At 63.8% G+C, this 103,575-nt stretch carries 101 protein-coding genes, 2 tRNA genes and 1 riboswitch; of the genes, 45 read left to right on the forward strand and 58 right to left on the reverse strand.

What is annotated here, in order from left to right; genetic code table 11:
- Nucleotides 1–29: 29 nt before the first annotated feature.
- Complete coding sequence (locus AC1Q7F_RS27415; RefSeq protein WP_492511738.1) at nucleotides 30–587, reverse strand: hypothetical protein; 558 nt, start codon at nucleotides 585–587, stop codon at nucleotides 30–32.
- A 502-nt stretch (nucleotides 588–1,089) separates the two neighbouring features.
- A tRNA-Ile gene (locus tag AC1Q7F_RS27420) sits at nucleotides 1,090–1,165 on the reverse strand.
- Nucleotides 1,166–1,336: 171 nt separating this feature from the next.
- Here AC1Q7F_RS27420 and AC1Q7F_RS27425 point away from each other — a divergent pair.
- On the forward strand, nucleotides 1,337–1,966 hold the full coding sequence (locus AC1Q7F_RS27425) for a 2-hydroxychromene-2-carboxylate isomerase (RefSeq protein WP_492511739.1): 630 nt from the start codon (nucleotides 1,337–1,339) through the stop codon (nucleotides 1,964–1,966).
- Here AC1Q7F_RS27425 and AC1Q7F_RS27430 read toward each other — a convergent pair whose 3' ends face one another.
- Together AC1Q7F_RS27430 and AC1Q7F_RS27435 are read right to left on the reverse strand one after the other, a co-directional pair.
- Nucleotides 1,967–2,500: a hypothetical protein gene (locus AC1Q7F_RS27430; protein WP_492511740.1), complete on the reverse strand. Its 534-nt coding sequence runs from the start codon at nucleotides 2,498–2,500 to the stop codon at nucleotides 1,967–1,969.
- Nucleotides 2,501–2,507: 7 nt separating this feature from the next.
- The gene (locus AC1Q7F_RS27435) at nucleotides 2,508–3,038 is read right to left on the reverse strand and encodes a hypothetical protein (RefSeq protein ID WP_492511741.1); all 531 of its coding nucleotides are present in this window, start codon (nucleotides 3,036–3,038) and stop codon (nucleotides 2,508–2,510) included.
- A gap of 435 nt (nucleotides 3,039–3,473) precedes the next feature.
- Between AC1Q7F_RS27435 and thrC the strand changes: the two genes are divergently transcribed.
- From thrC to AC1Q7F_RS27450, 3 genes are all read left to right on the forward strand, one after another.
- Nucleotides 3,474–4,883 (forward strand): threonine synthase, encoded by a 1,410-nt coding sequence (thrC, locus tag AC1Q7F_RS27440; RefSeq protein ID WP_492511742.1) that lies wholly within the window; start codon nucleotides 3,474–3,476, stop codon nucleotides 4,881–4,883.
- Between the two features lie 31 nt (nucleotides 4,884–4,914).
- Nucleotides 4,915–6,201 carry a M16 family metallopeptidase gene (locus AC1Q7F_RS27445; protein WP_492511743.1) on the forward strand — a complete coding sequence of 429 codons (1,287 nt, stop codon included), beginning with the start codon at nucleotides 4,915–4,917 and terminating at the stop codon, nucleotides 6,199–6,201.
- A 63-nt stretch (nucleotides 6,202–6,264) separates the two neighbouring features.
- Complete coding sequence (locus AC1Q7F_RS27450; protein ID WP_492511744.1) at nucleotides 6,265–6,870, forward strand: GNAT family N-acetyltransferase; 606 nt, start codon at nucleotides 6,265–6,267, stop codon at nucleotides 6,868–6,870.
- 136 nt (nucleotides 6,871–7,006) lie between these two features.
- Here the strand turns inward: AC1Q7F_RS27450 and trxA are convergent, their stop codons facing one another.
- Nucleotides 7,007–7,330: a thioredoxin TrxA gene (gene trxA / locus AC1Q7F_RS27455; RefSeq protein WP_492511745.1), complete on the reverse strand. Its 324-nt coding sequence runs from the start codon at nucleotides 7,328–7,330 to the stop codon at nucleotides 7,007–7,009.
- Between the two features lie 379 nt (nucleotides 7,331–7,709).
- Here trxA and AC1Q7F_RS27460 point away from each other — a divergent pair, with 379 nt between their 5' ends.
- The 3 genes from AC1Q7F_RS27460 (at nucleotide 7,710) to fumC (ending at nucleotide 11,820) form a co-directional block, all read left to right on the forward strand.
- On the forward strand, nucleotides 7,710–8,846 hold the full coding sequence (locus AC1Q7F_RS27460; protein WP_492511746.1) for a hypothetical protein: 1,137 nt from the start codon (nucleotides 7,710–7,712) through the stop codon (nucleotides 8,844–8,846).
- Nucleotides 8,847–8,859: 13 nt separating this feature from the next.
- Nucleotides 8,860–10,245: a hypothetical protein gene (locus AC1Q7F_RS27465; RefSeq protein ID WP_492511747.1), complete on the forward strand. Its 1,386-nt coding sequence runs from the start codon at nucleotides 8,860–8,862 to the stop codon at nucleotides 10,243–10,245.
- 180 nt (nucleotides 10,246–10,425) lie between these two features.
- The gene (gene fumC, locus AC1Q7F_RS27470) at nucleotides 10,426–11,820 is read left to right on the forward strand and encodes a class II fumarate hydratase (RefSeq protein WP_492511748.1); all 1,395 of its coding nucleotides are present in this window, start codon (nucleotides 10,426–10,428) and stop codon (nucleotides 11,818–11,820) included.
- A 160-nt stretch (nucleotides 11,821–11,980) separates the two neighbouring features.
- Here fumC and AC1Q7F_RS27475 read toward each other — a convergent pair whose 3' ends face one another.
- Nucleotides 11,981–15,589, reverse strand: coding sequence for a hydantoinase B/oxoprolinase family protein (locus tag AC1Q7F_RS27475; protein WP_492511749.1), 3,609 nt, complete (start codon nucleotides 15,587–15,589; stop codon nucleotides 11,981–11,983).
- A 171-nt stretch (nucleotides 15,590–15,760) separates the two neighbouring features.
- On the opposite strand from AC1Q7F_RS27475, the gene AC1Q7F_RS27480 reads away from it, so the two are divergent.
- Nucleotides 15,761–16,555 carry a LytTR family DNA-binding domain-containing protein gene (locus AC1Q7F_RS27480; RefSeq protein ID WP_492511750.1) on the forward strand — a complete coding sequence of 265 codons (795 nt, stop codon included), beginning with the start codon at nucleotides 15,761–15,763 and terminating at the stop codon, nucleotides 16,553–16,555.
- A 114-nt stretch (nucleotides 16,556–16,669) separates the two neighbouring features.
- Here the strand turns inward: AC1Q7F_RS27480 and AC1Q7F_RS27485 are convergent, their stop codons facing one another.
- From AC1Q7F_RS27485 to pdxH, 3 genes are all read right to left on the reverse strand, one after another.
- Nucleotides 16,670–17,527: an MBL fold metallo-hydrolase gene (locus tag AC1Q7F_RS27485; protein ID WP_492511751.1), complete on the reverse strand. Its 858-nt coding sequence runs from the start codon at nucleotides 17,525–17,527 to the stop codon at nucleotides 16,670–16,672.
- Between the two features lie 264 nt (nucleotides 17,528–17,791).
- Entirely contained in the window at nucleotides 17,792–18,706 is a 915-nt protein-coding gene (locus AC1Q7F_RS27490; protein ID WP_492511752.1) for a cation diffusion facilitator family transporter, read from the reverse strand.
- Nucleotides 18,707–18,719: 13 nt separating this feature from the next.
- Complete coding sequence (pdxH, locus tag AC1Q7F_RS27495) at nucleotides 18,720–19,310, reverse strand: pyridoxamine 5'-phosphate oxidase (RefSeq protein ID WP_492511753.1); 591 nt, start codon at nucleotides 19,308–19,310, stop codon at nucleotides 18,720–18,722.
- Between the two features lie 159 nt (nucleotides 19,311–19,469).
- On the opposite strand from pdxH, the gene AC1Q7F_RS27500 reads away from it, so the two are divergent.
- On the forward strand, nucleotides 19,470–19,940 hold the full coding sequence (locus AC1Q7F_RS27500) for an RT0821/Lpp0805 family surface protein (RefSeq protein ID WP_492511754.1): 471 nt from the start codon (nucleotides 19,470–19,472) through the stop codon (nucleotides 19,938–19,940).
- Nucleotides 19,941–20,090: 150 nt separating this feature from the next.
- Nucleotides 20,091–21,047 carry a DnaJ C-terminal domain-containing protein gene (locus tag AC1Q7F_RS27505; RefSeq protein ID WP_492511755.1) on the forward strand — a complete coding sequence of 319 codons (957 nt, stop codon included), beginning with the start codon at nucleotides 20,091–20,093 and terminating at the stop codon, nucleotides 21,045–21,047.
- 230 nt (nucleotides 21,048–21,277) lie between these two features.
- Here the strand turns inward: AC1Q7F_RS27505 and AC1Q7F_RS27510 are convergent, their stop codons facing one another.
- Nucleotides 21,278–21,514 carry a hypothetical protein gene (locus AC1Q7F_RS27510; RefSeq protein WP_492511756.1) on the reverse strand — a complete coding sequence of 79 codons (237 nt, stop codon included), beginning with the start codon at nucleotides 21,512–21,514 and terminating at the stop codon, nucleotides 21,278–21,280.
- 283 nt (nucleotides 21,515–21,797) lie between these two features.
- Here AC1Q7F_RS27510 and AC1Q7F_RS27515 point away from each other — a divergent pair, with 283 nt between their 5' ends.
- From AC1Q7F_RS27515 to AC1Q7F_RS27530, 4 genes are all read left to right on the forward strand, one after another.
- Entirely contained in the window at nucleotides 21,798–22,244 is a 447-nt protein-coding gene (locus tag AC1Q7F_RS27515) for a nuclear transport factor 2 family protein (RefSeq protein WP_492511757.1), read from the forward strand.
- A gap of 69 nt (nucleotides 22,245–22,313) precedes the next feature.
- Nucleotides 22,314–23,153 carry a pantoate--beta-alanine ligase gene (panC, locus tag AC1Q7F_RS27520; protein ID WP_492511758.1) on the forward strand — a complete coding sequence of 280 codons (840 nt, stop codon included), beginning with the start codon at nucleotides 22,314–22,316 and terminating at the stop codon, nucleotides 23,151–23,153.
- Nucleotides 23,154–23,193: 40 nt separating this feature from the next.
- Nucleotides 23,194–23,568 (forward strand): type II toxin-antitoxin system RelE/ParE family toxin, encoded by a 375-nt coding sequence (locus tag AC1Q7F_RS27525; protein WP_492511759.1) that lies wholly within the window; start codon nucleotides 23,194–23,196, stop codon nucleotides 23,566–23,568.
- Between the two features lie 2 nt (nucleotides 23,569–23,570).
- Entirely contained in the window at nucleotides 23,571–23,885 is a 315-nt protein-coding gene (locus AC1Q7F_RS27530; protein ID WP_492511760.1) for a helix-turn-helix domain-containing protein, read from the forward strand.
- 32 nt (nucleotides 23,886–23,917) lie between these two features.
- Here the strand turns inward: AC1Q7F_RS27530 and AC1Q7F_RS27535 are convergent, their stop codons facing one another.
- Nucleotides 23,918–24,337: a VOC family protein gene (locus tag AC1Q7F_RS27535; protein WP_492511761.1), complete on the reverse strand. Its 420-nt coding sequence runs from the start codon at nucleotides 24,335–24,337 to the stop codon at nucleotides 23,918–23,920.
- 240 nt (nucleotides 24,338–24,577) lie between these two features.
- Between AC1Q7F_RS27535 and amt the strand changes: the two genes are divergently transcribed.
- A complete protein-coding gene (gene amt, locus AC1Q7F_RS27540; RefSeq protein WP_492511762.1) occupies nucleotides 24,578–26,707 on the forward strand; it encodes an ammonium transporter in 2,130 nt (709 codons plus the stop codon).
- A 9-nt stretch (nucleotides 26,708–26,716) separates the two neighbouring features.
- On the opposite strand, the gene AC1Q7F_RS27545 is transcribed toward amt, so the two are convergent.
- The 3 genes from AC1Q7F_RS27545 to ctrA all read right to left on the reverse strand — a co-directional run bounded on the left by AC1Q7F_RS27545 (nucleotide 26,717) and on the right by ctrA (nucleotide 29,047).
- On the reverse strand, nucleotides 26,717–27,184 hold the full coding sequence (locus AC1Q7F_RS27545) for a DUF1203 domain-containing protein (protein WP_492511763.1): 468 nt from the start codon (nucleotides 27,182–27,184) through the stop codon (nucleotides 26,717–26,719).
- A gap of 79 nt (nucleotides 27,185–27,263) precedes the next feature.
- Complete coding sequence (locus AC1Q7F_RS27550; RefSeq protein WP_492511764.1) at nucleotides 27,264–28,340, reverse strand: NAD(P)/FAD-dependent oxidoreductase; 1,077 nt, start codon at nucleotides 28,338–28,340, stop codon at nucleotides 27,264–27,266.
- Nucleotides 28,337–29,047, reverse strand: coding sequence for a response regulator transcription factor CtrA (gene ctrA / locus AC1Q7F_RS27555; RefSeq protein WP_492511765.1), 711 nt, complete (start codon nucleotides 29,045–29,047; stop codon nucleotides 28,337–28,339). Before ctrA ends, AC1Q7F_RS27550 begins: the two co-directional genes overlap by 4 nt.
- A gap of 167 nt (nucleotides 29,048–29,214) precedes the next feature.
- Here ctrA and fliI point away from each other — a divergent pair, with 167 nt between their 5' ends.
- Both fliI and AC1Q7F_RS27565 read left to right on the forward strand, forming a co-directional pair.
- On the forward strand, nucleotides 29,215–30,540 hold the full coding sequence (fliI, locus tag AC1Q7F_RS27560) for a flagellar protein export ATPase FliI (RefSeq protein ID WP_492511766.1): 1,326 nt from the start codon (nucleotides 29,215–29,217) through the stop codon (nucleotides 30,538–30,540).
- Nucleotides 30,540–30,983, forward strand: a complete 444-nt coding sequence (locus AC1Q7F_RS27565; RefSeq protein ID WP_492511767.1) for a flagellar FliJ family protein — start codon at nucleotides 30,540–30,542, stop codon at nucleotides 30,981–30,983. The genes fliI and AC1Q7F_RS27565 overlap by 1 nt, the downstream gene beginning before the upstream one ends.
- 200 nt (nucleotides 30,984–31,183) lie before the next feature.
- On the opposite strand, the gene AC1Q7F_RS27570 is transcribed toward AC1Q7F_RS27565, so the two are convergent.
- Together AC1Q7F_RS27570 and AC1Q7F_RS27575 are read right to left on the reverse strand one after the other, a co-directional pair.
- Complete coding sequence (locus tag AC1Q7F_RS27570; RefSeq protein ID WP_492511768.1) at nucleotides 31,184–32,101, reverse strand: SRPBCC domain-containing protein; 918 nt, start codon at nucleotides 32,099–32,101, stop codon at nucleotides 31,184–31,186.
- A complete protein-coding gene (locus AC1Q7F_RS27575; protein WP_492511769.1) occupies nucleotides 32,098–32,454 on the reverse strand; it encodes an ArsR/SmtB family transcription factor in 357 nt (118 codons plus the stop codon). The genes AC1Q7F_RS27570 and AC1Q7F_RS27575 overlap by 4 nt, the downstream gene beginning before the upstream one ends.
- A 326-nt stretch (nucleotides 32,455–32,780) precedes the next feature.
- Here AC1Q7F_RS27575 and AC1Q7F_RS27580 point away from each other — a divergent pair, with 326 nt between their 5' ends.
- Nucleotides 32,781–33,929 (forward strand): hypothetical protein, encoded by a 1,149-nt coding sequence (locus AC1Q7F_RS27580; RefSeq protein WP_492511770.1) that lies wholly within the window; start codon nucleotides 32,781–32,783, stop codon nucleotides 33,927–33,929.
- Nucleotides 33,930–34,284: 355 nt separating this feature from the next.
- Entirely contained in the window at nucleotides 34,285–35,514 is a 1,230-nt protein-coding gene (locus tag AC1Q7F_RS27585; RefSeq protein ID WP_492511771.1) for an SLC13 family permease, read from the forward strand.
- Nucleotides 35,515–35,663: 149 nt separating this feature from the next.
- On the opposite strand, the gene AC1Q7F_RS27590 is transcribed toward AC1Q7F_RS27585, so the two are convergent.
- The 3 genes from AC1Q7F_RS27590 to AC1Q7F_RS27600 all read right to left on the reverse strand — a co-directional run bounded on the left by AC1Q7F_RS27590 (nucleotide 35,664) and on the right by AC1Q7F_RS27600 (nucleotide 38,159).
- Nucleotides 35,664–36,890, reverse strand: a complete 1,227-nt coding sequence (locus AC1Q7F_RS27590; RefSeq protein ID WP_492511772.1) for a CobW family GTP-binding protein — start codon at nucleotides 36,888–36,890, stop codon at nucleotides 35,664–35,666.
- Between the two features lie 84 nt (nucleotides 36,891–36,974).
- Nucleotides 36,975–37,466: a Fur family transcriptional regulator gene (locus AC1Q7F_RS27595; protein WP_492511773.1), complete on the reverse strand. Its 492-nt coding sequence runs from the start codon at nucleotides 37,464–37,466 to the stop codon at nucleotides 36,975–36,977.
- 63 nt (nucleotides 37,467–37,529) lie between these two features.
- Entirely contained in the window at nucleotides 37,530–38,159 is a 630-nt protein-coding gene (locus AC1Q7F_RS27600) for a UbiX family flavin prenyltransferase (protein ID WP_492511774.1), read from the reverse strand.
- A 215-nt stretch (nucleotides 38,160–38,374) separates the two neighbouring features.
- Between AC1Q7F_RS27600 and AC1Q7F_RS27605 the strand changes: the two genes are divergently transcribed.
- Nucleotides 38,375–38,542, forward strand: coding sequence for a YdcH family protein (locus AC1Q7F_RS27605; protein ID WP_492511775.1), 168 nt, complete (start codon nucleotides 38,375–38,377; stop codon nucleotides 38,540–38,542).
- A gap of 69 nt (nucleotides 38,543–38,611) precedes the next feature.
- Here AC1Q7F_RS27605 and thiC read toward each other — a convergent pair whose 3' ends face one another.
- Nucleotides 38,612–40,453: a phosphomethylpyrimidine synthase ThiC gene (gene thiC / locus AC1Q7F_RS27610; protein ID WP_492511776.1), complete on the reverse strand. Its 1,842-nt coding sequence runs from the start codon at nucleotides 40,451–40,453 to the stop codon at nucleotides 38,612–38,614.
- A 67-nt stretch (nucleotides 40,454–40,520) separates the two neighbouring features.
- Nucleotides 40,521–40,649, reverse strand: a riboswitch (TPP riboswitch).
- A 124-nt stretch (nucleotides 40,650–40,773) separates the two neighbouring features.
- Here thiC and AC1Q7F_RS27615 point away from each other — a divergent pair.
- Entirely contained in the window at nucleotides 40,774–42,255 is a 1,482-nt protein-coding gene (locus tag AC1Q7F_RS27615) for an ankyrin repeat domain-containing protein (protein ID WP_492511777.1), read from the forward strand.
- Between the two features lie 2 nt (nucleotides 42,256–42,257).
- Here AC1Q7F_RS27615 and ubiB read toward each other — a convergent pair whose 3' ends face one another.
- From ubiB to lspA, 4 genes are all read right to left on the reverse strand, one after another.
- A complete protein-coding gene (gene ubiB / locus AC1Q7F_RS27620; protein ID WP_492511778.1) occupies nucleotides 42,258–43,802 on the reverse strand; it encodes a 2-polyprenylphenol 6-hydroxylase in 1,545 nt (514 codons plus the stop codon).
- Nucleotides 43,803–43,804: 2 nt separating this feature from the next.
- Nucleotides 43,805–44,620, reverse strand: coding sequence for a class I SAM-dependent methyltransferase (locus AC1Q7F_RS27625; RefSeq protein ID WP_492511779.1), 816 nt, complete (start codon nucleotides 44,618–44,620; stop codon nucleotides 43,805–43,807).
- A gap of 181 nt (nucleotides 44,621–44,801) precedes the next feature.
- Nucleotides 44,802–45,305, reverse strand: coding sequence for a DUF3035 domain-containing protein (locus tag AC1Q7F_RS27630; protein ID WP_492511780.1), 504 nt, complete (start codon nucleotides 45,303–45,305; stop codon nucleotides 44,802–44,804).
- Nucleotides 45,306–45,340: 35 nt separating this feature from the next.
- Entirely contained in the window at nucleotides 45,341–45,892 is a 552-nt protein-coding gene (gene lspA, locus AC1Q7F_RS27635) for a signal peptidase II (RefSeq protein WP_492511781.1), read from the reverse strand.
- 217 nt (nucleotides 45,893–46,109) lie between these two features.
- On the opposite strand from lspA, the gene efp reads away from it, so the two are divergent.
- Together efp and AC1Q7F_RS27645 are read left to right on the forward strand one after the other, a co-directional pair.
- The gene (gene efp, locus AC1Q7F_RS27640; protein ID WP_492511782.1) at nucleotides 46,110–46,676 is read left to right on the forward strand and encodes an elongation factor P; all 567 of its coding nucleotides are present in this window, start codon (nucleotides 46,110–46,112) and stop codon (nucleotides 46,674–46,676) included.
- A 205-nt stretch (nucleotides 46,677–46,881) separates the two neighbouring features.
- Entirely contained in the window at nucleotides 46,882–47,712 is an 831-nt protein-coding gene (locus AC1Q7F_RS27645) for an inositol monophosphatase family protein (RefSeq protein WP_492511783.1), read from the forward strand.
- A gap of 56 nt (nucleotides 47,713–47,768) precedes the next feature.
- Here AC1Q7F_RS27645 and glcF read toward each other — a convergent pair whose 3' ends face one another.
- From glcF to AC1Q7F_RS27660, 3 genes are read right to left on the reverse strand one after another with little or no spacing between them, the layout of a single operon-like run.
- Nucleotides 47,769–49,052, reverse strand: a complete 1,284-nt coding sequence (gene glcF / locus AC1Q7F_RS27650) for a glycolate oxidase subunit GlcF (RefSeq protein ID WP_492511784.1) — start codon at nucleotides 49,050–49,052, stop codon at nucleotides 47,769–47,771.
- Complete coding sequence (locus AC1Q7F_RS27655) at nucleotides 49,052–50,230, reverse strand: FAD-binding protein (protein WP_492511785.1); 1,179 nt, start codon at nucleotides 50,228–50,230, stop codon at nucleotides 49,052–49,054. Before AC1Q7F_RS27655 ends, glcF begins: the two co-directional genes overlap by 1 nt.
- A gap of 20 nt (nucleotides 50,231–50,250) precedes the next feature.
- Nucleotides 50,251–50,913: an alpha/beta hydrolase gene (locus tag AC1Q7F_RS27660; RefSeq protein WP_492511786.1), complete on the reverse strand. Its 663-nt coding sequence runs from the start codon at nucleotides 50,911–50,913 to the stop codon at nucleotides 50,251–50,253.
- A gap of 312 nt (nucleotides 50,914–51,225) precedes the next feature.
- Between AC1Q7F_RS27660 and AC1Q7F_RS27665 the strand changes: the two genes are divergently transcribed.
- Together AC1Q7F_RS27665 and AC1Q7F_RS27670 are read left to right on the forward strand one after the other, a co-directional pair.
- Nucleotides 51,226–52,335: a cysteine desulfurase family protein gene (locus AC1Q7F_RS27665; protein WP_492511787.1), complete on the forward strand. Its 1,110-nt coding sequence runs from the start codon at nucleotides 51,226–51,228 to the stop codon at nucleotides 52,333–52,335.
- A gap of 5 nt (nucleotides 52,336–52,340) precedes the next feature.
- Complete coding sequence (locus tag AC1Q7F_RS27670; protein WP_492511788.1) at nucleotides 52,341–52,892, forward strand: hypothetical protein; 552 nt, start codon at nucleotides 52,341–52,343, stop codon at nucleotides 52,890–52,892.
- Here AC1Q7F_RS27670 and ggt read toward each other — a convergent pair.
- Together ggt and AC1Q7F_RS27680 are read right to left on the reverse strand one after the other, a co-directional pair.
- Nucleotides 52,889–54,655 (reverse strand): gamma-glutamyltransferase, encoded by a 1,767-nt coding sequence (ggt, locus tag AC1Q7F_RS27675; RefSeq protein ID WP_492511789.1) that lies wholly within the window; start codon nucleotides 54,653–54,655, stop codon nucleotides 52,889–52,891. The two genes, AC1Q7F_RS27670 and ggt, sit on opposite strands and share 4 nt — an antisense overlap.
- A 357-nt stretch (nucleotides 54,656–55,012) precedes the next feature.
- Nucleotides 55,013–55,636: a cold-shock protein gene (locus tag AC1Q7F_RS27680; RefSeq protein ID WP_492511790.1), complete on the reverse strand. Its 624-nt coding sequence runs from the start codon at nucleotides 55,634–55,636 to the stop codon at nucleotides 55,013–55,015.
- Between the two features lie 472 nt (nucleotides 55,637–56,108).
- On the opposite strand from AC1Q7F_RS27680, the gene AC1Q7F_RS27685 reads away from it, so the two are divergent.
- The 10 genes from AC1Q7F_RS27685 (at nucleotide 56,109) to AC1Q7F_RS27730 (ending at nucleotide 66,072) form a co-directional block, all read left to right on the forward strand.
- On the forward strand, nucleotides 56,109–57,047 hold the full coding sequence (locus AC1Q7F_RS27685; protein WP_492511791.1) for an SAM-dependent methyltransferase: 939 nt from the start codon (nucleotides 56,109–56,111) through the stop codon (nucleotides 57,045–57,047).
- Nucleotides 57,048–57,185: 138 nt separating this feature from the next.
- Entirely contained in the window at nucleotides 57,186–57,311 is a 126-nt protein-coding gene (gene ykgO, locus AC1Q7F_RS27690) for a type B 50S ribosomal protein L36 (protein ID WP_029014073.1), read from the forward strand.
- Between the two features lie 154 nt (nucleotides 57,312–57,465).
- Entirely contained in the window at nucleotides 57,466–58,944 is a 1,479-nt protein-coding gene (locus AC1Q7F_RS27695; protein WP_492511836.1) for an FAD-linked oxidase C-terminal domain-containing protein, read from the forward strand.
- A gap of 122 nt (nucleotides 58,945–59,066) precedes the next feature.
- Nucleotides 59,067–60,674, forward strand: a complete 1,608-nt coding sequence (locus AC1Q7F_RS27700; protein WP_492511792.1) for an ABC transporter substrate-binding protein — start codon at nucleotides 59,067–59,069, stop codon at nucleotides 60,672–60,674.
- 10 nt (nucleotides 60,675–60,684) lie between these two features.
- A complete protein-coding gene (locus tag AC1Q7F_RS27705) occupies nucleotides 60,685–61,695 on the forward strand; it encodes an ABC transporter permease subunit (protein ID WP_492511793.1) in 1,011 nt (336 codons plus the stop codon).
- A complete protein-coding gene (locus tag AC1Q7F_RS27710; protein WP_492511794.1) occupies nucleotides 61,692–62,576 on the forward strand; it encodes an ABC transporter permease subunit in 885 nt (294 codons plus the stop codon). The genes AC1Q7F_RS27705 and AC1Q7F_RS27710 overlap by 4 nt, the downstream gene beginning before the upstream one ends.
- A gap of 11 nt (nucleotides 62,577–62,587) precedes the next feature.
- The gene (locus AC1Q7F_RS27715) at nucleotides 62,588–63,553 is read left to right on the forward strand and encodes an ABC transporter ATP-binding protein (RefSeq protein WP_492511795.1); all 966 of its coding nucleotides are present in this window, start codon (nucleotides 62,588–62,590) and stop codon (nucleotides 63,551–63,553) included.
- Nucleotides 63,550–64,506: a peptide ABC transporter ATP-binding protein gene (locus tag AC1Q7F_RS27720; protein ID WP_492511796.1), complete on the forward strand. Its 957-nt coding sequence runs from the start codon at nucleotides 63,550–63,552 to the stop codon at nucleotides 64,504–64,506. The genes AC1Q7F_RS27715 and AC1Q7F_RS27720 overlap by 4 nt, the downstream gene beginning before the upstream one ends.
- 393 nt (nucleotides 64,507–64,899) lie before the next feature.
- Nucleotides 64,900–65,784 (forward strand): SPFH domain-containing protein, encoded by an 885-nt coding sequence (locus tag AC1Q7F_RS27725; RefSeq protein ID WP_492511797.1) that lies wholly within the window; start codon nucleotides 64,900–64,902, stop codon nucleotides 65,782–65,784.
- 102 nt (nucleotides 65,785–65,886) lie between these two features.
- Complete coding sequence (locus tag AC1Q7F_RS27730; RefSeq protein ID WP_492511798.1) at nucleotides 65,887–66,072, forward strand: type II toxin-antitoxin system antitoxin; 186 nt, start codon at nucleotides 65,887–65,889, stop codon at nucleotides 66,070–66,072.
- Nucleotides 66,073–66,120: 48 nt separating this feature from the next.
- Here the strand turns inward: AC1Q7F_RS27730 and AC1Q7F_RS27735 are convergent, their stop codons facing one another.
- From AC1Q7F_RS27735 to rplU, 12 genes are all read right to left on the reverse strand, one after another.
- Nucleotides 66,121–67,809, reverse strand: coding sequence for a methyl-accepting chemotaxis protein (locus AC1Q7F_RS27735; RefSeq protein WP_492511799.1), 1,689 nt, complete (start codon nucleotides 67,807–67,809; stop codon nucleotides 66,121–66,123).
- 155 nt (nucleotides 67,810–67,964) lie between these two features.
- The gene (trmB, locus tag AC1Q7F_RS27740; RefSeq protein ID WP_492511800.1) at nucleotides 67,965–68,675 is read right to left on the reverse strand and encodes a tRNA (guanine(46)-N(7))-methyltransferase TrmB; all 711 of its coding nucleotides are present in this window, start codon (nucleotides 68,673–68,675) and stop codon (nucleotides 67,965–67,967) included.
- Between the two features lie 105 nt (nucleotides 68,676–68,780).
- The gene (metK, locus tag AC1Q7F_RS27745) at nucleotides 68,781–69,950 is read right to left on the reverse strand and encodes a methionine adenosyltransferase (protein ID WP_492511801.1); all 1,170 of its coding nucleotides are present in this window, start codon (nucleotides 69,948–69,950) and stop codon (nucleotides 68,781–68,783) included.
- A gap of 154 nt (nucleotides 69,951–70,104) precedes the next feature.
- Nucleotides 70,105–70,554: a helix-turn-helix domain-containing protein gene (locus AC1Q7F_RS27750; RefSeq protein WP_492511802.1), complete on the reverse strand. Its 450-nt coding sequence runs from the start codon at nucleotides 70,552–70,554 to the stop codon at nucleotides 70,105–70,107.
- A gap of 162 nt (nucleotides 70,555–70,716) precedes the next feature.
- Nucleotides 70,717–72,312 carry an apolipoprotein N-acyltransferase gene (lnt, locus tag AC1Q7F_RS27755; protein WP_492511803.1) on the reverse strand — a complete coding sequence of 532 codons (1,596 nt, stop codon included), beginning with the start codon at nucleotides 72,310–72,312 and terminating at the stop codon, nucleotides 70,717–70,719.
- A 75-nt stretch (nucleotides 72,313–72,387) separates the two neighbouring features.
- On the reverse strand, nucleotides 72,388–73,320 hold the full coding sequence (locus AC1Q7F_RS27760) for a hemolysin family protein (RefSeq protein ID WP_492511804.1): 933 nt from the start codon (nucleotides 73,318–73,320) through the stop codon (nucleotides 72,388–72,390).
- Nucleotides 73,320–74,027, reverse strand: coding sequence for an rRNA maturation RNase YbeY (ybeY, locus tag AC1Q7F_RS27765; RefSeq protein WP_492511805.1), 708 nt, complete (start codon nucleotides 74,025–74,027; stop codon nucleotides 73,320–73,322). Before ybeY ends, AC1Q7F_RS27760 begins: the two co-directional genes overlap by 1 nt.
- A 2-nt stretch (nucleotides 74,028–74,029) precedes the next feature.
- Nucleotides 74,030–75,016 (reverse strand): PhoH family protein, encoded by a 987-nt coding sequence (locus tag AC1Q7F_RS27770; RefSeq protein ID WP_492511806.1) that lies wholly within the window; start codon nucleotides 75,014–75,016, stop codon nucleotides 74,030–74,032.
- Nucleotides 75,013–76,404, reverse strand: coding sequence for a tRNA (N6-isopentenyl adenosine(37)-C2)-methylthiotransferase MiaB (miaB, locus tag AC1Q7F_RS27775; RefSeq protein ID WP_492511807.1), 1,392 nt, complete (start codon nucleotides 76,402–76,404; stop codon nucleotides 75,013–75,015). Before miaB ends, AC1Q7F_RS27770 begins: the two co-directional genes overlap by 4 nt.
- A gap of 167 nt (nucleotides 76,405–76,571) precedes the next feature.
- On the reverse strand, nucleotides 76,572–77,627 hold the full coding sequence (gene obgE, locus AC1Q7F_RS27780) for a GTPase ObgE (RefSeq protein ID WP_492511808.1): 1,056 nt from the start codon (nucleotides 77,625–77,627) through the stop codon (nucleotides 76,572–76,574).
- A gap of 216 nt (nucleotides 77,628–77,843) precedes the next feature.
- A complete protein-coding gene (gene rpmA / locus AC1Q7F_RS27785) occupies nucleotides 77,844–78,128 on the reverse strand; it encodes a 50S ribosomal protein L27 (RefSeq protein ID WP_492511809.1) in 285 nt (94 codons plus the stop codon).
- A gap of 36 nt (nucleotides 78,129–78,164) precedes the next feature.
- The gene (gene rplU / locus AC1Q7F_RS27790; RefSeq protein WP_416573164.1) at nucleotides 78,165–78,476 is read right to left on the reverse strand and encodes a 50S ribosomal protein L21; all 312 of its coding nucleotides are present in this window, start codon (nucleotides 78,474–78,476) and stop codon (nucleotides 78,165–78,167) included.
- A gap of 347 nt (nucleotides 78,477–78,823) precedes the next feature.
- Between rplU and AC1Q7F_RS27795 the strand changes: the two genes are divergently transcribed.
- A tRNA-Ser gene (locus tag AC1Q7F_RS27795) sits at nucleotides 78,824–78,913 on the forward strand.
- Between the two features lie 213 nt (nucleotides 78,914–79,126).
- Nucleotides 79,127–80,335 (forward strand): tyrosine-type recombinase/integrase, encoded by a 1,209-nt coding sequence (locus AC1Q7F_RS27800; RefSeq protein ID WP_492511810.1) that lies wholly within the window; start codon nucleotides 79,127–79,129, stop codon nucleotides 80,333–80,335.
- Here the strand turns inward: AC1Q7F_RS27800 and AC1Q7F_RS27805 are convergent.
- On the reverse strand, nucleotides 80,316–80,765 hold the full coding sequence (locus AC1Q7F_RS27805; protein WP_492511811.1) for a helix-turn-helix domain-containing protein: 450 nt from the start codon (nucleotides 80,763–80,765) through the stop codon (nucleotides 80,316–80,318). The genes AC1Q7F_RS27800 and AC1Q7F_RS27805 overlap by 20 nt on opposite strands.
- Before the next feature lie 65 nt (nucleotides 80,766–80,830).
- Between AC1Q7F_RS27805 and AC1Q7F_RS27810 the strand changes: the two genes are divergently transcribed.
- From AC1Q7F_RS27810 to AC1Q7F_RS27820, 3 genes are all read left to right on the forward strand, one after another.
- Entirely contained in the window at nucleotides 80,831–81,214 is a 384-nt protein-coding gene (locus AC1Q7F_RS27810; protein ID WP_492511812.1) for a hypothetical protein, read from the forward strand.
- A gap of 22 nt (nucleotides 81,215–81,236) precedes the next feature.
- Nucleotides 81,237–81,854, forward strand: coding sequence for a Fic/DOC family protein (locus AC1Q7F_RS27815; RefSeq protein WP_492511813.1), 618 nt, complete (start codon nucleotides 81,237–81,239; stop codon nucleotides 81,852–81,854).
- A gap of 418 nt (nucleotides 81,855–82,272) precedes the next feature.
- Nucleotides 82,273–82,437: a hypothetical protein gene (locus tag AC1Q7F_RS27820; protein ID WP_492511814.1), complete on the forward strand. Its 165-nt coding sequence runs from the start codon at nucleotides 82,273–82,275 to the stop codon at nucleotides 82,435–82,437.
- On the opposite strand, the gene AC1Q7F_RS27825 is transcribed toward AC1Q7F_RS27820, so the two are convergent.
- Both AC1Q7F_RS27825 and AC1Q7F_RS27830 read right to left on the reverse strand, forming a co-directional pair.
- On the reverse strand, nucleotides 82,415–82,699 hold the full coding sequence (locus tag AC1Q7F_RS27825) for a DUF3768 domain-containing protein (protein WP_492511815.1): 285 nt from the start codon (nucleotides 82,697–82,699) through the stop codon (nucleotides 82,415–82,417). The two genes, AC1Q7F_RS27820 and AC1Q7F_RS27825, sit on opposite strands and share 23 nt — an antisense overlap.
- Nucleotides 82,700–82,822: 123 nt before the next feature.
- Nucleotides 82,823–83,335 carry a hypothetical protein gene (locus AC1Q7F_RS27830; protein ID WP_492511816.1) on the reverse strand — a complete coding sequence of 171 codons (513 nt, stop codon included), beginning with the start codon at nucleotides 83,333–83,335 and terminating at the stop codon, nucleotides 82,823–82,825.
- Nucleotides 83,336–83,689: 354 nt separating this feature from the next.
- Here AC1Q7F_RS27830 and AC1Q7F_RS27835 point away from each other — a divergent pair, with 354 nt between their 5' ends.
- The 4 genes from AC1Q7F_RS27835 (at nucleotide 83,690) to AC1Q7F_RS27850 (ending at nucleotide 86,299) form a co-directional block, all read left to right on the forward strand.
- Nucleotides 83,690–84,319, forward strand: a complete 630-nt coding sequence (locus AC1Q7F_RS27835) for a hypothetical protein (protein ID WP_492511817.1) — start codon at nucleotides 83,690–83,692, stop codon at nucleotides 84,317–84,319.
- Between the two features lie 94 nt (nucleotides 84,320–84,413).
- Nucleotides 84,414–84,677 (forward strand): UPF0175 family protein, encoded by a 264-nt coding sequence (locus AC1Q7F_RS27840; RefSeq protein ID WP_492511818.1) that lies wholly within the window; start codon nucleotides 84,414–84,416, stop codon nucleotides 84,675–84,677.
- A complete protein-coding gene (locus AC1Q7F_RS27845) occupies nucleotides 84,674–85,168 on the forward strand; it encodes a PIN domain-containing protein (RefSeq protein WP_492511819.1) in 495 nt (164 codons plus the stop codon). Before AC1Q7F_RS27840 ends, AC1Q7F_RS27845 begins: the two co-directional genes overlap by 4 nt.
- A gap of 183 nt (nucleotides 85,169–85,351) precedes the next feature.
- Complete coding sequence (locus AC1Q7F_RS27850) at nucleotides 85,352–86,299, forward strand: tyrosine-type recombinase/integrase (protein ID WP_492511820.1); 948 nt, start codon at nucleotides 85,352–85,354, stop codon at nucleotides 86,297–86,299.
- A gap of 257 nt (nucleotides 86,300–86,556) precedes the next feature.
- On the opposite strand, the gene AC1Q7F_RS27855 is transcribed toward AC1Q7F_RS27850, so the two are convergent.
- The 11 genes from AC1Q7F_RS27855 to AC1Q7F_RS27905 all read right to left on the reverse strand — a co-directional run bounded on the left by AC1Q7F_RS27855 (nucleotide 86,557) and on the right by AC1Q7F_RS27905 (nucleotide 99,454).
- Nucleotides 86,557–87,564 carry a ThiF family adenylyltransferase gene (locus AC1Q7F_RS27855; protein ID WP_492511821.1) on the reverse strand — a complete coding sequence of 336 codons (1,008 nt, stop codon included), beginning with the start codon at nucleotides 87,562–87,564 and terminating at the stop codon, nucleotides 86,557–86,559.
- 11 nt (nucleotides 87,565–87,575) lie between these two features.
- A complete protein-coding gene (locus tag AC1Q7F_RS27860; RefSeq protein WP_492511822.1) occupies nucleotides 87,576–88,316 on the reverse strand; it encodes a Mov34/MPN/PAD-1 family protein in 741 nt (246 codons plus the stop codon).
- Between the two features lie 337 nt (nucleotides 88,317–88,653).
- Entirely contained in the window at nucleotides 88,654–88,971 is a 318-nt protein-coding gene (locus AC1Q7F_RS27865; RefSeq protein ID WP_492511823.1) for a hypothetical protein, read from the reverse strand.
- A gap of 333 nt (nucleotides 88,972–89,304) precedes the next feature.
- The gene (locus tag AC1Q7F_RS27870) at nucleotides 89,305–90,915 is read right to left on the reverse strand and encodes a hypothetical protein (RefSeq protein ID WP_492511824.1); all 1,611 of its coding nucleotides are present in this window, start codon (nucleotides 90,913–90,915) and stop codon (nucleotides 89,305–89,307) included.
- A gap of 100 nt (nucleotides 90,916–91,015) precedes the next feature.
- On the reverse strand, nucleotides 91,016–92,752 hold the full coding sequence (locus AC1Q7F_RS27875; protein WP_492511825.1) for a type IV secretory system conjugative DNA transfer family protein: 1,737 nt from the start codon (nucleotides 92,750–92,752) through the stop codon (nucleotides 91,016–91,018).
- A gap of 15 nt (nucleotides 92,753–92,767) precedes the next feature.
- Entirely contained in the window at nucleotides 92,768–93,583 is an 816-nt protein-coding gene (locus AC1Q7F_RS27880) for a relaxase/mobilization nuclease domain-containing protein (RefSeq protein WP_492511826.1), read from the reverse strand.
- Between the two features lie 104 nt (nucleotides 93,584–93,687).
- Nucleotides 93,688–94,152 (reverse strand): hypothetical protein, encoded by a 465-nt coding sequence (locus AC1Q7F_RS27885; RefSeq protein WP_492511827.1) that lies wholly within the window; start codon nucleotides 94,150–94,152, stop codon nucleotides 93,688–93,690.
- A gap of 337 nt (nucleotides 94,153–94,489) precedes the next feature.
- Nucleotides 94,490–95,599 (reverse strand): BREX system ATP-binding domain-containing protein, encoded by a 1,110-nt coding sequence (locus tag AC1Q7F_RS27890; RefSeq protein ID WP_492511828.1) that lies wholly within the window; start codon nucleotides 95,597–95,599, stop codon nucleotides 94,490–94,492.
- The gene (locus tag AC1Q7F_RS27895; protein ID WP_492511829.1) at nucleotides 95,596–97,698 is read right to left on the reverse strand and encodes a hypothetical protein; all 2,103 of its coding nucleotides are present in this window, start codon (nucleotides 97,696–97,698) and stop codon (nucleotides 95,596–95,598) included. The genes AC1Q7F_RS27890 and AC1Q7F_RS27895 overlap by 4 nt, the downstream gene beginning before the upstream one ends.
- Nucleotides 97,695–98,156 carry a hypothetical protein gene (locus AC1Q7F_RS27900; RefSeq protein ID WP_492511830.1) on the reverse strand — a complete coding sequence of 154 codons (462 nt, stop codon included), beginning with the start codon at nucleotides 98,154–98,156 and terminating at the stop codon, nucleotides 97,695–97,697. Before AC1Q7F_RS27900 ends, AC1Q7F_RS27895 begins: the two co-directional genes overlap by 4 nt.
- 395 nt (nucleotides 98,157–98,551) lie before the next feature.
- Nucleotides 98,552–99,454 (reverse strand): Fic family protein, encoded by a 903-nt coding sequence (locus AC1Q7F_RS27905; protein ID WP_492511831.1) that lies wholly within the window; start codon nucleotides 99,452–99,454, stop codon nucleotides 98,552–98,554.
- Between the two features lie 28 nt (nucleotides 99,455–99,482).
- Between AC1Q7F_RS27905 and AC1Q7F_RS27910 the strand changes: the two genes are divergently transcribed.
- On the forward strand, nucleotides 99,483–100,628 hold the full coding sequence (locus tag AC1Q7F_RS27910; RefSeq protein WP_492511832.1) for a toprim domain-containing protein: 1,146 nt from the start codon (nucleotides 99,483–99,485) through the stop codon (nucleotides 100,626–100,628).
- Between the two features lie 372 nt (nucleotides 100,629–101,000).
- Here the strand turns inward: AC1Q7F_RS27910 and AC1Q7F_RS27915 are convergent, their stop codons facing one another.
- Genes AC1Q7F_RS27915 through AC1Q7F_RS27925 form a run of 3 tightly spaced genes read right to left on the reverse strand, consistent with a single transcriptional unit; the run spans nucleotide 101,001 to nucleotide 103,102 of the window.
- Nucleotides 101,001–102,128, reverse strand: coding sequence for a hypothetical protein (locus AC1Q7F_RS27915; protein WP_492511833.1), 1,128 nt, complete (start codon nucleotides 102,126–102,128; stop codon nucleotides 101,001–101,003).
- Between the two features lie 9 nt (nucleotides 102,129–102,137).
- On the reverse strand, nucleotides 102,138–102,443 hold the full coding sequence (locus tag AC1Q7F_RS27920) for a hypothetical protein (protein WP_492511834.1): 306 nt from the start codon (nucleotides 102,441–102,443) through the stop codon (nucleotides 102,138–102,140).
- Nucleotides 102,440–103,102: a hypothetical protein gene (locus AC1Q7F_RS27925; protein WP_492511835.1), complete on the reverse strand. Its 663-nt coding sequence runs from the start codon at nucleotides 103,100–103,102 to the stop codon at nucleotides 102,440–102,442. Before AC1Q7F_RS27925 ends, AC1Q7F_RS27920 begins: the two co-directional genes overlap by 4 nt.
- Nucleotides 103,103–103,575 lie beyond the last annotated feature (473 nt).

The raw sequence follows: 103,575 nt of genomic DNA on the forward strand, positions 1-103,575 counted from the left end.
GGTCACTACGATGAGCCAGAAATCCTCCCTTACGCAATCAGCCACTTCTGTCCCAAAGGGGCTGACGGCGGACAGTCTGCCAGATCCACAAGCGCGTTCCAGAGATCGCCAGCTCTTGGTACATCGACTGGTGCAAGCACCTGCCCCAAACGCTCGATGGCGTGTAGCCTGTCCCGGGAACCGCCTTCACGGTCGAAATCAAACGGCATCAGCACAAGATGGCGTAGAAACTGCCAAAGACGGAGATCGCCCACGTCCCCGCTGTTTGCTGTGTCCAGTGCCGAGCGGACGTCCTTGACGAACCCCTGCATCGGCTTGCTGGCGATCTTTGCGATATCTGACAGGAAATCCTCTGCACTGGCCCGATGCCTTGCCCACCGCAACGTTTCCTCAGCGTGCCCCAATGTCCTGGACTCAGTGCCGGTGATAATGCCGAAGCGATCATGCTCCAATCTGAATGCCGACCGATTGAAGGTCGTCCAACATTGAGCCATAACCTCTTTGAAAAGCTCGCCGCCCCCGATCTGGACAGTCCGCTTTACTTGAAAATCGAGCGACAAAAGTCCGCCTGACGTCTCGGCGATCATCACAATGTCGTCAAGCGGGCGACCATCGCCGGCGCGCTGGAGCCGAAGAGAAAACCCTGCTGGAAGGCCCCGAACCGAGCCGCCGGACAAGATGGACGCCATAAAATAGGCGACAACACGGCTCTCCAGGCTAACCCCACCGCCGCCGGTGGAGATCGGACTTGCTGTTGACACATCAACACCTTCGGGTGGAAATCCCTCTGATTTTACCAGCTATCTGTTTGTAGCGCTACATACGCCTTGGACGGTGAATGCTTCGTGACCGGCGCACACAAAGAACATTCAGGGTGCTGTCTCCACTGGGCCCGTCCATGCTGCCCCGTTTCTCGGTGGTAGCAGCGATTCAGTCGCGAGGCCCGCTGCACATTATGGACGGAAGAGCGTCCATAGTCGCTGGTGATACACCAGAGTTCGCCAGCGTCCGCCGACGCCCTTTGCACTTACAGCTCACTTACGAGATGTTAGCGTCGCCAACGTGGCGACGCTAACCCCTTGAAAAAATTGGTGGGCCCGGAGGGACTTGAACCCCCAACCAGACCGTTATGAGCGGCCGGCTCTAACCATTGAGCTACAGGCCCCCACCATGCGCGGGGGCGCACAATGCCCCAAAGGGCGGCGTCCTGGCAATACGGGATTTACAACCCGGCATTTCGCCTTTTCCGGGCCCCCGCGCTTGGCCCTTGCAACGGGCGGCCAAGGCTGGCAAGCCTTGGCCGCGCGCCTGAAACCCCAGCGGAGTACCGACCGCCATGCCCGGTCCCGTCACCGTCGATTTCTATTTCTCGCCCGCCAGCCCCTATGCCTATCTGGCCGGCACGCAGATGATGAAGCTGCAGGTCGAGACCGGCTGCCGGGTGGATTGGTACCCCGTGTCGGCCCGCGCCATCATCAAGGCCGCCGGCTATGACATGGAACAGGCCGTGCCGCATTCCGGGCAGTTCCGCCCCGATTACCGCCGCACCGATCTGGCGCGCTTCGCCCGGCTCTATGGCGTGCCGCTGCGCGACTACAAGGATGTGGTCATGCCCAACCCGCCGCGCCTGGCGCTGGCCTGCGTGGCGGCCCGGCGGTTCGATGCCGGCCAGGTCTTCGCCCGCGCCCTGATGAAGGCCCTTTTCGTCGAAGGCGTCAGCCCGGCCGATGATGCGCTGTGCATCAAGATCGCCAATGACACCGCCGGGATCGCGCCACATCTGTTCCAGCCCATGCTGGACGACCCGGAAACCGCCCGCCTCCAGGACAGCTATGTCCGGGCCGCCGTCGCCGCCGGCTGCTTCGGTGTGCCCAGCTTCGTGGTCAATGGTCGCGAGATGGTGTTCGGCAATGACCGCCTGCCCCTGCTGCGCCAGGCCGTGCTGGAAGCCAAGGCCGCCGGCTGATCACGCTACCGCCCCCTCGCCATTGCGGTTGGCCACGGGCGGCGGGGCGGGGAAGACAGAGACGATGGCATAGCCTTGTTCGGCGCCAAAGCGCCGTTCCACCTTGGCGCGGGCAGCGTGCTCGTCGGGCGCCCAGACACGGAAGCGGCGCTGGCCTTCCCAGGGTGGTCCGTGGCGGCCGACATTGACCATGGGTGCTTCCACCGTCACATGCCAGCCGGCATCGGAGATACCGCGCTTTTCGTCCAGCACGAAGGTGCGGTTGGCAGGGTGGGCCAGACGCTGCAATTCGCCATCGACCTGGCTGATCTCCTCAATCAGCATGTCGGCCGTGCGCTGCTGATTGCGCACTTCGCGGCCCAGCGTCAGGCTTTCGCGCCCCGCCACGCGCAGCCGTTCCACCTGCTGCTGACGCTTGGTGAGCAACTGGGTCACACGGCGGCGCGTGTCGCGCACCCGGCGCATGGATTGCTCCAGCGCAATCGCGAACGCCACCGCGATGATCATCACCACCAGCAGGATGGGACCGGTCATCGGCCCCTCAACCCGCCACGGCTTCGGCAGCCGGCGTGGCGCTTTCCACCGTGATGTTCAGCAAGGAGAAACCCAGCGGCATGGGGAAAATGCGGCCAACGTCGCGCTTGGCGTCGCCCAGGCTGTCGGCCCAGATCTCGATCACCTGGGGATTGGCCCATTCCATGTCCAGCGTGGGATGGCGCTTGCGGTCGGTCAGGGCCTGCTGCACCTGCCGGTTCACCATCCAGGCGCGGAACTTGATCAGCGTCTGCCCCTCCGGCCCGACGATGCGCACGGGCGAATTCGCCTCCCGCCGCGCATCGACCAGGGCTTTTTCCTGGAGGAAGCGGCGGCGGCGCAGCTCGCCCAGTTCGGACTGAAGCTCCGTCAGGCGCATCTTGCGGTCACTGCGGCGCAGGTCGAACTTGGCTTCCATCAGGGAGCGGCGGGGCAGAACTTCCTCGATCCGCTTCAAGTCGAGGCCGGATTGCAGGGAGCTTTCGGCATAACGGCCCATGAGATAGGTGAAGAGATAGGCGCCGAGGCCCATCACCATTCCCATCATCAAGGCCTGCGTCCACCCCATCTTGCCGTCGCCCCCGCCAGCGGCTGCACAACCAATATGCAACCTATAGGATCAAACTCTATCTGGCATTTAAGATAAACGTTCGCGACGCGCAAGGAAACCTCTGATCCGATACCACTGAAGCCCAGGACTGCGACACGTTGGACAGGGTATCCCTACCGCTTTTGGTGGTGCTCAATCGGATCGGCCCGGCCTTGGCATGCGCTGCAATGGCCGGCGACGGACGGTCCGGCGCTCATGCGCCGTCAAGCCAGGGGCGCGGATGCGCCCGCCCGGCGATTGAAGGAACATGTATCCCCCTCCTATCAGGCATGAGCCGATGAGCACCCGGTGCCCTTGCGGGGGCGTGCCGCGCTGGCTAGGGTACGCGCCGCAAATCATGCCGCATCGGGTCGAGGTACGAAGGTGTCCTATATCAGCACGCGCGGCCAGGCGCCCGCCCTGGCGTTCGACGATGTCCTGCTGGCGGGCCTGGCCCGCGATGGCGGGCTTTACGTCCCGGCTGCGTGGCCGACACTGACCCCGGATGATCTGCGGCGCTTCCGCGGCCTGACCTATGCCGAACTGGCGGTGGAGGTGATGCTGCCCTTCCTGGGCGACACGATCGGGCGCGAAGATTTCACCCGCCTGGTGAATGCCGCCTATGGCACGTTCCAGCACAAGGCCGTGGTGCCGCTGGTGCAGCTGGGTGCCAATGAATGGATGATGGAGCTCTTCCACGGCCCTACCCTGGCCTTCAAGGATGTGGCGTTGCAGCTGCTGGGCCAGCTGTTCGACCATGTGCTGGCCAAGAAGGACAGCCGCGTCACCATCGTCGGCGCCACCAGCGGCGATACCGGCTCGGCCGCCATCGAGGCCTGTCGCGACCGTGAACGCGTCGACATCGTCATCCTGCATCCGCGCGGCCGCACGTCGGCGGTGCAGCGCCGGCAGATGACCACCGTCCTGTCGTCCAACGTCCATAATGTCGCCCTGGAGGGCACGTTCGACGATTGCCAGGACGCCGTGAAGGCCATGTTCAACGACCAGGCCTATCGCGACGCGTTGAACCTGTCGGCCGTCAATTCCATCAACTGGGCTCGCATCATGGCCCAGATCGTCTATTACGTGGCAGCCGCCGTGGCCCTGGGTGCGCCCGACCGGGAGGTGGCGTTCGCCGTGCCCACCGGCAATTTCGGCAATGTCTATGCCGCCTACGCCGCCCGCCAGATGGGCGTGCCGGTGGCCAAACTGATCATCGGCACCAATGAGAATGACATTCTGGCCCGCTTCTTCGCCAGCGGCGAGATGAAGGCCGATGGTGTGGTCCCCACCCTGTCACCGTCGATGGATATCCAGGTTTCGTCCAATTTCGAACGGCTGCTGTTCGACCTGATGGATCGCGACGGGGCAGCCACGGCCCAGTGCATGGCCGGTTTCCGCCAGACCGGCCGGTTCGAGGTCAGCCAGGGACAGCTGGCCCGCGTGCGCGAACTGTTCGCGGGGTACCGCTGCGACACCGAACAGACCCTGGCCACCATGCGCGAGGCGTATGAGGGCTCAGGCTATCTGGTCGATCCGCACAGCGCGGTGGGCGTGGCCGTGGCGCGGGCCGCCGGGCTGGACCCCGCCATCCCGGTCATCGTCATGGGCACCGCCCATCCGGCCAAATTCCCCGACGCGGTGGAACGGGCGACCGGCGTGCGTCCGCCGCTGCCCCGCCATCTGGCCGATCTGTACGAACGCGAAGAAAGGATGGATATCCTTCCGAACGATATCCAGATATTGAAGGATCATGTGCGCGCCCGGTCCCGCGTGGCGCGCGGCCAAGTCTGAACCGACAAGTCTGAACCGAACAGAGAATAATTTGAGCATCCTCCCCCTCCCCGCCGCCCCCGGCACCCGCGTCACCACCCTTCCCAACGGCCTGCGTGTGGCCACCGACGCCATGCCCCATGTCGAGACCGTGACGGTCGGCGTGTGGTTCGGCGTCGGCAGCCGGCATGAACCGCTGGCCGCCAACGGGGTGGCGCATCTGGTCGAACATATGCTGTTCAAAGGCACGCCGACGCGCGACGCCTTCGCCATTTCGGCCCAGATCGAGAATGTCGGCGGCCATCTGAACGCTTATACCAGCCGGGAACAGACCTGCTATTACGCCAAGGTCCTGAAGGAGGATCTGGGTCTGGCGCTGGGCATCCTGGCCGACATGGTCCAGCACCCCTTGTTCGATGAAGGCGAGCTGGAAAAGGAACGCCAGGTCATCTTGCAGGAGATCGGCCAGGCGGAGGATACGCCCGACGACATCGTCTATGACCATTTCCTGGCCACGGCCTTCCCCAATCAACGGCTGGGACGCCCCGTGTTGGGCACGGCCGAGGTGGTGGAAAACCTGCCGCGCGCCGCCATGGTCGATTATGTGACCGGCCGCTATGTCCCCGCCAACATGGTGGTGGCGGCGTCCGGCAATCTCACCCATGAACAGGTGGTGGAACTGGCCGCCCGCCTGTTCAACGATCTGCCCCAGGGCGAGGCGACCCTGGCCGAACCCGCGCTTTATACCGGCGGGGAGTTCCGGGAGGATCGCGACCTGGAACAGGTGCATGTGCTGCTGGGCTTCGACGGCGTGTCAACCAACAGCCCGGACCTGCACACCACCATGCTGCTCTCCACCCTGCTGGGCGGCGGCATGTCGTCCCGCCTGTTCCAGGAGGTGCGGGAAAAACGCGGGCTGGTCTATTCCGTACACAGTTTCAACTGGTCGATGGCCGACAGCGGCGTGTTCGGCATCTATGCCGGCACCGGGCCGGACCGCACGGCCGAACTGGTGCCCGTCATCTGCGAGGAAGTGCGCAAGCTGGCCGGCAGCCTGACGGAAGAGGAGCTGGCCCGCGCCAAGGCGCAGCTGAAGGCCAGCCAGCTGATGGGGCTGGAAAGCACCAGCAACCGCGCCGAACAGCTGGGCTCCCAGCTGCTGACCTATGGCCGCGTCATCCCGCCGGCCGAAACGGTGGCGCGCCTGGACGCGGTGGATCTGGCGGCCGTGGCGGCCTGTGCGGAGCGGATCTTCGCCACCGCTCCCACCCTGACGGCGCTGGGTCCGCTGGACGGGCTGGAAAGCCTGGACAGCGTCACCAGCCGGCTGGCGGCGTGAGGCAAACCTGCATAGACTGAATCTAATCAAGAAACAGCCGACCAGCGGGGGGACAGGAACAGGATGATCCGTTTGATCCCTGATGGTCTGTTGAGCCCCCCGCCGTTGCGCATCGACGGCGCCCAAGTCTTCATCCGCCCCGCCCAGCCGCGCGACTGGAAGCAATGGGCGGAGCTGCGGGAGGCCAGCCGCGAATTCCTGGTCCCGTGGGAGCCGACCTGGCCGCCCGACGCCCTGACCCAGACCTCGTTCAACCGTCGCCTGCGTCGTCAGGCCGCCGAATGGCGCGATGACGAGACCTACAGTTTTCTGACTTTCGAACAGCGGACGGAGCAGGTGGTGGGCGGCATCGGCCTGACCAATGTCCGCCGTGGTGTGGCCCAGATGGGGTCCATGGGCTATTGGGCCGGCCGCCCCTTCGCCCGGCGCGGCTATACGTCGGAGGCGGCAAGGCTGCTGCTATCCTTTGCCTTCGGGCAGCTGGGCCTGCACCGGGTGGAAGCGGCGTGCCTGCCCTCGAACCAGCCCAGCAGCGGCGTGCTGGAAAAGGTGGGCTTCACCCGGGAAGGCTATGCCCGGGCCTATCTGCGCATCAACGACAAATGGGCCGACCACGTCCTTTACGCCATCCTGCGCGACGATTGGGCGGCGCAGCAGGGGCGGGGGTGATGTCCCACTCCTCCTGCGATCTTCCCTCCCTCGTCATCCCGGCTTGTCGCCGGGATGACGGAAAAAGTTGAGAAGACACTCGCCCAACAAAAAAGCCCGCCCTTCACAGGGCGGGCTTTTCAGGAACCGACGCCGCTTACAGACTCTGCTCGATCCAGGTCTTCAGCTGCGCCTTCGGCAGGGCGCCGACCTTGGTGGCGGCAACCTGACCGTCCTTGAAGATCATCAGCGTCGGGATGCCGCGCACGCCATAGCGGCTGGGGATCGTCGGATTCTCGTCGATATTCAGCTTGGCGATGGAGACCTTGCCGTCCAGTTCACCGGACAGCTGTTCCAGGCTCGGGGCCAGCATCTTGCAGGGGCCGCACCACTCGGCCCAGAAATCCAGCAGAACCGGACCTTCGGCCTTCAGCACGTCGGCGTCGAAGCTGGTGTCGGTGACATTGATGATATCAGCCATTTTTTCCCTCAGGGGGTTCGGTCGTGTCAGGGTGCGCCCGCCTGTCGCGGATCGCCTCTCAAGGGGAAATGTAGGCACCCGCCCGACCCCTGGTCAAGCCGGTGCCATCCGCACGCCAGCACTGCGCCGCACTTGTCTTGAAATCACCGGTTGGGCTCACGGAAAATTGTCCAACTCGCTAAAATACGAGATATAACAAAAGGCATGCTGCGATTGCGCACGGACCGGCCGCTCTTCGGTGGCCGGGTCTGCGGCGACCGCCGCCGCGCTGCTCATGCGGCGCAAGCCCAAGCCCCGCAGGGGGCGTTGGCGACTGAGGCCCGTTGATCGGTGACGACCGGCGGGAGCGAGACAGGTAGGCGGGACGGATTGGCCGGCGATGACGGATCAGGCGGATGGCGGGCGTACCCGCAAGATGATGGAAAGTTTCGCGCCCGCCACTTTCGAGGAGCGCGGTGTCACAGTCCCCTTCACCACCCCGCTATTGAGCCAGGCCCGCCTGCGCCGCGACCAGGATGACCGGTTTGAATTTCTGCTGCCCAACTTCACGGCCGGCAAGGGCACCTATGTCCTGCCGTGGAAGGGGCTGCCCAATGTCATGACCCTGACGCTGCACGACCGGTTGCTGTTCGAAGCGATCGAGCAGCTGGAAACCCATTCGCCCGAGCAAATCCGCGCTTGCGCCCTGTCGGTGCAGGCCACCGGCGTGTGCGGCCCCGATGCCGCCACCCGCGCCGCCGAGCTGCGGGATCAGGATGCGCAGTACCTGGTGCTGACCCAGTTCATCCTGGTCACCGAACTGCTGAAGCTGGTCAATATCAGTGCGGCCGACCTGCTGCGCCCCGGCATGACGGCCGATGACAGCAAGCGCGTGGCCCGTCAGGCCCTGGCCAGGGTGGCCGGCATGGTCGATATCCAGCCCGACGACATGACCATGCGTGTGGACCAGCTGGGCGAGGCGGTGACGCCCGTGGGCCTGCCCCAGGCGCCCAAGCCCGGCCGCCTGCGCGCGCTGGCCAACCGGCTGCACGCCTTTGCCGAAAGTACGCAAGCCTTTGCCGATACCGACCCGTCGGAGGCGGCGATGCTGGGCACCTATGTATCGACGGTGGCCAACCACACGCTGACGCTGGCCCGTCAGCGCATCGGCAAACTGGACGCCGCCTGCCGCGACGCCATGCAGATCGTCAACGACGCGCCGACCCTGCACAAAACCATCCAGGAATTCGTGGCCCGCATCTCCTGGCTGCTGGATGGCTGGGAATTCCTGATCGCCATGTGGGAGAGCGTGAAGGACCAGCCGTCCGCCACCAGACAGACCAGCATCACCGACATTTCCCGATTGCTGCCCATGATCCCGAAGGAGGAGATCAGCCACGCCACCGACAGCCTGGACCTGGACGCCATCCAGCGTCTGCAGAAACGCTGGGTGCGGGTGAATCAGGACTGGCGCACCGGCGTGCTGGACATGGACGCCGTCATGCGCCTTGAAGCGCTGAAGACGGCCATGGGCTGAGGGGCGGCATAGAATGAACGACAAGAAGCAACCCGCCCCCGCCGGCCCGACCAAGCCCCCCAGTGACTGGGCCGTGCTGGGTGCCGATGTTTCCCGCCTGCCCGACCGCAAGCTGCTGCAGATTTACCGCCTGCTGGAACAGGTGGGCGACAAACCGGAAATTTCCAACGCGTTCGAGGCCATGCGGCCGCGCCTGACCACCCTGCGCCCGCCACGCCGGCCGGCTTTGTCGCGGCTTTTCTTCCTGCCGGCGGAGGATCTGCTGGATGATCCGGATCATTACACCCGCAAGCTGAGCCGTATCAGCCGCGCCACCCTGGCCCCCTGCTGGCAGGCGGTGAGGGAGTTCATCCCCCTGCCGGTGCAGCAGGAGACGCAGCGCGAGGCCGCGACCGTCGATTATCGCGACGGGTCCGCCATCGCCGTGCTGTGCGAACCGCTGTGGCAGGCGGGGATGGAGGCATTGGGCAAGGTCATCGCCGAATGCCAGAACAACCTGAAATACAAGATTTCCTTGTTCGGCCGCGATGATGATGTGCAGCGCCAGCTGGAGACATTGCGCCAGGTGCTGTCCGTCGCCTTCCGGATCGAGAAGCTGAAGGCGGCCCTGCCGCCCAAGCCCATCCTGGATCTGGCCGAGTCGCATGTGGAGGCCATCCGCAACGCCCTGATCGATCTGGGCAAGGAGGATGCGGCCCTGACCCAGCCGCTGCTGCTGGTCCTGGCCTCGCGCATGCAGCGTCCGGGGGAGTTGCTGCGCATGCTGGGCGAGGTGCGCCTGGGCGGTACGGTGGCCCAGAAGGAAACCCTGACGCGGGAAATGTCGGGCTATGTCGTGGGCAACCTGCTGCGCCAGACATCGGACTTCGACCGCGAGAACCCGCTGGTGCAGGGCGACCCGGCCAGCCTGGCCGCCGCCGCCGAACGGCTGGCCGACGGCCTGAATTCCGTGAACGACACGGTGCAGAGCCTGAAGGATAAGGACATCACCAACAAGGTGAAGAATGCCCGGGCGGAGATCGGGCAGTTCGTCCTGAAGAATATCTGCGCCGATGTCGACAAGGGCCTGACCGAGGCCCTGTTCGGCCATGGACCGGGTCCCGCCAGCGACGAGGCGGTGAAGAAGGCCGAACAGCTCGCCCTGGCCCTGCGCCGCTCCTCCAAGCTGGCAGGTCCCTTGGGCATCCAGCGCGAGGTGGCGGCCAAGATCACCGAGGCACGCCAGCAGGTGGTGACCAACACCGTCGCCTCCCTGCGCAACGCACCGCGCAACCGCGACGGCTCCATGGGGCCGGAGGCCCAGCGCCAGATGTTCAACGGCCTGCGCATGGTGGAAATCCTGGCCGGCTCGGACGAGGCGGAGCGTTTGTTCCGGGAATGGAGTTCGCAGTACCGCTGACACAGCGGCATAAATGCCGCTGTAGGCCGGCGACTGCCGGCCCGGCGCTCATGCGCCGTAAGCCAAGCCCGCGGATGCGGGCGCCCGGCGCCTGAGGGAACAACAAATACCATCCCATGCGAAACAGTCGTAGGCATGCTACCCTCCTGTTCCGTTTTGGCAACAGAGGGGGGCCGGCCCATGGCCGCCAATGTCCGCATCGAAACCGACAGTTTCGGTCCGATCGAAGTGCCCGCCGACCGTTACTGGGGGGCCCAGACCCAGCGGTCGCTGCATAATTTCAAGATCGGCGGCGAGCGCATGCCGCCGGCCCTGATCCGCGGCCTGGGCATCGTCAAGAAGGCCGCCGCCAAGGCCAATGTCGCCCTGGGCCAGCTGGATGCCGGCCTGGGTGACGCCATCATGCGCGCCGCGGACGAGGTGATCGACGGCACCCTGATCGACCATTTCCCGCTGGTGGTCTGGCAGACCGGGTCCGGCACCCAGACCAACATGAACGCCAACGAAGTCATCTCCAACCGCGCCATCGAGATGCTGGGCGGGGACATGGGCTCCAAGAAGCCCGTTCATCCCAACGACCATGTCAACCGGGGCCAAAGCTCCAATGACAGTTTCCCCACCGCCATGCATATCGCGGCGGCGGAGCGCATCCACCATGACCTGATCCCGGCCCTGGAACAGCTGCACGCCGCCCTGGCCGCCAAGGCGGAAGAGTTCGCCGACATCGTCAAGATCGGCCGCACCCACCTGCAGGACGCCACGCCCATGACCCTGGGGCAGGAGTTCGGCGGCTATGCCCAGCAGGTCGCCTATGGCATCGGCCGGGTCAAGGCGGTGCAGCCTGCCCTGCTGCGCCTGGCCCAGGGCGGTACGGCCGTCGGCACCGGCCTGAACACTGCCAAGGGCTTCGACGTGGCGTTCGCGGCGGAGGTGGCCGCCATCACCGACCTGCCCTTCGTCACCGCCCCCAACAAGTTCGAGGCGCTGGCCGCCCATGACAGCATCGTGGAAGCATCGGGTGCCCTGAACACCGTCGCCGTCTCCCTGATGAAGATCGCCAACGATATCCGCCTGCTGGGCTCCGGCCCGCGCAGCGGCATCGGGGAGATCAGCCTGCCGGAGAACGAACCCGGCAGTTCCATCATGCCCGGCAAGGTCAACCCCACCCAGTCGGAAGCCATGACCATGGTCGCCGCCCAGGTCATGGGCAACCACGTCACCATCACCCATGCCGGCGCCACGGGCCATTTCGAACTGAACGTGTTCAAGCCCGTGCTGATCTACAACCTGCTGCAATCGATCAAGCTGATCGCCGATGCCAGCCGCTCCTTCGCGGAAAACTGCGTCGTCGGCATCAGCGCCAACACCGACCGCATCGCCAAGCTGATGAGCGAAAGCCTGATGCTGGTCACCGCCTTGAACCCCCATATCGGCTATGACAACGCCGCCAGGATCGCCAAGAAGGCCCATCATGAGGGCACGACCCTGCTTGAGGCCGGCCAGGCGCTGGGGCTTTTGACCGAGGCGCAGTTCAAGGACTGGGTACGGCCGGGCGATATGGTGCATCCGGGGTGAGGGAGTGTAATTAACCTCCTCTTTTATCGCCTTCCCGGCGAAGGCCGGGACCCAGGATCACAAGCCCGACATCGCAGCAGCTTCCGATCAATGCGGCGTATCGCGTTGCTCCTTTGGCCCCTGGGTCCCGGCCTTCGCCGGGAAGGCGATGAGGGGAGTCTTATTGAACTGCCCCCCACCCCCCACCCCCCGGCGTCTCGATCACGAACACATCCCCCGCCGCCATGGCCACCTTGGCCGTGGCCGATAGCAGTTCCACCGTCCCGTCCGCCCGCTCCACCCGCGCCGCCCCCGGCAGCGCATCACCGCCACTGTCCAGCCCATAGGGCCGGATGCGGCGGTTGTTGGACAGGATGGCGGCGGTCATCGGTTCCAGGAAACGGACGCGGCGTTCCACCCCCTCCCCACCCTTCCACCGGCCCGACCCACCCGATCCCGCGCGCAGCCGGAACTGATCCAGCAGCACCGGGAACCGCCATTCCAGCACCTCCGGATCGGTCAGGCGGCTGTTGGTCATGTGGGTATGCACCCCGTCGGTGCCGGCAAAGCCCGGTCCGGCGCCGGACCCGCCGCAGATCGTCTCGTAATACTGATAGCGGTCGTTGCCGAAGGTGAAATTGTTCATCGTCCCCTGCGATGCCGCCAGCACGCCCAGGGCCCCATACAGCGCATTGGTCACCGCCTGGCTGACCTCGACATTGCCGGCCACCACGGCAGCCGGATAGGCCGGGTTCAGCATGCTGCCTTCGGGAATGATGATCTCCAGCGGCGCCAGACAGCCATCATTCAGCGGGATGTCGTCATCCACCAGGGTGCGGAACACATACAGCACTGCCGCCCGCACGATGGCCGACGGCGCATTGAAATTACCCGGCTGCTGCGCCGACGTGCCGGTGAAGTCGATCCGCGCCGACCGTGTATCCCGGTCGATGGACACCGCCACCTTCACCTGCGCACCGCTATCCATTTCGAGATCGAAACGACCATCTTTCAGCACGCCGATCACCCGGCGCACCTGCTCCTCCGCATTGCGTTGAACGTACCCCATATAAGAAACCACCGTTTCGATCCCGAAAAGATCGACCATCTTCATCAACTCGTCCCGCCCCCGCGCATTGGCGGCGATCTGGGCGCGCAAATCGCCCAGATTCTGGGCCACATTGCGCGCCGGATACGGGCCAGCGGTCAGCAGCGCCACCACCTCCCGCTCCAGCAGCACCCCGTCCCGGACCAGCAGGAAATCATCGATCAGGATGCCTTCCTGATCGATATGGGTGCTGTCGGGCGGCATCGATCCCGGCGTGATGCCGCCGATATCGGCCTGATGCCCGCGGCTGGCCACCCAGAACAGGATGTCGGCACCGGCCTGATCGAACACCGGTGTCACCACCGTCACGTCGGGCAGATGCGTGCCGCCGCGATAGGGGTTGTTCAGCATCACCGCATCGCCGGGCCGCAAGCTGTCGCGCCGCGCGTTGATCACCGTGCGCACGCTGTCGCCCATCGACCCCAGATGCACGGGGATATGCGGGGCATTGGCGATCAGGTTGCCGCCGGCATCGAACAGCGCGCAGGAAAAATCCAGCCGCTCCTTGATATTCACCGAATGCGCCGTGTTCTCCAGCGCCAGGCCCATCTGTTCGGCGATCGACATGAACAGGTTGTTGAACACTTCCAGCATCACCGGATCGGCATCCGTGCCCACCGCCACCCGCGCCGGCAGCGCCACCACCCGGCGCAGCACCAGCCCACCGCGCGCCGTCACCCGCGCCTGCCAGCCCGGCTCCACCAGCGTCGTGCCCGTGGCTTCGGTCAGGATCGCCGGCCCCTCGATAGTCACACCCGGCGCCAACGCGTCGCGGTCATGCACGGCCACCGACAGCGCCTCCCCCCCGATCCATACCGGCACATTGGCGCGCGGCGGCGGGGCGGCCAGCGCTTTCGGCTCTGCCAGCACCCCATCATCCAGCCGCTCGCCACTGGCGGCCACCGCCTCCGCCGACAGGCTTTCCACCACCAGCGGCCGGTCAGGCACGTCAAAGCCGAAGCGCTGGCGATGCTCGGCGGCAAAGGCGGCGCGCATCGCCCCCTCCGCCCCGAACGGTACCTCCAGCGTCGCGTCGGTGCCCGCCACCTTCAGGCGCGCCGTGTGGATCAGGCGGATGGCCCCTTCATCCACCCCCTGCGCCATCAGCTCCGCCGCCGCATCCGCCCCCAGCGCCGTCAGCACCGATGACAGCTCCCCCAGCGCATCCGGCCCCAGGACCAGTTCCACCGAACGGTCGCGCAATGCCCCCAGATCGGCCAGCCCCATACCATAGGCCGACAACACGCCCGCGAACGGGTGCAGGTAAACAATCTTCATGCCCAGCGCGTCGGCCACCAGGCAGGCATGCTGCCCCCCCGCCCCGCCGAAACAGTTCAGGGCATAGCGGGTGACGTCGTACCCGCGCTGGACGGAGATATGCTTGATGGCATTGGCCATATTCTCCACGGCGATCTTCAGGAAGCCTTCGGCCAGCGCCTCCGCTCCCATCGCCCGCCCCGTCACCGCCGACACCTCCGCCGCCAGCGCCGTGAATTTCTCCCGCACCACATCGGCATCCAGCTTCTGGTCGCCATTGGGCCCGAACACGGCCGGGAAGAAATCCGGATGCAGCTTGCCGACCATGACATTGCAATCGGTCACGGTCAGCGGCCCGCCGCGGCGATAGGCGGCGGGACCGGGGTTGGACCCCGCCGATTCCGGCCCCACCCGCAGCCGCGCCCCATCGAACCGACAGATCGACCCGCCGCCCGCTGCCACCGTATGGATGTGCAGCATCGGTACGCGCAGCCGCACGCCCGCCACCACCGTCTCCAGGCTGCGCTCATACGTCCCGGCATAGTGCGACACATCGGTGGACGTGCCGCCCATGTCGAACCCGATGATGCGGTCGAACCCTTCGGCGGCCGCCGTGCGCACCGCCCCGACGATGCCGCCGGCAGGTCCCGACAGGATGGCATCGCGCCCCTGGAACCGTCCGGCCTCCGTCAACCCGCCATTGGACTGCATGAAATAGAGCGGAATGCCGGGCAGCGCATCGGCCACCTGCGCCACATACCGGCGCAGGATCGGCGACAGATAGGCATCGGCCACCGTGGTATCGCCGCGCCCCACCAGCTTCATCAGCGGGCTGACCTGATGGCTGGCCGACACCTGGGTAAAGCCGATCTCCCGCGCGCACGCCGCCACAGCGGCCTCATACGCCGGATAGCGATAGCCGTGCATGAACACGATGGCACAGGCCCGGTATCCAGCATCGAACGCCGCCTGCAGCCCCACCCGTGCGGCATCCAAATCCAGCGGTTGGCGCACGGTTCCGTCGGCCATCACCCGTTCCGGCACCTCCAGCACGCTGGAATAAAGCTGTTCCGGCAGCTCGATCCGCCGCGCAAAGATCTTGGGCCGCGCCTGGTACCCGATGCGCAACTGGTCACCCAGCCCCTGCGTGATGACCAGCAGCGTCCGCGTGCCCTTGCGTTCCAGCAGGGCATTGGTGGCCACGGTCGTGCCCATGCGCACCTGATCCACATCGCCCGCCGGCACCGCCTCCCCCGGCGGCACGCCCAGCAGCTCGCGGATGCCGGCGACGGCGGCGTCGGGATAGCGTTCCGGATTCTCCGACAACAGCTTGTGGGTCAGCAGCGTGCCGTCCGGCCGGCGGGCCACGATGTCGGTGAAGGTGCCGCCACGGTCGATCCAGAACTGCCAACGCCCGTCCGCCATCCCGCACCTTTTCCAACCAAACCTGAAGAGGCGTGGAGTTTATCCGGGAACCGGGGGTGGGCGTAAACCCCCGTGACGGATTGGCACCATCTTGGGTGCCAGGGGAGTGGCAGCGGATGGGTCCATCCATTATCTTACGCCTACCCTTGTCACTCCCCCGGCCGGCGCCCCATGCAGTCCCCACCGCCCCTGTCCCATCTTCTGGTGATCTGGATCGCCGCATCGGTCGCGGTGGCCATCGCAGGACCCTTCGGCACCATCGGCTATCCCTTCGAATTGCGCCTGCCTTATTGGCTGGGCCTGATCGGCATCAACATGCTGAAATGGACCCTGTGGTTCCGTTTCGGGGTGCGGCGCTTCGGCGCGCAGCCGCGCACCATGATGATGCTGGCACTGGTCGGGGTCGGGGTCATCAACCTGCCTTTGCCGGTGGAGGTGATGCTGGCCAACATGGCGGTAGGTGCCAAGGGCGGCATGCATTACGCCGCCGTCTATGCCAGCGCCGCCGCCTTGGGCCTCACCCTGGCGCTGGCTATCGCCGCCCTGAACATGACGCGGCACAAGGCTGGAGCCGATATTCCCGTGCCTGTATCCACGCTGGAACCGGACAGGATCACCGGGGTCGGCGAAACGCCCGGCGATGGCCTGCTGACCCGCGCCGGGGTGATCGATGCCGCACAACTGATGGCGGTGGAGGCGGAGGATCATTACCTGCGCCTGCATCTGGCCGACGGGCGCAAGCCGCTGGTGCTCTACCGGCTGCGCGACGCGCTGGCCGAACTCTCGCATCTGGAAGGCGAGCAGGTGCATCGCGGCCATTGGGTGGCCGCCCGCGCCGTGCAGGGGCTGGAACGCCGCGACGGCCGCAAATGGGCCATCCGGCTGGAATGCGGCCTGCGGGTCCCGGTCAGCGCCACCTTCATGCCCGCCGTCCGCCGGCGCGGCTGGCGGGAACTGGCGGTGTGATCAGCTTTCATTGAAATGACCGCTGCAGGCCGGCGACCGCCGGCCCGGCGCTCGTGCGCCGTGAGCCAAGCCGCCGGAGGCGGCGCCCGGCGCCTGAGGGAACTGAAAAGCCACTCACTCCGCCGCCACCGCCGCCTCGGCCGACAGGTTGAACATGTCCAGCACGGCCCCTTCGCGCGCCGCGAACGCACCGGGCAACGCGCGCCTGGCCTCGCGCTCGATGGCGGCCATGGCAGTATCGTCATGGTCGGGATCATGGTGGAACAGGCACAGCCGCTTGGCCCCGGCCTCGCGCACCAGCTTCACACCCTCGTTCCAGGTGGAATGGCCCCAGCCGACGCGGGTGGCATATTCCTCCTCGGTGTAGGTCGTGTCGTACAGCACGACATCGGCCCCCTCGATTAGGCGCAGGATCTTCTCATCCAGCTTGCCTGCCACATGTTCGGTATCGGTGACATAGCAGAAGACCTTGCCGCCATATTCGATGCGGTAACCCAGGGCCCCGCCCGGATGGTTCAGGTCACCGGTCTTCACCACCAGCCCGGGGCCCAGATCCAGCTGGTCGCCGGCCGCCAGGTTCTGGAAGGCCATCTTGGCGCGCATGGTGGTCAGCGGCACGGGAAACAGCGGCTTTTCCATGCAGCTGGTCAGCACCTCGCCGATGCAATCGCAGCCCGACAGGTCGCGGGCGAAGATGTCCAGGTTGAATTCCGGCCAATAGCCGGGCTCGAAGAAGGGGAAGCCATTGATATGGTCCCAATGCGCATGGCTCAGCAGCAGGGTGGCGTTGCGCACCTTGTCGCGCAGGAAGCGCTTGCCCAGCGCGCGCAAGCCCGTGCCGGCATCCAGGATCAGCGTGCGATCGCCAGCATTGACCTCGATGCAGCTGGTATTGCCGCCATAGGTCAGATGCGAGGCATAGGCGCAGGGGAAGGTGCCGCGCACGCCCCAGAACTTAACCTTGAACTCCATGACATTGCCCCTGGGGCCGGGCAAGCCCGGCCGTTGCTGCCTCCGGTTCCGGCGGACACATTCCGCCAGACGCCCCGAAGGTTCCAGAAAAATAAAGGCAGGCGTGCCGGCGCTCCTGTGACGCGGCACACAGGTCCGGTCACGAATCCGTCATGGCGGGGGTGCATTGGGATATCTTTTCGGCCGGGCGATGCATGACTACCACACCCCTCTCTTCGTGATCGCGGCGACAAGCCGGGATGGCGCGAAAAAGATGATGCAAAATCACCGCCGTATCCGGTGATCCAGCCGCTCGTCATCCAGCCCCGCCGGCTCCTGATGGATGGCGAACTCCGCATTGGGAAACACCGTGCGCAGCTCGCGCTCGATCTCGTCGGTGATGTCATGGGCCTGAGCCAGTGTCAGGTCGGGGTCCAGTTCGAGATGGAACTCGATATGCTGGCCGATGCCGGTGGAACGGGTGCGCAGATCGTGCAGGCCGCGCGTTTGGGCATGGCCGCGCACCACCTCCTTGATCCGGGTCCGCTCCTGGTCGGGCAATTCCCGGTCCATCAGCACGCCCAGCGCCGCGCGCAGGATGCGGGTCGATCCCCAGACCAGGAAGGTGGCGATGGCCAGCGCGAATAACGGGTCCCAATAGGGCCAGCCGGTCCAGGCGGTCAGGCCCAGGGACGCGATGACCGCGGAATTCATCAGCAGGTCGCCGCTGTAATGCATGCTGTCGGCCGCGATCGCCATCGATCCGGTCCGCCGGATCACAAAGCGCTGCATGCCCAGCAGCAGGCCGGTCATGATGATGGCGAACACCATGGTGACGATGCCCAGTTCCGGGCTTTCCACCGGCCGCGGCTCCGCCAGGCGCCCCACCCCTTCATAGGCCAGGAACACGCCCGACCCGGCGACGAAGGCCGCCTGGGCCAGGGCTGCCAGCGGCTCCGCCTTGCCATGGCCGAAACGGTGGGTGCTGTCGGGCGGCTGCAGCGCCTGGGCCACGCCCAGCAGGGTGACGACAGAGGCCAGCAGATCGACCGAACTGTCCATCAGCGAGGACAGGATGGAAACAGCACCCGTCGCCATGTAGGAGGCAAGCTTGGCCGCGATCAGGATCAGGGCCACGGCGACGCTGGCATAGGTGGCCAGTCGCCGGTACCGCTCCGTCGCATCCACCTTGTCCGCCACTGGTCACCATTCCTTATGGGTAAAGCCGGCCCCGGGCCCATTCCCCCTCACCCGCGCGGGTGAACAGGATACGGTCATGCAGCCGGTACTCGCGATCCTGCCAGAATTCCACCCGGTCGGGAATGACGCGAAAGCCGGTCCAGTGCGGCGGGCGCGGCACGATGTCGCCGAACCTGGCCTCCGTGTCACGCACGGCCTGTTCCAGGGTGGCGCGGCTGTCCAGGGGCCGGGACTGCTGGCTGGCCCAGGCGCCGATGCGGCTGCCATGCGGGCGGCTGGCGAAATAGGCATCGGCCTCCCCGTCGCTCACCCGCTCCACCGGCCCCTCGATCCGCACCTGCCGGCGCAGCGACTTCCAGTGAAAGGTCAATGCTGCGAAAGGGCAGGCGTCCAACTGGTCGCCCTTGCGGCTCTGGGTGTTGGTGAAAAAGGTGAAGCCGCGATCATCCAGGCCCTTCAGCAGCAGGATGCGCACCGACGGGCGGCCATCGGCGCCCACGGTGGCCACCGACATGGCGTTGGGATCGTTGATCTCCGCCGTCTCGGCCTCGGCGAACCAGGCCCGGAACTGCGCGAAGGGATCGGTGGCATTTTCCAAGGTCATGGCATTTCTTCGTCATAGTTGCGCCTGAATTGATCTGGAGGATAAGCAGCATGGGTTGTTTGTCCATGCCGTCCCCCGCATGGCACCCGTCCGCAGGCGGAAACGCCCGACGGCGAATGGTTGAAGGGGGAAAGCATGATCCAAGAAAGGTCCTGAAGAATGCTGAGGAAGATCGTTGTCGCCACCGCCCTGGTGGCCCTGCTGGCCGGCTGTCAGAGCACCGGCGGCAACAAGCAGACGGGTGGCGCCGTGATCGGCGGCCTGATGGGTGGCCTGGCCGGCAGCCAGATCGGTGGCGGTTCGGGCAAGCTGTGGGCCACGGGCGCCGGTGCGGTGCTGGGTGCGCTGATCGGGTCGGAAGTGGGCGCCTCGCTGGACAAGGCCGACCGCGCCGCCCTGGAGCGCAACACCTATGCCTCGTTCAATGCGCCGCTGAACCAGCCTATCGTCTGGGACAATCCCAACAATTCCAACCGCGTCATCGTGACGCCGACGCAGGAAGGCCGCCAGGCCGGCACCGGCGCCTATTGCCGCGAATATCAGCAGACGATCATCGTCGGCGGCCGCAGCGAGGAAGCCTTCGGCCGCGCCTGCCAGCAGCCCGACGGCAGCTGGAAGATCGTCAGCTGAACCATTCACAAACACTTCCCCCCGCGCCGGGCATCCCCCGGCGCGGGTTTTTATACGGATGAGTTGTCCGGCGCCTGTCGGGCGGCTTGACCGGGGGCCACCGGGGCGTAGGATGCGGCAGAAGTTTCCTTTTCTTCGCATCTGGTGACCATGCGCGATCCCTACCTTGTCCTCGGCGTGACACGAAGTGCCTCGGCCGACGACATCAAGCAGGCCTTCCGCCGCCTGGCCAAGCAGTACCATCCCGACCTGAACCCCGGCCGCCCCGACATTGAACAGAAGTTCAAGGAGGTCAACGGGGCCTACAGCCTGCTGTCCGACCCGGACAAGCGGGCCCGGTTCGACAAAGGGGAGATCGACGCCGCCGGCAGCGAGCGGCCCGACCGCGGCTTCCGCCGCGCCTGGCAGAATGCCGGCCGCAATGGTGCGGGGGCTGGTGCACGCGGTCCCGGCGGGCGGGCTGGTGCTGGTGAGTCGGGAGACGACCCGTTCGCCGATGATATCTTCAACGATATATTCGGGGCCACCAAGCGCCGCTATTCGGCCGGCAGCGGGGCCGGGGTCAAGGCCAAGGGCAGCGACGTCAACTATTCTGTCTCGGTCAGCTTCGCCGATGCCTGTCTGGGCGCCAAGCGCCGCCTGACCTTGTCCACCGGCAAGACCATCGAGGTCAATATCCCCCCCGGCACCCGCGACCAGACCAAGCTGCGCCTGAAGGGCCAGGGTCTGGCCGGGCTGGGCGGGGCCGGGGCCGGCGACGCCATCGTGGAGGTGCTGGTCGACAACCACCCGCTCTTCACCCGCAAGGATGATGATATCCACCTTGACGTACCGGTAACCTTGCAGGAGGCAGTGCTGGGAGCGGCCATCAAGGTGCCGACCCTGGACGGCCAGGTCGCGGTGAAGGTGCCGGCCGGTGCCAATAGCGGCACCGTCCTGCGCCTCAAGGGCAAGGGCATCCCCAACCCGGAGCGCAAGGTCACGGGCGACCTCTATGTAAAGCTGATGGTGATGCTGCCGGAAAAGCCCGACGCCGAGCTGTCGAGCTTCATCGAGCGCTGGGCCAAGGGCAAGGATTACGACGTGCGGCGCAAGTTGGGGGTGTGAGCTTTACGCGCACTTGGGCATCATATTGAAATTGCTTATATATACACTCCCCTATCTCGCCTCCCCGGCGAAGGCCGGGGCCCAGGGGCCACAAGGAAAACCTCCTCCCAGCGGCGTTGATCAACGCCGCTGAAAGGTCGGGCCTGTGATCCTGGGCCCCGGCCTTCGCCGGGGAGGCGGGAAGGGGCATCTCTGTCGATCAATTCCGACAGCCCCTTCCCAACCCCCAATCACTTCTTGTCTTCCGCCTTCTCCATGGCGGCGTCCGCCTTGTCGCGCAGATCTTCCACGGCCTCGCCGGCCTTGTCGCGCGCATCCTCCAGCTTCTCGCCGGCCTTCTCGGTGGCATCGTCGATCTTCTCGCCGGCGCGCTCCGCCGGGCCCTTGTTGTCACACGCCGTCAGCGCCAGCGGGGTGGCCAGCAGCAGGGCGGCCAGGGCGGTATTGCGCAGAATATCCTTATGCATGATGTCTCTCCGTCTCATTGTGCCACGCGGGGGTCACTCCTGATGGGTGACCTTCGACGGCAAAACAGGATAGGGGCACGAAGGTTCCATGCGCGCACCGGGTTGCTGGCAAACGGAACCGAAAAGCCACGCCCGGTGGCTAAGTTCCCGCACCACCGCGCCCGCCCGCTTCTGCTGTTGCGCTGATTTCCGGATGCGCTGTATTCCATGATCATCCGTCGAACCGTGCCGAGAGAGAGAGCCGGGAGCGGGTGGATGGAAAACGGACTGGATCAAGGCGCGCATGTCGGTGAATGGACAGGTCCCGGTCGATCAGGCGCTGGCAGCCTATATCCGCTTCTTCCAGGAACTGCGCCCGGAAACCCTGGCGCGGCTGGACCGGTTGGTCGTGCCGGATGTGTATTTCAAGAATCCGTTCAATGAGTTCCGGTCCCGCGATCGCATGAAGTCGGTATTCACCGGCTTGTTCGAAATGCTGGAACAGCCGCGCTTCATCGTGCGCGACCATGCCGTTTCCGAACAGACGGCGTATCTGCGCTGGGGCTTCGTCTTCCGCCGCAGGGGCCAGCCGCGACCCAGCACGATCGAGGGCATGTCGGAGGTACGTTTCGACTTGGCGGGCCACGTCACCAGCCATGTCGATCATTGGGATGCCGGCCGCGAATTCTATGAAGAGCTGCCGATCCTGGGCTGGGTCCTGCGCAAGATCAGGTCCCACATGGCGGAATAACGCTTGCGGCAGGGCGGCTGAATGCCTACCTCCGTAACCGCTTGCGCCCATTTGCCCGGGAACCGATCCATGTCCCTGCCCATCGTCCGCACCGTCGCCGACCTGCGCGCCCAGGTCTCCGCTTGGCGGGCCCAGGGTCTGCGCGTGGCCCTGGTTCCCACCATGGGCGCCCTGCATGACGGGCACCTGACCCTGGTGCGCCGGGGTCGCGCGCTGGCCGACCGGGTGATCGCCACCATCTTCGTGAACCCCACCCAGTTCGGCCCCAACGAGGATTTCGCCCGCTATCCGCGCGACGAGGCCGGCGACGCCGCCAAGCTGGCGGGGGCCGGCTGCGACCTGCTGTTCACGCCCAATGTGGCGGTGATGTATCCGGAAGGCTTCGCCACCAGCATCGATGTCGGCCCCGTCACCAGCCGCTGGGAGGGCGCCTTCCGCCCCGGCCATTTCCAGGGCGTGGCGACGGTGGTGACCAAGCTGCTGCTCCAGGCCGGCGCGGATGTCGCCTGCTTCGGGGAAAAGGATTATCAGCAGCTCTGCACTATCCGCCAGCTGGTCCGCGACCTGGATATCCCCGTCACCATCGACGGTGTGGCGACCGTGCGCGAGGCCGATGGCCTGGCGCTGTCCTCGCGCAACGCCTATCTGTCGCCAGACCAGCGGCAGGTGGCCGCACAGCTGAACCGGGTGATGCGTACCGCCATCGACCGGCTGCGGGCCGGCGGGGCGGTGGAAACCGTGCTGGCCGACGGCACCGCCGCCCTGCTGGCGGCGGGCTTCACGGCGGTGGATTACCTGGCCCTGGTCGATGCCGCGACCCTGGAACCCCTGGCCGCGCCCGGCCCCGGTCGCCTGATCTGCACCGCCCGCCTGGGGGCTGTGCGGCTGCTGGACAACATGGCGGTGTGATGACTTCACAATATGCCAAAACTGGCATATTATGGGGGCCATGGACACAGCCGACGGCTTGAAGCCGCTGCATTGGATCGGATCGTCGCTGCGGGACCTGCGGAATTTCCCCGATGCCGTGAAGCGCGACATGGGTTCGGCCCTGCTGCTGGCCCAGAAGGGCGGCAAGGCGGAAAGCGTGAAGCCGCTCAAGGGTTTCGGCGGGGCCGGCGTGCTGGAGATCGTGGAAGACCATGATGGCGACACCTATCGCGCCGTCTACACTGTCCGTTTCGCGAAGGCCGTCTATGTGCTTCACGCCTTCCAGAAGAAATCGAAACGGGGGGCGCAGACACCCCGGCACGATATGGAACTGGTCCATTCCCGTCTGGCACTGGCCGAAGAACGCCATCGGCACAGCATGAAAGCGCGTTGAACATGGACGAGATCACCCAAGGCGGACCGAACATCTTCGCGGATCTGGGCCTACCCGATCCTGAACAGGATCTGGTAAAGGCCAATCTTTGCCATGCCGTGGCCGGCATCATCCAGGCCCGCGGCCTGACGCAGAAGGAAGCCGCGACGCTGCTGGGCACCGATCAGGCCAAGATATCCGCCCTGTTGCGCGGGCGGATCAGCGGCTTCTCCACCGACCGCCTGCTGCGGTTCCTGTCCCTGCTGGGCCACAATGTGACCATCGCGGTGGATCGCCGCACGGTGGATCAGGCTGCCGTCACTGTGGCGATGGTGTGAAAAGGGGCGGACCTGACGGCCCGCCCCCCCGATCACCACACGCCAATGTTCGCCATGCTGGTCCAGGGCTCGGCCGGGGGCAAGGCCCCGCCCTTCTGCAACAGCTCGATCGAGATATTGTCCGGTGAGCGGACGAAAGCCATGCGGCCGTCGCGCGGCGGGCGGTTGATGGTGACGCCCTTGTCCAGCAGCGACTGGCAGGTGGCGTAGATATCATCCACCTCGAACGCCAGATGGCCGAAATTGCGCCCGCCCGTATAGACCTCCGGGTCCCAGTTATAGGTCAGCTCGATCTCGGCCTCCGGGTTCTCCGCAGCCGCCAGATAGACCAGGGTGAAGCGGCCGGCCGCATGCTCGCTGCGGCGGGTCTCATTCAGACCCAGCTTGTCGCGGTAGAAATCCAGCGACTGTTCCAGGTCGGTCACGCGGACCATGGTATGCAGGTACTTCATCGTTTGGTGTCCATGGGTTGGCGGAAATCGGATCGCCCTAACATGGGGCCAGGCGGCGCCATATCCCAGCCCCGGCATGCATTTACACACATACGCACCCGCATAATTGGTATGAAAGTTCGATTGCAATGCAGCATGATCCGTGTTGGCATGGATGTTAGCGGTTCGAAACAATAATCATTTCCAATATTTCCGACGCCACCCCTTGACGGGCAGGGGATGGATGCGGGTGGAGTGTGGATGACGAATGATCCGGTCATTCATGTATGGGTCCTGACAGCGACGGCCCTGGTCTTCGCTATGCAGTTGGGATTCTGCCTGCTGGAGGTCGGGTTCGTCCGGGCCAAGAACTCCATCAATGTCGCCATCAAGAACGTGATGGATTTCTGCATCGCCGGCTTCCTGTTCTGGCTGTTCGGCTATGCCCTGATGTTCGGGCCCAGCTGGCTGGGCCTGATCGGCGTCGGCGGCTTCATGCCGGACCATCTGGATGCCGCCACGCCGCTGGTCTTCATCCTGTTCCAGATGATGTTCTGCGGCACGGCCACCACCATCGTCTCGGGGGCCGTGGCCGAACGCATGGGCTATGGCAGCTACATCATCGTCTCTGCGGTACTCTCGGCGCTGATCTATCCCATCTTCGGCCATTGGGCCTGGGGCAGCATGGCGGGACCGGCCAGCCAGGGCTGGCTGTCCGCGATGGGCTTCATCGATTTCGCCGGTTCCACCGTTGTGCATTCGGTGGGCGGCTGGCTGTCGCTGGCGGCGGTGCTGGTCATCGGGCCGCGCACGGGCCGGTTTGATCCCGGCGTGCGGGCCTTGGGCAGCAACAACCTGACCATGGCGGCATCGGGCGTACTGGTCCTCTGGTTCGGCTGGCTGGGCTTCAATGGCGGGTCAGTGCTGGGCGACCTGGACAAGGCGCCAGGCGTGCTGCTGAATACCGTGGTGGCGGGTTGTGCCGGCGGGCTGGCCGGGCACTTCCTGTCCGTGCTGATGGAGCCCAAGCCGCGGGTCGAACATTTCCTCAACGGCATCCTGGGCGGGCTGGTTGGTATCACCGCCGGCGCCCTGGTGGTGGGCACGGGCTCGGCGGCGCTGATCGGCGCCATCGCCGGCATCATCGTCATCGCCGGCGGCGCCCTGATGGACCGGCTGAAGATCGACGATGCCGTGGGGGCTGTGCCCGTGCATCTGTTCGCCGGCATCTGGGGCACCCTGTCGGTGGCGCTGTTCGGCGACGTCACCCTGTTCGGCACCGGGCTCGGCCGCTGGGAACAGCTGGGGGTGCAGGCGCTGGGCGTCGTGGCCTGCGGCGCCTTCACCTTCGGCAGCGGCTATGTCGGACTGCGCGTCATCAACCGGGTCTTCCCGCTGCGCATTGATGTGGAGGCGGAGCGCCTGGGCCTGAACGTGGCGGAGCATGGCGCCACCTCCCCCATGCTGGATCTGGCGGCGGAGATGGAGCGCCACCGGCAGGAGGGCAATTTCGACCGGCCCGTGCATGTGGAGCCGCAGTCGGATGTCGAACTGATCGCCGCCCAGTATAACCGCGTCATCGACCGGGTGACCTCGGAGATCCAGCGCCATTCCCTGCTGCTGGAGGAACTGGGCAAGGCCAAGGTGGAGGCCGACAATTCCAACCTGGCCAAGTCGCAGTTTCTGGCCACCATGAGCCATGAGCTGCGCACGCCGCTGAACGCCGTCATCGGCTTTTCCCAGCTGATCGCCGACCAGGCCTATGGCCCCATCGACGATCATTATGTGGAACATGCCCGCGACATTCATGATGGCGGCAAGCATCTGCTGGCCCTGGTCAACGATGTGCTGGATTTCTCCAGGCTGGAGGCCGGCAAGTTCCAGTTGAGCGAACAGCCGCTGGACCTGCCCCGTGTGATGCGCGGCGTGCACCGGCTGATGCTGGCGCTGGCCGAAAGCAACAGTTTGGGCCTGACGCTGGAGGTGGATGCCGGTCTGCCGGCCCTGATGGCCGACGAACGCGCCATCCGCCAAATTCTGATCAATCTGGTTGGCAACGCCGTGAAGTTCACGCCGGCCGGCGGCAAGGTCCGCATGGTGGCGACCCTGGAACCCGACCGTCGCCTGTGCCTGACCGTGGCCGATACCGGCATCGGCATGGACCCGGCCCTGGTGTCCCGGGCGCTGGAACCCTTCACGCAGCTGGAAGGCGGCCTGGCCAAGGGCCATGGCGGCTCCGGCCTGGGCCTGTCGCTGGTCAACGCCCTGGTGCGGCTGCATGAGGGGACGCTGGTCATCCAGACAGCACCCGACAAGGGCACCGCCGTCTGCATCCGCTTCCCCATCGCCCGCACCATGGAGGCGGCGACGGTGGAGCGCAAGGTCGGCTGAGCGTCGACCTCATCCCCGCTCCACCCGCCCGGCATAGCAACCGCGCCTTGCCAGATGCACATGCAGATAGGCCACGTCCGGCAGGTCCAGGTACCGCCGAAACAGCGCGTCGGCCGCCCTGCCCTCCACGACATCGGCATCGACGATCATATCGTCCCCGTCATAGGCGCGGACCGACAGGATGCGCTTCTCCATCATCAAGGGCACGGTATCCGTCGCCACCACGGTCTCCGCCGCCCCCTCCGTCACGAAGATCGGCCCTTCGGCGCGATAGGGGCCGGTGGATGGCTGGTGCTGATAGGACAGCAGCAGGACCGGGGTTCCCGCCGGCACATCGGCCAGGGTGACACGGCAGGGATAAAGCCCATCATCGGGCGCCACCATGCGGCGAACACCCTGGGCGGCCAGCGCCGCTTCATCCAGGCCGAACAACGGGGCGAAGGGGGCGGATTGCAGGCCGGTGACGCGATAGGCCATGGGGAAACTCCATCGGGGATGTGTCTGACGGCCCAACCCTGCCATCCTCCCACCCCGCCCCGCGACCCGGTTCTTGCGGTTACAGCAACCACCGCCCCTCCGCCCAGCGCAAGGCCCACAGCGCCGGCCGCCCCAGGGTCCAGCGCCCGGCCCAGGTCGCCAGCGCCTCGCCATTGCCCAGATCCACGAACAGGGGCGGGCCATGGCGCGGTGCCTTGCGCGGCACCAGGTCGGTGGCCAGGGCCTGCAGGTTATAGCCCAGCACACCCCAGCCGGCATGACGGCCGCCGGCCGGACGCACCCCCTCCCCCACCGCCAACCCGTGGTCCAGCCCGGCCACGCGCAGCTTCTCATCCGTGCGCAGGCACCCGTCGCCATCGACATCCAGGCCGCTGGTCCGCAGCCAGGCGGGGCCGGCAGCACCCGTGGCATTCAGAAACAGGTCGAAGGCCACCCGGTCGCCACCGGTCAGCACCGCCTCATTCCCTTCCACCGCCGCCACCGGGGCCATTTCCTGCAGGATGGCGCCATGGGCCGCCAGACATTCCAGCAGCCGCACCCCGGCCCGCGCCGGCAGGCCGGTCAGCAGCCGGCCGCGCGCCAGGATGGTGATGGAAACATGCCCGCCCCGCCGGGCCGCCAGTGCGATGATGGAAAGGGCCAGGCTCACCGCTTCCACCCCGCCGCCGGCGATGGTCAGCGCCACCACCCGGCCCGGATGCTGGTCGAACCGCGCCTCCAGTGCAGCGCGCAGGTCCAGCAGCCGCGACAGCGGCCGCGTGGCGAAGCAGCGGGCATGGCCGGCCGTACCGGCCAGCGGCCGCGTGCCGGCATCGGGCGCGATGGACAGAATGTCGAAACCGACCGGCTCCCCCTCATGCCGATGCACCAGCCCGGCCTTCAGCTCCAGGCCCAGCACGTTATCATCAATGAAGGAAACCCCGGCGTCGCGGGCCATGGTGCCCGCATCCAGGCGGGCAATGGCGGGATCGATGCGGCCGGACAGGACGGGCGGCAGGGCTTCCGCCCAGATCTGCGGTGCCGGCGCCAGCAGGGTCACCCCATGCCCGCGCACCGCCAGGGCGGACAGGCGTTTCAGCAGGGGTGGCCGCGCATGGCCACCGCCCAGAAGCAGGATGCGCCGTCCAGCCCTCACCCGGCGGCCTTCGCCACCGCGGCACCCTCCGTCGGATCGCGCAGCACATAGCCGCGGCCCCAGACGGTCTCGATATAATTCTCGCCCTCGGTGGCATTGGTCAGCTTCTTGCGCAGCTTGCAGACGAACACGTCGATGATCTTCAGCTCCGGTTCATCCATGCCGCCATAGAGATGGTTCAAGAACATCTCCTTGGTCAGCGTCGTGCCCTTGCGCAGCGACAGCAGCTCCAGGATGCCATATTCCTTGCCGGTCAGGTGCAAAGGCGCGCCTTCCACCGTGGCACTCTTGGCATCCAGGTTGACGGTCAGCTTGCCGGTGCGGATGACGCTTTCCGAATGGCCCTTGGACCGGCGGATGATGGCCTGGACGCGGGCGATCAGCTCGCGCTTGTCGAACGGCTTGGTCAGGTAATCGTCGGCGCCGAAGCCCAGGCCCTTGATCTTGTTGTCCAGGTCCGACAGGCCCGACAGGATCAGGATGGGCGTGTTAACGCGCGAGGCGCGCAGGCGGCGCAGCACCTCGTACCCGTCCATGTCGGGCAGCATCAGGTCCAGGATGATGATATCGTAATCATAGAGCTTGCCGATCTCCAGCCCATCCTCACCCAGGCTGGTGGCATCCACGATGTAGCCGCCTTCGGCGGACAGCATCAGCTGGATGCTTTTCTGCATGGCGGCATCGTCTTCGACAAGCAGGACGCGCATGACAAGTTCCTCGGGCTTCAATGGGCAGTACCCATCTAAGGCAGATAGGTTAACAGAGCCTCTACGGATATGCTATCCGACCATCGGCAATGCTAGGGGTATAGGCATGTCCATTGGTATGTGTCGGGTAGTTCGGGCACAATCATGCCGAGGATTTGGAGCCGGCCATGCTTGACCATGATCAGTTGCTGCAAGAGATCAGCGGGTTGCCGTCCTATGCCGTATTCGGGCGCGTCACCTCCGTGCTGGGCATGATGGTGGAGGTGGGCGGGGTGGAGCGCCGGCTGTCCATCGGCGGGCGCTGCCGGGTCATCACGCGCGGCGGCAAGTCCGTGCCGTGCGAGGTTGTGGGCTTCCGCAGCGGCCGGGCGCTGTTGATGCCCTTCGGCACGCTGGACGATATCGGCCTGGGCTGCCGGGCGGAGGTGGCGGAGGGCCAGGCCTCGATCTATCCGACCCAGGCCTGGCTGGGCCGGGTCATCAACGCGCTGGGCCAGCCCATCGACGGCAAGGGCCCCCTGCCCCAGGGTGAGACGCCGATCCTGATCAAGGCCAGCCCGCCCCCGGCCCATACCCGCAAGCGGGTGGGGGGCAAGATGGATCTGGGGGTGAAATCCATCAACACCTTCCTGTCCTGCTGCCGCGGCCAGCGCATGGGCATCTTCGCCGGGTCCGGCGTGGGCAAGTCGGTGCTGATGTCGATGCTGGCCAAATATACCGAGGCCAATATCAGCGTCATCGGCCTGATCGGCGAACGCGGGCGCGAGGTGCAGGAATTCCTGGAGCACGACCTGGGGCCCGAGGGTATCGCCCGCTCCGTGGTCATCGTGGCGACATCGGACGAGCCGCCCTTGATGCGCCGTCAGGCCGCCTACATGACCTTCGCCGTGTCGGAATTCTTCCGCGACCAGGACCAGGACGTTTTGTGCCTGATGGACAGCGTCACCCGATTCGCCATGGCCCAGCGCGAGATCGGCCTGTCGGCCGGGGAGCCGCCCACCACCAAGGGCTATCCCCCCACCGTCTTCGCCGAACTGCCGCGCCTGCTGGAACGCGCCGGCCCCGGCACGGGCAAGGGCACGATCAGCGGTCTGTTCACCGTGCTGGTGGAAGGCGGCGATATGGAGGAACCCATCGCCGACGCCGTCCGCGGTATCCTGGACGGCCATATCGTCATGGAACGCCGCATCGGCGAGCGCGGGCGCTATCCCGCCATCAACATCCTGCGCTCGGTCAGCCGCACCATGCCCGGCTGCAACACACCGGAGCAGAACGCCCTGGTCGGCAAGGCGCGGCGCCTGATGTCGGCCTATTCGGATATGGAGGAGATGATCCGCCTGGGCGCCTATCGCAAGGGCAACGACCCGCAGGTGGACGAAGCCATCCATTACAACCCGGCCATCGAGGCCTTCCTGCGCCAGAACAAGGGGGAGCGCAGCACGCTTGAGCAAGGTTACGCCGAACTGGCGGCCATCCTGGGTGGGGCCGGCTGATGCAGGACCTGAAGCCGCTGATCCGCCTGAACCAGCGCGAGGTCGATCAGCGCCGCCGCGTGCTGGTGCAGTTGCAGGAGGCGCTGGCCAAACTGCTGGAGGAGCGCGCGGCCTTCGAACGCCAGGTGCTGAATGAGCGCGACCTGGCCGCCACCGACCTGATGCTGGCCCGCTCCTATCCCGCCTTCGCCAAGCGCGCCGAGATGATGCGCGAGCAGTACGAACGCCGCGCCGCGACCCTGCGCCTGGAGGCCGAGCGGGCGGAGGAGGCGGTGGCCGAGGCGTTCCGCGAGCTGAAGAAATTCGAACAGGTCCAGGAGCAGCGCGACCAGGCCGCCAAGGCCGCCCGCAAATACCGCGAAACCCAGATGTTCGACGAAGTCGCCTCCATCCGCTTCTCCCGCCAGCAGGGCGCGGCGGAAGAAACGGATGGGGAGACGTAGGGGGACCCCGGCAGTTGCCTTTTCTCGCCTCCCCGGCGCAGGCCGGGGCCCAGGGGCCACAGGGGCCAAACCTCTATGCAGCGTCACTCAACGCGGTTGAAACGTTGGGCCCGTGATCCTGGGCCCCGGCTTGTCGCCGGGGAGGCGAAATAAGCGATTTCAAGAGGTTGAGATAGCCCTCCCAACGCTTAATCCCCCCCTCACGCCCACCCTTTCGCCGCCTCCTCCAGCTGGTCGATCGCCGTCGACCAGCCATCATAGAAGCCCATCTCGGCATGGCTGGTCGCCCCGGCCGCGTCCAGGTGCATGGCACGCGCCGTATAGCGGGTACCGCCCAGATGGTCCTCGAAGGTGATGTCGGCGGTGAAGGCCAGGAAGCCCGGCGTCACGGGCCGGAACCCTGGCGCCATGGTGTTGGTGAAGACCAGCCGCTTGCCTTCCTCGATCAGCAGGAAGATGCCGGGATTGTCGGACACGCCGCCATCGGGCCCTTCCATGCGGGTATAGAATTCCCCGCCGGCCCGCAGGTCCATGCGGACCTCCACCGTCTGCCAGGGGCGCGGGCACCACCATTGCTTCAAATGCTCCGGGCTGGTCCAGGCCTTCCACACCAGGGCGCGCGGCACGTCCAGGATGCGGGTGATGCCAAGGTCGCGGTCGGCGACCAGCACCCGTTGTTCCAGCCGCGCCAGGGTCTGGTTCCCGCCGGCCTCCGCACCCATCTTGCGCTTCTCGGCCAGATCCTCCGCACTTTGCAGGATCATGGTTAGCGTCACCTGGGTCTTGCCCGCCGCCACTTCCTCCAGCCGGATGGATGAATTGAACAGGCAATGGTCGGGATCGTCGCCGCCATGCTCGTACTCCAGCAGCGCCGGCGCCTGCACGGTGCGATAACGGATCCAGTTCTCGAAATCCTGACCCCATCCATGCATCGTGTAGCGCCAGGTACCCCCCACCCGCACATCCATCTCATGGACCGTCGTGGAGAACCCGTCCGGCCCCCAGAAGAAGGGCACATGGCGGGGATCGGTCAGCACCTTCCACACCAGCGCGCGGGGCGCGTTCAGGGTGCGGGTGATCACCATGCTGCGATCGGCAGGCGGCGGTGTATGGATCATGGCTGCTGTTCCTCCTGTTGTTTCAATATCTGCAAATAGGCATCCAGCCGGTCGAACCTTGCTTCCCACACCGCCCGCTGCCGGGCGATCCATTCGCTGGCCGCATCCATGGCATGGGGTTCCAACCGGCAGGTCCGCACCCGTCCCACCTTCTCCGTCCGGATCAGGCCGCAGCTTTCCAGCATCGCCAAGTGCTGCATCAGGCTGGGCAGCGCCATGGGCATGGGCTTGGCCAGTTCCCCGACACTGGCCGGCCCCTCGGCCAGCCGCTCCAGCACCGCCCGGCGCGACGGATCGGCCAGGGCCAGGAACATGCGATCGAGATTGGGGGGGGCGGATTGAATGTTAGGCATGAGCCTAAGTATCAGGACGTGAGAACTGTGGCAAGCAGATAGTTCGGTAAAGACCTAAGTATTTGACCGACGCGTCGGCCCTCCCGACCCTATCGCCTTCCCGGCGACAAGCCGGGACCCAGGGGCCACAGGGCAAACCTCAACGCAGCCTCGACCAACGCTGTGGCACGGTCGGGCGCTTGGCCCCTGGGTCCCGGCTTGTCGCCGGGAAGGCGGGAAGATGGGAAGTAAGGAAGCGGGAGCAAGGGCGTCCCACCCACAACCATGGAATATTTTCCTATTCCATGCTACGCTCCAGGTCTGCCCTCCCAGACCCGGAGCCCCCCATGACCATCGCCACCCACCCCGCCTCCCTCGCCGGCCTCAGCCTGAAACAGCGCCAGGCGGCCATCCGCCGCGCCATGGAAGCGGCCGAGGACCCGTCCACGATCAAGCCCTATTCCGGGGCCGCCCCCTACAAGGGTCGCCTGCTCGACGGATATAATGCCCGCAAGCTGGATGAGGTCACCTGGGCCAAGATCGCCTTCCATCTCGCCGCCGGCGTGCCCATCATCAAGATCGCCGAACATTACAAGCTGTCGCGCACCACCATCTGGCGGGCCTTGTCGCAATCACCCAACCTGCGCCGCCGCGTGGCGGAGGAGCGTGCCCTGCTGCGGCGCGAGGCCGATAGCCGCTTCGTGGCCATGCGCGAGATCGTGGTGGATACGCTCTACCAGGCCGTCGCCGACGGCAATATGCGCGCCACCCTGTGGATGGCCGACCGGCTGGGCCTGGGCCAGGAACTGCTGCAACAGGCCGAAAAACCGCCCAAGCCCGGCTATGCCCGCATCCCCCAGACCTGGTTCCCCACCCCGGAAAAGGCAGCCTCCATCATCGCCGACCTCGACGCCCGGCCCGACCAGCCCCGCCCCCTGCCGGTGATGGAGGAATCGCCCGCATTCGAGCCCCGGCCCCGGCCCAGCCTATCCAATGCATCGCCTTCCCGGCGAAAGCCGGGACCCAGGGGCCACACGCCCGACCTCTCCCCCGCCGACAGCGGGGCCGACAACGACCCCCTGGCGCCCAACCTCGACGGGCCGGCACCGGAGACCGTGGAGATCGCCCTCCATCCCGAACCCTCGCCCTTTGCAAACCTCCTGCCCGACCCGGTCCCGCATCTGCACCCGATCGATGCCGATCCGATGGGCGACAGTTCCGACCCGCATCCGGACGCCCCACCCGCCCTGCGCCAGCACCCCCGCGCCAAGGTCAAGGCATCGGCACCCCCCATCCCCCGCGACCCGACCGCCCGCCCCGCCGACCAGGGCATCCGCCGCGGCCCGTCCTGGGCGGCACCGCGCATGCTGGCCTGGATTCTGCACAACACCCAGCCCGTCGCCGACGGTATCGACAATGCCCCCGGCCTCTCCGCCGCCCGCTGGGTCGCCCGATCCCGCTGGCTCACCTGGGGCGACAAGCCCATGGATCTGTGAGCGACGGACTCCCGGACGCAAACCGGATTTGTTGGGAAACAACCTGAATGTTCACCCCCCCTGAACTGGCTTCTATCGCCTCCCCGGCGAAAGCCGGGGCCCAGGGGCCACAAGATCAACCGTCAACGCTGCCTGGATGAAAGCTGCCAAAAGGTTCGGCCTGTGATCCTGGGTCCCGGCCTTCGCCGGGAAGGCGATGAAGGAAATTCACCGATGAGCCACAACACCCCCATGCGACACACCCCAAAGAACGTTGCACAATGTTTCACAGGGTTAACGCCCACAATTCCCATGGCTCCACCGCCCGCCGCGATGTACCCCACATGACGGTCCCTCCCACCCATGGTCCCGCCCCATGACCTTCCTGATCCTCACCATCTTCGTGCTGGTCTATCTGGGCATGGCTGTGGGCCGGTTCCCCGGCTTGCAGATCGACCGCACCGGCATTGCCCTGCTGGGCGCCGTCGTGCTGGCCCTGGCCGGGGCCATGCCGGCCGACGCGCTGGGGGCGGCTATCGATTACCCGACTTTGTTCATCCTGCTGGGCCTGATGATCCTGTCGGCACAGTTCGAACTGGCGGGATTCTATGGCTGGAGTGCCGTCCGGCTGGCGCAGGCGGCTTACAGCCCCACCGCATTGCTGGCCCTGGTGGTGGCGGTGGGCGGGGCCTTGTCGGCCGTGCTGGCCAATGATGTCGTGGTCTTCGCCATGACGCCGCTGCTCTGTGCCGGCCTGACGGCACGGGGTCTGGATGCGCGGCCCTATCTGATCGCGCTGGCCGGGGCCGCCAATGCCGGGTCGGCCGCCACCATCATCGGCAATCCGCAGAACATCCTGATCGGACAGTTGGGCGGGCTCGACTTCTGGCCGTTCCTGGCCGCCTGCCTGATGCCGGCCTTGCTGGGCATGGGGTGCGTCTTCGCCACCGTCACCCTGGTCTGGCGCGGGCGCCTTGAAATCCCCGATGCCCCGCCCCTGCCGCTCGCCCCGCCCGACCTGGACCTCTGGCACCTGAAAAAGGCCCTGTTGGCCACCTTGATGCTGCTGATCTTCTTCGCCACGCCGCTGCCGCAGGAGGAAGGGGTGCTGGCCGTGGCCGCCGCCATGCTGGTCAGCCGCCGCTTCGCCAGCCGGCGCATGCTGGGGTTGGTGGACTGGCACCTGCTGGTGCTGTTCGCGGCTTTGTTCGTGGTGACGGCAGCCTTGGCCCGTACCGGCATTCCGGGGGAGATGGTGGCGGCCCTGGCCGCCGGCGGCTGGCCCATCGACCGTCTGTCGGTGCTGGCGCCCTTGTCGCTGGCCGCCAGCAATAGTATCGGCAATGTGCCCGCCGTGCTGCTGCTGATGCAGGTCTGGCCCAGCCCGCCCGATGGTGCGCTCTACGCCCTGGCCATACTGTCCACCCTGTCGGGCAACCTGCTGCTGCTGGGCAGCCTCGCCAACCTGATCGTGGTGGAACGCGCCGCGGCCAGCGGCGTGACCCTGGGCTTCTGGGAACATGCCAAATGCGGCGTGCCGATGACCCTGGCGTCGCTGGCGCTGGCCATGGGCTGGCTGTGGGCAATGGGGTATGCGGGGTGGTAGCACCTCTGCCCGTCAACCCGGCGAAAGCCGGGACCCAGGGGTCACATGACCAAACCTCGAAGCTGCCTTGCTTAAAGCTGCCGCAAGGTCGCGCACTGGGCCCCTGGGTCCCGGCTTCCGCCGGGATGACGAAAAGGGAAATGACGAAACTACGCCGCCTTGGCACCCACCACGCTGTCGAACAGGTCCTGCACCGTCTCGCGCTTCAGGTCCTTGACGATGAAGACGATGCGGCTGCTCTGGTCGGCGGTGGGCCAAGCGTCCAACTGCACCGGCGGGTGGAACAGGTGCTGGACGCCATGGATGACGATGGGGCGCTCCGCCTCCTCGACATTCAACAGCCCCTTCACGCGCAGGATATTGTCGCCCTGCGCCTTGGCCACCGTCTCGAAGAAGGTGACCAGCCCGTCCCAGGGCAGCGGCTTGTCCGACCGGATCACGAAGGACGTGATCTTGTCATTGTGGCGGTTCACATCATGGTGATGGTGGCCATGGGCGTGGTCATGCCCATGGTCGTGATCGCAGTGCCCATGATCATGGTCGCAATGGGCGTGGTCGTGATCATCGCCATGCGCGTGATGGTCGTGCCCGTGCTCATGCTCATGCTCATGGTGGCAATGGCCATGGTCGTGGTCGCAATGGGCATGGTCATGATCATGGTGATGATCATCCCCGCCCTCATAGGCTTCCGCCTTCAGCCAGCGCTGCACGTCCAGCGACTTGGTATTGGGATTGTACAGGCCGGCATCGAACAGCAGCACCGGCAGACCCTGGTCCTTCTGCGCATCGACATGGACCGCACCGGGGTTAAGGTCATGCAGGCGGCGGCGCAGCGCCTCCACTTGGGCGGGTTCGGCCAGATCGGTCTTGGTCAGGACCACACGGTCGGCCACGGCGGCCTGCTTCAGGCTTTCCTCATGCTCGTCCAGCTGGCCCATGCCATGGACGCTGTCGATGGTGGTGACCACCCCATCCAGGCGGAAGCGCGACGCGATCAGCGGATCGGTCATCAGCGTGTGCAAGATGGGGGCGGGGTCGGCCAGGCCCGTGGTCTCGATCACCACCCGGTCGAATTCCGGAATGTCGCCGCGCATGCGCTTCATGTACAGGTCGCGCAGCGTATCCGCCAGGTCGGACCGGATGGTGCAGCACAAGCAGCCGCTATCCATCAGCACCATGTTCTCGTCCGACTGCTCGACCAGCAGATGGTCCAGCCCGACCTCGCCAAATTCATTGATGACGACGGCGGTGCGCACCATGGAAGGATCGCGGATCAGGCGCGACAGCAAGGTGGTCTTGCCACTGCCCAGAAACCCGGTCAGGACGGAGATGGGCAGACGGGGCGGCGGGCTGGGCGGGGTCGGTTGCGTGGACAAGGAAGCATCCTCAGGCATGAAAATGGTAGGGCCGGGTCTCCCGGCATGCATGGGGCAACATGTGGGGGGCCGGGGCCCCGTCCGTCAATGGTCGCGGCAGTCGGGGCAGATGCCCGTTACCTCCACGGTCTGCCGCTGCACCGTGAAGCCCTGGGCCGCCGCACTTTCGGCGATGGCGGCCGCGATGCGCCGGTCGGTCAGCTCGGTGGCGTTGCCGCAGCAGGAGCAGACCAGGAACTGCCCCGTATGGGCGGTACCGGGGTCGGGGCAGCCGACAAAGGCGTTCTGGCTTTCGATCCGGTGGATCAAACCCTGTTCCAGCAGGAAATCCAGCGCACGATAGACGGTCAGCGGGGCCACTCGCTTCCCGTCCGCCGACAGATCCTCCAGGATGGCATAGGCGCCGCGCGGCTTGTGGCTGGACCAGACCAGTTCCAGAACCCGCGCCCGCTGCGCCGTCAGCCGTACACCACGTTCGGTACAGATCGCATCAGCACGGGCCAGCGCATCCTGGACGCAGGACCCATGGTCATGGCGCACGGCATGGTCGTGATGATGGTGGGTATGGCTGGACATCGGATGAGCCTTCAGCAAGGACGGTGCCAATGTAGGCAGGCGGGCAGCAGAAGGAAAGGAGGGTCAGCCCTCCTCCCCCCAGCGCCGCACCCGGCCCGTATCGATATCGAACAGATCCAGCACGCGCCCGATCGTGTGGTCAACCATCTCCTCCAGGCTTTGCGGATTGGCATAGAAGGCGGGGACGGGCGGATAGATGATGGCCCCCATCTCCGTCACCGCCGCCATGGTGCGGATATGGCCCAGATGCAGCGGCGTCTCGCGCAGCATCAGCACCAGCCGCCGCCGCTCCTTCAGCACCACGTCCGCCGCGCGGGTCAGCAGCGAGCTGGTAACCCCCGACGCGATCTCCGACATCGACCGCACCGAACAAGGCGCGACGATCATGCCCATCGTTCGGAAGCTGCCCGACGAAACGGCGGCCCCGATATCGGTGGCGGCATAGGTGACATCGGCCAGCGCCCGGATCTCGGCCACCTTCAGCCCCGACTCGTGCGCAGAGGTCACCTCGGCAGACCTGCTCATTACGAGGTGGGATTCGATGCCCAGCCGGCGTAACGTTTCAAGCAGGCATATGCCGTAAACAATGCCCGACGCCCCGCTGATCCCGACAATCATCCGTCGGGGCGGTGCTGCCGCCGGGTACTGGTCAGGACCGGAAGAACCGGCCGGCTTTGGGAGGATATCTGCCATGGAGGTGATGTAACGCCCCCGATGGTTTTCGTCCAGGGTGGCTAATCCGCCCCTCGAAAAACCCCACTACCCTATCCATATGCATAGAGCCGCGGATAACGATTCCATGTCAGGATCGTGATCCATGTTTTGTCCATCAGGAAAGGCCAAGCCGCGTTTCAGGTACCAACAACCAGACAGGTCCGTTGTTCCATCGTTACAGAAGGAGAGGCCGTATGTTGTTCCCCGAGCGTGTTGAATCGCTGCGCACCAAGCATGAAAGCCTGGATCGGGAGGTGCGGATGGAATCCCGCCGTCCCTTGCCCGACACGACGACCCTGACCCGCCTGAAAATGGAAAAATTGCGCGTGAAGGAGGAAATGGACCGCCTGGCCCGCGCCTGACGGCATTTCCGGCCCCGAACGGCCAGAGAAAAGGCCCCCGTCCGAATGCCGGACGGGGGCTTTTTTACTTTAATGATGATCTTCCGGGATCGGCCTGTCCGACAGATACACCTGTCCCCCCTTCTCCTTGAAGGTCGCCGACATGGCGGCCATCCCCTCCTGGGCGGCTGCATAATCGCGCACTTCCTGCGTGATCTTCATGGAGCAGAATTTCGGCCCGCACATGGAGCAGAAATGCGCCAGCTTGGCGCCTTCCGCCGGCAGGGTTTGGTCGTGATATTTCTCCGCCGTCTCCGGGTCCAGCGACAGGTTGAACTGGTCGCGCCAGCGGAACTCGAACCGGGCCCGTGACAGGGCATCGTCGCGTTCCTGGGCGCCGGGATGGCCCTTGGCCAGATCGGCGGCATGGGCGGCCAGCTTATAGGTGATCACCCCCACCTTCACATCGTCGCGGTCGGGCAGGCCCAGATGTTCCTTGGGCGTGACATAGCAGAGCATGGAGGTGCCGAACCAGCCGATCATGGCGGCCCCGATGCCGCTGGTGATGTGGTCATAGCCCGGCGCGATGTCGGTGGTCAGGGGCCCCAGCGTGTAGAACGGCGCCTCGCCACAAACCTTCAGCTGCTTGTCCATGTTGGCCTTGATCTTGTGCATGGGCACATGGCCCGGCCCTTCGATCATCACCTGCACATCATGCTTCCAGGCGATCTGGGTCAGCTCGCCCAGCGTGTCCAGCTCCGCGAACTGGGCGGCGTCATTGGCATCGGCAATGCTGCCGGGGCGCAGACCGTCACCCAGGGAGAAGGCGATGTCATACGCCTTCATGATCTCGCAGATCTCGTCGAAATGGGTGTAGAGGAAATTCTCCTTGTGGTGGGCCAGGCACCATTTGGCCATGATCGACCCGCCCCGGCTGACGATGCCCGTCACCCGTTTGGCCGTCAGCGGGATATGGGCCAGCCGCACGCCAGCATGAATGGTGAAATAATCCACCCCCTGTTCGGCCTGCTCGATCAGCGTGTCGCGGAACAGTTCCCAGGTCAGGTCCTCGGCCTTGCCATTGACCTTCTCCAGCGCCTGATAGATCGGCACCGTGCCGATGGGCACGGGACTATTGCGGATGATCCATTCCCGGATCGTGTGGATATTGCGGCCCGTGGACAGGTCCATAACCGTATCCGCACCCCAACGGATGGCCCAGACCAGCTTATCCACCTCATCCGCGACCGAGGAGGTGACGGCGGAATTGCCGATATTGGCATTGATCTTCACCAGGAAGTTCCGGCCGATAATCATCGGCTCCGTCTCCGGGTGATTGATATTGTTGGGAATGATGGCGCGGCCCCGCGCGATCTCGTCCCGCACGAATTCCGGGGTCACGTAATCGGGAATGCTGGCCCCGAAATCCTCGCCATCGCGGGCCGCCTGTTCGGCCAGCCGCTGCCGCCCCAGGTTTTCACGGATGGCGACATATTCCATTTCCGCCGTGATGATGCCTTTGCGGGCATAATGAAGCTGGCTGACATTGGCGCCCGGCCGGGCGCGCAGCGGCCGGCGGCTTGCCCGGTCGAACAGCGGTACGGGGCTCTCCTGCCCCCGTACCAAGCCATTATCCTCCGGCTTCACCTCACGCCCCTCATACGCCTCGACATCGCCGCGCGCTTCCACCCAGGACCGGCGCAGCTCCGCCAGTCCCTGGCGGATGTCGGTGCGCACATCCGGGTCGGTATAGGACCCCGACGGGTCATAGACACGCACCGGCGGCTCATTGGCGCTGGGCGACAGGTCGATCTCGCGCATGGCGACGCGGATGTCGGGAAAGCGCTCTCCCGCCATATGCACCTTGCGCGACGCCGGCAGCGGGCCGGTGGTCACGCGAAATTCGGGATCGGTAATGTTGGTATCTGGCATTTGGACCTCCCTTGATATGGAGATCCGGGCATGCGCACGGGGTGCGGCGGCACGTTTGGGGCAGACGGGGCCCCTATGCTTCCATCCCTACGCCGGTACGACCCGGATCAGGTTCGAAGGGTTCCCGCGCCGGTGCCGCCCTCAAGCGGTCCATACGGTGTCTCAGCCCCTTGCCGGGGTTCCCCTTGGACGGGATGGAAAGTGCGGGACGATGGGGCGGGGTGTCAAGGGTGGGTAGTTGACGCGGCGATGCTGTTCGTATTCGCTCGCCCCTGATAAGATGTAAAAGATAATCGATACTCTCCCGAGGGAAAGCGATCTTGGGCCTGCGCAATCTAACCGTCGCTGCATTGCTCATCATGAGCTTTGCTATCGCCGCCCAAGGACAGGGAGCGTCACTGCCCCCCGAATATGAGTCGGCCATAGAGGAACTGGAGAGCCATCAAGATCAAGCTGAAGCGCTGATGCGGGCACACCAGGACGTTTGGCTGGCAAGGCTGGACCTGATGCTGTTCTTGCACAGCTTCCGCGATGCCCGCCCGGAGCGGGACGCCGAGATAGACAATTTGAGCCAGTTGATCGCTGCGGAGGCTTGGAAGCAGATCCCGGAAGAATCTTTGGCCCGATTGCCCGGCATGCCACCAACTTATGACGGCACGTCGGAAAGTCTGATCCCAACGGTACAGCTAGCGTCCCTCTCGGACTTGGCGACCAACAGGTCAACAGCTTCGTACCTGATACCCTGTGGGATCCTCCTGAAGAAGCCGGACCTTCTGGTTGCGACGGCACCAATGTTCGGATCCGGTATGGATAATTACACACCACGTTCCGGTTGTGAGTGGGGCCGGGGGGAGATCAGGGGCTTTCCGACAGAAGCCGTGGAACAATTCCGGAATTTAGCCGACGCTGCTGACGTGATCTATAATAATGCTACGATGTCAGGATCATCCAGATATGGAATGGCCAAGCGCCAAAGCTTTGCGATCGAAAAAATAAAGCTACGGGATTTCAAATTCACTGGAGGAGACTATGATCCGGCCAATCTCCCAAGCCCCTATAAATCTTGGGGGTATTTGTCCCTCTACAACCATCAATTAGAGGCCAGAATCCATGGCGCTTATGTTACCGCCATGGAAGGCATAGCAAGATACATCGACCGCCCCCTTGGTGAGGCCTTCCAAGGTATAGGCAGCGCCCTTGATAGCATCGCCATCGGTGGATGTCGCAACCCTGACGGCAGTAGTCTGCGCGAACTGCTTCTTGACGGCGCACCGGAGGAGGAAATCCGCAAAGCATTGGCACAGATAACAGATATTTGGTCTATCGAATCCGACGTGATCAAGTTCTGCGCCAACGAAGGAGAAATAGCCCCAGACCCGATCATGCACATCGCCGTCGCCCGGGCCGATCTGCTGCCAATGATCGCGGCCCATTCCATCGTCGGCGGCATAGACACGCGCAACGATTTCGGTAAAACACCCCTGATGACTGCGGCGCAGTTCGACCTTCTACCGGCGGTGAATTGGTTGATTGCCAACAAAGCTGAAGTAACGGCAACAACCAACGCGACGGCGGAATGGGACTACATCAAGCATGGTGAGCGTACCGCCCTGCATTATGCCGCCGCCAATGCCAGCCTCCCGGTAATCGAGGCCTTGCTGAAGGCTGGAGCCAACCCGGCCGCGAAGGATGACGAGGGTGCCACCCCGCTCGACTATCTTAATGGCAAGGGGCCCGTTTCCGAGAACAAGCTATTGACTGGCGAAGACCGACGCCGGGCCACCGTCCTGCTCGGCAGCTGATTTCAGGACAGCGCCGCCACCAGACCCGCCGCCAGAGCCAAGGCGGCCCAGCCCAGCCGGCGCCAGCGCCGCCCTTCCCGCTCACGCGAGGCCGCCAGCACGGCCACCGACTCGGGATGCAGGCGCAGGCCACCGCCATCGACCAGCATATTGGCCGCCTGTTCCAGGTCGCGGACCAGCGCCGGCAGGCGACGCGCAATGCCCGTGACGTTGGTCAGAATGTCGGCGACGCGCGCCTCCGGCCCCCGGTTCTCAATCATCCAGCTTGTGATCAGGGGGCGGGCCAGTTCCCACATGTTCACATGCGGGTTCAGGACGCGGCCCATGCCCTCCGCCGTCAGCATGCTTTTCTGCAGCAGCAGCAATTGCGGCTGCGTCTCCATCTGGAACTTTTCCGTGACCGCGAACATCTGGGCCAGCAAGCGGCCCACGGAGATGTCGGACAAGGGTCGCCCATGCAGCGGCTCCCCGATGGAGCGCACGGCCTGCTTGAACAGTTCCTGATCCTGGGTCGCCGGCACGAACCCGGCATCGAAATGCACCTTGGCCACCAGATCATAGTCGCGGTTCAGAAATCCGATCAGCATGTCGGCCAGATAGAGCCGCGTCTGCCGGTCGATACGGCCCATGATGCCGAAATCGACCGCGATCAGCCTTCCCTGCGGCGTCACGAACATGTTGCCGGGATGCATGTCGGCATGGAAGAAGCCGTCGCGGAACACCTGGTTGAAAAAAGCGTCCGCCGCATGGGCCAGCAGCCGGTCGGTCTGCAGCCCGGCAGCGCGGATCTCCTCCACCCGGTCGATGGAAAAGCCGATGATGCGTTCCTGGGTCATCACCCGCCTGGCGGTACGGTCCCAGTCGATGCCGGGCACGCCGAACGTCGCGTCGCCGCTGAAATTCTCCGCCAGCTCGGAAGCCGCCGCCGCCTCCATCCGCAGGTCCATCTCCAGCGCGACGGTGCGGGCGAAGGTTTCTACCACCGCCACCGGCTTCAGGCGGCGCAGCTTGGGCGCCAGACGCACGGCCCAGTCGGCCAGCCACAGCAGCAGGTCGATATCCCGCTGGAACGCCGTCTCGATCCCCGGCCGCAGCACCTTTACGGCGACAAGGCGGCCGTCCGGCGTCTGGGCAAAATGCACCTGGGCGATGCTGGCCGCAGCGACGGCATTGTCATCGAAGGCCGTATAAAGCTCCGCGACCGGCCGCTCCAGCTCCCCTTCGATGATGGCCCGGGCAGCCGCGCCGGAGAAGGCCGGCAACCGGTCGCGCAATTCGGCCAAGTCATCGGCAACCTCGTCACCCACCAGATCGGCGCGGATGGACAGAACCTGGCCCAGCTTGATGAAGCTGGGGCCCAGCACCTGCAGGGCCGCGGCCAGACGCTGGCCCGGCCGGCCCGGCGCCTTGCTGCGGTTCAGGCAGTCCATGAAAAAGGCCAGGAGCGGGCTTGAATCGTGGAAAAGCTCTACCGGCAGGGCGCCATGGCGGCCCAGCGTGCGACCGATACTGAGTATTTGGGCCAGATTGCGGAAGGCGCGCAGCATGCCTACACGCGCCAGCCGGAATGGATGCAGGCGATGCCACCGGACAGGTTACGCGCCTTGGCGCCGGTAAAGCCCGCCGCCTCGATCCGCCGGCACAGGGCCTGCTGTTCGGGAAAGCGGCGGATGCTCTCCACCAGATACTGATAGCTGTCGCGGTCGCCCGCCACCATCCCGCCCAACCGCGGCAGCAGGTGGAAGGAATAGCTGTCATAAACCTCCCGCAGGACCGGGATCACGACATGACTGAATTCCAGGCAGAAGAAGCGCCCACCCGGCTTCAGCACACGGCGGGCTTCGGCCAGCGCCTTGTCGATGCGCGTCACGTTGCGCAGACCGAAGGCGATCGTATAAGCATCCATGGAGCGGGACGGGAATGGCAGATCCTCGGCATTGCCCACGGTCCAGTCGATGCCGGACAGCAGACCGCCATCCACACCCCGGTCACGCCCCACCCGCACCATGGCCTCCGTCAGGTCGCAGACCGTAACTTTGGCGTCGGGCGCCTTGGCCTTCAGGCGGAAGGCGATATCGCCGGTGCCGCCGGCCACGTCCAGCAGTGCCTCACCCTCGCGCGGGCGGACCAGATCGACGAAGGCACCTTTCCACAGCCGGTGGACGCCCATCGACATCAGGTCGTTCATCAGGTCGTATTTGCCGGCAACGCTGCCGAACACGCCCTGGACCAGGGGGGCCTTCTCCGTCGGGTCGATCTCCCGGAAGCCGAAGAAACGGCCTTCCTCCCCGGCGGGGGGCCTGGGGGGGGTGCCCTGGGGGGTAAGGTGGGCGGCGGCGGGCGGGGTCTGGCGTGCGTCGGTCATGGCCGGAACATAGGCTGGACCGGCCCCCTTGGGAAGCGGGCGCGATGCCGCGCATGCATGGGTTCCGGAAAATGATGAAGCCCCGCCGGAAGGGCGGGGCTTCGATCAATATGAGGAGCGGTGCCCCTTGGGCACAAGTACCCGGCGACTGCCGGCGCGGCGCCTGAGAAAGCGCAAAAACTTACTTGCCGCTCTCACGTGTCGTGGACAGCGTACCGCCGGGCGGAGGCATGACTTCGGGGTTCTGCTCGTCCTTCCAGAACATCAGCTTGTCCAGGAAACTGGGGGTGCCGACAACGACGCCGGGATTCTCCCGATCGACAATGGCGCGGATATCGGGGCTGGCCCCGTCAGCACCGGCTTGGGCCAGCAGGGCCCCTTCACCATTGGATTGCTGCGGGCTGGTACGCGGATCAATCAGGGCGCCGGTACCGGCCGTGCTGGCGCCGAACACGCTGGCCTGCGATCGGGTGTCACGCTCCATCTCCTGCGGGCGCGGACTGCCGGGCTGCGGCGGGCGCAGGGAGAAGTCCGGCGGCACTTCCAGCGGGGCGCGGGACACGACCATGAATTCATCCGGCGCGTCATGGCCACTGAACAGGCCGCAGCCCGACAGCAGGCCACCCATGGCGAGAATTGTGATGGCCGGTACGGCCGCCTTGCGCACTTGCTTCAACACACCCATGGTCCGATCCGTACCCTTTGAACGAGGAACTGAGATTAGCGCCGCTCCGCCCCGGAGAACAGCCCGTCGATCAACAACAGGCACACGCCGACGACGATGCAGCAATCCGCCACGTTGAATGCCGGCCAGTGCCAGCCCGCGACGTGAAAGTCAAGAAAATCGGCGACGGCCCCGAAACGGAACCGGTCAATGACATTACCGACGGCCCCGCCGACCACCATGCCGGTGGCCAGTGCAAGAAGCGGCTTGTCATTATGCCGGCCCCACCAGAGCAGCCCCGCACAGATGATGACGGCCAGCAGGCTGAGAGCGGCGGGCATCAGATCATGCTGGCTGTAGAACATAGAGAAGCTGACCCCAAAGTTCCAGGCGACCACCATATTGAAGAAGCCCGTCACCTCGATGAAGGGAGAATTGACCGCACAGCCCGGACCGGGCGGCCCGGACAGGCAGGGCAGCAGGCTGGTCAGCACCCATTGCTTGCTCATCTGGTCCAGGACCAGGGCAACCAGAGCCACCAAACAAGTCACCATGCGCAGCTTCTTCACCATGGCCACCGGCGCGGCCCCCTCACCCACAACCATCATCCATCCGCGTCTTCAACACGTCACCGCTGCCTTATAACCCAAACACGGCGGAAAGGCGGCAAATGGTCGGGGCATCTGCTAAAATTCCGTCACGCGGCCCTTGCACAGCCCGCCGGTTGCCCATGCGGCAGGCGGGGACACGGGGCATTTGCCTCAGACCGGGCAACCTGTTAGGTTCCGCGCCGCTCGATTCCTCGAAAGTTTGAGATAGCGTGTCATGAAGGTCAATGCGAACACCATGCGCAAGGGTCACATCCTTGAGCATAACGGCCGTCTCTATGTCATCACCGGCACCCAGATCGTGCAGCCCGGCAAGGGCGGCGCCTTCATTCAGCTGGAAATGAAGGATGTGAAGTCGGGCAACAAGAATATCGAGCGCTTCCGCACCGGCGAAGCGGTCGAGCGCGCCCGTCTCGATGATCACGAGATGACGTTCCTGTTCGCCGAAGACGACAATTTCACCTTCATGGACAAGGAGACCTTTGAACAGGTCACCATTTCCGGCGACATTATCGGCGACGGCAAGATCTTCCTGCAGGACGGCATGGAAGTCGTCGTGCAGTCCTTCGAAGGTTCGCCCCTGTCGGTCGAACTGCCGCAGTCGGTCGTGCTGATGATCACCGAGGCCGACCCCGTCGTAAAGGGCCAGACGGCCTCTTCCTCCTACAAGCCGGCCGTTCTGGAAAATGGCGCCCGCGTCCTGGTTCCGCCCCATATCGAGGCTGGCACCAAGATCGTCGTCAATATTGAGACCGGCGAATATATGGAACGCTTCAAGGACTGATTTGCGCCCTCAGGCGCCGGGCGCCGCCATCCGGCGGATTGGGCTTGACAGCGACCATGGGGTCGCGGGCCGGCAGTCGCCGGCCTGAGCTTCGCCCTCAGTCTTTCAGCATCAGGCGCCCGCGCGGATCGACACGCGCGGGCGTTTCGTTTTTATATAGACGGTCATCGACCGCCGTTTCTTCGTCATTGTGGAGTGTTCGACCATGGCAGCCCGTTCGGCCATCCTGAACGTCATGACCCGTGCGGCCGAAAAGGCCGGCAAGGCCATCCTGCGCGATTTCGGCGAGGTCGAGCACCTTCAGGTCTCCCGCAAGGGCCCGTCCGACTTCGTATCCGCCGCCGACCAGAAGGCCGAGCGCATCGTGCGCGAGGAGCTGCAGAAGGCCCGCCCCGATTTTGGCTTCCTGATGGAAGAGTCGGGTGAGATCAAGGGCAAGGACACCGCCCACCGCTTCATCGTCGATCCCCTGGACGGCACCACGAACTTCCTGCATGGCCTGCCGCACTGGGCCGTCTCCATCGCGCTGGAGCGCGAAGGGGAGATCATCGCTGGCGTCATCTATGAGCCCGTGCATGATGAGATGTTCTGGGCCGAAAAGGGTGCGGGCGCCTTCCTGAACCATACCCGCCTGCGCGTTTCCTCCCGTCGCGCGCTGGCCGACAGCCTGATCGCCACCGGCATCCCCTTCAAGGGCCATGGCAATGCGCCGGTTTTCCTGCAGCAGCTGGAGGCCCTGATGGGCCAGGTGGCGGGCACCCGCCGCTGGGGTGCGGCGTCGCTGGACCTGGCCTATACGGCGGCCGGCCGCTTCGACGGGTTCTTCGAAGCCGACCTGAAGCCCTGGGACATGGCGGCCGGCCTGCTGCTGGTCACCGAGGCCGGCGGCTTCGTCAGCGAGATCGGCACCGGCAAATCGCCGCTGAGCAGCGGTTCGGTCCTGGCCGCCAATGCCAACCTGCATTCCCATCTGGCGGTTCTGCTGCGTAACGCCGGCAAGCCCAAGGTGGCGCCGGTGGAAAAGCCGAAGGCGTAAACGACCAGACTTGAATGGTTGAAAGACTGCGCGGCCAACACCCCGCGCAGCCCTTTTCATGCCAGCCCGTCGGGCACCGGCCCGCCCGTGGCCCAATCCAGCAGCTGCACAGTATGCACGATGGGCAGGGCCGTGCCCAACCCGATCTGGGTGATGCAGCCGATATTACCGGCGGCGATGATGTCGGGCCGCGTCCCCTCGATCGCCGCCACCTTGGCATCGCGCAGCTGCCCGGCCAGTTCCGGCTGCAGCAAATTGTAGGTCCCCGCCGACCCGCAGCACAGATGCCCGTCCGGCACGTCCAGGACCGTGAAGCCGGCCGCGCGCAGCAGGTCGCGCGGCGGGTCCTTTACCTTCTGCCCATGCTGAAGCGAGCAGGCGGAATGATAGGCCACCCGCAACGGCCGTGGCGCCCGCGTCCCTTCCGGCAGGCCCAGCATGGCCAGCACCTCCGTCACATCGCGGGCCAGGGCCGATACCTTGGCCGCCGGCGCCGCCATCTCGGCATCGTCGCGGAATATGTAGCCGTAATCCTTGACAATGGTGCCGCAGCCGCTGGCCGTGACGATGATCGCGTCCAGGCCCGCGCCTTCCAGCTCCGCCATCCAGGCGCGGATATTGGCGGCGGCGAAGCCGTGGCTGTCATGGCCCATATGGTGGGTCAGCGCCCCACAGCAGCCGACGCCCTTGGCCACCACGAGCTCCGCCCCCAGCCGGGTCAGCAAGCGGATCGCCGCCTCGTTGATGGCGGGGTCCAGGGCGGGCTGCACGCAGCCAGGCAGCAGGGCCACGCGCAGGCGGCGCTGCCCCTGCGCCGGGAAGATCGCCGGTCCTTCCTGGGCGCGGCGCGGATGGATGCGGGCAGGCGCCAGGTCCAGCATCGCCCGCAGGTCGGCGGGCAGCAGGGCGCGGAAGGGCCTTGCTGCCTTCGCCAACCCCATGGCGGCGCGAAACCGTCCAGCATGCGGCAGGGTCAGGCGCAGGGCCAGCCGCTTCAGCCGCAGGGGCCAGGATCGTTTGCCCGTGCGTTCGATATGAGCGCGGGCATGATCGACCAGATGCATGTAATGCACGCCGGACGGGCAGGTGGTCATGCAGGACAGGCACGACAGGCAGCGGTCGATATGGTGGGTTTCCACCGGCCCGGCATCCCGCCCGCTTTCCAGCATATCCTTGATCAGATAGATGCGGCCCCGCGGGCTGTCGCGCTCATCCCCCGTCAGGCGATAGGTGGGGCAGGTCGCCGTGCAGAAGCCGCAATGTACGCAGCTCCTGAGTATCCTCTCCGCCTCCGCCGTGCCGCTGTCGGCCAGCTGCGCCAGGGTGAAATGCGTCTGCATCAGCCCCCCATGATCCCGGGATTAAGGATACAGGCAGGATCAAACTGCGCCCGCACCCGTTGCGACAGGGCGGCCAGCGCCGCCGGCTGCGGATGGAAGACGGGGACACTCTGCTTCACGGCGTCGGGGGCCCGCATCAAGGTGGCATGCCCATCACTGCCCACGGCGGCGCGCACGATGGCGGCACCCGCATCGGCCATGCCGCCCGGCACGCCCAGCCAGACCAGCCCGCCACCCCAGTCCAGCCAACCCAGCGCTCGCGGGATCGCCGCCCGGATAGCGGACAGCGCCCCCATCCCCGCCATGGGCGGCACCGACAGGCGCCAGACGTCCAGATCGGGCCGTTCCGCCAACGGCGTGGCATCGCGCAGGCAGGCCCAGAGTGCGGCCGATTCGTCGCCATCCAGCACGGCCATGGCCGCCCGCCCGCCCAGCAGGCCCTCCAGCGCCGACAGGCGCTCCGCCACCGACACCGCCACCCCGTCCAGCCGCAGCAGCACGCAAGGCGTGCGGTCGGGCAATAGGCCATCCAGCGGCAGGTAGGCGGGGGTCCAGGCGGCGGCCGCCACCTCCGCAGCATATCCCAGCGCATCGGCCAGGGCGCGGCTGGCCCCCTCCCCCTCGATCCCAGCCAGCACCAGGGTCTTGGACACGGGCGGGGCCGGCAACACCTTCAGCACGATCTCCGTCATGATGCCCAGCGTGCCATGGGCGCCGGTCAGCAGCTTGGGCAGGTCGAAACCGGTGACGTTCTTCACCACCTTGCCGCCGGACCGGAACAGCCGCCCGTCACCCGACAGGGCCGTCATGCCCAGCACATGGTCGCGCACTGCCCCCGCCCGGATCCGCGCCGGCCCTGACAGGCCGGTGGCAACGATACCGCCGATGGTGCCGCCCCCTGCCGGCCGGCCGTAGAGGGGGCCCAGGTCCGGCGGCTCGAATGCCAGCGCCTGGCCCCTGGCCGCCAGCAATGCCTGCGTTTCAGCCAGGGACAGGCCAGATTCGGCCACCAGGATCAGTTCGGGCGGGTCATAGGAAATCACACGCGACAAGGGTGTCAGCAACAGGGGCGTACCGGCAACGGCATGGCCCAGGCCCGACTTGCTGCCGCCAGCCATCAGGCGCAGCGGTTGCCCGGCACGGACGGCGTCGATAAGGGGGGAGAGCGTGCTGTCCACCACCCTACCCCCCCCGCCGGTTAAGCCGCGTTCGGCCCCATGGGCTTGGTCAGGGCCACGTCCAGATAGTCATCAACGATCTTGCCCAGGTCGTCGGCCTTCTCGTTGAAGAAATGGTTGGCGCCCTCAAGCCGGCGATAGTCGATCTTGATGTCCTTCTGCGAGGACAGCTTATTGACCAGGCGGGTCACCGATGCCTCGGGCACAATTTCGTCCCGATCACCATGCACGATCAGCCCGGAGGCCGGACACGGGGCCAGAAAGCTGAAATCGAACATGTTGGCGGGCGGGGCGATGGACAGGAACCCGTCCAGTTCCGGACGGCGCATCAGCAACTGCATACCGATCCAGGCGCCGAAACTGAACCCACCGATCCAGCAAGCCGAAGCGTTGGGATTGTAGGTCTGCAACCAGTCCAGCGCGCTGGCCGCGTCGGACAGCTCCCCCTCGCCCCGGTCATAGGTGCCCTGGCTGCGGCCCACGCCCCGGAAATTGAAGCGAAGGGACGAGAAGCCCCGCTTCGTAAAGGCATGGAACAGCGTGTAGACGATGCGATTGTTCATCGTCCCGCCATGCTGCGGATGCGGATGCAGCAGCAGGGCAATGGGCGCGTTCGGCAACTTGCTGTGGGAGTAGCGACCTTCCAGACGGCCGGCGGGGCCGTTCATGATCACGTCAGGCATCGATTCACCGGTCCCGATCAGACATGCGTGGGGCGAGCATCAACAGGCGAGCGGCAGCGACCGTAAAACGACCCAGGGCCGGGCGGCCATGGTCGGGGGGCGATTCTTGACCGTCCATCCCTGTCATTCTATAGGACTGCCTCAGGCGTTGTGGGCCGTCGGACCGCACCCGGAACGGGCACGCCCCGCCGTCCACGGGACTGTCCCGTCGCGTTAACCGCGATGGGATAGAGGCGGACTATATCACAGCGCCCATATTCGTATTCAAGCCTCTTCGCAGGGGAATTCAAGCCTTTGGCGGAAAAGCAGCCCATGCGCACCCCACTTTACCTCGACTGGAACGCCACGGCCCCCCTGCGGGCACCCGCGCGCGACGCCATGGTCAGCGCTCTGGATGTGCTGGGCAACCCCTCTTCCATCCATGGTTTCGGCCGCAAGGCGCGCCGGCTGGTGGAGGATGCGCGCGAGCAGGTGGCCTCCTTGGCCGGTGCCGCCGCCGCCCAGGTCACCTTCACCGGCGGCGGGACGGAGGCCAACAACCAGGCGCTTTGCCTGGCCGCCGCCCATGGCCGCCGCCTGCTGCTGGGCGCCACGGAGCATCCGTCGGTGCTGGAATGTGGCGGACCGGACGCCGGCATCATTCCCGTGGGGCATGACGGACGGATCGACCTGACGGCCCTGGAGAGAATGCTGGCACCGGGCCCGACGCTGGCCAGTATTCAGGCGGTGAACAGCGAGACGGGGATCATCCAGCCGCTGGCCGAGATCGCGGCTCTGGTCCACCACTATGGCGGCTGGCTGCACAGCGACGCAGTACAGGCGGTGGGACGTATCCCCTTCGACATGACGGCACTGGGCCTCGACCTGGTCACCCTGTCGGCGCACAAGATCGGCGGGCCACAGGGGGTGGGCGCCCTGCTGGCCGCCCCGTCGGTGCCGCTGGCCCCGCTGCTGCGCGGTGGCGGTCAGGAGCGGCGGATGCGGGCGGGAACGGAGAATGTGGCCGGCATCGCCGGATTCGGGGCAGCATCCCAAGCCGCACGCGCGGGGTTGAAGGATTATGCCGCCATCGCCGGCTTGCGAGACCGGCTGGAGTCTGCTGTGCGCTTGACCGCCCCGCATGTGCAGGTGATCGGGACCGATTCCCCGCGGGTCGCCAATACCAGCTGCCTTGCCCTGGCTGGCACCGGCGCCAACAGCCAGTTGATGGCATTCGATCTGGCCGGCATCGCCGTCAGCGCCGGATCGGCCTGTTCGTCGGGCAAGGTCAAGGCGTCACCCGTGCTGACCGCCATGGGCTATGGGGAAGAAGTGGCGGGATCGGCCATCCGGGTCAGCCTGGGTTGGGACACCAAAGCCGCCGATATCGACCGGTTCCTGGCCTGCTATCTGCCCCTGGCCGCCCGCGCCGTGAAAGAATGACATCCATGGAAACCACCCTGCCCTGCTGGCATTGCGCCGGCGACCTCTCCACCCGGGCCCTGTTCTGCCATGGCTGCGGGTCGATCCAGCCGCCAGGAGATGTCGATCCCTTCACCCGCCTGGGCCTGGCCGCATCGTTCGAGTTGGACCTGACTGCCATCGATCGGCAACTGGCCGGATTCGCCCGCATCCTGGCCCCGGCCCGGTTCGAGGCCAAGGGGGAGCAAGCGGCCGGATTCGCCCAGGCCCATCGTGCGGCACAAGGGAAGGCGGCTTCCATCCTGCGCAACCCCGCGACCCGCGCCCGCGCCTTGCTGGACCTGGCGCAGGCAGCACCGGCGCTCCCCGTCAATGGCGGTCCGTGGGAGATCGCCATCGCCGCCGCCCCCCGTGCCACCCGCGCCCGGGCGATGAAGACGGTGACGGATGAGATGGCGGCCGAACTGCGCCTGCTGCTGGATGCCTTCCGCCTTGGCGACCTGACCCTGGCGGCCACGCGCCTGTCGCGGGTGGAGGCCATGGCGATGGCCGTGGAAGCGGCCCGGCGCCTTGGCTAATCCCCCATTGCCACCCCATCGCGGCGGGGATCGGCGCCACCCTGGATGCCGGTCGGCGTGATACGGATCGCGTGGATGCCGCTGTTCACGGCGTCGCGCTTCACCTCGTGCCCCATGGCGGCCAAGGCACTCGCCAGGGCATCGGCGGCGGGGCCGGATTCGATCTGGGTGGCGCCGTTGCGATTCAACAGGATGGGCAGGCTGACAGCGGCCTGCGGGTCCAGGTCCCAGTCCAGCATGGCCACCAGGGCTTCAGCGACATAGCCGATGATGGCCGTGCCGCCGGGGGAGCCCACAGCCAGCACCGGCGTCCCATCCCTGTCGAACACCACCGTTGGCGCCATGGAGGAACGCGGACGCTTGCCCGGCGCGGGCGCGTTGGCGACCGGCTTGCCGTTCTTGGTGGGGACGAAGGTGAAGTCGGTCATCTGGTTGTTCAGCACGAAACCACCGGCGATCAGTCCGGAACCGAAGGCGAACTCCACCGAACTGGTCATCGACACCATCCGCCCCTCGTCATCGACGATGGAGAAATGGCTGGTGGATGGGACGTCCGGCCCGTCGGCGGCGGGGAACAGGGCGCCGGTACGGAACGGCGGCTCCCCCGGTGGCACAGCGCCGGTGGCCGCGCGGGCCGGGTCAATACCCGCGGCGCGGGATGCGATATAGCCGCCATCGATCAGCCCCCGGGTCGGCACGGGCACCTTGTCGGGATCCCCCACATGCGCCTCCCGGTCGGCATGGGCGCGGCGGCTGGCCTCCATCAGCAGGTGCCAGGCCTTGGGATCATCCTTGCCCATGGCGCGCAGATCATATTGCGACAGCATGCCCAGGATCTGGAGGATCGCCACCCCGCCTGCCGAAGGCGGGGCCATGCCGCAGACCTTCCAGATGCGATAGGGCACGCAAATGCCGGCGCGCTCCACGGCGCGATAAGTCGCCATATCCTCCAGGGTCAGGACGGGTGCGCCGCTGTCGCCAGCCGCCTGCCGCAACCGGCCCACAATGGCCTTGGCGATGGGTCCGCGATAGAAGGCGTCAGGACCGGCCGCCGCCAGCAGGCGCAGGCTGATCGCCTGTTCAGGCATCGGCACGCGTTCCCCCAGCGCCGGCGGCCCGGCGCCATCCTTGTAGTAGACGTGATTGAGGTCGGGCGACTTGCCCATGACCCGGCGCCAGTCGGTCAGCACCCCCACCATGCGCGGCCAAGCGGGCACACCGGCATCGGCCAGGTCGATGGCGGGCTGGAACAGGGGTCCCCAAGGTAGCTTGCCATGGGCGGCATGGGCCTGGGCCAGCATGGCCACGACGCCCGGCACGCCCACGGCCCGGCCCTGGGGCAGCGTGTCCAGGAAGCCCATGGGCTTGCCATCGGCGCCGATGAACAGATTGGGCGTCACGGCGCCCCCGGCCACTTCCCGCCCGTCATAGGTAGTCAGCTTGCCGCCCGGTTCGGCCAGCAGCATGAAGGCCCCGCCACCCAGGCCCGACGATTGCGGTTCCGCCAGCCCCAGAACGGCCTGTACCGCCACCGCCGCATCCACGGCGTTACCCCCCTGGCGCAGTACCTCAAGCCCCGCCTGCACGGCCAGCGGATTGGCCGCCACAACCATGTGGCGGCGGGCGGTCACCAGCTGTTTGGCCTTGGCGGCGGAGGCCGGTTCCGGCGCCTGCTGGGCGGGAACGGCGGCAACGAGCAGCCCCAAGGCCAGTAGGCTCGCGGCAAGGCGGCGGGAGTAGGTCGGGATATGGGGAGATCGCATTGCCTGTCCGGGGTCTCATATTTTTCACATGGTCGCCCGGTGGAATAGAAGATGGCAAGACTTGATTGACGGGCGGCCCATGCGCGGCCCAGGAATCAAAAGCGGGCCACGAAGGGCCCGCCCAATAGGCACCGTTCATCCGGCGCACATAGACTTCTTTTGGAATGACTGATTCTGGACCTGTGACTACTGCCGCAGCCTTTCAGGCATAGTCAAGTCCGAGCAGATGACCGCAAAGCGAACCAAAAAGACTTACGAAGCATAAAAAAGATGGCAGCGCCGCCTGTTGGGGCAGCGCTGCCAAACTTTCAACCACGTGACGCCAAAGGCAGCGTCAGGACAAACGCGAATCAGAGATCAGAGGATCTCGACGCGGTTGGCCTGCGGGCCCTTCTGACCCATGCTGGTCTGCAGACGCACGCGCTGCTCCGGGGTCAGCGACCGCACGCCCGAACGTTCCAGCGCCGTGATGTGCACGAACACATCCTTGCCGCCGCCATCGGGGGTGACAAAGCCGAAGCCCTTGTCGGCGCTGAAGAACTTGACCACGCCCTCGATCGATTCCGTCGGGCCGTTGTCGAAGCTGCGCGCAACGCGCGGGGCGCGGGGCGCGTCGCCATAGCGGTCGCCACCGAAGCGGTCGCCACCGCCGAAACGGTCGCCGCCGCCACCAAAGCGGTCACCACCGCCCGGACCACCCGGACCACGGCGGGCCGGCTGAGCCGTCGAGGTATCGACGCTGTGGATCGAAGCGACCTGCGGACCCTTCTGACCCTGCGACAGATCGCAGACGATGGTCGTGCCATCGGCCAGCGCGTCATGGCCAACGGCCTGGACGACCGAGGCATGCAGGAAGGCATCGGGCGACCCGTCGGACAGGGTCACGAAGCCGAAGCCCTTCGTGGGGTTGTACCATTTGACCGTGGCGGTGACGCTGCGGCGGGTGATCTGCGGGCTCTGCGGAGAACGGCGCTCGTACATGTGGTCTCGAACTCGACTGTCATAGTGTAGGGAACTTCACCGGTGGGACCGGCTGCAAGGACGGTACCCGGTTCTGCGCCGCGCGGAAAACAATCCACGAGGAGCCGGTCCAGCAGCCATCCCAACATGACCCTACACTGGATATTGGCGGGATGCACTATCAAAGCCGTGGAATGTTACCAAATGATAGCAGGGCTGAGGGCCCGCCCACGCAAGGACTGCATAGCCCGGCGGGGTAAATCATGGCACCGCAACGCAGCATTTCTCCGCTTCAGAAATGGAGAATACCAGGGCTGGTGGCCGCGCTGCTGATGGACGGCTATTAGGACGGCATTATGCGGGATGCATATTCCGTGCGAGATGTCCCATGCAAGACTGTTTCCCCTGAAACGCATAAGAGGTAATCTCCATAACGTCGCAACAAGGACAGCGCCTTATCGACCGCATGGCCGCTACCCGCAGCACAGAAGACGTGTCCGCCCCCCCTCCGACGTTCAAGGAACGATTCCTGGCGTGGTGGGAAGGCATCGACGTCCAGCGCCGCTCCGGCGAAGCCGGAGAGGAAGCCTTCGCGTCCCATGGGGGTGCCGGCAACGGTGGCGCACAAGGCGACGGCAAGCATCTGAACCGGCGGGGCAAGCCGCTCTGGACCGCCACCCGTATTGAAGTGGTGGAGAAGATCTGGGGGCCGGGTTTCTCCTCTCCCGGCGGAGACGAGTTCATTCCCACCATCGTGAAGCCGCTGGGCCTGAACCCGGCCATGAGCGTGCTGGATATCGGCGCCGGCCTGGGCGGCGCCACCCGCGCCATGGCCAAGCAATACGGCACCTGGGTGACGGGGGTGGAGGGCAATCCGGTGCTGGCGGAGGCCGGGATGTTCCGGTCGCAAAAATCGGGGCTGGCCCGGCAATCGCCCATCCTTTCCCTGGACTTGGAGAATTTCGCCTGGAGCAAGCGGGTGGACGCCATCTTCTCCAAGGAGACCTTTTATACGATCCGCAACAAGGACCGGTTGGTCGACGGCATTGAGGCGGTGCTGAAGCCCAAGGGCCAGCTATTGTTCACCGACTACGTGATCGACCCCGGTCATGCGCGCGGGCGTGATTTCGACGGCTGGATCCATGCCGAGCCGGTGGAGCCCGCGCCCTGGACCGTTGAGCAATATGTGGGGGCGCTGGCCCAGCGCAACCTGGATATCCGCATCACCGAGGATAATACCGACAACCACCGCACCCTGATCCTGAACGCCATCCAGGAACTGGTGAAGCATCTGGAAACGGTCAGCATGGATCATGACACCAAGCTGGCCGTGGTGGAGGAGGTGGAGATGTGGGCACGGCGCGTGGCGGCCCTGTCATCGGGCCTGCGCTATTACCGATTCTATGCCTTGAAACCCGCTGAATTGAGCTGATCCGGCCTCAGAATCGGGCTTCCGAGGGCGCGGGTGGGGGTTGCATGGCGGAAAATCGCCTGTCCGGTTGACAGGGGCCCGACCCGCGACTATGTTCCGCGCCTCGCAAAGAACGCCTCCAGCGCCAGAGTGCTTATCATGAAGATCGTGAATTCGCTGAAGTCGATGAAGACCCGCCACAAGGCTTGCCGCGTCATCCGCCGCAAGGGCCGTGTCTACGTCATCAACAAGCTGAACCCGCGTTTCAAGGCCCGCCAGGGCTAAGTCACCGGTACAGTTTGGCCGGGGCGGATTCGTCCCGGCACGCAGGAACCGCGCCTTTGGGCGCGGTTTTCGCATTTGGGGGTTCCGCACCCCTGGGCCTTTGCCGCATGGTTGTCACCGATTGACCCCATCCGGTGATGCGCCCATGCCGATCATGCCCTCGCCCGATCCCGCCGTGTTCGCCATGCGGGGCGAGTTGCTGCGCCGACTGAAGATCGCCGTCCCCGGCGGCGTCATCGCCGACGATTCCTCGTTGCGCGCCTATGACACCGACGCACTGACAGTCTATCGCCAGATGCCGATGCTGGTCGTTCTGCCGCGCAACACGGGCGAGGTGGCGGCTGCCTTGCGCATCTGCCACGCGCTGGGGGTGAAGGTGGTGCCGCGCGGGGCAGGGACCGGCCTGTCGGGCGGGGCGCTGCCGCTGGCCGACGGGGTGCTGCTGGTCCTGTCCAAGCTGTCGCGCATCCTCGACATCGATCACGACAACCGCGCCGTCGTGGTGCAGCCCGGTGTCACCAATCTGGCCATCAGCCAGGCGGTGGCGGATCGCGGCTTCTATTACGCGCCCGACCCCTCATCGCAGATCGCCTGCTCCATCGGCGGCAATGTCGCGGAAAATTCCGGCGGGGTGCATTGCCTTAAATATGGGGTGACGGCCAATAACCTGCTGGGAGTCGAATTCGTCACCATGGCAGGCGAAGTGCTACGCCTGGGCGGCAAGCATCTCGATTCAGGGACCTACGACCTGATGGGCGTGATCACCGGGTCGGAGGGGCTGCTGGGCGTGGTGACGGAAGTGACGGTGCGCATCCTGCCCCGGCCACAGGTGGCGCGCGCCCTGCTGGTCGGGTTCGACCGCACCGTCGATGCCGGTGACGCCGTGGCCGCCATCATCGCCACCGGCATCATCCCGGCGGGCATGGAGATGATGGACCGGCCCGCCATCCATGCGGCGGAGGATTTCGTCCAGGTGGGATATCCGCGCGATGTCGATGCCCTGCTGATCGTGGAACTGGACGGGCCGGCAGCGGAGGTGGATGCCCTGATTGCCCAGGTGGCGGAGATCACATCGGCCCATGGCGGCCGACCGCCGCGCATATCGACCAGCGAATCCGAACGGCTGGCCTTCTGGGCCGGGCGCAAGGCCGCCTTCCCCGCCGTGGGCCGGATCAGTGCCGACTATATGTGCATGGACGGCACCATTCCGCGAAAGGCCCTGCCCCATGTCCTGTCGCGCATGGCGGAGATGGAAACGGAGTTCGACCTGCGGGTGGCCAATGTCTTTCATGCCGGCGACGGCAACCTGCATCCCCTGATCCTGTTCGACGCGAACAAGCCGGGCGAGTTGGAGCGGGTGGAAGCGTTCGGGGCCGCCATCCTGCGCCTGTGCGTGGAGGTGGGCGGGGTGCTGACCGGCGAGCATGGGGTGGGGATCGAGAAGCGTGACCTGATGCCGGCCCAGTTCAGCGACGCCGACCTGGAACAACAGATGCGTCTGAAATGCGCCTTCGATCCCGACGGGCTGCTGAACCCCGGCAAGCTGTTCCCTACGTTGCACCGCTGCGCCGACAGCGGCTGGATGCGGGTCAGCGGCGGGCAGTTACCCTTCGCGGAGCTTCCCCGGTTCTGACCCCCCGCCCGTGACCATTGACGCCCCGCCCGCCCCTTGTTCTACTGCACCGCAATGCGTGGCGCGCAGGGCGGACATTCCCTGACGACGCCGGACAATAAAGATGGCGGACGGGGTTCAGCATGGGTCGGATCGCGTGGCGGACAGCCATGGTTGCGTGCGCGTTGGTGGGTTTGGGGGCCATGCCGGCCCTGGCGGTGCCCAAGACGCTGGTCTATTGCGCAGAAGGCAGCCCGGAGAATTTCAACGCGGCGCTGAATACATCCGGCACCACCTTCGACGCCACGCGGCCGATCTATGACGGTCTGGTGAAGTTCGAGCGCGGGACGACCAAGATCGTGCCGGCCTTGGCCGAACGCTGGGACATCTCGCCCGACGGCCTGACCTATACCTTCTTCCTGCGCCGGGGCGTGAAGTGGCAATCCTTCAAGGATTACAAGCCCACGCGCGATTTCAACGCCGATGACGTGCTGTTCAGCCTGAACCGGCAATGGCAGGCCGACCATCCGTTCCATTCCGTCTCCGGCGGCGGCTATGCCTTCTTCAAAAGCATGGGGCTGGGCGACCTGCTGAAGAGCGTGGAGAAGCTGGACGATTACACGGTCCGCGTCACCCTGACCAAGCCGGAGGCGCCGTTCCTGGCCGATCTGGGCATGGATTTTGCCAATATCACCTCGGCTGAATATGCCGACTTCTTGAAGAAGAAGGGCAGGCCGGAACGGTACGACCAGGACCCGGTGGGCACCGGCCCGTTCCGCTTCGTCATCTATCAAAAGGATGCCCAGATCCGGTACAAGCGGTTCGATGAGCATTGGGCTGGCCGGACGCCGCTCGACAATCTGGTCTTCGCCATCACGCCCGACGCGGCTGTGCGCTATGCCAAGCTGAAGGCGGGGGAATGCCACATCATCCCCTATCCCAACCCGCCCGACCTGCCTTCCATGGCCAAGGACCCGACCCTGACCCTGATGGAGATGGAAGGGCTGAATGTCGGGTACATGGCCTTCCAGACGCAGAAAAAGCCCTTTGACGACAAGCGGGTGCGACAGGCCATCAACATGGCCGTGGACCGCAAGTCCATCCTGGAACAGGTGTTCCAGGGCAGCGGCAAGCCGGCCAGGAACCCCATCCCGCCGGGCGTTTTCGGCTATCTTGCCGATAACAAGGAATATCCCTATGACCCGGCCAAGGCCAAGGCGCTGTTGGCCGAAGCCGGATACCCCAACGGATTCGAGACCGACCTCTACGCCATGCCCGTCCAGCGCCCCTACAATCCCAATGCGCGGCGCATGGCGGAAATCATCCAGGCCGATCTGGCCAAAATCGGCGTGACCGTGAAGATCGTCAGCTTCGAATGGGGCGAGTATCGCAAGCGCATCCAGGATGGCGACCATCAGATGGCGCTCTATGGCTGGACGGGCGACAATGGTGACCCCGACAATTTCATGTACAACCTGCTGGGCTGCGCGGCGGCCCGGACCAGCGGCAGCAACATCGCCAAATGGTGCCACCAGCCCTATGAGGATCTGGTGCTGAAGGCCAAGCAGGTGCCCGATCAGGCGGCCCGCGCCAAGCTTTATGAACAGGCGCAGCGCATCTTCAAGGAAGAAGCCCCCTGGGTCACCATCGCCCATTCGGTGGTGTTCGAGCCGGTGTCGAAGAAGGTCATCGGTTACAAGCAGAGCCCCTTCAACCGACATCAGTTCGATGGGGTGGATATGGCGGAATGAGGGGCGCCCCATGCTGAAATTCATCGCGACCCGCATCGCCCTGCTGATCCCCACCTTTCTGGGCGTCACGCTGCTGGCCTTTTTCCTGATCCGGCTGGTGCCCGGCGACCCGATCGAGGTGCGGCTGGGCGAGCGCGGGATCGATCCAGCGCGGCTGGAGGAAATGCGCGCACAACTGGGCCTGAACAAGCCGCTGCTGGAGCAATATGGCGACTATCTGGGCGGGGTCCTGACCGGCGATCTGGGCAAGTCGCTGATCACCCAAACGCCCGTGCTGCATGAATTTGCCGAACTGTTCCCCGCCACCATCGAACTGTCGCTCTGCGCCATCCTGTTCGCGCTGATCATCGGCTTGCCGGCGGGGGTGCTGGCGGCGGTGAAGCGGGGCGGGCCGCTGGATCATGGGGTAATGGCGGCCAGCCTGACGGGATATTCCATGCCCATCTTCTGGTGGGGGCTGCTGCTGATCCTGTTCTTCTCCGTCATCCTGGGCTGGACGCCGGTCAGCGGCCGGTTGTCGGCGGCCTATTATGTGGAGCCGGTGACGGGCTTCCTGCTGATCGACAGTCTGCTGTCAGAGGAGGAAGGGGCGTTCCTGGACGCAGCTCATCACTTGGTCCTGCCCGCCATCGTGCTGGGCACCATCCCGCTGGCCGTCATCGCCCGCATGACACGGTCATCGATGCTGGAGGTGCTGGGCGAGGATTATATCCGCACCGCGCGGGCCAAGGGGCTGGGGCTGTTCCGTGTCGTGGGCCTGCATGCGCTGCGCAACGCCATGATCCCGGTGGTCACCGTCATCGGGCTGCAGGTGGGGACACTGCTGGCCGGTGCCATCCTGACAGAGACCATCTTCGCCTGGCCCGGCATCGGCAAATGGCTGATCGAAAGCATCAACCGCCGTGATTATCCGGCCCTGCAGGGCGGGATCCTGCTGGTGGCCGGGGTGGTGATGCTGGTCAACCTGGCCGTCGATCTGCTGTACGGCCTGCTCAACCCCCGCATCCGGCACGCGACATGACCGATATCATCCTGAAGGCGCTCCCCGGTCCATGGTCCGAATTCTGGGCCCATTTCCGCCGCAACGGGGGCGCCGTGCTGGGGCTGGGCATCGTGCTGGTACTCAGCTTCGTCGCCATCTTCGCCGATTTCGTCGCCCCGTATGATCCTGCCGAACAGTTCCGTGACGTCGTGCTGCTGCCGCCCGCCTGGATCGACGGCGGGAATTGGGCCTTCCCGCTGGGCACCGATGATATCGGGCGTGACATGCTGTCCCGGCTGATCCATGGCGCCCGGCTGTCCTTGTTCATCGGGTTGCTGGTCGTCACCCTGTCGCTGGCGGTTGGGGTGGCGCTGGGGCTGGTCGCCGGCTTCTATGGCGGGGCGTCGGATACGCTGATCGCGCGGTTCATGGATATCTTGCTGTCCCTGCCGTCGCTGCTGCTGGCCATCGTCGTGGCGGCCATCCTGGGACCGGGGCTGGTGAATGCCGCCATCGCCGTGTCGGTGGTCATCGTCCCGCATTATGCTCGCCTGACCCGCGCGTCGGTGATGGCGGAGAGAACCCGTGAATATGTGACGGCGGCGCGGCTGGCTGGGGCCAGCGACAGGCGCCTGATGCTGGTCACCATCCTGCCCAACTGTGCGGCCCCGCTGATCGTGCAGGCGACCCTGGGCTTCTCCACCGCCATCCTGGATGCAGCCGCCCTGGGCTTCCTGGGCTTGGGCGCGCAGCCGCCGACGCCGGAATGGGGCACCATGCTGTCCTCCTCCCTGCAATTCCTGCAAAGGGCCTGGTGGGTGGTGACCTTCCCCGGCCTTGCCATCCTGATCACGGTGCTGGCCTTCAACCTGATGGGCGATGGCTTGCGCGACGCGCTTGACCCCAAGCTGAAGCGCTGAGGACGCCCCCCATGCCGCTTCTCGACATCAAGGACCTGTCCGTCACGTTCGCCACCGCCCGCGGCCCCTTCCGGGCCGTCGATGGCGTCGATCTGTCCATCGACCCTGGCGAGGTGCTGGGCATCGTAGGGGAGAGCGGGTCGGGCAAGTCCGTCACCTCGCTGGCCGTGCTGGGCCTGCTGGCCGACAATGCCAGCGTCACGGCCGCGACGATGGCATTCGACGGGCAGGATCTGCTGACCCTGTCGGCCAAAGGCCGCCGCGGCCTGAATGGCGGGCAGGTGGCGATGATCTTCCAGGAACCGATGAGCAGCCTGAACCCCTGCTTCACGGTCGGCTTCCAGATCGGGGAGACGCTGGCCCAGCATGAGGGATTGTCGGGCAAGGCGCTGCGCCGGCGGTCCATCGACCTGCTGGAACAGGTGGGCATCCCCGCGCCGGAAACGCGCCTGTCGGCCTTCCCGCATCAATTGTCGGGCGGGATGAGCCAGCGGGTGATGATCGCCATGGCCATTGCCTGCAACCCGCGCCTGCTGATCGCGGACGAACCCACCACGGCACTGGACGTCACCATCCAGCGCCAGATTCTGGACCTGCTGCGCGATTTGCAGCGCCAGCGCGGCATGGCCATGATCCTGATCACCCACGACATGGGCGTGGTGGCCGAATGCGCCCACCGGGTGCAGGTGATGTATGCCGGCCAGGTGGTGGAGAACCGGCCGGCGGACCAGCTGTTCGAGCGGCCCCGCCATCCTTATACGGCCGCCTTGCTGGACGCGCTGCCCGAGCGGGCGGTGGGACGGCGGCGGCTGCCCACCATTGCCGGCACTGTGCCGGGCCTGGGCGACCGGCCCACGGGTTGCCTGTTCCAGCCGCGCTGCGCGGTGGCGGGGGATCGTTGCGCCGTGCGGCCGGCGCTGCTGCCCGATGGGGATGGATGGACGCGGTGCGTTCGGGTGGAAGGAGCACCCGCATGACCATCATTCTGGAAGCCCAAGCGCTGCGCCGCCATTACAAGGTCAAGCGCGGCCTGTTCAAGGCGCCGGCCACCGTGAAGGCGGTGGACGGCGCCAGCTTCACCGTCACGGCCGGCAAGACCTTGGCGGTGGTGGGCGAGAGCGGGTGCGGCAAGTCCACCCTGGCCCGCCTGCTGACCCGGATCGAGGCACCGACCGATGGTGCCCTGCTGTTCGACGGGCGCGACGTCACAGTGGTACCGAAGGCCGAGGAGAAGGCCCTGCGCCGGGCCGTGCAGATGGTGTTCCAGAACCCCTATGGTTCGCTGAACCCGCGGCAGAAGGTGGCGGATATCCTGGCCGAACCGCTGCTGATCAATACCGACCTGCCCAAGTCGGAACGCCGCGACCGGGCCGTCGCCATGATGGCAAGGGTCGGCCTGCGTCCCGATATGGCCGACCGCTATCCGCACATGTTCAGCGGCGGGCAGCGGCAGCGCATCGCCATTGCCCGCGCCTTGATGCTGGACCCCCGCGTCGTGGTGGCGGACGAGCCGGTGTCGGCCCTGGACATCTCCATCCAGGCCCAGGTCCTGAACCTGATGATGGATCTTCAGGACGAGCTGGGCCTGGCCTATGTGTTCATCAGCCATGACCTGTCGGTGGTCCGCCATATCGCCGACGAGGTGATGGTGATGTATCTGGGCCGGCCCGTGGAACAGGGGCCGAAGGACGCGATCTTCGCCGATCCGCGCCATCCCTATACGCGGGCATTGCTGGCCGCCATGCCGCGCGTCCATCGGGGCGGAGCGCCTGACGCAGTACCGGTGACCGGCGAGTTGCCCAGCCCCATGGACCCGCCGCCCGGCTGCACCTTCCACAAGCGTTGCCCGCTGGCCAAACCGCGCTGCGCGGTGGAGATGCCGGGGGCCCGGCCGCTGGACGGGCGCATGGTGGCCTGCCATCTGGCGTGAGGGCGTTCGGAGGCAGGACGTCCCATGCTCCGAATACACCGCCTCCTATGCAACATTGTGCAACATGAACGCCTTCCATTCGGAGCGGGCAACGGACGGACTCCGGTTCAAACCGCTTCTGTGCAACATCATGCAACACGAAATCGGTGCTGTTTCAGAGGGACTGGCGGGGTCGCTCCGAATGGGCGGGTCCCTATGCAACATCATGAAACAGCAAACACCCCTGTTTCGGAGCTGGGGCATCGCCGCCTCCGACCCGGTGCGGGCATGGCAATGGCCTGGACGGAATCAACATAACAGGCTGCCGGTCTGATTCGTAGAGTGACGAATCCCCCTTGCGCACTTGCCATATTATGATATCAAAATTATATCACTTTGAAGCAACGAGGGATCATGATGCAGAAACCACAACAGATCGGTGACCGGGCCGTAACGCCGCCCAACGGCCTGGCCATGCTGGCCATCACGTGGATCATGGCCATTCTCGGCATCGTGCTGACGATCACCAGCTTCAAGGCCGGCAACGGCATCGTGTCGCTGCTCTGGGTGCTGCTGACCGTGCTGGGCCTGTTCTTGATGCTAGGTCTGTTCATCGTGCAGCCAAACCAGGCGGTGGCCCTGACCCTGTTCGGCGAATATCGGGGCACGGTCAATGTGCCGGGGATGCGCTGGGTCAACCCGTTCTACGGCAAGCATCGCGTCTCGCTGCGCGTGCGCAATTTCGAGACCGGCACATTGAAGGTGAACGACGCCGATGGCAGCCCCATCGAGATCGGCGCCATCATCGTCTGGCAGGTGACGGATGCGGCCGAGGCCCTGTTCAATGTCGAGGATTACAAGGGCTATGTGTCGATCCAGGCCGAATCGGCCCTGCGCCTGATCGCCACCTCCTACCCCTATGATGATCATGGCGGCGAGGTCATCTCGTTGCGCGGCCATGGGGAGGATATCTCCAATCACCTGCAGGTGGCTGTGCAGGAACGCCTGGCCCAGGCCGGCATCAAGGTGATCGAGGCGCGGATCAGCCACCTGGCCTATGCGCCGGAAATCGCCAGCGCCATGTTGCAGCGCCAGCAGGCCAGCGCCATCGTGGCCGCCCGCGCCAAGATCGTGGAGGGGGCTGTGGGCATGGTGGAAATGGCGCTGGAGCAGCTGGCCGCCCGCGCCGTGGTGCATCTGGATGACGAGCGCAAGGCGCACATGGTGTCCAACCTGCTGGTCGTCCTGTGCGCCGACCGCGCCACGCAGCCCGTGGTGAATGCGGGGTCGTTATATTGAGAGCGCAGGTCAGGTCGAAGCAAATGCCGATCACTGACCTGCGACGGTGCCAATGATTGTCAGGGCTCGGCATTCGCCGCGACCTGACCTGCGGGAAGTAGAATGGCGGAGAAGAAGGCATACCCCCTGCGCATCGGCGCGGACGTGCTGGAGGCCATGCAGCGCTGGGCCGACGATGATCTGCGCAGCCTGAATGCCCAGATCGAATATGTGCTGCGGGCCCAGTTGCGTCAGGCGGGACGGCTGAAGCCGCCCGGCCCGACGCCGGCGGTGGAGGAAAGGGAATAGGGGGCGGACCGGCATCCGCCAGCCCGCCCCCTTATCACGCTCAACCCTTTACGCCGCGATGATGGTCTTCACAAACCGGTCGACCTCGGTGTTCAGCACGACGGACTGACGCGTCACGTCGGATGCCGTGCCATGCACCGTCGCAGCCGCACCGCCGGTATTGGCCGCCGCCTGGCTGACGCCCTGCACGGCGTTACAGACAGCCTGGGTGCCGTTGGCCACCTCCTGCACGGTCCGCGCGATCTCGTTCGTGCTGGCCTGCTGTTCCTCAATGGCCGCGGCGAGCGCGGTGGTGATCTCGCCAATCTTGTCGATGGTATTGGCGATGCGGGCGATGGCGGTCACGGCGGCCCCCGTCTCGCGCTGGATGCTGGACACCTGTGAGGTGATGTCCTCCGTGGCCTTACCCGTCTGCATGGCCAGCGCCTTCACCTCCGACGCGACCACTGCGAAGCCCTTGCCGGCCTCCCCGGCGCGGGCCGCCTCGATGGTGGCGTTGAGCGCCAGCAGGTTGGTCTGGGCGGCGATGCCCTGGATCAGCCCCACGACCTCGGAAATACGACCGGCGGCACTTTGCAGGCCATCCATGGTGCGGCTGGTCTCGCCCGCATCCTCAACGGCGGCGCGGGCGACATTGTTGGCCTCCACCACCTGACGCGCGATCTCGGAGATCGACGCATTGATCTCCTCCGTCGCGGCGGCCACGCTTTGCACACCAGCAGCACTTTCGTCCGACGCGGTCGCCACGTCGGCGGCCTGGTTCGCGGCGGACTTGGCGGCACCGGTCAGACCCTCCGCACTGTCGCGCATGTCCTGGGCGGAACGGGCGAGTGCGTTCGACACATCGCCCAGCTTGCCGGCGAAATCGCTGGTCAGCTTCTCCAGGCGGCGCTGACGCTCTTCCTTGGCGGCCTGTTCGGCCTTCTGTTCGGCTTCCAGACGCTTGGCCTCCGCCAGCCCGCGCTTGAACACGTCCAGCGCGTCAGCAATCTGCCCGATCTCATCACCGCGGCCGGTTTCCGGCACGTGGGCCGTCAGGTCGCCTTCCGCCATGCGCCGCACAGTGCCGGTGACGGCCACCAACGGTGCCGTCACCTGACGCGACACCAGCCAGACGGCAAAGCCGACCGATCCAACAATGCCGATGATGGCGATGACCAGCATCATCAACCGTTCCCGGTCACCGAAACTGTCCAGATCGACAATGACCTGATTGACGCGGCCGACCTGTTGCTCCGACAGGGCGACCATGGCCTTGTTGAAGGCCTGACGGTTGGCACGGTTGGCGTCATTGTCGCCATAGACACGGGCGGCAGGTGCACCCTCGGCCTGACCCAGGCGGATCAGCTCGCGTCGGAAGGTGACAAACTCCTGCCCACGGGCCACGGCCTCATCCATGGCAGCCTTCTGGGCCCCCTGCGCCAGCGCCTGATATTCACCCAAGCGCTTGTCCAGAAGGTTGAGGCTCGCCGTCATCGGCTTGGCGAACTTCTCCACCTCGGCCGCGTCGCGGGCCATATAGATGCCGCGGCTATCCATGACAACGCCATTGATCAGGCCATTGATCTGTTCGGACAGGACGGCGCGCCGCGTGTCACGCCCCATCCGCTCCACTTCACCTTGATAGACCGACATGGCGGACAAGCCCATCGCGGCCATGACAATGGCCACGATCGCCAGCATGCCCATGGCAATGTTGACCTTCATGCCGATGCGCAGATCACGGAGCTTCACCATTCCAACCTCCCCTTTCCGCCTTCGCGGGTTCCGATGAGCGTTTCACTCGGAACGGAAATCATAGGGTTGGAATGATGAAGCGCAGTCCCGCGATTTTGGTGAGTGCAAAGGGTTAGGTACCGTTAAAATCGCCCATAATGGTGCGACGCAAATGGTCAGGCTGGCCGCGACTTGCGAATGAAGCGCAAGAACATGGGAACTCGACCCGCCTCCAGCGCCTTCTGTTCATAGCGGGTCTGCGGCCAGTCTTCGGGACGAACCCTCCAATCTTCGGCCGTTCTTGCCGTCCATTCGAAATCAGGATGGCGCCAGGTGTGCTCCAGCATCCAGCGCTGCAACTGCGGATCGTCGGACGCGATACGCAACTCCGCCCCGTCCTTCAGGACGCGCGACAGGCGGGCCAAGTTGACGGGGCCGATGAAGCGGCGGAAGGCGTGGCGCGCCTTGGGCCAGGGATCGGGGAACAGCACGAAGGCCCGGCCGACCGAGGCGTCGGGCAGCGCGTCCAGGATGGGGCGCGCATCATCGGGCACGACACGGATATTGGTCTGCCCCTCCTCCTCCACATGCTTCAGCAGGGAAGAGACGCCGTTGACGAAGGGCTCGCACCCGATGAAGCCGATATCGGGATTGTGGGCCGCCTGCCAGGCGAGGTGCTCACCGCCGCCGAACCCGACCTCGAACCACAGGTCACGCTTGGGCGCATCAAACAGGGTGGCGGGGTCCAGCCGCTCGCCCTCTACCGGGGCCGTCAGCTTCATCCTTGGCAGCAGCGTTTCCATCACCTCCTGCCGGTGCTTGCGCAGGGGCCGGCCATGGCGGCGGCCATACAGAACCTTGCGATGGGGGGTGCTGTCGTCGGACATGGGGGCGACTCGGGAGCTGAACAGGAAGGGTGGAATGGCAAACGGCCCGCCGATCAGGCGGGCCGTCGCTTCATTTTAACGGACGGCAAGCCGTCTGAGGCTAAATCAGGCGCCGAAGGCCGATTTCAGGTCGGCGACCAGATCGGTCTTCTCCCAGCTGAAGCCACCATCCGCATCCGGGTCACGGCCGAAATGGCCATAGGCGGCGGTGCGGGCATAGATGGCGCGGTTCAGCTTCAGATGCTCACGGATACCGCGCGGGGACAGGTTCATCAGCTCACGCAGCACGTCGGACAGCTTGTCCTCGTCCACGCGGCCGGTGCCGGCCGTGTCGATATAGACCGACAGCGGATGCGAGACGCCGATGGCATAGCTGAGCTGGATCGTGCACTTCTCGGCCAGGCCGGCGGCCACGACATTCTTGGCCAGATAGCGGGCGGCATAGGCGGCCGACCGGTCAACCTTGGTCGGGTCCTTGCCGGAGAAGGCGCCGCCGCCATGCGGAGCGGCACCGCCATAGGTATCGACGATGATCTTGCGGCCGGTCAGACCGGCATCGCCATCGGGACCGCCGATGACGAAACGGCCCGTCGGGTTCACATAGAACGCCTCTTCCGGGCACATCCAGCCTTCCGGCAGGAAGGACAGCACATGGCGGCGTGCCGTCTCGCGGATTTCCTCCTGGGCCACGCTGTCGCTATGCTGGGTGGACAGCACGATGGAGGTGGCGCCCACGGGCTTGCCATCGCGGTACTGGAGCGAGAACTGGCTCTTGGCATCGGGGCCCAGCCAGGGCGTGGCACCGCTATGGCGCACTTCCGCCAAGCTTTTCAGCAGCATGTGGCTGTAATAGATCGGCGCCGGCATCAGGGCCGGCGTCTCGGTGCAGGCATAACCGAACATGATGCCCTGGTCGCCCGCACCCTCGTCCTTGTTGCCGGCGGCATCGACACCAACGGCGATGTCGGCGGACTGGGCGTGCAGATGCACGGACACTTCCGCATGCTTCCAGTGGAAGCCGTCCTGCTCGTAACCGATATCCTTCACGGCGGCGCGGGCCACATCCTCCACCTGCTCCAGCAGGCCGGCGGGACCGCGCACTTCACCGGCGATGACGATGCGGTTTGTGGTGGCCAGCGTCTCGCACGCCACGCGGGCATAGGGATCCTGGGCCAGATACAAATCGACGACGGCATCGGAGATACGGTCGCACACCTTGTCCGGATGGCCTTCAGACACGGACTCTGACGTGAAGACGTAGTTCGATTTGGCCACTTGGGATCGCCTCGGCTGAACGGTTGTGAAAAGCAAAACACGCCGCCCCGCTTTCACTGGGGCAGCGTGTTTGTCGCAATCTTTTCCTACAGGGTCAAGCACATCGGAGACTGAAACCAGCCGGCGTATGGCTGATTTCCGTGTGCCGCCGGGCTTATGCTGCGTCGGCGGGACCGGCAACGGCCTTCGTCAATTCGAAGATGCGCTTGCGCACGGCCGGATCGGTGATCCGGTAATAGGCGCGCACCAGCTCCAACGTCTCGCGCTTGGCCATCGGATCGGGCTCGCCCGCCTCCGGCACCGGTGTCGGGGCCGGGTTGGAGGTGCCGTCGGGATAGGGCATGTCATCGAAGAAGAAGGACACCGGCACATCCAGGACGCGGGACAGATCGAACAGGCGGGACGCGCCGATGCGATTGGCGCCGCGCTCGTATTTCTGCACCTGCTGGAAGGTCAGGCCGATGGCCTCCCCCAGCTTTTCCTGGCTCATGCCCAGCAGGGTGCGGCGCAGCCGGACACGCGTACCGACATGAACATCAATGGGATTCGGCTTGCCCAGCTTCGGGCGACCGCCACCACGACGGCCACGGGTCTCGGTTTGCATATGGACAACCTCCAGAATGGCTCTGGCATGATCCTGCGACATACGTTTGCATGTCGTCAAGCGATTTGCCGCTATTCTTTGGTATGGATAAGCATCCAACTATGCATCCACAAGGATACATGACCCAGTCGGGTTCGGCGGGCGAACAGAGGTTTGCTGCCGTCAAGAGGGTCGGGGGCGGATTGCGGCGATGCCCAACAACAACGCCAGCCAGATCACGGCCGGAACCCAATCTCCATAGTCTGCATACAATGGCACGGTTTCAGCGCGTTGGGGTAGTGAAATATCAAGGTTTCCGCTATCGCCGAGCGGTAGCACCCCCCGCACCCGCCCGTATGCGTCGATAACACCGGAGATGCCGGTGTTGGCGGCGCGTACCAGCGGCACGCCTTCCTCCACCGCGCGTACGGCGGTGATGGCAAAATGCTGGTGCGGGCCGGCCGTCTGTCCGTACCAGGCATCGTTGGTCAGGTTCAGCAGCCAGTGCGGCCGCTCCCCGCCGCGCGGCATCACGGCACCGGGGAAGATCACCTCATAGCAGATCAGGGGACTGGCGGCCGGCGCGCCCGGCAGGGACAGGGACTGCGGGCCGGGGCCGGCGGAGAAGTCGGCGGCCGCCGCCACGGCCTTCATCCCCTTGGGCAGCAGGCGGCGCAGCGGCAGATACTCACCAAACGGCACCAGGTGCGCCTTGTCGAAGCTGGCCGCCACCTTGCCGCCCGGGGTCAGGGCGAACAGACTGTTGAAATAGATATAGTCGCCGGCCTCATTGGTCGCCAGCCGGTTGGCACCGGTGATCAACGCCCCACCCGGTGGGGCCACCTGGGTCAGCAGGCGGGTCAGGGGGGCCTGGTCCGGGTTGTCGCTGTCGGACGACAGGAAATAGGGCACGGCCGTTTCCGGCCAGATGACATGGGTGACGCGGTCCCAGCCTTCCGCCCCCGACATGTCAATCAGGCGGCGCAGATTGTTGATCTTCGCCTCCTCCTTCCATTTCAGGGCCTGGGGGATGTTGGGCTGCACGATGCGCAGCATCACGCCCGGCACGTCGCCCAGGCCCTGGCCCGCCATGCGCCAGCCGCCCCAGCCGGCCAGCAGCGCCAACCCCAGCAGGCCGGCCAGGGCCGGCCGCCAGCTGGGCGTGGGCCCCACCAGGGTGGCCGGCAATGCTGCCACCAGCACGGTCAGCAGCGACAGGCCATAGATGCCGGTGACGGACACCGTCTGTAGCACGGGCAGGACAGGCACCCAGCCATAGCCGATCAGGTTCCAGGGAAAGCCGGTGAACAGATGCCCGCGTGCATATTCAACCGCCACCCAGGCCAGGGCCAAAGCCCCCACCTCCGCCCAGCCCGTCAGGCCCCAGCGCCGCCGGGCCCAGCCATAGGCGGCGGTTCCGGCCCCCAGGAACAGGCCCAGCACCGCCGGCAACCCCAGCAATGATGCCGGCAGCATGAACCAGAACCGGCCGATATCGGTGAACAAAGCCGCACTGATCCAGTAGAGCCCTGGCACATGATGGCCCAGCGCAAAGGCGAAGCCGATGGCAAAATCGGTCTTCGGCCGGTCCGAGCCGCGCAGCAGCCAGACCAGGGCCGGAAATGCTGCCCACAGCAGCGGCAGCGCATGGATCGGCGGCAGGGAGAGTGTGGCCACCGCCCCCGCCAGCGCCGCCAAGCCCAGCCGTTTCCATCCCCGCACAGTGATGAGCCGTCCGGCCAGATTGGCGAGACGGGGGGAGACGGCTTGGTCGGTCATGAAGGGGCGGTCCTGGCGGTTCCGGTTCGGATGGCGCGCCATCCTTGAGCTTGTGTCACCGCCAGGGCAAGGGTGTTACCCCACGGCCCGCTGCGGCTCGTCCGCATCCTCACCACGATTCATGACGAGATTATGGACGCGCAGCATCTTGATGCGGCGGGGATCGGCGTCCAGGATCTCGAATTCCAGGCCGCTCGGGTGCTTCAGCACCTCGCCCGCCGCCGGCACGCGGCCGGCCATGGCGAAAACCAGGCCGCCCAGCGTATCCACATCCTCCAGTTCGTCCGGCCCGAAATAACTGCCCAGCTGGGCCTCGAACGCCTCCACCGGGATGCGGGCATCGACCTCGATGGTGCCGTCGGGGCGCGGCGCCAGGGCGCTGGCCTCCGCGTCATCATGCTCATCCTCGATCTCGCCGACGATCTCCTCCACCAGATCCTCAATGGAGACCAGACCGTCGATGCCGCCGAATTCATCCACCACCAGGGCCAGATGCTGGCGCTTCTGGCGCATCTTCAGCAACAGGTCCAGGACGGGCATGGAGGGGGCGACAATCATCACCTCGCGGGTGATGGCCTCTAAATCATAGGCGCGAACACCGGCCACACAGGACAGGACGTCCTTGATATGGACCATGCCCAGCACGTCATCCAGCTCCTCCCGGTAGACGGGCATGCGGCTGTGCGCCTCCTCGGAGAAGCGCCTGATCAGGTCGGGCAGGGAAATACTGAGCGGCACGCCGACAATATCAGCGCGCGGCACCATGGCATCGGCCACGGTGCGGTGGCGCAGCTTCAGGATATTGGAGAGCAACGCCCGTTCGCCCTCCGCCATGGAGGGTTCGGCGGGCCCCGTCTCATCGATCAATTCCTCGATCGTGTCGCGCAGCGTGTCGCCGCCGCGTACCCCGAGGATCGACCGCAGCCAGCCACGCAGGTGCTGGGCGAGGGTCCCTTGTTCTTCGGCCCCGTCTTCGCGGGGCGTTCGACTGTCGCTGAGGTCGGCCATCATCTTTCTGGGGTTGTGGAGACAGGCCCGGGAGCCAAGCCACCGGGGTCAACAGCGGCGGAGCCGCCGGGGTCATCAGGCGCACGGTGTCCTTCCGGGAGCCCGGCATAGGGGTCGGCGATGCCGAGCCCCGACAGGATCTGGGTTTCCAGCCGTTCCATCTGTTCGGCCTCGGAATCCTCAATATGGTCGTAACCCAGCAGATGCAGAACGCCATGGGTCACGAGGTGGGTCAGATGGTCGGCGAAGGGCTTGCGCTGTTCGCGCGCCTCGCGTTCCACCGTTTCAAACGCCAAGATCACATCGCCCAATATTACAGGAACGGGGGCATCTGGCGACAGGAATTCCGCGTCGTCGCCGTCGGCGTCCGCATCATCGCCGTCAATGACCTCCTCGCCCTGTTCTTCATCCCCGTCCCACGCTTCATCCGCTTCCTCTGCGCCGCCATCGGCATAGAGGGCGAAGGACAGGACATTGGTGGGCTTGTCCTTGCCGCGATAGCTTTTGTTCAGCTCCTGCACCGTGCCGTCATCGGCCAGAACCAGCGACAGTTCCACCGGCCCCTGCGGCAGCCAGTCCGGGTCCTGGCCATGGGCAGCCGACAGGGCGGAACGCGCCGCGCGCTCGCACAGCAGTTCCACGTCGGAAACGATGGTTTCCCACCGGTCATCCTCGATGGACAGGGCGATATCGACCCGTTCGGGCATGATCAGGCCTCTCCGGCAATCTTGGCCGCGCGATCGGCGGCATCATAGGCCCGCACGATGCGGCCCACCAGCGGATGACGCACGACATCCTGGTCGGTGAATTCCACGAAGGACACGCCGTCCACCCCGCGCAGGATGGACAGGGCCTCGCGCAGGCCGGATTTCTGGCCGGTGGGCAGGTCGATCTGGGTGACGTCGCCCGTCACCACCATGCGGCTGCCCTCGCCCAGGCGGGTCAGGAACATCTTCATCTGCATGGGCGTGGTGTTCTGCGCCTCGTCCAGAATGACGAAGGCATGCGCCAGGGTGCGGCCGCGCATGAAGGCCAGCGGTGCCACCTCGATCACGCCGGTCTCCAGCCGCTTGGTCACCTGGTCGCCGGGCAGCATGTCATGCAGCGCGTCATAGAGCGGGCGCAGATAGGGGTCGACCTTCTCCTTCATGTCGCCGGGCAGGAAGCCCAGGCGCTCCCCCGCCTCCACCGCCGGACGCGACAGGATGATACGTTCGATCGAGCCCTGCATCAGCAGGCTGACGGCCTGGGCCACTGCCAGATAGGTCTTGCCCGTGCCGGCGGGACCCAGGCCGAACACCAGCTCGCTTTCGGCCAGCGCCTCCAGATAGCGGGCCTGGGTGGCGCTGCGCGGGGTGATGGTGCGGCGCTTGGTCTTCAGGCCGGCGCGCGGGTCCGACAGCTGGGCCAGCACCGTGCCGCTGCTCTGCACATCGGCGCTGATGGCCAGGCGGGCGGCGGCATCCACCTCCCCCGGCCCCACAGCCATGCCGGCCTTCACCCGGTCCCACAGGGCCAGGATGGCAGCGCGGGCGGCCTGGGTCGCCTCGTCCTCGCCGACGATCGACAGGACATTGCCGCGCGAGAGCAGCCGCGTGCCCGTCTGTTTCTCCAGCCGGGTCAGGAACTGGCCATGCTCACCAAACAGCAGGGGCAGCAGGCGGTTGTCATCGAACGACAGTTCCAGACTGGTCAAGCGCAAACCTCCACCACCGCCGGAGCGGCGGCCAGGGTGATCGTTTCACCCGTCAGGACCCGACCCGACAGGCTATTGGCATAGGCACCCTCGACGGCGACATCGACGATACGGCCCATCAGGCGGGCGGGTGCCTGGACATAGACAGACTGCATGAAGGGACTGCGGCCCAGCAACTGGCCTTCCAGCTTACCCACGCGGTCGAACAGCACCGGCAGGGTCTTGCCCACCAGCGTCTGGTTGAAGGCCACCTGCTGGGCGTTCAGCAGCTGCTGCACCGCCTGCAACCGGTCATCCTTGACCCTCTCCTCCACCTGACGGCCGTCCAGGCCGGCGGCCGGGGTGCCGGGACGGGCGGAGTATTTGAAGCTGTAGGCCTGGGCATAGCCGATATCGGTGATCAGGCGCAGCGTATCGGCGAAATCCTGGTCCGTTTCGCCGGGGAAACCGGTGATGAAGTCCGACGACAGGGCCAAGTCGGGCTGACGTTCACGCAACCGGTCGATCAGGCGGCGGTAATCATCGCCCGTATGCTTGCGGTTCATGGCCGCCAGGATACGGTCGGAACCGGACTGTACCGGTAGATGCAGGAAGGGCATCAATTGCGGCACGGAGCCATGGGTGGCGATCAGGTCATCGTCCATGTCGCGCGGATGGCTGGTCGTGTAGCGGATACGCTCCAGCCCATCGATTTCCGCCAGCGCCCGGATCAGACGGCCCAGGCCCCAGACCTTGCCGTCCGGCCCCTCGCCATGGAAGGCGTTGACGTTCTGGCCCAGCAGCGTGATTTCCTTCACGCCATGCCCGACCAGACGCCGCGCCTCGTTCAGCACTTGGCCCACCGGGCGGCTATATTCCGACCCGCGGGTATAGGGCACGACGCAGAAGGTGCAGAACTTGTCGCACCCCTCCTGCACCGACAGGAAGGCTGCCGGGCCCTGCGGTTTGGCGCTTTCCTCGGGCAGCAGGTCGAACTTGCTCTCCACCGGGAAATCGGTATTGACCACGCCGCCGGCCCCGCGCACGGCGCGCGTCACCATTTCGGGCAGCTGGTGATAGGTTTGCGGCCCGAACACCATGTCGACATGGGGCGCGCGCATCATGATCTCCGCCCCTTCGGCCTGTGCCACACAGCCGGCCACGGCGACGACCATGCGCCCGCCCTCGGCTGCCTTGTCGTTCTGCAGGTGACGGATGCGGCCCAGCTCGGAATAGACCTTTTCCGACGCCTTCTCGCGGATATGGCAGGTGTTCAGGATCACCATGTCGGCGCCGTCGGGCTGATCCGTCGGCTCATAGCCCAGGGGCGCCAGGACATCGGCCATGCGGTCGCTGTCATAGACATTCATCTGGCAGCCATAGGTCTTGATGAACAGCTTCTTCTTCAACGCCGTCCCCCGGTACCGGGGCCTTTCCGCATGACAAGAGATGCGGGCGGCACAGGGCCACCCGCTTAACCGGTGCAAGATAGGGATGTGGGCGGTTTAGTCAACGATGGTCGCGTGATGGATGGGGGCGACGGGGGTGCATGGACCCCCATCGCCCCCACCTCGCCTCACTCCTCAATCGGCCGATACCGTGCCCGATACGCCGCTTCCTCTGCCGCCATGCCCTCCGCCGCGCGGCCTTCCTTGATATGGCCCAGCAGCGCGTAGAGCACTTCCTGCACGCCCTGGCCGGCGGCACCCGACATGACCAGCACCGGCTTTTTGGCCGACCGGCGCAGCTTGGTCCGCTTGAACTCGATCTCCTCGTCCGTCAGGGCATCGACCTTGTTCAGGACGACGATTTCCGGCTTGTCGGCCAGGCCGCCGCCATACATGCGCAATTCACGCCGGATGGTGCGGTAGGCCAGTTGCACATCCTCCTGCGTGCCGTCGATCAGGTGCAGCAGCACGCGGGTGCGCTCGACATGGCCCAGGAAGCGGGTGCCCAGGCCATGGCCCTCATGCGCGCCCTCGATCAGGCCGGGGATGTCGGCGATCACGAACTCCTCCTCACCGGCCTTCACCACGCCCAGATTGGGCACCAGCGTCGTGAAGGGATAGTCGGCGATCTTGGGCCGGGCGCGGCTGACAGCGGCCAGGAAGGTGCTCTTGCCGGCATTGGGCAGGCCCAGCAGGCCGGCATCGGCGATCAGCTTCAGGCGCAGCCAGACCCAGCGCTCCTCCCCCGGCCAGCCGGGACCGAAATTGCGCGGCGCGCGGTTGGTGGAAGTCTTGAAATGCTCGTTGCCGAATCCGCCGTCGCCGCCCTTCAGCAGCACGATGCGCTGACCGACCTCGGTCATGTCGGCGATCACCGTCTCCTGATCCTCGTCCAGCACCTGGGTGCCGACGGGCACGCGCAGCACGGCATCATCGCCATGGGCGCCGGACCGGGAGGAGCCCATGCCGTGGCCACCGCGCTTGGCCTTGAAATGCTGTTGATAGCGATAGTCGATCAGGGTGTTCAGACCGTCCACCGCCTCGATCACCACATCGCCGCCGCGCCCGCCATTGCCGCCATCGGGGCCGCCATTGGGGATGAACTTCTCCCGCCGGAACGCCACCGCACCGGGCCCGCCATCGCCGCTCTTCAGGAAGATCTTGCACTGGTCGAGGAACTTCATGGCGGCACCGCGCGAAGGGAGACATTGACAGGCGGGCTCCCAAGGCCGGCGACCGCCGGCCCGCGACCACATGGTCGCGTAAGCCAAGGGCCCGGATGGGCCCGCCCGGCGCCTGAGGGCGCACAAATAAAACTCAAACAAAATCGGGGGAACGGTTGCCCGCTCCCCCGATCCGTCACATTCCTTGCACGCCGGCCCGAGCCGGCGGACAGGACCTTACTCGGCAGCCACAACGGCCTCTTCAACGAGGATCTCGTTGACGGCCACGAAGGTGCGGCCCTTCAGACCGGTCTTGAACTCGACATTGCCGTCGACCAGGGCGAACAGCGTGTGGTCCTTGCCGATGCCGACATTGGTGCCGGGGTGGAACTTGGTGCCACGCTGGCGGACCAGGATGTTGCCGGCCAGAACGACCTCACCGCCGAAGCGCTTCACGCCCAGACGACGGCCAGCGGTATCGCGACCATTGCGGGACGAACCGCCTGCCTTTTTATGTGCCATGGTAGTTACTCCTTACCGAATGCTTCAAAAAGGCGCTCAGGCCTGGATACCGGTGATGCGCAGCACCGTCACTTCCTGACGATGGCCGTTCTTCCGGCGATAGTTCTGGCGGCGCTTCTTCTTGAAGATGATGATCTTGTCGTTGCGGTCCTGGGCGACGACGTCAGCCGTGACGACCGCATTGGCGACCAGGGGCGAACCGACGGTGGTGGTGCCCTCGTTGCTGACCAGCAGGACTTCGTCCAGCTTCAGGGAGGCACCGGCCTCACCGGCCAGCTTCTCGACCCGAATGACGTCGCCGGCCGCGACCTTGTACTGCTTACCGCCGGTGCGGATGACTGCGAACATTCTAACCACCACTTCTTGAAAGACCCGGGAACCCCCGCCAATGGGGAAGCCCCTTCCATTCTGCCGCAAAAAGGAATACGGCAGCCGAACCGGCTCCGTTCCCAGAGGCGGCGGAATATACCTGTCCGCGACGGAGTGTCAACCGGGAACCGACTCTTTTCCTTGCGCTTTCGTCCCCCGCCACCTGCAAGGGTGAGGCCCACCCGCCGCATGGACCTGCTTATATTATAGGGGACGGGCGTGAAAAAGGAGTGTTGCATCGGCAACGGGCTTTGTGTAGGTTCCCCGCCACTTCGCCAGGGCGCCCCGGACTGACCGCCGGAACCAAACTGCGCGGCGGGGTCAGCGGAGAGGTGGCGGAGTGGTCGAACGCGTCGGTCTCGAAAACCGAAGTACCTGCAAGGGTACCGTGGGTTCGAATCCCACCCTCTCCGCCATTTACCCTCCCCAAAGCATCCACCAACGACCGAAAAACAGCGGCTTTCCTGGGCTTTTGCCTTAGTCCATCCACTGACGTCCACGCTTGACCACCGGAATCCACCGCCGGATGATGGGTACGTTGATGGGTGGATGATGGGTTGCGCCGCTTTGGCGTTGATGGGTAGGCTCTACCCATCGTCCCGCCCGTAACTCCTTGGGAGTAAAGGGCAATGCCGAAACGTGCCGCCGGGCTGACTGCAAGACAGGTCCAGTCCATGAAGACACCGGGCCTGTTCGCCGATGGTGGCGGGCTCTATCTACAAATCACCCACACCGGGGCCAAGACCTGGATTTACCGGTTTCAACTGGCGGGGCGTCGGCGGGACATGGGACTTGGGCCGCTGGCGGTCCTGTCCCTGGTCGATGCGCGACAGAAGGCATTGGAATGCCGCACGCTGGTCCAAGAGGGGATTGATCCTATCGAGCGGCGAACGCAACAGGATGCCGCTGCCGCGTTGGAAGCGGCCAAGGCCATCACTTTCCGGGAAGTCGCCACCGCGATGGTCGAGGCCAAGCGTCCCGGCTGGTCCAATCCCAAACACGCCGCGCAATGGACCAGCACGCTTGAAACCTACGCATATCCCATGCTGGGGCACCTGCCGGTCGGTGGCATCGACACCGATCTGGTCTTGCGCTGCCTGGAAGCGATCTGGACGGACAAGACGGAAACCGCCAGCCGACTGCGTGGGCGGATCGAGGCGGTGTTGGACTATGCCAAGGTGCGCGGTTATCGGGCGGGGGAGAACCCGGCACGGTGGAAGGGCCATCTGGACCACCTGCTGCCGTCCAAGTCTTCCGTCGCCAAGGTCGAGCATCATGCCAGCTTGCCCTATGCCGACATGCCCGCGTTCTGGCCCCGCCTCCAGGTCCAGGATGGGATGGGCGCTCGCGCCCTGGAATTCACCATCCTGACCGCCGCGCGCACTGGCGAAGTATTGGGGGCCACCTGGGATGAAATCGACCTGGAGGCGCGCATCTGGACCGTACCCGCCGCCCGCATGAAGGCCGGGCGGGAACATCGGGTGCCGCTGTCCGACCCGGCTGTGGCGCTGCTGCGCAAGCTGCTCGCTGTGCGCCGGGGTGCCTATGTCTTTCCCGGACAGCGGAAGGATCAGCCCCTATCCAACATGGTCATGAAGATGATGCTGCGCCGTATGCAGGTCGAAGTGACAGCGCATGGCTTTCGCAGCACCTTCCGCACTTGGGCAGCGGAGAAGACCGGCGTCGCCCATGAGGTGGCCGAAGCTGCCCTTGCCCATACGCAGGGCGACAAGGTGGTCGCCGCCTACCAGCGCGGCGACCTGTTCGAGAAGCGCCGCGCGTTGATGGTGGCCTGGGCCGCCTTTTGTGAAGGCAAGGTCACCGACGCGCTGCGATAAATCGTTCTATCGACTCGGCTCTCACCAAGGCGCGGCGGCCAATGTGCATCGTCTCAAGCTGCCCGGCGCTGATCAGCTCATAGAGCTTGCTGCGGCTGATCCCCAGCCGAGCCGCCGCGTCGGGTACGGACAGCAGCAGCGCATCGGGAGGGGCGGTCGGCGTCGGGGCGGGGGCAGGCTCCGACGCCGCCTCTGCTCCTCTGGTAATCGCGTCCAGCAGATAGTCCAGAAGCTGAAACCCGAAATAGCCAACCTTGTCATTGGTCAGCCGCAAGAAGGCAATCCTCCCGGATTGGCGAAGCTGCCGCATGTCGGCGGGGGAGACACCGACAATTTCGGCTGCTTCACCCTCACTATACCGGCGATAGAGCGGAACGCCGCATTCCGCTGCCAAATCCCGCATCATACGTCGGCGTTCATCCCGGTTCATCGTCCCTTCCCAGCGATACACTGACGGGCTTATCCTGTGGTCATTGTCGATGCGGGATGTTGGGCATGCAAGCGACACGAGACGATGAAGATGGAAACGCAGTGCTGGCCCGCGCCCGTGCGTTCGCAGACGAAACCAGAGGGCGCGTCGATGCCGTGCGTGATGCGCTGGCGGCGCTGGATGACTTCCGGGCCGATTGCGCTGCCGCATCGGATCGTGGCGTGACCCTGGGCACAGAGGCTGAAATCGCTGCCGCCAGCGTCATCCTGCATCGGTCCCTGGAACAGGCCCTTGATCATTGCAGCGAGCGCGACCTGACCAACGCTGCCGAACGCGGCTGGCTGCTGACGGATCAGGCCGCGCGAGCGGTGAAGGAAAAAAGACTGCGGGAACTGGCCAGGGTGCGGGACGGTAAGGAACACGGGCAGCGGGAGCATGATCGGGAATAGGGTGTCGTGGTAGTATCCGGCCATGGCACCTGTGGACAAATATGATGCCGATGACAGCGATTTCGACAACACCCATCAGGTGCTGCGTAACAAGCTCGGCCTGATCGATCCGACCCTTCTGGAAGAGGCAGAGAGCGCTGCCTTGATGACTGCCTATGACCGGGCCGCCTTGTCCTATTCAGAAACCCACCGTTTCACCCTGGAAGATGTCCGTGCGCTGCACCGGCTGTTCCTGGGCGATATCTTCGCCTGGGCTGGCACCTATCGCAGCGTTGATCTGATCTCTGGCGATATCCGCTGGTGCCACGCGGCCCATATCGATAAAGCCATGCAGGATTTTGATCGGTTGCTGGCGGCTTCGACGCCTTTCACACCGGACCTGTCACGCCATGACCTACTAGCCCGGCTCGCGGAAATCCATGGGGAACTGATCGTCATCCATCCGTTCCGTGATGGTAACGGGCGCGCTACCCGGTTGCTCTGCGACTTGCTGTTGATGCAGGCGGAGAGAGAGCCCATCGGGGTTGGCGCGTTCGATGATCAGGAAATCCGCCACGCCTATCATGCGGCAATCCGGCGGATTTGGGCCAAGGTGGATTACGGCCCGCTTATCGCCCTGCTGGATCGGCTTGTTCAGTAAGCACCCTGGCCGCCTGCTCGCGCTCCAAGTTGCGCAATTCCGCAAGGCAGTTGTCACGGGTGGTCGTCATGCCCTCCATCGCCGAACTAAACGCCACGGCCTTCAATACGACGCGGCGGCGGTCAACGGGGCTGAGTTGTTCGTAAAAACGCATGGCATCCTCGGTAGTTGCCAGAATTATAGCATGCCGCTTCGGTTGATCCATGCCTGATCAACGGGCAGTCGATGATCGGGATAATGATATACTGTCGCCGCAATCCCAGAATGGCCAGCCATCCCACAGTCGCGACAAAGTTAAACATGGGGGTAAGAGACGCCCCCTTCGACTTTGTCGTTGGCCTCTGCGATTGCAACTCTTACCCCCATTTTTATGGAACATTTTCCATATCTGCACCTGACCGCCGATGAGGCGGTTAAAATGATGCGGCCCACCCTCGAAGCCCGGCTCAAGTTCAAACTGCCGTCCGAGGCGCACGAGCCCACCTTGGAAATCAGCCCGGAAGGCGGGCTGCTGATCTGGTTCGATATCCAACCGCGCAAGCCAGCAAAGAAGGCGTCCGTCAATACTCGTCCGCCAGCATGATGGTCAGGACGCGGGCGGTCTTGGCGCTGTCGGCCGGATCGTCGGAACCATATTCCAGATTGCGGTCGTAATAGTCGATCTTCCAGAAGATGCGCGTGCCGTCCGCCAGATTGATGGCACCGAAATCATGCTCGCCATGCGGGTCATTGTCTTGCGTGAAGTCGGTGAACCCCTGCACCAGGGCGATGGCCTGGGACAGCAGCGGCTTCTCCAGCGACTGGGCACCCTGGGTCAACAGCACCTTGCCGAACTGGGGGGACATTGTCCGTCGCAAAAGGTCATTCAGCGTGGCGATCCGGTGGGTGCGTTCGCTGATTTCGGGAAGATTTGGGGTTTCCATGGAAGTGGGGGAAAAAGGGATTGACGCTATTTTAGCAGCGACCGATCAGGTCGCGTTGTTGGCCGCCTCCTCGTAGCATCGGGCCAATGCGTCCAGTTCCTTTGGCGTCAGCTTGGTCCTGCCGGTCAGGTCGATAGCCCCGAGTTCCGTGAATTCCACGACCTCGAAATTCGTGAAATTGATGCGGCCATGCACTACGAGTTGGCGGCCCGGCATCACAGCGTAGAGATATTCAATGTCGCCATGCAGGCGGTTGTCGGGGCAGATGCCATAGCCGAGCGTCCCGGTGAAGGGCGTTTCCTCAGGTATCTTGCCCAAGCTAGCGTTGAAGGCGGCGCTGTGCTGGTCATACTGGTTGCAGAGATGTTGCAGCAGCCGAGCGGCGGCATATTCGCTGTCTGCAAGGCCGCGTCGGGCGTCGAACCATTGCAGAAAGGGCACAATGTCGGGCAGGACGCCGGTCGGATACCCGTCTGAATGGCGGTAGATCAGGATGGAAGGTCGATCAAGCGGCTGATCCTGCTGATCGTAAAAGGCGATGTGGGCGCGTGTGGACATGGAAACGGGGGTTAAAGTGTCGCCCCTGCGACAGACCGAACCAGCGACCTGTCAAGGAGGAACCGTAGGCACAGCCGAGGGCAAATCCTTGACGGGGCCGCCGGTCTGTCAGTCTCGCGGCGCGTCAACCCCACCCATGTCACACCGCCCACGAGTGCCGGGTAATCAGCAGGCGGCGGACGCTTGTCCGATCTTTGCCGCACATGCCGCCTGTCTTGACGATTGCCCCGGCGGGCACCAGACTTTCTGACGCGATGGTCGCAAGCCCGTCTGGTGAGCGTGAAGCCATATCGCCGCCTCGCCAGCTCCGCCATTGCTGCCCGATGGTAAACACCGCCGCAAATGAAGCAGGTCATGACCGACGAGCCCATCTACCGCCAGCGCCTCCTGTCCCGCCTTGGCGAAGTCGCGGGGACGCTGGATGAACTCGGGCATCTGCCACCGGATCGGTTGCTGGCGATTGATGTCAGCATGAACGATGCCGAGCATACGGAATGGCTGCGCAAGGCGATCAGCGATAGTCAGAGGGGCGTTCCGCTTCACGATGGGGAAGAGGTGTTCGCGGAACTGCAACGTTGGCTCGTGAAGGAAAAGCAGCGTGAACATGCGCAAGGTTCTGTCCGTGGAAGCGGAACGCCCGGCGAAATCGCCGAGCGGATTGCCGAACTGCCGCATGGGCACTATCGTTTCACGATCCAGCGCATGCCGGAGAAACAGGACGTCATCGAAAGCGTTGATGCCTTGTTCCCGGTCACGCCCCATGACCTCCTTCCCGAACTTGCGGGCAAAACCGACGCAGAAATTCGTGAACGGATCGGGCAATGGGCGACCGGTGCCAACGAAGACATTGCCAGGGAAGTCCATAGACTCCGCCGCCATGTCGCCTGGGCACAGGCCGCCGGTTTCCTCTCGCGGGACGAATTATGTCTGCTGGCCTATGAGCTGATCCTGGCCCGGTTCGGCGCGGATCGTGGCGGGGAATGATACATCCGCCCAACCACGCCTACCGCCACTTTTGGCAGGTCGGTGGGAGGGCAGCCGACATTGTGCTATAATGGCGGCAAAGGAGAACCCTCTCATGGCTGAAAAAATCATCATTGATCTCGATATGCTGTCGGTGCCCCTGCCGCCGGAATTGCTGGCGGACAAGCGCGCCATCCGGGAGGCATTGGCGGTTTCACTCTATCGCCAGCATCGCATCAATATGCAGCAGGCTACCGAACTGATGGGTATCACGCGCCGCGAATTCGAGGACCGGCTGCCAGAGTTCGGCATCTCCATGATGGATGCGGATGATCTGGACATGGAACTTGCCGCCTTGGATAAGCTGCCCAGACAGTGAAGCGCTTCCGCACCGTCGTCAGCGACGCTGGCCCGCTGATCTCATTCGAGAAAATCCCGAACGGGTTCGGGATGTTTCGCCGCGTGGTCGAACGGGTTCTGATACCCTCTCATGTTCTGGATGAGGTGACCGTCGGCCTGCCGACCGGCACGGACTATCTCGACCATTTCCAGCTCGCCGATTTCGCCAGCGTCGTGGTGCCGCCGGCACCACCGGATGATGTTCAGCATCTGCAAATGGGGGAACGCTACGCCATCGCCCTGGCCCTGTCAGAACAGACCCCGCTGCTGATCGAAGACTGGGAGGCACGGCAAATCGCGGATCGCCTGGGCCTGTTCACCATCGGCGCGCTCGGGTTGCTGATTCAGGGATACCGGGACAGCATGATCAGCACGGACGAATTCTCCACCGCCATCATGGCGATGCGCAAGGCGGGTCGGATCAGTCAGGCTCTCCTGGAGAAAGTCCGGCAGACCTGTCTGGGGCATTGACCTGGTTTGGCGATGACCGGCGAAAACGGCGTCATGCCATGATCCCGCATCTCGTCAACCCGCCGGGCTTATCAGCCCATGGTTTGCGAACGGCGCAAGCCGGGCGCGATTTCCGGTCGCCGCATTGCGTATAAAATACATTATGCGCAATGGTCGGCGTGCGTCGGCCCATACCTCTCGCTTATGTCAAATCTGATCCCGTCAACCGACCTGACACCGGAAGGCAATGGCCGCCCCCGGTCACTGATCGATGTCCCGGCCGAAACCGTCTGGCTGGCCAACTTCACCTCGGCGCGCACCCGGCGAACCTATCGCGACTCGATCCAGCGCTTCATTGCCTTCCACGGCTTCACGTCGGCGGACGATCTCCGCGCCATCACTAGGGCGCATGTCATCGCGTGGCGCAACGGCATGGCGACCAAGGGCGAAAGCCCACGCACGATCCATACTCGCATGTCGGCGCTGTCCAGCCTGTTCGATTGCCTGTGTGACCAGCAACTGGTCACCGGCAACCCTGTGGACGGCATCCGTCGCCCGCGTGTCAGTCAGCATCAGGTCAAGAGTATTGCCCTCACCCCGCAACAGGTTCGCCGCCTGCTGGATGCGCCCGACCTATCGACCCTGAAGGGCCTGCGTGACAGCGCGTTCCTGCATCTGCTGTTCTATACCGGCTGCCGCATCGCCGAACCGTGCCGCCTGCGCGTCGGGGATTTCTTCGAGGATAGCGGCTATCGCGTGCTGGACTTCACCGTGAAGGGCGGCAAGCAGAACCGGCTCGCCATCCATCAGGAACTGCAAATCGCGCTGCGCCGCTATCTGGCCGCAGCCGGGCATGAAAACGACCCAAGCGCTCCCCTGCTGCTGCGTACCTGGAACCGTCCCGGCCGGGCTGGGATAAATCCACGACAGGCGCTCAATATCTTCCGGGACTGCGCCCCCATCGCCGATATCCCCCCTGCCGCCACGCCGCATAGCGCGCGGGCCACCTTCATCACCCAAGCCCTTGAAAACGGTTGCAAGTTAGAAGCCGTTCAGCAGTCCGTGGCGCATGCCAATATCCAGACGACACGCATGTATGACAAACGTCTGCTGCTGCACCGAGAAAGCGCAAGCTTTGCGCAGAAATTCTAAACCGGGCCTTCATCGGGAGCGATCGCCGGGACTGCGGCGGTTCTCCTGCTGGCTTTGCCGTGGCCGGTTGGGGTCAACATGCCCAATGTAACGTCTTTGGCGAGCATCCCAGATGAGCGGCTTTCCCTCCGCACTGTTGAAGATGTTATAAAGCCGCCGCTTCACCGCCATCTCAATTTCCCTCAACGATACCCAGCGCATATCCGCCCCCTTCCTGTCCTGCTTCCCGGCCGATCGATTCAAGAGGTCGTCCCATGTCATGACGGATGGGTAACCTCCTTACTATAGTCGGTGTGCGTCCATTCACCCTGGCAGTCCGGGCAATAAGCCTGAAGATCATCTCGCTGAAACAGGGTGTTGAAGGCGACGACATCCGGACCTTCGATTCCCGCGAAGATATCCTTTTCCCCCATCCGATACTCTGGATGAAGCTGGCACTGAATGAAATTTCGACGTTCTGCAACGAGCCGCTCCATCAGCCGTGCATGCGGATTAAGGGGGGCACCCCAATGGATCGTTCCGATCAGTAGGTGCAAGGCTACGGCATCAACAAAGGACGCAGCGGCCGGCAAACCTCGGGACCGGCCTGTATGGGCGACACCGTTCGTACGGAAGTTTTCCAGATGCTGCCGGTCAAAGGCCTCATAACGTGACATGGCGATGCATCTCGGGCACGGGAGACCTCGCTGGGGCAACCAGTACAGCAACTCCGCTGCCAATCCCTCCCGATAGATACCAATAAGGAAAACTGGGAGATCATGTTTTAGCGCCAGCCGCGCGCCCCGAGCCTGGGCAAGATGAAAGTCAGTAGCCATGATCAAAATGGGATGGCGACCTTGATCGCGGATAGTCGAAATCATCGCATCGAGTTCGACATCCGATGGGAACAAGAAGTCACCCGATGCATGGATTGTAGGCAGACGCTGAGAAAAATGATTGGGTGCCGCATGTCCGTAACCCGAAAAGTCCGGTGCGCTGGCCAGCATGTGATCACGCAAGGCTTCCGACTTCAGACTACCAATGTCAGCCCTGATATAGGGCTGGGCGATGATATTCTTGGGTTCCACCTTGTCGGGGTCGAACAGCCACCAATCACAGACACCCCATCCAACAAGTTGCAGCGCTGCATGACCGAAGGTGCCGCAGCCGACGAGTATCACGCACGTGTCCGCCATGCGCTGGAAGTCGATGTGGCCTTGATACCGTACATAGTCATGCCAGAAGCGATCTTCATCAAAAGTCGGCGCAATAGGTTGATGATCCATCGAACGCTTCCTTAGTCTATCAGCTCAAGGGATACACGGTGTACGCGCACCCGGCCGCCTCCGGCGGGGTCGCATGTCACTATGTATGGGATCATCTCGAATCTGCCCGTGTCCGGGATCGTCTGGACCACCAGGGGCATCAAATATGCACTCAAGTGGTCATTCTTGGGCGAGGTGAGATTGGACCAAGCGGCCTTCCGGTCACCCTCCGAAAGGGCCCTGAATCCTGGCGGATGGCTGTGAACTATACCCAGGAATTCCCCGGGAAACTGCTCGAGCCGATGATTGAGATAGGTCGTGTCAGGGTAATAAATAGCACCAGTCGTCCTGGCCCCCTCATCGAAGACGAAATGGGAAATCTCAAGTGTGTCGGGATTCCCCACCAGCATGCCGCCTGTTTCTGCTGGATGAGTACCTATCGTTGCACGAATGCTTACCAGGACGGAGCGCGGCATTCGCATCTTCTGCATCAACTCAATTGGCGGCTCAGCTCGAGGCAGGCGATCCAGCTTAGACATCTCAGGTTTTGAGGGAAATTTACTGCTCGTGCTCGACTGGACAAACGGCTCCGTTTGGTGGTCGCTTATCGAGGATGCTTCAGCATCCGCTTCGCCTATCGGCATGGCGGCGGGTGGCTGGAGCTCCCGGCCTGTTTCATGCAAGTTCTCCGTATGGCCATTGACGCGCGCACACAGGTCCACCATTTGGGCCGACGGTATCGCCGTACCCATCACATATTTGGAGTAGCTCATTTCAACCTCGATCTGGGTTCTGGCTCATTACGCCGCTCACGATGGCCTTCAGGTCATCGATGGGCGAATTTGCCTCAGGCTGTTTAAGGTCTACGAGGAAACGGTGACCGGCATCGGCCCAAGCCGCTGCGATTTTCTGCGCCCGTTCCAAGGTTCGGGGCTTCACAGACTCAGGCAAGAGCAGGAAAGGTGGCGCTTCTATATATACGGAGTGAACATTCGCCATTACCTGCTGCCGCAGCAGATAAATCCGCAATGCACCGAGAGTCTCCACGTCGCGGACGATATGGAAATGGTGGTCACGGTACCTATACTCCACACCACCCTCCTGCAAATATCACAGCTTGCCGGTAAGGATTTGTTCGGAAATGGAGATACCGGTGGCAATATACGCATCGGTCCCGTTCGCCCAGCGCTTGGCATCTTTCTGCGCTTTGGCAAGATTTTTGGGCTCTTTACCTTCCTGATAGCAGATAAAAGGGGATGACCCATTTGTGGGGAAATACCGGTGCGTCGTATGGCCATCAGGTGATCGCCCATTGTAGTTTGGCTGAGCGACAATATACGTTCGGATCACCCCCGGTTTGGAGGGGTCGTTCACATGGTGGAATTCATATCGTCCGCCAAGCTTGCCAACATACGTCTCTTTCGGCATGCTCATCTCCATCCCAAGGGTTCATATTTGGGGTCGGTGGGGGACGGTGACCGGCAAGAAACCGCCCCCACCTTTAGTTTAAAGTCGTCAGCAAGGACAACTTTTAGCAATAGGGGTCGTCTTCGACCTCGCCAAAGCAAAGCATCGCTTTACCTCCTGGTTGCTCTGGAGGCTGGGTAACCAGATACATACCTAGAATTGAGAGCGCTGGCTTCCCATCTTCAGAGTTGGGTTACCCCAAGACCTCTGGGGACAAGGGTCAAGGTGCCCCCTTGACCCTTGCACTCTACTTCATATTATCACTGTGGCATACAAAAAAATGCACCTGCGGTGTTAATGATTGTCGGGGTCTTTGCCCAGTCCCCGCCGCCGCCGGGAGTAGGCATTCCTGGATAAGCGCATAGCCTGCTTCACGGCATCCGTATCACCGAGCTCTGCCGAGACCACTTCGCTCTTGGTTGGAATATTAATATCTGATGGCATTTCATTGTACCTTAGCCAGTTAGCTAAGGCCATATATGCCTGAGGGTCAAGCCGCCGCAAATCCGGCCGAGTCAGGAGTCCAGCATCCATATATGCGCCCCAAACTGACCGCAGATAATCAATAATCGTCTGAGATCGGTCGGGCCTTTCAGCGTACAGCGTAGGAGCTGTATGCGGCAAATAAAGTTCGACCAAGGCATTCTCAGACCTAGCATTATATACTTCTTCGACGGCGGAACGAGTAAACGGGATATGGACAGAACTAACAATCCTTGCCAGGGTTTCTGGATTTTTAATTTTAGATCTAATTTTATCTATTACAGCCCCTAAAACTCCTTGATCGATCTTCTCTCCACTAATCTCATCAAGAATATCCAATTTTATTTGATCAAAAATTTCATCAATTGAATCTCTATTTTTTCCCACTATAGAGGATGGTACCTGTCTATAAATTTTATCCATTTCCATATTATATTTAATATTGCTTGTTATCTCATTTAGAGATGAAAAATTATTAAATGCAACTTTTGAGCAACGAACATATGAGTGATCATCGTATCCATCCGCACACATGTACGCACGTGACGCAGAGCTAATAGTATTCGATATATATTTTCCAAATACTACCCTTATTATCCTATATATCAAACCTCTCCTACGAGCCGTCTCTATTTTACTCCTTCCTTGAAAATTAGCTACATACCCAGCCTCCATGCAGTTACGTTCAAATAAGCTTTCCGGGTACTCTCTATTGTCATTAAATTTTTTCATCACATTGAGCGTATACGTATTCAAAAATTGATGCAGGAATTTAAGCGCAGAACAAATTATAAAATTCCCATAAGGATTTCCAAATATATCGCCATACTTTTCAGCGTGTGCTATATATTTCTTCACATTGCTTTCGTTATTGTTCCGTCCGCAATCCACAATAACGGTATATGGCCGTCCAGAATATTCCTCATTTTTTATACATTCTTCGTCAGAAACCATGAATTCAAAAGATATCGTATTCTTCTTTGAAAACGCCTCTCTAATGTGAATAGATTCAACTTCTATCTTTTTATTTTTAGCTTCTAATTTAAAATTTACTGGATAATTAGAAATTATATTATCTATAATACCTGATTTTTGAAGAGAAATTTCCACATCTAACAAAACATGGCTTTGCTTGAGGCTTCCGATAAAAATATAAATTTCTGAATTTATAGACAAAAGAAGATCAATAACTTGATGGAAATCAAATATTCTATGGATGTTTATAAAGTAATCAGTGACACTGTAGCCTTCACCCCTACGCGGGTCCACTATTCGAGTGGAATCTGAATGACAGAAAGCCTCAAAGTCAAAGTGGCTTTTCCTTTTTATTTCTTCTCCCATAAGGAATTCGCATGAGTTTTTAATAGCTTCAACAACCGCATTGCGGTTAGCAAGATTAAACTTCTTCCTTTCGATAGACACTACTCACTCCAAAGCTAAAATCGATCGATAAATTATCCGCCGTATCGGATGTTCCGGATACGCCAAGGCCAACAGTACGCTACTGAATTTCAGTACTTTTCTACAAGCACTTATGTTCGGGGTCAAAAATCAGTGTTGCATCAATGGCATCACGAGTCTTTCGACTCTGGCCGGTGGTTGACGCCTCACCGCTCACATAATCAGCCAGTGTGTCCGCCGTCGTAGGGTCGCTGTCCAAGTCCACCAACGGAAAGGACAGCGGCAAGTTTGGCAACGGCTGCGCTGGGGTGCCTGCCCGCTTCTTGAACTTGCGATGCTGGAAATAGGGCGTCATCGCCAGCAGGGCTGGCTTCTTGTTCCGGTGCAGCAGCAGCATGCTGCCATCCTCTATGCCCCGGATTGCCTCGGGCCGCATCAACCGTTCCTCCCGGCCATCGGCGTTCTTCGTCGTGCCCAGCTCACGGCTCAACCGCTCCGCCACGTCCAGGCCCATGCCACCAAAGAAGGTGCGGGTGCCGATGCCGTCCAGGATGGTTTCGGCACCAGACCGGCCATATTGATGTTCAAGCTGCCCCAGCGATTGCAGGAACAGCCAAAACCCCACCCGGTATTCCCGCGCCGTCGTGGCATAGACCTCAAAGTTCGGCACCTTCAAATGCCCGAACTCGTCCAGCAGCATGAAGACGGGCAGGCTGCCGGACAGCGAGCCCAGCAGCTCGTCGAACAGGTCGCGAAAAAACATATTCAGGATGAAGCTGTAGACGCCCATGTCCTGCTGCCGACACATGACATAGAGCGCGGTTTTTCGTTCCCGCAATTCCGAAAAGTCGAACTGGTCACGCGCCATCAGCGCCGCAATCTCCGGGCTGGCGAACAGACGCAAGGCAGTCGCCGCCTCCGTCACAAAGGACAGCAGCGTCTTTTCCGCCGTGGTGCCGATCAGGCCGCGATAGTCGCTGTAGGTCTGGGGATCGGACAGCGTGCTTTCCACCACGAATCCGTCGATCTGGCCGCCCTTCTTATGCCCGTCGAAATGGTCCAGCAGGTGTTTGACATTGGCGAGGTTGGCCTGTTCCGAGTCCCCGCGATTGATCAGGCACTGTGCCATGATCCGCAGCACCCGCATGGCCCCATCATCCCAGAACGGATCGCCGCTGCGCCCGCCACGCGCCCGATAAATCATCTCCACCGTGCGGATCACGTCCAGCGGCGTTCGGGAACGGGCCAGCGGATTGTAGGCATGTGACCGGGCGGGCTCCATCAGGTTCAGCACCTTGATATCGAACCCGCGCCGCGCAAGGTCGCCCGATGTCTGGGCATAGATGCTGCCCTTGGTGTCGGTAATGACCAGGCTGCAATGGTCCAGCGTGAACAGGTTGGGAATCACCAGCGAACTGCTTTTGCCCGCCCCCTGGCCAGCAACGGTAATGCCGCTCTGAAACGATGGCACCCGGCGCAAGCGCCCATGCTTGCCATCCATCAGAAAACCGCCATTGAAGCGGTTGAGGAACAGCAACCGGTCGAGCCCGCGCATGAACCGGGCACCACTACGCCCCCGGCGCAGTCCCATCAACCCGCCCACGACATGCCCGATGCCGGACAGCACGCCCCCGATGATCCGCAAGGCCAGTCGCACACAAAACCGGGCAGCCTCCACCATGCTGCGCAGCCAAGCGGAACCGGAATCAAAAGATGAAATCACTGCGAGGATCAGAAGGATCAGTACAATCGGATAGCCATAGCTCCGGGCGAATCCGGCGGCATCGACCGAAGCAGTGTACCCGGCCAGCAACGATCCGAACAGCAGCAGGGCCAGAATTTTCATGATTGATTTCATGAATGAGACGCCCTCCTATTCCCGATCCCGTGACCGGTCGCGCCCATCGCGTGGCCGGGATGCCGCCAAACCGCGCAGTTCATCCGTCCGCGCCTTGGCCAGCGCGATCCGGGCCTGGGCGTCCAGGAATGCCACCTCCACCCCCAGGGTGCGCAGCCGGTATTTCCGGTCGGACGTGGCATCCTGCACGCCCCAGGTCGATCCCCGACAATAGGGCGTGAGCCCGTCGCGCGCCAATGCCGCCGTCAATGCGTCCATGCTGGTGGCGGTGCGGCATGCCGCCTCCACCGCCTGCCTTATGTGCTCCTTCCGGGTCGGCTTGCCGGTGCGTTGTTTCAACGCCGCTTCGCTGGATCGCTGCTTACCCTCCTTGGCCCGCTCCTTGGTGTAAATCGGCTCCCGTCCAAGCTCCGGGTATCGCTCCAGCCGGTAACGCTCCACCTCCCGCTGGATATCGGTGAACTGCTTCTTGGACAGGCGATGGCGCTGCCGCGACCCGACACTGTTGGCCGAAATCACCAGATGGCAATGCAGATTGTCGGTGTCCGTGTGAATAACCCCGTATGCAAGACAGTGGGGTGCCCGCCGCGCCACATAGAAATGGGCCATGTCTGTGAGCATGGCCACCTGGCGCTTGCGCGACAGGCCGGGCACGGCGTCCAGCGACAGGATTTCATGATACAGGGCGTTGCTGCCCTCCCGGCGCGGCAACAGCGCATAGTTTTCCTGAAAGGCGCGGATCACCGCGTCCCGATCATCGGCCGCCACACCGAGATTGCGGGCAAGGGCGAACAGGGCCACACCCTCCCGGTCGGCGGCATAACCAATCACCCGGCCAAATATCCCCACATCCTGTGGAATATCTTCTTCTTCACGTCTCGCGTAAATGACAAGCTGGTCGAAGGTCGGTTGTTTGCGGGCAAGGCTCTTGATGATCATGGTTTGTCATCACGCCAAGGTCGCTGGACAAAGGCGCGGACGGTTTCCTCCACGGCCCGGATGCGGTCGCCCAACTTACCATCACCGCCCCGCAGCGCGCCCAACACGCCCTTGTCCTGGCTGGCCCTGGTGATGGCGTCACCGATCTGCCGCAGGGCCAGCACCAAGCCCGCGATCTGCTTTTCGATCTCGGCGGTGGGCAGGAACCGTTGCCGCCGATACGCGCAACTCTCATTCCATATCTGCTGTGCCACCGACCGACCAGCCGCCTTGGCCGCCGCCGCGATCTCCCGATATTCCTGCGGGCTCAGGGTCAGGAAAACCCGCTGGCGCTTGTCCTTGTACTGCTCCCAATATTGGGCCTTGTACGCCTTGCGGTCGGGCGCTGGCTTTGGTGACGCATCATCCTCCATCGCCACCTCGAATGGGGGTTCGGGGGTCTCCCCCGACAGGTTGGGCATGTCACCCAGCCTACCGCATCAAGGGCTGGTTGTGCAGACATGCAAACTTGCTTTTTCACATTCTCACTTCTCTTTGCTCACCTCTTCAGCATTCTCTGCCACCGCTCACAATGGGATTGGGACCGCATCATCGTCAGCGCAAAAAGCTATGATCTGGCGCATCGCGATATCGGCCCAGCACACCTGCACCATCTCAAGGCATTTCCAACAAACCTCGGTTTGGCGGACGGGATGATTTTCCGGTTGGTGCTTTCTTGTGGTAGTTCCTTAGAGCATCGCCGAATTCCAATCGCAGACATTGCGCCGAATGGGTCGCAGGCAACGAAATTAATCGGAGTTAAGACGTTCCCTGGATGACCTCTTCGGCGCGGTTGTGTAGTTGATGCAGGAACTCTCGCTGCTTCACCCCAGAATCGCCACGCCGCTCGCCCAGCTTCCTAAGCTGTTCATAAAATTCGGCGGCCTCATTGTCTGTCACAAGGTTGCCCGAGCCGCCCTTAGCTCCTTTTATCCTCTCAGCTTCGCTCTTGCCCGTTTTCAAATAGAATGCGGAGAGCCTCAGCGCTTCCTCGACACTGACGAGAGAACCGAGCGTGATCTGGTTTTGCAGGCGGCTGCGGAAGGCGGGGAGGGCCGAGGAGTAGCGTCGCATTGCATCAGGCGTTACGGCGATCATCATGAATAGATGATTCGGTAGCGAGTCGATGATCGCACGCATTGCTGACAAATAACGAACGACCGCAGTCGCGCCGAGAACACCATCCTGTTTTTCCAACTCATCAAGTAGGAGAAAAATCCCTTTCAGCAGTCCGGTCATGCTACTAACGACAACTAAGTCTCGCAGCGCCGCAGTCTTTGATTCTACAGTATCCAAGCGAAACTGAACCCCGAGTGACTCGCGGTGCGCCTTCAAGAGTCGGAACCCCAAGAGCCATTCCATCATGAGGTCGGGGAGCCCTCCATCTCCGTCGTCCCAACTCGCTAATTGACGGAGCGCAGTACGCATATCTTGGTTTCGGGCATTATCGATTGCGCCTTGTTGGTCCTTGAGTGCTGCTGCCAGATTAGCCAGATGGTCTCTTCCTAATTCCTGGAACAAACGTCGGATGGTTCCGTCGAATGATGCTTCAGGATCGGCCAAATAACGTACCACGTAGTACCCATCCTGACCTCTCAGCGCATCCTGGATCTCAGTTTCGAAGAAATTCAGGAAATTCGTCTTGCCGACGCCCTGCGTGCCTTCAACCACGACAACTTGGGATTTGCCATCGCGGAGGAAACTTACGATCCGTCGTTCTGCTTCTTCGTCGGCGGGAATAGGGAAGTGCGGGTTGTTTGAGGTCTGACTCGAGGACGGAAATGGATTCGTCAGGACACCAAAGCGCGAAAAGATGTCCGAATCTGGCGACGAACTTCCCTGAGCATTGATCTTGTCGCGGAGGCTCATGATTGGACACCGACGATGCGGAGGCTGCTGCTTGATTTACCGGGAATCAGGTAGTCCCCCCGGTAAAGATGCACATCTTCGATCACCGGGATGCCTGAGCGGACCCGCAGAACCTGAATGACGTGATTGTCAAACCGCACCTCGGTCGTCGAGCCTTCGGTAGTCCTCTGTAACAGCTTCATCGCACTTGCATCGGCCAATCGGTGCCTTGCCAGCTCGGGATGGATACCATCCCTTCTAATCAGCGATTCGAGCCAAGCTCCGGTTGCGACCAATCCGTCGCCTTGATCCAATTCTTCAAAGCGGCGGAGAGCAATCGGCGCGAAAGTGGCGGCGTCGGGTGTGTTTGGAGTCGGGTAGATGCCCTCGCCGAACACGGGAGCGCAAAGAGTTGTTACCTCGCCGAGGGTTCGGTAACTATTTGCCGCTCGCTTGAACTCAGCGGGCTCCCAAATTTCACCCGGCTTGAGCTGCGAAAGACGCTCCGCAAATAGGGAGAAAGAAGGAGCGCCCAGCAATATCTCGCGGACCCTCACCAGGTCTTCGGTTCTGAGCGCGATTGCGAGAGCCTGTCCCATCGGCTCAACCCGCCAATCGGCCCCATCGGAAGCGACAAGATAGCCGGACATCAGGAAGCGCCTGTATTCATCCGTGCCCTCCCGATTTTTGACGCCCAGTGCCTTAATGATTTCGTCCTCGGACATAACCTGATTATTGTCCAGAGCGTCGATCAACGCAAACAACCGCCTTACACTGAATTTCTGCGGCGACATGCTCCGCAGTCGTGGCCCACGATCAGACACCTTAGCTTGTTCGGTTTCGATAGGGATTAGATGATCCGCTGCCATTCTTTCTTGTATCAGTATAGATGTGGATCGACCTTCTTTCTCCGCCGTTGATTGTGAGCTGGCGTTGGTCGCCAACGCCCGTTGGGCTACGTTCACTGGTTGCTGTCGCCCGGCGGGCACGCTCAGACTGTTACACCATAGGAGATCGGCATGAGATTGGGCCGGACACCAAGACAGACTGTCTCCGAAGGCGGAAATAGTGAGATGATATTTCCTGTCAGAAGTCTCGATTCGAGCGCTACCGAAGGCAGTTGCCAATTCCCAGAGGAGTGATGCAATAGAAGTTTCACGCAACTTTCCATCAAACGGATCTAAAGTTGCACCGGTAAGCCTCTTTCCAAACAGATCCCCTGCAACTACCGATCTGAAGAATAATGGAGTAATGCCTTCGGCCAGCGCCATTCTGGCCAAACCCTCATCGCTGGTTAACAACTGCACTCGATGACCGGGGCTCGACTGCGCCTGATGTTGCCTTGCGGCCTCTAAGATAAGTCTATCCACGTAAGCAGGAACGGATGTACTAAGGTTCAAATCTGAGATGTCTTTGTCGCTTTCGTTTTTGAAAGCACTCCGAAGCGGATCGCCAAGAAGAAAAGTGCGCTCGATCTCCGTCACGGCGTTTAGTTCCAAACGAAGGAGAACTCGCTGGCTGCCTTGGCTCATCAGATGATCAACTAAAAGATCAAGATGCCGCGTCCTTGGTGCCCGACGAAGGTTCAAGAAGCGCGCAGCAAAATTTACGATCTCCATCTGAACAATTGCCGGCACCTTGATCCGCGCGGCAGGATGTAAATGTCGTGCCACGAAATCGAGACCACCCTGAACTGCCGCCGAGGTGTCGGCTACCACCGACGTCGAGCGTCGAAATGGCATCGCCTCCAACGCTCGTGGATCGAATTTAGGGTATTGAAGACCCGTGCGGACGCTAATTGCGGCAATCGCGTCGAGCGCTCGCCGGAGCTTTGGTGCTGATTTTTCTGATTCTTGCACGCTCAACAGGTCCGAGAGTTCTGATTGTGCAGAATCGAGGGCTGGCAGCCTCCATTCAAAGGCTCCACGCGTCACAGCTGCCCTAAAGTGTTCCTGCGAATCATCGCCAGCGACAACAATAAGCTCTCCAAGAGACAACCATAGATTGTCTTTGAACGCTTTGTCCTCACGAACTGAAAGCTGGCAGCGCGAATCCTGGTCGAACATCCGCGCGATCAGATCGCTCGCTTCTCTAGGTGTGGTTAGAGCGTACTCGGTCATCGGATCGACATCGACACGCCAGGTTGGCCATCAAACGAATCGGCCAACCATTCAAGATAGAGCTTTAGAGCTAGCAAGGGATTGAGCATGTATGGCTGCCCCCCGTCGTCGCCTGGTGGTTCTTGGCTCAATGCCCATTCCGCCTGGTTGTTCTCAATCACTGCTGAGGCCTCGCGTAGAAAGTCGCGCAGACCACTAAACCGCCGTTCCGCAGGAGGGCGGGACGGCTCGAATCGGTTAAACAACAACTCTCGAAGGCGCATTCGAACCTCTTCTTCGGAGATTCCACCGAAGGGATTTTCCTTCATTTGCCAAAAGAATACCTCTTGCTGGAGATCGGACCCGTCCATAAGGAACTGTTGGTCATGTCCGCTGGATGGGCGAAATACCAGAAGCTTGTCTGGGACATAATCTCGCCAAACCGATAACTTCAGCTCGATTGATGACTCACCACCCACTCCATCACCTCAATTGGAAGCTTCCCACCCTGCCTTTATCTCCAATCATTGCACAGCATCGCCCGATTTTGTAGACGGCATTTCAGAGATAGGCCGATCCGAACAAACGGCGGCTCTCAACGTACTCTGCATCCAAACCCGCCCGTCCGTAAACGGCTCCCGTCCTGATTCCCACCACCACGCCCGTCCATCAAACCGTCCTTTGCGGGTCAGTTCGCCATCTGTCCGAAAGCCCTCAATGCCGATGGGATTTCGGACAGTTTGTTTGTCGGACGGCTTTGCGGACAGGCCGGGGACTTCGCACAGTAATACAGGGCGCTGAGCTAACCATTACGAACGCAAAGCGCGCGACGGCGTGCCACAAAATAACAAGGGCTGACGCTACCGAACCCTGATCACGTCCCCCCGAAATCCCCCGCAATCATCTCCTGCGTCACCAGCAGACTATCCGCAACGAACGCCACGAACGGCCCCATATCCCCCCTGTCGGCGCTGCGGAGTGCCGACAGGTAGTCCCGTCGCCGCTCCACGGCGATGACCGCCGGGGGTAGTCCGGCGCGCATCAGGATCAGGTTCATCAGCAGGCGCGCACCCCGGCCGTTGCCATCGTCGAACGGGTGGATGCGCACAAACTCATGGTGGGCCAGCGCCGACACGATCACCGGATGCGGCGTGCCCCGGTCTGTCGCTGTGGCAATCGCGGCGCACAGGGCCTCCATGGCTCCCGGCACCTGCATCGGCTCAACATAATGATGGATGGTGCCGTCCAGTTGCAGCACATGGTTGGGGGCGGTCTTGTATTCCCCCGGATAGGCTGGCTTGCGCACCCGCTCCCCGCGTTCATTGACCGCCGGGGTCCATTCCACGCCCTTCAACAGCAGGGCGTTCAATTCCTTCAACAGGCCAGGGCTGATCCCCCGCTGATGCCGCACCACCTCGTCCAGGTAGCCGATGGCGTCGGCATGGTTGCGGGCGTCCAGGAAGTCTTTCAGCGGCTTGCCCTCCACCGTCAGCCCTTCTTTAAGGAAGAACGCGGTGTCGGCGCGCGACAGCGAACTGCCCTCGATGGCATTGCTGTCCGCCGTCCAGAAAATGCGCAGCTTCTCATTGATCGTCGGCCACAGGTCCGGCCGGGCCGTGCGGAGCGCGTCGATGCGCGTGCGCAGCGTGTCGATCCGGTGAAGCCGGGCGGCAATCTCCGGGCTCTCGGGCAGGGCGAACAGGGGTGGTGTATCCGGCATGGTGTCGGGCTTTTCGATCATGGCGGCAGTATACTGCCCGGCGGCGGCATTTGTCATTGCGCGCCCACGTTCCTAAACTGTCGGCGTGACCAAGCCACCCTACTTCCACCGCGAGCAACTGAACCAAATCCGCCGCTCGGCGGATTGGCGTCGGCTGTTCGACGTGCTGGGGATCGAGAAGGACCCGACCCTCAGCAAGCCGGATGACTGGTGGGGCAAATCGCCGTTTCAGCCGACGGAACGCACGGCATCGTTCCACATGAACGACAAGGGTTGGTACTGCCACGCCACGCACGCCGTTGCCCCTGGCCGGGATGCACCCGGCGGCGGGGTGATTGAACTGGTACAGGCCATCCATGCCACGCGCGGTCGGATCATGAAACTGAACGAGGCCGCGCAATGGCTGATTGATCAAGGGGTGGTGGGGGGCGGCATTGCGACAATCGCCCATCACGCCAATACCGAACCCACACCGGAACCGGTCAAGGTCGAACCACTGACGCCCAACAAGCCCATTGCCGTTGACCTGGTGCCCCTGCTGCGACAGCAGGGTGAGCATCCCGAGTTTCAGCGGCGCGGCATCGGGGCGGAAACCTGCCGCTACCTGCGCTGTGGACTGCTGCCCGAGTCGCGGTCACCCTTGAGGGGGCGGCTGGTCTTCCAGGTCGGCGGCATGATCGAGCGACCGGACGGCACCCTGGTTCGCGCCATTCTGAGCCACATGGGCCGGGCCACCGATGAAGCCCAGACGATGGCCCATGGCAAATGGTGGGTCTATGCGGGCTTCAACAAGTCGCTGGAACTGTACAATCTGGACAACCTGCTGTCCGACCCGCTGGCGGCAGAACAGGCCAACACCACCGGCCATATCTTGGTGGTGGAAGGGCCGTTCGATGTGGCCAAGCTGGTCGAGGCGGGCATCCGCAATGTCGTCGCCTCCATGGGCGCGCATCTGTCGCCCCACCAGCCCCCCCGTCTGGACCTCATTAAACGCCGCCTGGGCGTCGAAAGGGCGCTGGTGTGGTATGACCGCGACAAGGCGGGCAACCGCGCCCTAAGCGAAGCCACGGGGCTTCTGGAGCGGTCTGGATGGCAGGCGACGCCGTTCGACTGGTCAGTCACCTTCCCGTCACCCCGGCGCGGGGCCGTGGCGGTGCCGGACAGTGTCAAGGACCCGTGTGACTTCTCGGTCGAGCAACTGCGCTGGCTGCGGACCAAGGGGCTGATCTGACCAGCCTATCGAGCTTTGTGTCGCGGATAGGCCCCAATAGCCCGAGTTCTGTGTCGCGACCCGGCGTCTGCCTATCGAGTCCTGTGTCGCGGTGCTGGGGACGCAGGCGGAAAAACACCGGGCTTTGTGCCGCGCGGTGTGAAGTTCTGTGTCGCACCCGGATGGTGACACCTCAAGTTCTGTGCCGCACCCTATCGAGCTTTGTATCGCGCGATGCCGACCGGTCGAGTTCTGTGCCGCGCAAACATGGAGTTCTGTGTCGCGGGATTTGCCATGATCTCGGCTTGCACAAGGCGAAAGCCCGATACCCAACCTTATTCAGGTATCAGTCTTTTCTTAACCGGCCAGCGGTGAAGAAGAAAACAGGCGGGGTCAGGCGGCGCTCGCGCCCTTGGCGGCCTCGATCCGGCGCGCGCTTTCGGTCGCGGCTTCGGCTTTGGCGCTGTCGCGCGCGGCCAGACGCTCCTTGACGACACGGTGCGCGCCAAGGCTGGTCTTCATGGCCTTGGCGAAACTGCGGGTGCCGCGAATGTCAAAGGTCACGTCGGTGATGCTGCCGCCGGGTGCATAGTGCAGCCGCTCCGCCGGGTTGGCTTCGATGTCGCCACCGGCATGAAGGCTGGCCAATGCCTTGCGGACAGCGGCGATGCCATCGCGCGGTCGGGCAAAGGGACCGGCACCGCTGCATGCGATAATGGTCGAGGCATTGAGATTGAAGGACTGCCCGCCCGGCACCCCATCGGCATAGATGTAATTGTGCATCAGCTTCAGATGCAGCCATCGCGCGATGGCCCCCGGATAGGCGGTGATTTTCTTGATGTCGATCTGCCGGAAATTCACCGCCTTGATCCCGGCGGTCACGAACGGGTGATAGGCGACATAGGTCCGGGTGGCCTTGCTGTTGTGCTGCCGCTCGCGGATGGCCCCCAGGGGGAAGATGGTGGAACTGGCCGTGAACAGGTCAGGGCCGTCTTCGCAGATGGTCTCGATGTTGGATTTCATCATGACCATCAGCCCCTCGCGAAGCTGGCCGTAGCTCATTTCATGCCCAAGTTCGGCGCAAATCTTCTGAAGCTGGTAAAGGGAGAACTCCACCCCGGCATAATTGTCCAGCAGCATCGTCCCCGCCCCACGCTTGGCGGCAATACGGACAGCCCATTCGATCACCTGTTCCCGCTTGCCGGGATACATGTCGATGTCTCCCCCACCGTTACGCTTGGGCCGGGTGATGCGGGCGGGTGTGATGATGTTGGTATAGCGGCGATTATTCAGGGTGAAGCTGTAGGCCACTTTGTCCAGCGTCCGATAATTCTCCCCGCCGCTACGCCGCTTGGTGTACCGACTGTTGAACACGTATTTCGGCATCAGGTCGTAGAAGGCCAGCGAGTTGACATAGAGAATGTCAGCCGCCCGGTCCTGCGGCGGATCAAAGGTGAAATCGAAGAGCGACGTCTGGATGACGGATTGCTTGCGCAGGGCGGCGAAGGGTTTGCCGGGCATATGGGGAGTTTACAGAAAGCGCTTCTTGGCGCGGCGGGGTGTCGGGATGATCCCCTGGCGCTCAAGATGAAGCACAATCCATCGGGCAAGCGGCACGTCGCCCGCCTTTTCCTTCAACGCTGCCTCCTGGGTCGCTGTCAGCGACAGCTTGACCCGCCGGTTCGCTAGCTCTGCCACCAGGGCGATGGGTTTGCGGGTGGGTGCGGGGGCAGCGTGAGCAATGGCGAGCATCGGCATATCCCCCACCCTGGCAAGGTCGGCGGGGGCCTGTCGGCGCATCAGGTCGGCGACATTGGCGCGGTTGGGTTTGGTCATCGTGTGGGAATAGTGAGGAAGAACCGGTACAACGCGTCCAACTGTGCGGTCACGTCGCGGAATGCGTGGGCGAATAACGGAACCTGGGCGCACATGGCATGGATGCTGGTGCCCCCCTCCATCACCCGGTCGAAGGCGCGCGACTGTTTGCTGACGAAGACAGGCGTTTTAACATTGATCACCCCGGCCTGACGTAGCGCCGTGGTCACGCTGTTGGCATCAACCGGGCTCTGTACCTTGGTGATCAGGATCACGATCCGTTTGGCCAGTCGGGTGATTTCCGGCAAGGCGTGGATCGTGTGCTGAATGGATTGGAGCTGGTTGAACACGGGCACCACCACCACGTCGGCCCGCTGTAGCACAGGCACCAGGGCATGCTCCGCATAGCCACCAAGGTCATAGACGACATTCATCCCTTTAGGCACTTCCGGGAATGGCTGTCCTGGCCGCAATTTCAGAACCGTGCCGTCGGCCATGCCGATATCGATGGGCGAATGCGGCTCGTTGGTGATGATGCCCGCCCCCGATGTCAGCGCCCAATTTTTGGCATGGGGCGTCTTCCCCGGCCCGCCCTTGGGCACATAGAACGCCACCTGCAAGGCGATGGATTCGAGCTGATCGGAAAGGCTTGCGGCGCGGGATTTGGATCGGGTGGACATGGGCGTCCCGATTCTACCATAGTCACCCAAGTGCCCGATGACACCGGGGTGCCACGGGGCACTTCTGGTCCGGCGGTGCCGATTGTCACCGGGGTGACAGGTGGCACCAAAGGCACCGGGGTGACACTGAAAAGCACCTGTGACAGAATGACTCACCGTGGACACCGGTGGACGCCAAAACCCTGCATTTTGGCATTCGAATTTGCCCGTTGATGGGTGGGATAGTGGGTGGATTTCGGCCCGGCGGCGCTAAATATCATTGATAAATAACGCTTTTCCGCTCCGTTCGACGGACACCCTCTCCGCCATCATCTCCTTAAGTGATTGATGCGGCTGAGATAGGCAGAAACCCCAGGGTTCCGGCTTCCTGACTGTTACACCGACGTGTTACACCGGTGAACCGCGCCGGGATTGTCGGCGGCTCCAACTCCTGAGAGGATGGGGCTACGATGAGCAAGACAACGAACAAATTT

The organism is Niveispirillum sp. GW835-FHT14G11 (assembly GCF_058793615.1).

Excerpts from the sequence above, each read along its gene's own strand:
- AC1Q7F_RS27415 (WP_492511738.1), bottom strand. The coding sequence starts at position 587 with ATGATCGCCGAGACGTCAGGCGGACTTTTGTCGCTCGATTTTCAAGTA.
- AC1Q7F_RS27425 (WP_492511739.1), top strand. The coding sequence starts at position 1,337 with ATGCCCGGTCCCGTCACCGTCGATTTCTATTTCTCGCCCGCCAGCCCC.
- AC1Q7F_RS27430 (WP_492511740.1), bottom strand. The coding sequence starts at position 2,500 with ATGACCGGTCCCATCCTGCTGGTGGTGATGATCATCGCGGTGGCGTTC.
- AC1Q7F_RS27435 (WP_492511741.1), bottom strand. The coding sequence starts at position 3,038 with ATGGTGATGGGCCTCGGCGCCTATCTCTTCACCTATCTCATGGGCCGT.
- AC1Q7F_RS27450 (WP_492511744.1), top strand. The coding sequence starts at position 6,265 with ATGATCCGTTTGATCCCTGATGGTCTGTTGAGCCCCCCGCCGTTGCGC.
- trxA (WP_492511745.1), bottom strand. The coding sequence starts at position 7,330 with ATGGCTGATATCATCAATGTCACCGACACCAGCTTCGACGCCGACGTG.
- AC1Q7F_RS27460 (WP_492511746.1), top strand. The coding sequence starts at position 7,710 with ATGACGGATCAGGCGGATGGCGGGCGTACCCGCAAGATGATGGAAAGT.
- AC1Q7F_RS27465 (WP_492511747.1), top strand. The coding sequence starts at position 8,860 with ATGAACGACAAGAAGCAACCCGCCCCCGCCGGCCCGACCAAGCCCCCC.
- fumC (WP_492511748.1), top strand. The coding sequence starts at position 10,426 with ATGGCCGCCAATGTCCGCATCGAAACCGACAGTTTCGGTCCGATCGAA.
- AC1Q7F_RS27475 (WP_492511749.1), bottom strand. The coding sequence starts at position 15,589 with ATGGCGGACGGGCGTTGGCAGTTCTGGATCGACCGTGGCGGCACCTTC.
- AC1Q7F_RS27480 (WP_492511750.1), top strand. The coding sequence starts at position 15,761 with ATGCAGTCCCCACCGCCCCTGTCCCATCTTCTGGTGATCTGGATCGCC.
- AC1Q7F_RS27485 (WP_492511751.1), bottom strand. The coding sequence starts at position 17,527 with ATGGAGTTCAAGGTTAAGTTCTGGGGCGTGCGCGGCACCTTCCCCTGC.
- pdxH (WP_492511753.1), bottom strand. The coding sequence starts at position 19,310 with ATGACCTTGGAAAATGCCACCGATCCCTTCGCGCAGTTCCGGGCCTGG.
- AC1Q7F_RS27500 (WP_492511754.1), top strand. The coding sequence starts at position 19,470 with ATGCTGAGGAAGATCGTTGTCGCCACCGCCCTGGTGGCCCTGCTGGCC.
- AC1Q7F_RS27505 (WP_492511755.1), top strand. The coding sequence starts at position 20,091 with ATGCGCGATCCCTACCTTGTCCTCGGCGTGACACGAAGTGCCTCGGCC.
- AC1Q7F_RS27510 (WP_492511756.1), bottom strand. The coding sequence starts at position 21,514 with ATGCATAAGGATATTCTGCGCAATACCGCCCTGGCCGCCCTGCTGCTG.
- AC1Q7F_RS27515 (WP_492511757.1), top strand. The coding sequence starts at position 21,798 with ATGTCGGTGAATGGACAGGTCCCGGTCGATCAGGCGCTGGCAGCCTAT.
- panC (WP_492511758.1), top strand. The coding sequence starts at position 22,314 with ATGTCCCTGCCCATCGTCCGCACCGTCGCCGACCTGCGCGCCCAGGTC.
- AC1Q7F_RS27525 (WP_492511759.1), top strand. The coding sequence starts at position 23,194 with ATGGACACAGCCGACGGCTTGAAGCCGCTGCATTGGATCGGATCGTCG.
- AC1Q7F_RS27530 (WP_492511760.1), top strand. The coding sequence starts at position 23,571 with ATGGACGAGATCACCCAAGGCGGACCGAACATCTTCGCGGATCTGGGC.
- AC1Q7F_RS27535 (WP_492511761.1), bottom strand. The coding sequence starts at position 24,337 with ATGAAGTACCTGCATACCATGGTCCGCGTGACCGACCTGGAACAGTCG.
- amt (WP_492511762.1), top strand. The coding sequence starts at position 24,578 with ATGACGAATGATCCGGTCATTCATGTATGGGTCCTGACAGCGACGGCC.
- AC1Q7F_RS27545 (WP_492511763.1), bottom strand. The coding sequence starts at position 27,184 with ATGGCCTATCGCGTCACCGGCCTGCAATCCGCCCCCTTCGCCCCGTTG.
- ctrA (WP_492511765.1), bottom strand. The coding sequence starts at position 29,047 with ATGCGCGTCCTGCTTGTCGAAGACGATGCCGCCATGCAGAAAAGCATC.
- fliI (WP_492511766.1), top strand. The coding sequence starts at position 29,215 with ATGCTTGACCATGATCAGTTGCTGCAAGAGATCAGCGGGTTGCCGTCC.
- AC1Q7F_RS27565 (WP_492511767.1), top strand. The coding sequence starts at position 30,540 with ATGCAGGACCTGAAGCCGCTGATCCGCCTGAACCAGCGCGAGGTCGAT.
- AC1Q7F_RS27570 (WP_492511768.1), bottom strand. The coding sequence starts at position 32,101 with ATGATCCATACACCGCCGCCTGCCGATCGCAGCATGGTGATCACCCGC.
- AC1Q7F_RS27575 (WP_492511769.1), bottom strand. The coding sequence starts at position 32,454 with ATGCCTAACATTCAATCCGCCCCCCCCAATCTCGATCGCATGTTCCTG.
- AC1Q7F_RS27580 (WP_492511770.1), top strand. The coding sequence starts at position 32,781 with ATGACCATCGCCACCCACCCCGCCTCCCTCGCCGGCCTCAGCCTGAAA.
- AC1Q7F_RS27585 (WP_492511771.1), top strand. The coding sequence starts at position 34,285 with ATGACCTTCCTGATCCTCACCATCTTCGTGCTGGTCTATCTGGGCATG.
- AC1Q7F_RS27595 (WP_492511773.1), bottom strand. The coding sequence starts at position 37,466 with ATGTCCAGCCATACCCACCATCATCACGACCATGCCGTGCGCCATGAC.
- AC1Q7F_RS27600 (WP_492511774.1), bottom strand. The coding sequence starts at position 38,159 with ATGGCAGATATCCTCCCAAAGCCGGCCGGTTCTTCCGGTCCTGACCAG.
- AC1Q7F_RS27605 (WP_492511775.1), top strand. The coding sequence starts at position 38,375 with ATGTTGTTCCCCGAGCGTGTTGAATCGCTGCGCACCAAGCATGAAAGC.
- thiC (WP_492511776.1), bottom strand. The coding sequence starts at position 40,453 with ATGCCAGATACCAACATTACCGATCCCGAATTTCGCGTGACCACCGGC.
- ubiB (WP_492511778.1), bottom strand. The coding sequence starts at position 43,802 with ATGCTGCGCGCCTTCCGCAATCTGGCCCAAATACTCAGTATCGGTCGC.
- AC1Q7F_RS27625 (WP_492511779.1), bottom strand. The coding sequence starts at position 44,620 with ATGACCGACGCACGCCAGACCCCGCCCGCCGCCGCCCACCTTACCCCC.
- AC1Q7F_RS27630 (WP_492511780.1), bottom strand. The coding sequence starts at position 45,305 with ATGGGTGTGTTGAAGCAAGTGCGCAAGGCGGCCGTACCGGCCATCACA.
- lspA (WP_492511781.1), bottom strand. The coding sequence starts at position 45,892 with ATGATGGTTGTGGGTGAGGGGGCCGCGCCGGTGGCCATGGTGAAGAAG.
- efp (WP_492511782.1), top strand. The coding sequence starts at position 46,110 with ATGAAGGTCAATGCGAACACCATGCGCAAGGGTCACATCCTTGAGCAT.
- AC1Q7F_RS27645 (WP_492511783.1), top strand. The coding sequence starts at position 46,882 with ATGGCAGCCCGTTCGGCCATCCTGAACGTCATGACCCGTGCGGCCGAA.
- glcF (WP_492511784.1), bottom strand. The coding sequence starts at position 49,052 with ATGCAGACGCATTTCACCCTGGCGCAGCTGGCCGACAGCGGCACGGCG.
- AC1Q7F_RS27660 (WP_492511786.1), bottom strand. The coding sequence starts at position 50,913 with ATGCCTGACGTGATCATGAACGGCCCCGCCGGCCGTCTGGAAGGTCGC.
- AC1Q7F_RS27665 (WP_492511787.1), top strand. The coding sequence starts at position 51,226 with ATGCGCACCCCACTTTACCTCGACTGGAACGCCACGGCCCCCCTGCGG.
- AC1Q7F_RS27670 (WP_492511788.1), top strand. The coding sequence starts at position 52,341 with ATGGAAACCACCCTGCCCTGCTGGCATTGCGCCGGCGACCTCTCCACC.
- ggt (WP_492511789.1), bottom strand. The coding sequence starts at position 54,655 with ATGCGATCTCCCCATATCCCGACCTACTCCCGCCGCCTTGCCGCGAGC.
- AC1Q7F_RS27680 (WP_492511790.1), bottom strand. The coding sequence starts at position 55,636 with ATGTACGAGCGCCGTTCTCCGCAGAGCCCGCAGATCACCCGCCGCAGC.
- ykgO (WP_029014073.1), top strand. The coding sequence starts at position 57,186 with ATGAAGATCGTGAATTCGCTGAAGTCGATGAAGACCCGCCACAAGGCT.
- AC1Q7F_RS27695 (WP_492511836.1), top strand. The coding sequence starts at position 57,466 with ATGCCCTCGCCCGATCCCGCCGTGTTCGCCATGCGGGGCGAGTTGCTG.
- AC1Q7F_RS27700 (WP_492511792.1), top strand. The coding sequence starts at position 59,067 with ATGGGTCGGATCGCGTGGCGGACAGCCATGGTTGCGTGCGCGTTGGTG.
- AC1Q7F_RS27705 (WP_492511793.1), top strand. The coding sequence starts at position 60,685 with ATGCTGAAATTCATCGCGACCCGCATCGCCCTGCTGATCCCCACCTTT.
- AC1Q7F_RS27710 (WP_492511794.1), top strand. The coding sequence starts at position 61,692 with ATGACCGATATCATCCTGAAGGCGCTCCCCGGTCCATGGTCCGAATTC.
- AC1Q7F_RS27715 (WP_492511795.1), top strand. The coding sequence starts at position 62,588 with ATGCCGCTTCTCGACATCAAGGACCTGTCCGTCACGTTCGCCACCGCC.
- AC1Q7F_RS27720 (WP_492511796.1), top strand. The coding sequence starts at position 63,550 with ATGACCATCATTCTGGAAGCCCAAGCGCTGCGCCGCCATTACAAGGTC.
- AC1Q7F_RS27725 (WP_492511797.1), top strand. The coding sequence starts at position 64,900 with ATGATGCAGAAACCACAACAGATCGGTGACCGGGCCGTAACGCCGCCC.
- AC1Q7F_RS27730 (WP_492511798.1), top strand. The coding sequence starts at position 65,887 with ATGGCGGAGAAGAAGGCATACCCCCTGCGCATCGGCGCGGACGTGCTG.
- AC1Q7F_RS27735 (WP_492511799.1), bottom strand. The coding sequence starts at position 67,809 with ATGGTGAAGCTCCGTGATCTGCGCATCGGCATGAAGGTCAACATTGCC.
- trmB (WP_492511800.1), bottom strand. The coding sequence starts at position 68,675 with ATGTCCGACGACAGCACCCCCCATCGCAAGGTTCTGTATGGCCGCCGC.
- AC1Q7F_RS27750 (WP_492511802.1), bottom strand. The coding sequence starts at position 70,554 with ATGCAAACCGAGACCCGTGGCCGTCGTGGTGGCGGTCGCCCGAAGCTG.
- lnt (WP_492511803.1), bottom strand. The coding sequence starts at position 72,312 with ATGACCGACCAAGCCGTCTCCCCCCGTCTCGCCAATCTGGCCGGACGG.
- AC1Q7F_RS27760 (WP_492511804.1), bottom strand. The coding sequence starts at position 73,320 with ATGGCCGACCTCAGCGACAGTCGAACGCCCCGCGAAGACGGGGCCGAA.
- ybeY (WP_492511805.1), bottom strand. The coding sequence starts at position 74,027 with ATGCCCGAACGGGTCGATATCGCCCTGTCCATCGAGGATGACCGGTGG.
- obgE (WP_492511808.1), bottom strand. The coding sequence starts at position 77,627 with ATGAAGTTCCTCGACCAGTGCAAGATCTTCCTGAAGAGCGGCGATGGC.
- rpmA (WP_492511809.1), bottom strand. The coding sequence starts at position 78,128 with ATGGCACATAAAAAGGCAGGCGGTTCGTCCCGCAATGGTCGCGATACC.
- rplU (WP_416573164.1), bottom strand. The coding sequence starts at position 78,476 with ATGTTCGCAGTCATCCGCACCGGCGGTAAGCAGTACAAGGTCGCGGCC.
- AC1Q7F_RS27800 (WP_492511810.1), top strand. The coding sequence starts at position 79,127 with ATGCCGAAACGTGCCGCCGGGCTGACTGCAAGACAGGTCCAGTCCATG.
- AC1Q7F_RS27805 (WP_492511811.1), bottom strand. The coding sequence starts at position 80,765 with ATGAACCGGGATGAACGCCGACGTATGATGCGGGATTTGGCAGCGGAA.
- AC1Q7F_RS27810 (WP_492511812.1), top strand. The coding sequence starts at position 80,831 with ATGCAAGCGACACGAGACGATGAAGATGGAAACGCAGTGCTGGCCCGC.
- AC1Q7F_RS27815 (WP_492511813.1), top strand. The coding sequence starts at position 81,237 with ATGGCACCTGTGGACAAATATGATGCCGATGACAGCGATTTCGACAAC.
- AC1Q7F_RS27820 (WP_492511814.1), top strand. The coding sequence starts at position 82,273 with ATGATGCGGCCCACCCTCGAAGCCCGGCTCAAGTTCAAACTGCCGTCC.
- AC1Q7F_RS27825 (WP_492511815.1), bottom strand. The coding sequence starts at position 82,699 with ATGTCCCCCCAGTTCGGCAAGGTGCTGTTGACCCAGGGTGCCCAGTCG.
- AC1Q7F_RS27830 (WP_492511816.1), bottom strand. The coding sequence starts at position 83,335 with ATGTCCACACGCGCCCACATCGCCTTTTACGATCAGCAGGATCAGCCG.
- AC1Q7F_RS27835 (WP_492511817.1), top strand. The coding sequence starts at position 83,690 with ATGACCGACGAGCCCATCTACCGCCAGCGCCTCCTGTCCCGCCTTGGC.
- AC1Q7F_RS27840 (WP_492511818.1), top strand. The coding sequence starts at position 84,414 with ATGGCTGAAAAAATCATCATTGATCTCGATATGCTGTCGGTGCCCCTG.
- AC1Q7F_RS27850 (WP_492511820.1), top strand. The coding sequence starts at position 85,352 with ATGTCAAATCTGATCCCGTCAACCGACCTGACACCGGAAGGCAATGGC.
- AC1Q7F_RS27855 (WP_492511821.1), bottom strand. The coding sequence starts at position 87,564 with ATGGATCATCAACCTATTGCGCCGACTTTTGATGAAGATCGCTTCTGG.
- AC1Q7F_RS27860 (WP_492511822.1), bottom strand. The coding sequence starts at position 88,316 with ATGAGCTACTCCAAATATGTGATGGGTACGGCGATACCGTCGGCCCAA.
- AC1Q7F_RS27865 (WP_492511823.1), bottom strand. The coding sequence starts at position 88,971 with ATGCCGAAAGAGACGTATGTTGGCAAGCTTGGCGGACGATATGAATTC.
- AC1Q7F_RS27875 (WP_492511825.1), bottom strand. The coding sequence starts at position 92,752 with ATGAAATCAATCATGAAAATTCTGGCCCTGCTGCTGTTCGGATCGTTG.
- AC1Q7F_RS27885 (WP_492511827.1), bottom strand. The coding sequence starts at position 94,152 with ATGCCCAACCTGTCGGGGGAGACCCCCGAACCCCCATTCGAGGTGGCG.
- AC1Q7F_RS27890 (WP_492511828.1), bottom strand. The coding sequence starts at position 95,599 with ATGAGCCTCCGCGACAAGATCAATGCTCAGGGAAGTTCGTCGCCAGAT.
- AC1Q7F_RS27895 (WP_492511829.1), bottom strand. The coding sequence starts at position 97,698 with ATGACCGAGTACGCTCTAACCACACCTAGAGAAGCGAGCGATCTGATC.
- AC1Q7F_RS27905 (WP_492511831.1), bottom strand. The coding sequence starts at position 99,454 with ATGACAAATGCCGCCGCCGGGCAGTATACTGCCGCCATGATCGAAAAG.
- AC1Q7F_RS27915 (WP_492511833.1), bottom strand. The coding sequence starts at position 102,128 with ATGCCCGGCAAACCCTTCGCCGCCCTGCGCAAGCAATCCGTCATCCAG.
- AC1Q7F_RS27920 (WP_492511834.1), bottom strand. The coding sequence starts at position 102,443 with ATGACCAAACCCAACCGCGCCAATGTCGCCGACCTGATGCGCCGACAG.
- AC1Q7F_RS27925 (WP_492511835.1), bottom strand. The coding sequence starts at position 103,102 with ATGTCCACCCGATCCAAATCCCGCGCCGCAAGCCTTTCCGATCAGCTC.